Origin of the sequence: Oceanitalea stevensii, from assembly GCF_014837105.1 — a bacterium.
Classification (GTDB): Bacteria; Actinomycetota; Actinomycetes; order Actinomycetales; family Actinomycetaceae; genus Oceanitalea; species Oceanitalea stevensii.
The window spans coordinates 1-94,906 of sequence record NZ_JACSPO010000011.1 but is presented as its reverse complement, the minus strand read 5'-3'; the positions used below and the strand labels follow the sequence as shown (position 1 = coordinate 94,906).

General features: G+C 73.6%; 78 protein-coding genes and 1 pseudogene. 50 read left to right on the top strand and 29 right to left on the bottom strand.

The window, feature by feature from the left end; all coding sequences use genetic code 11:
- The first annotated feature begins 143 nt into the window (after window positions 1-143).
- The 3 genes from H9624_RS14420 to H9624_RS16685 all read left to right on the top strand — a co-directional run bounded on the left by H9624_RS14420 (window position 144) and on the right by H9624_RS16685 (window position 3,573).
- Window positions 144-1,157, top strand: coding sequence for a sugar phosphate isomerase/epimerase family protein (locus H9624_RS14420; protein ID WP_251840594.1), 1,014 nt, complete (start codon window positions 144-146; stop codon window positions 1,155-1,157).
- Between the two features lie 16 nt (window positions 1,158-1,173).
- A complete protein-coding gene (locus H9624_RS14415; protein ID WP_251840593.1) occupies window positions 1,174-2,454 on the top strand; it encodes a hypothetical protein in 1,281 nt (426 codons plus the stop codon).
- Window positions 2,455-2,523: 69 nt separating this feature from the next.
- Complete coding sequence (locus H9624_RS16685; RefSeq protein WP_286011256.1) at window positions 2,524-3,573, top strand: WxL protein peptidoglycan domain-containing protein; 1,050 nt, start codon at window positions 2,524-2,526, stop codon at window positions 3,571-3,573.
- Between the two features lie 233 nt (window positions 3,574-3,806).
- On the opposite strand, the gene H9624_RS14405 is transcribed toward H9624_RS16685, so the two are convergent.
- Window positions 3,807-4,124: a PAAR domain-containing protein gene (locus H9624_RS14405; RefSeq protein ID WP_504740264.1), complete on the bottom strand. Its 318-nt coding sequence runs from the start codon at window positions 4,122-4,124 to the stop codon at window positions 3,807-3,809.
- A gap of 3 nt (window positions 4,125-4,127) precedes the next feature.
- Window positions 4,128-5,444 (bottom strand): COG1470 family protein, encoded by a 1,317-nt coding sequence (locus tag H9624_RS14400; protein ID WP_251840592.1) that lies wholly within the window; start codon window positions 5,442-5,444, stop codon window positions 4,128-4,130.
- A 166-nt stretch (window positions 5,445-5,610) separates the two neighbouring features.
- Between H9624_RS14400 and H9624_RS14395 the strand changes: the two genes are divergently transcribed.
- The 18 genes from H9624_RS14395 to H9624_RS14310 all read left to right on the top strand — a co-directional run bounded on the left by H9624_RS14395 (window position 5,611) and on the right by H9624_RS14310 (window position 32,150).
- Window positions 5,611-6,234 carry a LuxR C-terminal-related transcriptional regulator gene (locus H9624_RS14395; RefSeq protein WP_504740265.1) on the top strand — a complete coding sequence of 208 codons (624 nt, stop codon included), beginning with the start codon at window positions 5,611-5,613 and terminating at the stop codon, window positions 6,232-6,234.
- Between the two features lie 78 nt (window positions 6,235-6,312).
- Window positions 6,313-7,896: an HNH endonuclease signature motif containing protein gene (locus H9624_RS14390; protein ID WP_251840590.1), complete on the top strand. Its 1,584-nt coding sequence runs from the start codon at window positions 6,313-6,315 to the stop codon at window positions 7,894-7,896.
- Window positions 7,897-8,034: 138 nt separating this feature from the next.
- Complete coding sequence (locus H9624_RS14385; protein ID WP_251840589.1) at window positions 8,035-14,361, top strand: hypothetical protein; 6,327 nt, start codon at window positions 8,035-8,037, stop codon at window positions 14,359-14,361.
- Between the two features lie 3 nt (window positions 14,362-14,364).
- Entirely contained in the window at window positions 14,365-15,045 is a 681-nt protein-coding gene (locus tag H9624_RS14380) for a Pvc16 family protein (protein ID WP_251840588.1), read from the top strand.
- Window positions 15,042-17,069 (top strand): ATP-binding protein, encoded by a 2,028-nt coding sequence (locus H9624_RS14375; protein WP_251840587.1) that lies wholly within the window; start codon window positions 15,042-15,044, stop codon window positions 17,067-17,069. The genes H9624_RS14380 and H9624_RS14375 overlap by 4 nt, the downstream gene beginning before the upstream one ends.
- Window positions 17,070-17,177: 108 nt before the next feature.
- Window positions 17,178-17,930, top strand: coding sequence for an eCIS core domain-containing protein (locus H9624_RS14370; protein ID WP_251840586.1), 753 nt, complete (start codon window positions 17,178-17,180; stop codon window positions 17,928-17,930).
- A 130-nt stretch (window positions 17,931-18,060) separates the two neighbouring features.
- Entirely contained in the window at window positions 18,061-19,608 is a 1,548-nt protein-coding gene (locus H9624_RS14365; protein ID WP_251840585.1) for a phage tail sheath family protein, read from the top strand.
- A 33-nt stretch (window positions 19,609-19,641) separates the two neighbouring features.
- Window positions 19,642-20,091 (top strand): phage tail protein, encoded by a 450-nt coding sequence (locus H9624_RS14360; protein ID WP_251840584.1) that lies wholly within the window; start codon window positions 19,642-19,644, stop codon window positions 20,089-20,091.
- Complete coding sequence (locus H9624_RS14355) at window positions 20,091-20,537, top strand: hypothetical protein (protein ID WP_251840583.1); 447 nt, start codon at window positions 20,091-20,093, stop codon at window positions 20,535-20,537. The genes H9624_RS14360 and H9624_RS14355 overlap by 1 nt, the downstream gene beginning before the upstream one ends.
- Window positions 20,534-20,692, top strand: a complete 159-nt coding sequence (locus H9624_RS14350; RefSeq protein WP_181424619.1) for a DUF6760 family protein — start codon at window positions 20,534-20,536, stop codon at window positions 20,690-20,692. The genes H9624_RS14355 and H9624_RS14350 overlap by 4 nt, the downstream gene beginning before the upstream one ends.
- Window positions 20,693-23,218: 2,526 nt before the next feature.
- The gene (locus tag H9624_RS14345) at window positions 23,219-24,583 is read left to right on the top strand and encodes a hypothetical protein (RefSeq protein WP_251840582.1); all 1,365 of its coding nucleotides are present in this window, start codon (window positions 23,219-23,221) and stop codon (window positions 24,581-24,583) included.
- Window positions 24,580-25,020 carry a phage tail protein gene (locus H9624_RS14340; protein ID WP_251840581.1) on the top strand — a complete coding sequence of 147 codons (441 nt, stop codon included), beginning with the start codon at window positions 24,580-24,582 and terminating at the stop codon, window positions 25,018-25,020. Before H9624_RS14345 ends, H9624_RS14340 begins: the two co-directional genes overlap by 4 nt.
- Before the next feature lie 9 nt (window positions 25,021-25,029).
- On the top strand, window positions 25,030-25,797 hold the full coding sequence (locus tag H9624_RS14335) for a CIS tube protein (protein WP_251840580.1): 768 nt from the start codon (window positions 25,030-25,032) through the stop codon (window positions 25,795-25,797).
- On the top strand, window positions 25,784-27,613 hold the full coding sequence (locus H9624_RS14330) for a VgrG-related protein (RefSeq protein ID WP_251840579.1): 1,830 nt from the start codon (window positions 25,784-25,786) through the stop codon (window positions 27,611-27,613). The genes H9624_RS14335 and H9624_RS14330 overlap by 14 nt, the downstream gene beginning before the upstream one ends.
- A 9-nt stretch (window positions 27,614-27,622) precedes the next feature.
- Window positions 27,623-28,027, top strand: coding sequence for a GPW/gp25 family protein (locus H9624_RS14325; RefSeq protein ID WP_251840578.1), 405 nt, complete (start codon window positions 27,623-27,625; stop codon window positions 28,025-28,027).
- A gap of 2 nt (window positions 28,028-28,029) precedes the next feature.
- A complete protein-coding gene (locus H9624_RS14320) occupies window positions 28,030-29,973 on the top strand; it encodes a putative baseplate assembly protein (RefSeq protein ID WP_251840577.1) in 1,944 nt (647 codons plus the stop codon).
- A 1-nt stretch (window position 29,974) separates the two neighbouring features.
- Entirely contained in the window at window positions 29,975-30,532 is a 558-nt protein-coding gene (locus tag H9624_RS14315; RefSeq protein WP_251840576.1) for a phage tail protein, read from the top strand.
- Window positions 30,516-32,150 (top strand): TFIIB-type zinc ribbon-containing protein, encoded by a 1,635-nt coding sequence (locus H9624_RS14310; protein ID WP_251840575.1) that lies wholly within the window; start codon window positions 30,516-30,518, stop codon window positions 32,148-32,150. The genes H9624_RS14315 and H9624_RS14310 overlap by 17 nt, the downstream gene beginning before the upstream one ends.
- Here H9624_RS14310 and H9624_RS14305 read toward each other — a convergent pair.
- Both H9624_RS14305 and deoD read right to left on the bottom strand, forming a co-directional pair.
- Window positions 32,147-35,233: a winged helix-turn-helix domain-containing protein gene (locus tag H9624_RS14305; protein WP_251840574.1), complete on the bottom strand. Its 3,087-nt coding sequence runs from the start codon at window positions 35,231-35,233 to the stop codon at window positions 32,147-32,149. The two genes, H9624_RS14310 and H9624_RS14305, sit on opposite strands and share 4 nt — an antisense overlap.
- Window positions 35,234-35,380: 147 nt before the next feature.
- Window positions 35,381-36,097 (bottom strand): purine-nucleoside phosphorylase, encoded by a 717-nt coding sequence (gene deoD, locus H9624_RS14300; RefSeq protein ID WP_251840573.1) that lies wholly within the window; start codon window positions 36,095-36,097, stop codon window positions 35,381-35,383.
- Between the two features lie 114 nt (window positions 36,098-36,211).
- Here deoD and H9624_RS14295 point away from each other — a divergent pair, with 114 nt between their 5' ends.
- The 6 genes from H9624_RS14295 (at window position 36,212) to H9624_RS14270 (ending at window position 43,516) form a co-directional block, all read left to right on the top strand.
- The gene (locus tag H9624_RS14295; RefSeq protein ID WP_251840572.1) at window positions 36,212-36,805 is read left to right on the top strand and encodes a DUF4282 domain-containing protein; all 594 of its coding nucleotides are present in this window, start codon (window positions 36,212-36,214) and stop codon (window positions 36,803-36,805) included.
- Window positions 36,806-36,880: 75 nt separating this feature from the next.
- On the top strand, window positions 36,881-37,915 hold the full coding sequence (locus H9624_RS14290) for a 3-oxoacyl-ACP synthase III (RefSeq protein ID WP_251840571.1): 1,035 nt from the start codon (window positions 36,881-36,883) through the stop codon (window positions 37,913-37,915).
- Window positions 37,912-40,659: an alpha/beta fold hydrolase gene (locus tag H9624_RS14285; RefSeq protein WP_251840570.1), complete on the top strand. Its 2,748-nt coding sequence runs from the start codon at window positions 37,912-37,914 to the stop codon at window positions 40,657-40,659. The genes H9624_RS14290 and H9624_RS14285 overlap by 4 nt, the downstream gene beginning before the upstream one ends.
- Before the next feature lie 68 nt (window positions 40,660-40,727).
- Window positions 40,728-41,699, top strand: a complete 972-nt coding sequence (locus H9624_RS14280; protein WP_251840598.1) for an NAD-dependent epimerase/dehydratase family protein — start codon at window positions 40,728-40,730, stop codon at window positions 41,697-41,699.
- 195 nt (window positions 41,700-41,894) lie between these two features.
- Window positions 41,895-42,716 carry an aldo/keto reductase gene (locus H9624_RS14275; protein WP_251840569.1) on the top strand — a complete coding sequence of 274 codons (822 nt, stop codon included), beginning with the start codon at window positions 41,895-41,897 and terminating at the stop codon, window positions 42,714-42,716.
- A gap of 29 nt (window positions 42,717-42,745) precedes the next feature.
- The gene (locus tag H9624_RS14270) at window positions 42,746-43,516 is read left to right on the top strand and encodes an HAD-IIB family hydrolase (RefSeq protein WP_251840568.1); all 771 of its coding nucleotides are present in this window, start codon (window positions 42,746-42,748) and stop codon (window positions 43,514-43,516) included.
- Window positions 43,517-43,553: 37 nt separating this feature from the next.
- Here the strand turns inward: H9624_RS14270 and H9624_RS14265 are convergent, their stop codons facing one another.
- On the bottom strand, window positions 43,554-45,377 hold the full coding sequence (locus tag H9624_RS14265) for an ABC transporter ATP-binding protein (protein WP_251840567.1): 1,824 nt from the start codon (window positions 45,375-45,377) through the stop codon (window positions 43,554-43,556).
- Between the two features lie 163 nt (window positions 45,378-45,540).
- On the opposite strand from H9624_RS14265, the gene H9624_RS14260 reads away from it, so the two are divergent.
- The gene (locus H9624_RS14260) at window positions 45,541-45,948 is read left to right on the top strand and encodes a MarR family winged helix-turn-helix transcriptional regulator (protein ID WP_251840566.1); all 408 of its coding nucleotides are present in this window, start codon (window positions 45,541-45,543) and stop codon (window positions 45,946-45,948) included.
- Between the two features lies 1 nt (window position 45,949).
- Here the strand turns inward: H9624_RS14260 and H9624_RS14255 are convergent, their stop codons facing one another.
- Both H9624_RS14255 and H9624_RS14250 read right to left on the bottom strand, forming a co-directional pair.
- On the bottom strand, window positions 45,950-46,321 hold the full coding sequence (locus H9624_RS14255) for a GntR family transcriptional regulator (protein WP_251840565.1): 372 nt from the start codon (window positions 46,319-46,321) through the stop codon (window positions 45,950-45,952).
- A 126-nt stretch (window positions 46,322-46,447) separates the two neighbouring features.
- Window positions 46,448-46,825, bottom strand: coding sequence for an ArsR/SmtB family transcription factor (locus H9624_RS14250; protein WP_251840564.1), 378 nt, complete (start codon window positions 46,823-46,825; stop codon window positions 46,448-46,450).
- Window positions 46,826-46,882: 57 nt separating this feature from the next.
- Between H9624_RS14250 and H9624_RS14240 the strand changes: the two genes are divergently transcribed.
- Together H9624_RS14240 and H9624_RS14235 are read left to right on the top strand one after the other, a co-directional pair.
- The gene (locus H9624_RS14240; protein ID WP_286011255.1) at window positions 46,883-47,962 is read left to right on the top strand and encodes a cation diffusion facilitator family transporter; all 1,080 of its coding nucleotides are present in this window, start codon (window positions 46,883-46,885) and stop codon (window positions 47,960-47,962) included.
- 107 nt (window positions 47,963-48,069) lie between these two features.
- Entirely contained in the window at window positions 48,070-49,170 is a 1,101-nt protein-coding gene (locus H9624_RS14235; RefSeq protein WP_251840563.1) for a DNA glycosylase AlkZ-like family protein, read from the top strand.
- Here H9624_RS14235 and H9624_RS14230 read toward each other — a convergent pair.
- Window positions 49,167-49,499 carry a thioredoxin family protein gene (locus H9624_RS14230; RefSeq protein ID WP_251840562.1) on the bottom strand — a complete coding sequence of 111 codons (333 nt, stop codon included), beginning with the start codon at window positions 49,497-49,499 and terminating at the stop codon, window positions 49,167-49,169. The genes H9624_RS14235 and H9624_RS14230 overlap by 4 nt on opposite strands.
- Before the next feature lie 91 nt (window positions 49,500-49,590).
- Between H9624_RS14230 and H9624_RS14225 the strand changes: the two genes are divergently transcribed.
- A complete protein-coding gene (locus H9624_RS14225) occupies window positions 49,591-51,309 on the top strand; it encodes a hypothetical protein (RefSeq protein WP_251840561.1) in 1,719 nt (572 codons plus the stop codon).
- Window position 51,310: 1 nt separating this feature from the next.
- Here the strand turns inward: H9624_RS14225 and H9624_RS14220 are convergent, their stop codons facing one another.
- The 5 genes from H9624_RS14220 to H9624_RS14200 all read right to left on the bottom strand — a co-directional run bounded on the left by H9624_RS14220 (window position 51,311) and on the right by H9624_RS14200 (window position 55,564).
- Window positions 51,311-52,078, bottom strand: coding sequence for a hypothetical protein (locus tag H9624_RS14220; RefSeq protein ID WP_251840560.1), 768 nt, complete (start codon window positions 52,076-52,078; stop codon window positions 51,311-51,313).
- A gap of 42 nt (window positions 52,079-52,120) precedes the next feature.
- Window positions 52,121-52,468 (bottom strand): PadR family transcriptional regulator, encoded by a 348-nt coding sequence (locus H9624_RS14215; RefSeq protein ID WP_251840559.1) that lies wholly within the window; start codon window positions 52,466-52,468, stop codon window positions 52,121-52,123.
- A gap of 92 nt (window positions 52,469-52,560) precedes the next feature.
- Entirely contained in the window at window positions 52,561-53,592 is a 1,032-nt protein-coding gene (locus tag H9624_RS14210; protein ID WP_251840558.1) for a glutathione S-transferase family protein, read from the bottom strand.
- Between the two features lie 189 nt (window positions 53,593-53,781).
- Entirely contained in the window at window positions 53,782-54,279 is a 498-nt protein-coding gene (locus H9624_RS14205; RefSeq protein ID WP_251840557.1) for a YqeB family protein, read from the bottom strand.
- A 55-nt stretch (window positions 54,280-54,334) separates the two neighbouring features.
- The gene (locus H9624_RS14200) at window positions 54,335-55,564 is read right to left on the bottom strand and encodes an amidohydrolase (protein ID WP_251840556.1); all 1,230 of its coding nucleotides are present in this window, start codon (window positions 55,562-55,564) and stop codon (window positions 54,335-54,337) included.
- 78 nt (window positions 55,565-55,642) lie between these two features.
- Here H9624_RS14200 and H9624_RS14195 point away from each other — a divergent pair, with 78 nt between their 5' ends.
- Window positions 55,643-56,029: a hypothetical protein gene (locus H9624_RS14195; protein WP_251840555.1), complete on the top strand. Its 387-nt coding sequence runs from the start codon at window positions 55,643-55,645 to the stop codon at window positions 56,027-56,029.
- Window positions 56,030-56,039: 10 nt separating this feature from the next.
- Here H9624_RS14195 and nhaA read toward each other — a convergent pair whose 3' ends face one another.
- The 7 genes from nhaA to larE form a co-directional block, all read right to left on the bottom strand.
- Window positions 56,040-57,260, bottom strand: a complete 1,221-nt coding sequence (gene nhaA, locus H9624_RS14190; RefSeq protein ID WP_251840554.1) for a Na+/H+ antiporter NhaA — start codon at window positions 57,258-57,260, stop codon at window positions 56,040-56,042.
- Between the two features lie 130 nt (window positions 57,261-57,390).
- Entirely contained in the window at window positions 57,391-58,701 is a 1,311-nt protein-coding gene (locus tag H9624_RS14185; RefSeq protein ID WP_307784969.1) for a TRAP transporter large permease, read from the bottom strand.
- Window positions 58,698-59,330: a TRAP transporter small permease gene (locus H9624_RS14180; protein WP_251840553.1), complete on the bottom strand. Its 633-nt coding sequence runs from the start codon at window positions 59,328-59,330 to the stop codon at window positions 58,698-58,700. The genes H9624_RS14185 and H9624_RS14180 overlap by 4 nt, the downstream gene beginning before the upstream one ends.
- A 36-nt stretch (window positions 59,331-59,366) precedes the next feature.
- Window positions 59,367-60,386, bottom strand: a complete 1,020-nt coding sequence (locus H9624_RS14175; RefSeq protein ID WP_251840552.1) for a TRAP transporter substrate-binding protein — start codon at window positions 60,384-60,386, stop codon at window positions 59,367-59,369.
- Window positions 60,387-60,625: 239 nt separating this feature from the next.
- Window positions 60,626-61,645 carry a TRAP transporter substrate-binding protein gene (locus H9624_RS14170; protein ID WP_251840551.1) on the bottom strand — a complete coding sequence of 340 codons (1,020 nt, stop codon included), beginning with the start codon at window positions 61,643-61,645 and terminating at the stop codon, window positions 60,626-60,628.
- A 72-nt stretch (window positions 61,646-61,717) separates the two neighbouring features.
- A complete protein-coding gene (gene larB, locus H9624_RS14165) occupies window positions 61,718-62,395 on the bottom strand; it encodes a nickel pincer cofactor biosynthesis protein LarB (protein ID WP_251840550.1) in 678 nt (225 codons plus the stop codon).
- Entirely contained in the window at window positions 62,388-63,242 is an 855-nt protein-coding gene (gene larE, locus H9624_RS14160; protein ID WP_251840549.1) for an ATP-dependent sacrificial sulfur transferase LarE, read from the bottom strand. Before larE ends, larB begins: the two co-directional genes overlap by 8 nt.
- Before the next feature lie 103 nt (window positions 63,243-63,345).
- On the opposite strand from larE, the gene H9624_RS14155 reads away from it, so the two are divergent.
- From H9624_RS14155 to H9624_RS14145, 3 genes are all read left to right on the top strand, one after another.
- Window positions 63,346-64,377, top strand: coding sequence for a LacI family DNA-binding transcriptional regulator (locus H9624_RS14155; protein ID WP_251840548.1), 1,032 nt, complete (start codon window positions 63,346-63,348; stop codon window positions 64,375-64,377).
- 100 nt (window positions 64,378-64,477) lie between these two features.
- Entirely contained in the window at window positions 64,478-65,929 is a 1,452-nt protein-coding gene (gene gnd / locus H9624_RS14150) for an NADP-dependent phosphogluconate dehydrogenase (RefSeq protein ID WP_307784968.1), read from the top strand.
- A 255-nt stretch (window positions 65,930-66,184) separates the two neighbouring features.
- Entirely contained in the window at window positions 66,185-68,809 is a 2,625-nt protein-coding gene (locus H9624_RS14145; RefSeq protein WP_251840547.1) for a glycoside hydrolase family 3 protein, read from the top strand.
- A gap of 159 nt (window positions 68,810-68,968) precedes the next feature.
- Here H9624_RS14145 and H9624_RS14140 read toward each other — a convergent pair whose 3' ends face one another.
- Genes H9624_RS14140 through tatA form a run of 3 tightly spaced genes read right to left on the bottom strand, consistent with a single transcriptional unit; the run spans window position 68,969 to window position 70,357 of the window.
- Window positions 68,969-69,292 carry a twin-arginine translocase TatA/TatE family subunit gene (locus H9624_RS14140; RefSeq protein ID WP_251840546.1) on the bottom strand — a complete coding sequence of 108 codons (324 nt, stop codon included), beginning with the start codon at window positions 69,290-69,292 and terminating at the stop codon, window positions 68,969-68,971.
- 7 nt (window positions 69,293-69,299) lie between these two features.
- Window positions 69,300-70,088: a twin-arginine translocase subunit TatC gene (gene tatC / locus H9624_RS14135; protein WP_251840545.1), complete on the bottom strand. Its 789-nt coding sequence runs from the start codon at window positions 70,086-70,088 to the stop codon at window positions 69,300-69,302.
- Between the two features lie 26 nt (window positions 70,089-70,114).
- On the bottom strand, window positions 70,115-70,357 hold the full coding sequence (gene tatA / locus H9624_RS14130) for a twin-arginine translocase TatA/TatE family subunit (RefSeq protein WP_251840544.1): 243 nt from the start codon (window positions 70,355-70,357) through the stop codon (window positions 70,115-70,117).
- 212 nt (window positions 70,358-70,569) lie between these two features.
- Between tatA and H9624_RS14125 the strand changes: the two genes are divergently transcribed.
- The gene (locus H9624_RS14125; RefSeq protein ID WP_251840543.1) at window positions 70,570-72,273 is read left to right on the top strand and encodes a glycosyl hydrolase family 28-related protein; all 1,704 of its coding nucleotides are present in this window, start codon (window positions 70,570-70,572) and stop codon (window positions 72,271-72,273) included.
- Window positions 72,274-72,484: 211 nt separating this feature from the next.
- Here the strand turns inward: H9624_RS14125 and H9624_RS14120 are convergent, their stop codons facing one another.
- The gene (locus H9624_RS14120; RefSeq protein ID WP_251840542.1) at window positions 72,485-73,801 is read right to left on the bottom strand and encodes a nickel-dependent putative hexonate epimerase; all 1,317 of its coding nucleotides are present in this window, start codon (window positions 73,799-73,801) and stop codon (window positions 72,485-72,487) included.
- Window positions 73,802-73,941: 140 nt separating this feature from the next.
- Between H9624_RS14120 and uxaC the strand changes: the two genes are divergently transcribed.
- The 3 genes from uxaC to H9624_RS14105 are packed head-to-tail and all read left to right on the top strand — an operon-like array spanning window position 73,942 to window position 78,274.
- Window positions 73,942-75,375 (top strand): glucuronate isomerase, encoded by a 1,434-nt coding sequence (uxaC, locus tag H9624_RS14115; protein ID WP_251840541.1) that lies wholly within the window; start codon window positions 73,942-73,944, stop codon window positions 75,373-75,375.
- On the top strand, window positions 75,372-76,751 hold the full coding sequence (locus tag H9624_RS16990) for a mannitol dehydrogenase family protein (RefSeq protein WP_251840540.1): 1,380 nt from the start codon (window positions 75,372-75,374) through the stop codon (window positions 76,749-76,751). The genes uxaC and H9624_RS16990 overlap by 4 nt, the downstream gene beginning before the upstream one ends.
- 2 nt (window positions 76,752-76,753) lie before the next feature.
- Entirely contained in the window at window positions 76,754-78,274 is a 1,521-nt protein-coding gene (locus tag H9624_RS14105; RefSeq protein WP_251840539.1) for a gluconokinase, read from the top strand.
- A gap of 104 nt (window positions 78,275-78,378) precedes the next feature.
- Here the strand turns inward: H9624_RS14105 and H9624_RS14100 are convergent, their stop codons facing one another.
- Entirely contained in the window at window positions 78,379-79,857 is a 1,479-nt protein-coding gene (locus H9624_RS14100; protein WP_251840538.1) for a glutamate-cysteine ligase family protein, read from the bottom strand.
- An 87-nt stretch (window positions 79,858-79,944) separates the two neighbouring features.
- Between H9624_RS14100 and H9624_RS14095 the strand changes: the two genes are divergently transcribed.
- The 3 genes from H9624_RS14095 to H9624_RS14085 are packed head-to-tail and all read left to right on the top strand — an operon-like array spanning window position 79,945 to window position 83,203.
- Complete coding sequence (locus tag H9624_RS14095) at window positions 79,945-81,819, top strand: metallophosphoesterase family protein (RefSeq protein WP_251840537.1); 1,875 nt, start codon at window positions 79,945-79,947, stop codon at window positions 81,817-81,819.
- Window positions 81,816-82,523: a vitamin K epoxide reductase family protein gene (locus H9624_RS14090; RefSeq protein ID WP_251840536.1), complete on the top strand. Its 708-nt coding sequence runs from the start codon at window positions 81,816-81,818 to the stop codon at window positions 82,521-82,523. Before H9624_RS14095 ends, H9624_RS14090 begins: the two co-directional genes overlap by 4 nt.
- A complete protein-coding gene (locus tag H9624_RS14085; protein ID WP_251840535.1) occupies window positions 82,520-83,203 on the top strand; it encodes a metal-dependent transcriptional regulator in 684 nt (227 codons plus the stop codon). Before H9624_RS14090 ends, H9624_RS14085 begins: the two co-directional genes overlap by 4 nt.
- A 4-nt stretch (window positions 83,204-83,207) precedes the next feature.
- On the opposite strand, the gene H9624_RS14080 is transcribed toward H9624_RS14085, so the two are convergent.
- Complete coding sequence (locus H9624_RS14080; protein ID WP_251840534.1) at window positions 83,208-83,672, bottom strand: MarR family winged helix-turn-helix transcriptional regulator; 465 nt, start codon at window positions 83,670-83,672, stop codon at window positions 83,208-83,210.
- 47 nt (window positions 83,673-83,719) lie between these two features.
- Here H9624_RS14080 and H9624_RS14075 point away from each other — a divergent pair, with 47 nt between their 5' ends.
- Window positions 83,720-84,166, top strand: coding sequence for an HIT family protein (locus H9624_RS14075; protein ID WP_251840533.1), 447 nt, complete (start codon window positions 83,720-83,722; stop codon window positions 84,164-84,166).
- Window positions 84,167-84,172: 6 nt separating this feature from the next.
- Here the strand turns inward: H9624_RS14075 and H9624_RS14070 are convergent, their stop codons facing one another.
- The 3 genes from H9624_RS14070 to H9624_RS14060 are packed head-to-tail and all read right to left on the bottom strand — an operon-like array spanning window position 84,173 to window position 89,228.
- Window positions 84,173-87,397 carry a DEAD/DEAH box helicase gene (locus H9624_RS14070; protein ID WP_251840532.1) on the bottom strand — a complete coding sequence of 1,075 codons (3,225 nt, stop codon included), beginning with the start codon at window positions 87,395-87,397 and terminating at the stop codon, window positions 84,173-84,175.
- Window positions 87,398-87,426: 29 nt separating this feature from the next.
- Window positions 87,427-88,182, bottom strand: coding sequence for an ABC transporter permease (locus H9624_RS14065; protein ID WP_251840531.1), 756 nt, complete (start codon window positions 88,180-88,182; stop codon window positions 87,427-87,429).
- The gene (locus H9624_RS14060; protein ID WP_251840530.1) at window positions 88,179-89,228 is read right to left on the bottom strand and encodes an ABC transporter ATP-binding protein; all 1,050 of its coding nucleotides are present in this window, start codon (window positions 89,226-89,228) and stop codon (window positions 88,179-88,181) included. The genes H9624_RS14065 and H9624_RS14060 overlap by 4 nt, the downstream gene beginning before the upstream one ends.
- Window positions 89,229-89,290: 62 nt before the next feature.
- Between H9624_RS14060 and H9624_RS14055 the strand changes: the two genes are divergently transcribed.
- The 7 genes and pseudogenes from H9624_RS14055 to H9624_RS14025 all read left to right on the top strand — a co-directional run.
- Window positions 89,291-90,259, top strand: coding sequence for a helix-turn-helix transcriptional regulator (locus H9624_RS14055; RefSeq protein WP_251840529.1), 969 nt, complete (start codon window positions 89,291-89,293; stop codon window positions 90,257-90,259).
- Window positions 90,260-90,434: 175 nt separating this feature from the next.
- Window positions 90,435-90,608, top strand: a complete 174-nt coding sequence (locus H9624_RS14050; RefSeq protein WP_251840528.1) for a hypothetical protein — start codon at window positions 90,435-90,437, stop codon at window positions 90,606-90,608.
- Between the two features lie 331 nt (window positions 90,609-90,939).
- A complete protein-coding gene (locus H9624_RS14045; RefSeq protein ID WP_251840527.1) occupies window positions 90,940-91,464 on the top strand; it encodes a hypothetical protein in 525 nt (174 codons plus the stop codon).
- Window positions 91,465-91,691: 227 nt separating this feature from the next.
- The gene (locus tag H9624_RS14040) at window positions 91,692-92,117 is read left to right on the top strand and encodes a hypothetical protein (RefSeq protein WP_251840526.1); all 426 of its coding nucleotides are present in this window, start codon (window positions 91,692-91,694) and stop codon (window positions 92,115-92,117) included.
- 328 nt (window positions 92,118-92,445) lie between these two features.
- On the top strand, window positions 92,446-93,060 hold the full coding sequence (locus H9624_RS14035; RefSeq protein WP_251840525.1) for a copper resistance CopC family protein: 615 nt from the start codon (window positions 92,446-92,448) through the stop codon (window positions 93,058-93,060).
- Window positions 93,061-93,276: 216 nt separating this feature from the next.
- Window positions 93,277-94,299, top strand: a complete 1,023-nt coding sequence (locus tag H9624_RS14030) for a ferric reductase-like transmembrane domain-containing protein (RefSeq protein ID WP_251840524.1) — start codon at window positions 93,277-93,279, stop codon at window positions 94,297-94,299.
- 346 nt (window positions 94,300-94,645) lie between these two features.
- Window positions 94,646-94,906: pseudogene (locus H9624_RS14025) on the top strand (hypothetical protein); the annotation flags it as partial.

Sequence of the window (94,906 nt, the reverse complement as noted above, 5' to 3'; positions counted from 1 at the left end):
CAGCGGCGTGTGGCAGGTGCGTCGAGCGGTGCGGACGTGCGTACCAGACGAGGGCAGGCACAGACGCACGAAGGCCCCGCCGCCCCGGGGGGGGGGGCGGGCCGCCCGCGGGCGGGCCCCGCACACCCACTCGAAGGAGAGTCATGAGTCACGACCACGCCCACCCCACCATCCCCAACCGGCCGATGAGCCGCCGCAGCATGCTCAAGGCGCTGGCGGCCTCGTCCGTGGCCGTCGGTCTCGGTGCCGCGGTCGGCACCACCGCCGGTGCCGCCGTCGGCTCCATCCCCGGAGCCGCACCCTCCGGCGGCCGCAACCGCCTCGTCCCGCTGAACAAGCTCGGCATCATCCTGTACAGCGTCCGCGACAAGCTGAGCGGCGCCAACAGCATCGGCTTCCGGACGCTCTTCGAGGAGCTTTCCGCGATCGGCTACTCGGAGATCGAGTTCGCCGGCTACACGCAGGGCGGCGCCGGCGCGATCACCCCCGCGGAGATCCGTCAGCTCCTCGACGACAACGGCCTGCGGGCCGTGGGTGCCCACGTCAACCTCAACCCCTCGAACATCGACGCGCAGCTCGACATCGCCGAGACCCTCGGCATGCCGCACCTCGGCCAGGGTGGCGCCGTCACGAACAACAACACCGTCGCCGGGTGGGGCCAGGCCGCCGACAACTGGAACCTCATGGGCGAGAAGGCCAAGGCCCGCGGCATCAAGCTGTACGCGCACAACCACGCGGGCGAGTTCGGCTTCCTCAGCGACGCGCCCGACACCCGCCGCTACGACTTCTTCATGGACAACACCAACCCCGACTGGGTCTACCTCCAGATGGACGTCTTCTGGGCCCACGTCGGTGCCCACCAGTACCCCGGGTTCCGCCCCATCGACTACATCAACGCCAACCCGCGCCGCTTCCCGCTCCTCCACCTCAAGGACGGAAAGGTCAACCCCGAGGTCGGCAACGGGTACAACTACGTCGAGTTCGGGGTCGGTGACATCAACTTCCAGGAGTTCCTGTCCGCCACCCGCGACCGCGGCCAGCGCTTCGGCCTCTGGGAGCAGGACGACGCCTCCACCAACCCGGCGCCCGGGTACGAGCGCGACTCGCTGGGCAACGCCGCCCGCAGCTACGAAGCCATCGCCGCCCTCCGCGGCTGAGAAGGAGAGACCTGACATGATCCTCAAGCACTGGAAGACGCCGACCGCCGCGATCGCGGCCGCGGCTCTCGTCGCGATCGCCGCCCCGTCGGCGAGCGCGGCCACGACCGACTGCACCGACGACCTCGGCGACGCCACCATCACCGGTGACCTCGTCGTCCCCGACGGCGCCACCTGCGTCCTCGGCGGGGCCACCGTCAACGGCAGCATCACCGTCGGCGCCGACGGCTGGCTCGACGCCACCTCGGTCACCGTCGACGGCGACGTCATCGGTATCGACACCTACGGCATCTCCCTCGACGGCACGTCCGTCAGCGGCGACGTCGTGTCCTACTCCGAGGGGCTGCGCGGCGGCTTCCTCTACCTCAACGACCTCGCGGTCGGCGGGAACGTCGAGGCCGGTGGCATCGACGTCGAGATCAACGACAGCTCGGTCGCGGGCTCCGTGTCGACGCTCGCCGCCAACTACGTCGACGTCCTGCGCACGGGCATCGAGGGCGACCTGTCCATCGACGGCAGCGGCTGGGGAGTGTCCCTCGCCGGCACGGTCGTCACCGGCAGCGTCGTCGTCAGCGGCAGCTCCCGAGACGTCCTCATCGGCGCCACCGCCGACGGCGGCGCGGACCAGTGGGGCAACACGGTGGGCGGCGACCTCACGCTCTCCGGCAACACCGCCAACCTCCAGGTCGCGGGCACGACCGTGCTCGGCACCGTCGTCCTCGACGGCAACGACCCGGCCGCGAACTTCGGTCCCGGCAACACCGCGGGTGCCGTCGACGGCGACTACACCGGTTCCGCTCCGGCGGCCGGTCCCGCCGACGGCGACCAGTCCGTCGTCGTCGTCGTGCCCGAGCCCGACGCCGGTGAGTTCATCTGGACGATCGACTCGACGAGCAACCTCGTCGACCTCGGTGTCGCGGTGGAGAACGGTGACCACTTCGCGGCCGACGGCACGCTCAACCCGGTCCGCGTGACCGACACCCGCATCGACGCCCCGCAGTGGTCGATCTCGGGTCAGGTCTCGGACTTCCGCGCCGGTGATGAGACCGTGTCGGGCAAGTACCTCGGCTGGACGCCGCAGGTGCTGGAGAACGACGGCGGCGCCGTCGCCGGCCCGCACGTCGCCTCCGGCTTCGACGAGGGAGAGGGCCTGTCCGTCTCCCGCACGCTCGGCAGCGCGGACGCCGGTCACGAGCGCGGGTCGGCCCTCCTGGGCGCCGACCTCGAGCTCAAGCTCCCGGTGTCCGTCGAGTCCGGCACGTACAACGCGACGCTGACGCTGACCGCGCTCAGCTGACCCAGACCGGTGCCGCCCGTCCCGACCGCCCGCGGGACGGGCGGCACCACCCACCGAAGGACATCTGCCATGGACACTCCTGCCCGCCGCGCCGCAGCCGCCCTGCTGACGGCGCTCACCCTCGTCGGCGCCACCCTCGTCGGGTGGGCCCTGCCGGCCACCGCCGCCACGGAGCCCGACGAGGTGACGTGGAGCGTCCAGACGGCCGACAACGCCAACGGCCAGAGCCGGCCCAACTACCAGTACGAGCTCGCCCCGGGGCAGACCGTGGACGACGCGATCGTCGTGTCGAACTACTCCGACCGGCAGCTCACCTTCGCCGTCTACGCCGCCGACGGCTTCCTCAACGAGGCCGCCCAGCTCGACCTCCTGCCCGCCGGTGAGGAGTCCGAGCACGTCGGCCAGTGGGTGTCCATGGCCGCCGACGAGGTGACGGTCGGTGCCGGCGAGGCCGTCGCGATCGACTTCCGCCTCACCGTCCCGCCGAACGCCACCCCCGGGGACTACGCCGGTGGCATCGTCACCTCGCTCGGTCCCGCCGACAACGGGGACGGGGTCCAGGTGGACCGCCGCCTCGGCTCGCGCCTCCTCCTGCGCGTGGGCGGCGAGCTGCGCCCGGCGCTCGGGATCAGTGACGTCGAGGTCGACCACCGCGGGTCGTGGCTGCCGTGGCAGCCCGGTGACGCCACCGTCACCTTCACCCTGGAGAACACCGGCAACGTCCGCCTCAGCGGCACGCAGACGGTGAGCTTCGCAGGACTCCTCGGGCTGGGCGGGCGCAGCTCGGTGAGCGTCGACGTCGAGGAGATGCTGCCCGGCAGCAGCTTCGAGCGCACGGTCGAGCTCCAGGACGTGTGGCCGATGCTCCGCACGACCGGGACGGTCGCCGTCGACGGTGCCCCCGTGGGGGAGGAGAGCGAGCAGCCGCTGGTGCGCGAGGACTTTGCGCTGTGGACCGTGCCGTGGTCGGTGCTCGCGGGCCTCGCCGTCGTCGTCGGCGCCGTCGTGCTCAGCCGGTTGCGTGCGCGCCGCCGCCGCCAGGCCGAGGACCGCCGCGTGGCAGCCGCCGTCGCCGCCGCCGTCGCCGCCCACGAGCCGGAACCCGCCCCCCTGCCCTGACCGCCGCGCCAGGGGCGCCCACCGCCGGACGCAGCCCCGACGCCCGCGCCCACCGCCGGACGCAGTCCCGCGCCCTCGCCCACCGCCGACAGCTGACTTGTTACCGGGTCCGCTCTCGTCGCCGGGGGCCCGCCCCGGCGGCGTCCCCCCACCGCGGGATCCCCCGGGCGGGACGCCCGCTACCGCCGACAGCTGACGTGGTGTCGCCGGCACGCGACCGGCATCGAGTCGGCTCAGCCGCCGATGATGACGGTGGGGCAGCCGGGGCCCGGCGCGATCGGCGTGCCGTGGAGGGACAGGTCGCCCAGGCGCGCCGCGGGGAAGTTGCCGATGAGGACGGTCATGCTTCCCATCGCGATCCCGTTCGGGGCGGGGGAGACGCAGACGATGCCGCCGGGTATCGAGTTCGCGACGGCCGCGGGCATGCTGCCGATGAGCACTGTCGGCACCGTCGCCGCCGGGGTGACCGGTCCGCCCACGTGCGGCTTGGGGCCGTCGAACAGCGGGCACAGTGCTGTGTCGCCCGCCCGCAGCGCCGGCCCCATCGGCACCGCTCAGTCCTCCACGGGCTGGAGGAGGGTGCCGCCGTAGAGCACCGAGGTGTCACAGGTGGTGGGCGGCGGGTCCTGCGCGGGCGGCACTCCGACCTCGTCGCAGCGCACCGTCATCGTCAGCTCGGCGCCCTCACCGGCAACGATCGGCTCCTGGAAGTGGTAGTCGACGCTGCGGAAGTTCTCCAGCGCGAGGTCGAGGAGCGTGCGCTCGTCCAGGGTCAGCTCGATCCGCCCGAAGTCACCCTGCGGGTTGCTCACCACGAAGTCGGTGAGCCGGACAGTGCCCTCGGCGGGGACGACGAAGGGCGCAGGCGAGAGCGTCGTCCCCGGTGCGGTGTCGACCTGGAACCGGTCGGCGACCGGCACGACGAGGTCCTCCAGGGTGGGTGAGCCCACGAGCTCGTTCGCCTCGACGGCGGCGGTGCCGGCCTCGCCCGCCGAGCTCTGCGCGGCCTGCGCGGCGTTGGACGCCTGCGCGGCCTCCTCACCGGCCTGCTGCGCCGCGACGGCGGCCTCCCGGGCGGCCTCGTTCGCCTGGGCGACCTCCTCCTCGACGGCCCGCTGCGCCGTCGACTCGATCGTGGGACGCAGGACGAGGAACCACAGCGCGGCAAGGAGGAGCAGCAGGGCGAGGAGGGCGAGCAGGGCCTTGAGGAACCACGGCGGCAGGACCGCCTCCTGCAGGTGCGTGCCCTCGAGCGTGACCGGTGTCGTCTCGTCGGTGTGGACGGTGAGGGTGAAGGGGTGCGTGACGGAGGCCCCGCGCCAGATGCGCCTGCGCGGGGTCACCCGGAGGTCGGCGAAGGCCGCCTCACCCGGGGGCACCGTGAGCGCCGGGGGCCGGGCCTCCACCTTGAGCGCGTCCTGGTCCGGGGCTTCCAGGCGGACGGTGACCGGGACGTTGCCCCGGTTGTCGACCGCCACGTGGTGGGTGGCCCCGCGCCGGCCCCTGGAGGTGCGGGGGACGAGCTCGGCGGTGGTCTCGAGGAAGGGCAGGACCTCGACCATGCCCTCGGGCACGACCGTCTGCTCGGGGTGCTCGGTGGGCACCACCCGCACGCCGAAGCTCAGCTGGCCGGCGGGGACGGACGCCGAGCGCGGCGGTGCGAAGGAGATGGTCGCCGTCGTCTCCGCGCCGGGGAACAGCCCGGTGATCTCGGCGGGTTCGACGGAGGTCCACGCCCCCGGCACGCCGAGCACCTCGATCCGGTAGCCCTCGACGATCTCGCCGTCGTTGCGGATCTGGAGGGGCACCTGCTCCACCGTGCCCGCCGTCAGCTGGACGGAGGGGCGCTCCAGGCGCGCAGTCGTGGTCATGGTCAGACGGTAGGACCGCCGGATACGCACGCTGGAGGGCGAAACGGCGGCTCGTGGGGCAGCGGTTCTGCCCGTTGAGTCCGCGTTGAGTGCACGAAGAGTCCTCCGCGGGAGAGTGTTCCGGACGCGGCGGTGCGGCCGTGCTGGGGTGGAGGAGGACATGATGATGGAACGTGTGCCGGTCTGGGTCAGTGCCCGCGACCCGATCTCGGAGGCCGGCGTGGTGAGCCAGCTGCGGCCGCGCCCGGAGGTGCGGATCGTGGGGCGCGACGAGGACGACGAGGCGCTCGTCGCCGTCGTCATCAGCGACAACCTCGACGGCGACACGCTGCGGATGCTGCGCGCGGTGCAGCGCAAGGGTTTCACCCGGACCGTGCTCGTCGTCGGGCAGCTCGAGGACAGCGACCTCGTCACGGCGATCGAGGCGGGCGTGGTCGGGCTGGTGCGCCGCGGCGAGGCGACGTCGGACCGGCTCGTGGCGGTCATCCGAGCCGCCGCGACCGGGGACGGCACCGTCCCGCCCGACCTCCTCGGCCGGCTCATGGACCAGGTCGGCAAGCTGCAGCGGCAGGTGCTCGAGCCCCGAGGGCTCACGTTCACCGGTCTGGCGGCCCGCGAGATCGAGGTGCTGCGCCTCATCGCGGACGGCTACGACACGGGCGAGGTCGCCCGACGGCTCTCCTACTCCGAGCGCACCGTGAAGAACGTGCTGCACGACGTGACGAGCCGGCTGCAGCTGCGCAACCGCTCCCACGCCGTCGCCTACGCGTTGCGGGAGGGCCTCATCTGAGCGCTGCGACGTCGAATGTCAGTGCCCCCTGAGACGATGTGACCAGCAGCACATCGAGGGTGTGAGGGGGTGGGGACCGTGACCGAGGAGATGGTCGACGGCGCGGGTCCCGCCTCCGGGCGCGGGTCGGCTACCGGCCTGGTGGCGTCCGGTGCGATGGGCGAGCTGGACACGATCCTCGCGTGCCTGACGCGGCTGGCGTCGATGAGCTGGCACGAGATGGACGGTCATCGCCTGCACGAGGCGTTCGAGCGGGGCGAGCAGATCGAGCGGCGGTTGGCCGGGGTCCGCTCGGCGCAGCTGGCGACGATCGAGGCGAACGGGCTGTGGGCGCTGGACGGGCAACGGACCTTCGCCGCGTGGCTGCGGACGCAGACCGATGCGACGCCGGCATCGGCGTCGCGGCAGGTGCGCCAGGCTCGTGCGCTGCGTGACCTGCTGCCCAAGGCGCGCGTGGCGCTGACGGAGGGGCGGATCAGCGAGGAGCACGTCGGGGTGCTGGTGCGTGGGGCGCTGACGACGAACCGGCTGCGCGCGCAGCTGTCCGACAGTGAGCTCGGTGAGGGGTTCCTGGTCGAGCAGGCCGAGCGGATGGATGCGGGGTCCTTCGCCAAGCTCGTGGGCACGTGGGCGATCGCCTCGGACCCCGAGGCCGCCGACCGGGCGTGGCGGGAGGACGGCGCCAAGGAGCAGCTGACCCTGTCGCGGACCATGGACGGCTACCACCTCAACGGCTGGCTCGACGAGCTCTCCGGCCAGAGCGTCGACACCGCGCTACGGGCCCATATGGGCCGCAAGGCCAAGGGCGATGAGCGCACCCCCGCCCAGCGGCGGGCCGCGGCGCTGACCTCACTGGCCCGGCAGTCACTGGATGCCGGTGAGCAGGGCAAGGGCGCCCGCATCCGCCCCCACGTGACCGTGACCGCGGACATCGAGACCCTGCGCGCCCTGGCCGCCGCCACCGGCTCACCCCGCCCGCCGGTCACCGCCAGTGGGCGGGAGCACGAGCCGGGCGGTGAGCTGGGGTTCTGGGAAGAGGCCCTGTTCACCGCACCGGGTGGGCCGCGCGACCCCGGCCAGCCCGGCGGTGACACCTTCCAGCCGTCCGCGCCCGGCGAGCCCCACGATCCCGGCCAGTCCGGCGGCGACCCCTTCCAGCTGTCACCGGAGGCGCAGGCCTGGATGGACGCGTGGCGGCCCGGTGACAGCCACGTCATCTCCACCGCCATCGACCCCCGCGCGGTGACCGGCATCGAGCCGGCGACCCTGGAGGACGGCACTCCGATCCCGCCGGCGATGCTCGCCCGCCTGGTGTGCGAGTCCTCGCTGTCGCGGGTGGTGTTCGGACCGGACTCCACGGTGCTGGACGTGGGGCGGGAGCAGCGGATCTTCCCCGCCCACATGGTCCGCGCGATCGTCGCCCGGGACAAGACGTGCCAGTACCCCGACTGCGACCAGCCACCCGGGGTCGGGGAGATCCACCACTCCATCCAGTGGTACCGCGACGGCGGAGCCACCTGCGTGGAGCACGGCATCCTGCTGTGCTGGCACCACCACGACTGGGTCCACGCCTACGGCATCACCATCGTCCGCGCCGCAGGGCGCTGGTACTTCTACTCCCGCCACGGCCAGCTCCTCACCGCCAAGCACGAACAGACCTAGAAACCCCAGGGGACAGCCCTGCCCACCGCCAGGTCGGGGCGGTGCCCCTTCGTGCGGGTGGGACTGCCCGAAGTGCTGTCCGCGGCCCGCTGACCGGGCTGGCGACCGCTGACACCGTGGACGCGTGGAGGCTCTGAGGTGAGACGCGCAGTGGTGGCCTCGGCCGCCGGGCTCGGGGTGGTGGGAAGCCTGCTCGCGCCCGCCGCGCTGCCCCTCGCCTCCCCGGCATCGGGCGTGGTGACCCAGTTCCTCCCGCCGACCGCGGAGCAGCCGCGGCTCGTGTTCGCCGGTGAGACGAGCGCCGCCTCCGCCGACTCCGCCGCTGACCTGTGGGACGTCCCCGCGGCGGGCGGTGCGCCGCGCCGCCTGGTCGACACCTCCACCGCCGGTGACGGCCCGCTCGGCGACACCCATCCCTCCTACTCACCTGACGGCACCCGCGTCGTCCTCACCGCGGCGGCCGGTGACGAGCCCGAGGCGGGCAGCCTTCTCCACGTCGCCGACCTCACCACCGGCGAACCCACGGCCGACCCCTTCGCCGAGGCCGAGCCGCTCGACACGGGCTGGGAGCCGGGGCTCGTGGACAGCGAGCCGGACTGGTCACCGGAGGGCGACCGGATCGTCTTCACGCGGACGGACCCGGAGGGCGGAGGCCCACGGTTGCGCGTCCTGGACCTGGAGACGGCCACCGTGACCGACCCGCTCGAGGCGGTGGGCGCCGACGTCATCGCCGTGTCACCGGCGTGGTCGCCCGACGGCACCGGGATCCTCCTCGTCGTACCCGGAGAGGGGGACGTCGGTGAGATCTGGCTCCTCGACGAGGAGGGAGCGGAGCTGCGCCCCCTGGCCGAGGAGACGGAGGACGGGCTGGAGCCGCTCGTCGGGCAGGGGCCGGCGTGGTCGCCCGACGGCACGCAGCTCACCTACGTCGACGCCGCCAGCGGGGCCCTGGTCACCGCCGTCCTCGAGGAGCCCGCCGGCACTCCGGGCACCCCCGTCGTGGTCGAACCGGTCCCGCTCTACGAGCCCCCGGACGGAGCGGGGGCGCTCACGAACCTCCGCGACCCCTCCTGGTCCCCGGACGGCACCGAGGTGACCGTGGCAGCCTTCGAGGAGCCGACCGGCAAGGACCCGGCCGGACTCGGCTTGTTCGCGATCCCGGTGGCGGGCGGGGACTACCGCACCGTGGTCGGGCCAGGCGCCTGGGCAGACCTCACCGGTCCCGACCACCAGCCCTGGAGCAACCTCGCGGTGACCCTCGAGTCCTCCCGGACGACCGGGATCGGCCTGGGTGAGCTCGTCGAGCTGACCACCACCGTCACCAACCCCGGGCCGTCGACTGCCTGGGGCGTCAGCGTGGAGTACGAGCTCCCCGGTGGCCCGGAGGGGATGGAGACCGCGGTCGGGTGGCCACCGGAGTGCAGCGGCGACGGCGGGTACCTCACCTGCACCCTCGACGAACCGCTGGCCGCGGGGGAGACCGTCGAGCTCACCGTCACCGTCGCCGTCCCCGAGCCCGGCAGCTACCGCACCGACGTCCGCGTCGACGCCCTCACGCCCGACCCCGCCACCACCGACAACGTCGCCGCGGTCGCGCTCGACGCGCCCTTCCCGCCCGCCGTCGGCACCGAGCCGCGCCTCGCCTTCTCCTACCGGCACAGCACCGCGGAGGACCGCCGGGCCGACGTCGCTGACGTCCTCGCCGCCGACGCGTCGGACTTCCGCATCCTGGTCGACGAGGTGGTCGACGACGGCGAGACGGTGGCGCGGCCCGTCGAGGAGCAGCCCTCCTACTCCCCGGACGGGCGTCGGCTCGTCCTCAGCAGCGAGCGTCACGAGCTGGACGACGGCGAGCTGCCGGACCAGCCGACCCTCTTCGTCGCTGACGTCGGGCCGGCGGGCGCGCAGAACATCGAGGTGCTGGGACCGACCGACGAGCCCGGCGTCTCGGCCACCCGGCCGTCGTGGTCCCCAGACCGCACCCGGATCGCCTACCTGCGCGGCGAGGGCGAGGGGGCGCCCACGCTCGCCGTCCTCCATCTCGAGTCGGGCACCGTCCAGGACTGGGAGGTGCCCGCGACCGACGTCTCGTGGTCCCCGGACAGCACGCGCCTGGTCGTCACCAGTCCCGTCCTCGACGAGTTCCGGCCCCAGCGGCTCACCGTCGTCCACGCCGACGACGGCGCGGCCTACGACGTCATGGTGGAGCAGCCCGGCTGCACGGGAGGGCCGGAGAGCTGTTTCGCACCCGTCGCCAGCGGCGACTCGGCCTGGGCGCCCGAGAGTGCCCGCATCGCCTACACGGCGTCCGCAGGGGAAGGTGTCGACGGCCTGTACACCGTCACGCTCGGTGACCTCACAGCGATGGGGGAGGAGCAGGTCTACCTCGTCCCACCGCCCCAGCTGGTCTCGACGAACCCCGGGGACTACCCGGAGCTGCGAGAACCGACGTGGGCGCTGGACGGGAGCTCGGTGACCGTCGTCGGCCAGGGGGAGAGCGGCGAAGGCCAGCTTCTGTCGGCGCCTGCGGACGGAGGGACCCTGACCCTCCTGCGTGAGCTCCCCGGTGTCGCGCCGGACGCGGGCGACCCGGTCTACCAGCCGTGGGCGGACGTCGGTGTCGAGCTGGCCGTGACCTCGCCGGTCGACGCCGGACAGCCCGCCACCGTGACGGCGACCGTGACCAACCTCGGACCCTCGCCCGCGTGGGAGGTGGAGGTCGGCGTCGATCTGCCCGCGGTCGCCGCCGGTCAGGCCACGCTGGAGGGGTGGCCCGCGCAGTGCACGCCGGACGCCGCGGGGCTCACCTGCGTCGTCCCCGGCACGTTGCCGGCGGGGGAGACCGTCACGCTGCCGGTGGAGCTGCGGGCCGTGGCCCCGGGCGGTCACCCGGTCCGCGCCGCTGGGACGACCGCGTCGGTCGACCCCGAGCCGGGCAACGACGTCGCCGTCGCCACCCTCGAGGTCGAGCCGGCGCCACCGCCCGTGCTCGAGCCGCACCTCGCCTTCACCCGCTGGGCGGACCGGGCCGGCGGCGACGACAGCGCCGACCTCGCCGACGTCCCCACGCAGGGCGCCGAGCACGCGCGGCTCCTCGTCCACCGGGCGGTCACGACCGACGGCGGGCAGCTGGTCCACCTCGAGGAGCGCCACCCGGCCTACTCCCCGGACGGCACCCGGATCGCCCTCAGCACCGAGCAGGTCGTCGACGGCACCCTCTCCGGCGACCTGCGCCTCGCCGTGGGCGACATCGCGCCCGAGCCCGTGCCCGCCGGGGACCCTCTCGTCACCGGCGTGCGGCTGCTCGGCTACGTCACCGAGCCGGGACAGAGCGACCTCGCGCCCGTGTGGTCGCCGGACGGGACGCAGATCGCCTTCACCCGCCAGGACAGCCTGTACGGCATCAACCCGCGCGTGCTCGTGCTCGACGTCGACACGGGCGCCACCCGGGAGCTCGCGCTCCCCGAGGATGTCGGCTCCGGCGCCGCCGACCCGAGCTGGGCACCGGACGGGCAGCGGCTCGTGGTCGCGGTCGACGGGTACCGCACCGAGAACGAGGAGCTGTGGGTCGTCCACCTCGACGACGGCAGCTGGTACCCCGCCGGCACGCCGGCCGCGGGCTGCTCGGGCGCGCCGGTCGAGTGCGTCGAGCCGGTGGCGGCCGTGGCGCCGGCGTGGTCTCCCGACGGTGCCCAGGTCGCTGCCGGGGACGCCACCGTCTTCGGTGACGCCCCGGAGTACTCGGCGGTCGTCGTCCACGACTTCGCGCCCGAGCCCGTCGACGGCTTCTACGCCGTCAGCGCCAGCCGCGTGCTCGCCGGCCGCCCGGCTGACGCCGAGGGCGAGCAGCCACCGGGGACGCTCGAGGCGGCCTGGCACCCGGCCTGGTCACCGGACGGCACCGAGGTCGCCTTCGTCGGCCGGGTCGCCGGCGAGCAGTGGCCGGCCCTCTACGCCGTCCCGGCGGGCGGCGGCACGCCCGAGGTCCGCGTGGACGAGTGGGGCGAGGATGCTCCCGGCGGCTACGGGGACCCGGCCTACCAGCCGTGGAGCGACGTCGGGGTGACCCTGCGCCCGGCGGCCGGTCCCGTCGTCGCGGGCACGCCCGCCGAGCTGACCGCCGTCGTCACCAGTGGGGGCCCCTCCCCGGCGTGGGGCCTGACCGTGACGTTCACCCTGCCGCCCGGGCAGCGCGTCGTCGACGCGCCTGCCGGCTGCTCGGTCTCGGGTGCCTCCGCGACGTGCACGCAGGCGGGGCCGCTCGCGCCGGGGGCGGACCTCGAGCTGACGTTCACGGTGGTCTTCGACGAACCGGGCGAGCACGAGGTGACCGGCACCGTCACGGCCGGCACCCTGGACCCGGTGCCGGGCAACGACACGGCGAGCACCGTCGTCGTCGTCGAGGCACGCGTCCCGGGCACGGGCGTCGAGCCGCGCCTCGCCTTCGGCTACGTCCCCGACCTCGGCAGCGAGCTGCCCTCCGACCTCGCCGACGTCTTCTGGGCCGACGGCGAGGAGTTCCGCGTCCTCGCCGACGAGCGGCCCACCGACCCGCTCGGGCAGGAGCACCGCGCCCACGAGACCCACCCGAGCTACTCCCCGGACGGGCGGCGCCTGGCCTTTGCCGCAGACCGTGAGCTCGTCGCCGACGGCACCGTCGGGTCGTCGTACTCCCTCGAGGGACGCCAGCGCCTCATGGTCGGCACGACACAGGCGGGCGAGACCGGCCTCGTCGCCGTCACGCCGCTCGACTACGACCGCGACCCGGCGGCGAGCGACGAGGAGCCGGCGTGGTCACCCGACGGGACGCGTCTCGCCTTCGTCCGGTCCTTCAGCGAGGGCAGCAGCCTCGCGCTCGTCGACCTCGCCAGCGGCGACGTGCGCCTGCTCGACGCCGGGCTGCCGGGCGGCGTGACCGCTCCCACGTGGTCGCCGGACGGGGAACGGCTCGCGGTCGAGGCCGGCGGCCAGCTGTGGGTGGTGGACGTCGACGGCGAGGAGGCCAGCCCCGTCGTCGTCGTGCCGGAGACGTGCCCCGGTCCCACCGGGTCCTGTGACCAGTCGCTGACCGGGTGGATGCCGGCGTGGTCCCCGGACGGCACGCGGCTGGCCTTCGTCGCCTTCGAGGACGACTTCTCCTGGGAGGCGCTGTACACCGTCGAGGTCGCGGGCGAGCCGGAGGGCGGCGCCTACCGCGTCGCGGAGCCGCTGCGGGTCGCGGGCCCCGGCGACCAGTCGTGGACCCCGGCCGACCCGGACTGGTCGCTGGACGGCAGCTCGATCGCCGTCGTCGGCCGCGGGGCCGGCGACGACGGCGCCGACGCCCTCCTCTCCGTGCCGGCCACGGGCGGCGAGCCGGTGGTGCTGCGCGACGGTGTCGTCCCGGGGCTGCGCCACGGCTTCGCCGACCTCGACCACCAGCCCTGGGCCGACCTCGGCGTCGTCGTCACCGCCTCCGACACCGAGGTCGACGTCGGGGAGCAGGTGGACATGACGGTGACCGCGACCAACCACGGCCCCTCGCCGGCCTGGGGCGTGCTCCTCGACGTCGCGCTGCCGGGCGGCGGTGAGCACCTCGTCAGCGTTCCCGCGGGCTGTGCGGCCACCGCCACCGGCCTGCAGTGCACGGCGCCGCAGACGCTCCCGGTGGACGCCACGTACACCGTCACCGTGCCCCTGGCGATCGGCGCCGCCGGCAGCCACGTCACGCGGGCGACCGTCACGTCACGGATGATCGACCCGCTGGCCGAGAACGACACCGCCGAGGCCGCCGTCGAGGTCGTCGCCCCGCCACGGGTCACGGTCGTGGCCGACGTCGCGGTGCGCGTGGACCTCGGGCAGCCGACCGCGTGGGTGGGCGGGGACCCGGTCGCCGCGCGGCTCGTCGTCACCAACGACGCGTCGGGCCCGGCCACCGGGGTACGCCTCACGTTCGCCCACCCGGACGCCGTCACGGCAGACGGCCCGGACGCCTGCCTCGCCGCGGCGCCGTGCGCGCTCGGCACGCTCGCGCCCGGCGCGAGCCGCACCGTCGTCGTCGCCCTGGAACCGGTGACGGCGGGGACCGGCCCGGTGACGGCCACGGTGACGACGACGGCGCTCGACCTGAACCCGGCCAACGACTCCGACGCCGCCGAGCTCACCGTCCTGCAGCCCGCGCTGCGGCTGCTGCCGTCCGTGGGGGAGCCGGGGGAGGCGACCCTCGCCTACGGCACCGACTTCCCGCCCGGCGCCCGGCTCACGCTGTCGTGGGCGCCGGGCCTCACCGCGTGGGTGCGGCCGGTGACCGTCGCCGAGGACGGCACGGTCCGCTCGCCGCTGCTCGTCCTGCCCGGTGACCTGCTCGGCGAGCGGGTCGCGACCGCCACCTGGGAGTCCGGTCCCGGCTTCGGGGACGTGGCCGCCCCGGCGATGCTCGTCGTGCCCGAGACCTCCGCCCCGCCCGACTTCCTCACCCGGGGGTGAGCCGTGATCCGTGAGATCGACGAGGCGCTGCGTGAGCTCGTGCGGACCCGCGCCCTGGACGGCTCCGACGTCGACGTCGTCCTCGACGCGCCGACGACGGAGTGGGCCGCGCGCCGCAACGCCCCCACCGTCAACCTCTACCTCTACGACCTGCGCGAGGACACCCGCTGGAGGGAGCGCGGCTGGGCGCCCCGCACGGGTGCCGACGGGACGGTGACCGGCCGGGTGCCCGCGCCGCGGCTGTTCAAGCTCTCCTACCTCGTCACCGCGTGGACCGCGCGCCCCGAGGACGAGCACCGGCTCCTCGACGCGCTGCTCGGCGCGCTCCTCGCCGTCGAGATCCTTCCCCCGGAGATGCTCGGCAACGACCTCGAGGGCCTGCGCGTGCCGCTGACCGTCGGCCTGCCGCCGCCGGAGGACCGCGGCTTCGCCGACGTCTGGTCCTCCCTCGGTGGCCAGCTCAAGCCCTCGATCGACGTCGTCCTCACCGCCCCCTTCAGCTCCGGGGCCGCCCTCCCGGTCGGCCCGCCGGTCGCCGACCCGACCGTCGTCAGCATCTCCGACATGCGCGGCCCGGCGCAGGAGCGCGCCGGCGGGCGGCGGGCTCGCCCCGAGGAGCGCAAGCCCCCGGCGCCTGCCGGCCCCGCCCCTCGCACGCGCAAGCCGAGGAAGAAGCCCACGTGATCGCCCACCTCCTGGCCCGGCTCGGTGTCGTCGAGCAGCGGGTGCGTGACCTCGTCGCCGAGCGCCGCGCCACCGACCCGCAGCCCGACGACCCCTTCCGGGGGCTCTACTTCAGCGAGGAGATGGTCACCCGGCTGCTCGAGTCCGGGCCGGCGGCCCCCCGCCCGCCCACCGACGGGCGAGGCCTCGCGGCCGCCGAGGTGCTGGCGGACGCCGCCGAGGCGCGCGGAGAGCGGGTGCGGCTGCGCGAGCTCACCCGCCACTTCGGCCTCACGCCGCTGGACGAGGAGCTGCTCCTCGTCGCCCTCGCGGGGGATCTCGACGTCCGCTTCGAGGCGCTCTACGGATACCTCAACGACGACGTCACCCGCCGGCGGCCCATCGTGGAGGTGGCCCTCGCGCTGTGCGGGGTGCCGCTCGCCGCGGCGGAGGTCCGGGCCCGCCTCCTCCACGGCCCGTTGACGACGGCGCGCCTCCTCACCGTCGAGGACGGAGAACGGGCCTTCACCGGGCGCGCGCTGCGGGTGCCCGACCGCGTCGTCGGGCACCTCCTGGGTGACGACACGCCGGACCCCTCCGTCGCGCCGCTCCTGCGCGCACTGCCGGACGTCGCGTGGGGCGACCCCGTGCCGCTCGCCCGCGCCCTGGAGGAGGGCACGCGGCTGGCCTACCTCCGTGAGCCGGCCACCGGGTCCGGGCGCGCCCTGGCCGTGCGCGCGCTGCGCGCGAGCGGGCACGGCGTCGTCCACGTCGACCTCGCGGCGCTCGCGGCCGAGCCCGAGCCGGTCGAGCTCGCCCGCCTCGTGCTGCGCGAGGCCCGGCTGCGCGGTGCCGGGGTCGTCGCCGGACCGGTCGAGACGCCCCCGGCGGGGGTGCTCGACGTCCTCACCGCGGGGGAGGCGCCCGTGCTGCTCGTCGGGGACCGCAGCTGGGACCCCGCGTGGTCCGCGGAGGTCCCGCTCCTCGTCGACGTCCCTGAGAGCACCGTCGGTGAGCGCAGCGCGCTGTGGCTGGCCGAGCTCGCCGCCGACGGTGTGGGCCCGGAGCAGGTGGCCGCCACCTCCCAGCTGCGGCTGCGGCCCGAGCAGGTCGTGCGCGCCGCCCATGCCGCGCGGGTGCAGGCGCGTCTGGCGGGGGAGAGCAGCATCGGCGTGGAGCACCTGCTCGCCGGCGCGCGCGCCGAGAACGGCACGGCCCTGGAGCGGCTGGCCCGCCGGGTGCGGCCCGCCGTGGGCTGGGCCGACCTCGTGCTGCCCGAGCCCCCGCTCACCGGTCTGCGGGAGATCGCCCTGCGTGCCCGTCATCGCGAGCAGGTGCTCGGCGACTGGCGGATGCGTCCCGGCGGCGCTCGCGGGCGCGGCGTCGTCGCCCTCTTCGCGGGCGACTCGGGCACGGGTAAGACGATGTCGGCGGAGGTCGTCGCCCAGGACCTGGGTCTGGACCTGTACGTCGTCGACCTCGCGACCGTCGTCGACAAGTACGTGGGGGAGACGGAGAAGAACCTCGAGCGGATCTTCACCGCCGCGCAGGGCGTCAACGCCGTCCTCCTCTTCGACGAGGCCGACGCGGTCTTCGGCAAGCGCTCGGAGGTCAAGGACGCCCACGACCGCTACGCCAACATCGAGAGCGCCTACCTCCTCCAGCGCCTGGAGAGCTTCGACGGCCTCGCCGTCCTCGCCACCAACCTGCGCGCGAACATCGACGACGCCTTCACCCGCCGGCTCGACGTCGTCGTCGACTTCCCGGTGCCGGACGTCGCCCAGCGGCAGCGGCTGTGGGACCGGTGCCTGGGCGCCGCGCTGCCGCGGGCGGCTGACCTGGACCTCGGCTTCTGCGCCGCCGCCTTCGAGCTGGCCGGGGGCGCGATCCGGTCCGCCGCCGTCACCGCGGCGTACTTCGCGGCCGACGACGGCGGCACGGTGACGATGACCCACGTCGTCACCGCGGTGCAGCGCGAGTACCGCAAGCTCGGGCGGCTCACCGTGCCCAGCGAGTTCGGCGGCTACTGGTCGCTCGTGCGGTGAGCGGGCGCCCGTTCGGGCACCGGCGCCTTCCCCTTGGGACGGACCGCGGACCCTTCACCGGCACGGCGCCCGCTGGGACCGTGGACGCAGCCGAACCGAGGGGTGACGATGCGCGAGCACGACCAGCGGGACCCGTCCCGGGAACGATCGACGCTGACGTCCCGGCCGACCGCACCGGAGCCCCACCTGCTGCGCGCCGCGGCCGCCCACCGCCCGGACGTCCTCGGGGCGGAGGGTCTGCTCGGACTGCAGCGGCTGGTGGGGAACGAGGCCACCGGCGAGGCTCTCCAGCCGGAGCGTTCCCCCGTCCTCGACGTCGTCGGCTCCGGCGGCGGGCAGGCCCTGGAGCCGGAGGTGCGGACGGACATGGAGGCCCGCCTGGGCGCCGACTTCACCGACGTCCGCGTCCACAGCGGCGGCGCCGCGAGCGACTCGGCCCGCGCCGTCGGCGCCCACGCCTACACGGTAGGTTCCGACGTCGTCTTCCAGCGTTACGACCCGTCGTCGACGGCGGGACGCACCATGCTCGCCCACGAGCTCACCCACGTCGTGCAGCAGCGGAACGGACCGGTCGACGGGAGCGACACCGGCACGGGCGTGCGGGTCTCGGACCCCGGCGACCGCTTCGAGCGCGAGGCGGCGTCCACGGCCGAGGCCGTCATGTCCGGACCCGCACCAGCGCCGGTCCAGCGGCAGGAGGACGAGGAGGAGCTCCAGGGCACCTTCGTCCAGCGCCAGGAGGACGAGGAGGAGCTGCAGGGCGCGTTCGTCCAGCGCGAGGAGGACGAGGAGGAGCTGCAGGGCGCGTTCGTCCAGCGCGACGACGTCGAGGAGGAGGTGCCGGGCGCCGACCCGGGCTGACCCGGCCCTCCGGGCGTGCCCCTTCGTGCAGCCCGGCCTACCCGCGACGGCGGCCCGGCGGACTACGGGCGACCGGCGCACCACCCGCACTGTTTCACCCACACGCTCGCCGGTACCCGGAGGAACGATCATGCCGACCTATCTGTCACCAGGTGTGTACGTCGAGGAGGTCGAGGCTGGGTCTCGACCGATCGAGGGCGTAGGCACCGCCGTCGCGGCCTTTGTCGGGCTCGCGACGAAGGGGCCCGTCAACGAGCCCACCCTCGTGTCCAACTGGACCCAGTTCGCCGAGACCTTCGGCGACTTCGTCCCCACCTCCTACCTCGCCCACAGCGTCTACGGCTACTTCCTCAACGGCGGCGGCAACTGCTACGTCGTGCGGGTCGGGGCCGACAGCGGCAACGGGCAGTCCGGCGGAGGCCGCAAGCAGGTCGGCGGACGCCCCGAGGCCCTGCTCGGCGGCTACCGGGTGGTGGCCAAGCAGGTCGGCACGAAGCGGGTCACCGTCTCGGTCGCCGCACCGGAGGACGAGAAGGCGCCCGACGACCGCTTCCGTCTCGTCGTCAACGTCGACGGCAAGCCGGCGGAGACCTTCGACGGCCTCACGACGAAGAAGGGCGGGGACAACCTCGCGACCAAGGTGAGCGCCGAGTCCAAGCTCGTGACGATCGAGGAGGTCGCCCAGGGCAGCGCGCTCATGAAGCCGGACAAGGGGGAGACGGAGCTCGTCGCCCCCGCCCCGGAGCCTGCGCCGGTCACGACCGAACGGCTGGGGGCCGACGACTACGTCGGGGACGCCGCCGAGCGCACCGGCTTCGCCGGCCTCGAGGCGATCGACGAGGTGACGATGCTCGCCGTCCCCGACCTCATGGCCGCCTACGAGCAGGGCGCGATCGACCTCGAGACCGTCCAGGCGGTCCAGCTCGCGATGATCGCGCACTGCGAGCTCATGGGGGACCGCCTGGCGATCCTCGACCCGCCGCCCAACCTCTCCCCGCAGCAGATCAAGGACTGGCGGGTGGACGGCGCCGGCTACGACTCGAAGTACGCCGCCCTGTACTGGCCGTACATCAAGGTCTTCGACCCCTCGACGGGCAGCAACCGGTTCGTCCCGCCGTCGGGGCACATCGCGGGCGTGTGGGCGCGCAACGACGACTCGCGCGGAGTGCACAAGGCTCCGGCCAACGAGGTCATCCGCGGCGCGATCGCGCTGCAGACCAGCCTCACCAAGGCCGAGCACGACCTCCTCAACCCGGTGGGCATCAACTGCGTGCGCAGCTTCCCCGGCCGCGGCATCCGGATCTGGGGCGCGCGCACCCTGTCGAGCGACCCCGCGTGGCGCTACCTCAACGTGCGGCGGCTGTTCAACTACCTCGAGGAGTCCATCCTCATGGGCACCCAGTGGGTGGTCTTCGAGCCCAACGACGACGCGCTGTGGTCGCGCATCGAACGGACGATCGCGGCGTTCCTCGTCAACGAGTGGCGCAAGGGGGCCCTGTTCGGCCTCACGCCGGACGAGGCGTTCTACGTCAAGTGCGACCGCGAGACGAACCCGGCAGAGGCGATCGACGCCGGCCAGGTCACCTGTCAGATCGGGGTGGCCCCGGTGAAGCCGGCCGAGTTCGTCATCTTCCAGCTCGCCCAGTTCTCGGGCGGCACCAGCCTCGTCTCCGAGTGACCCAGAACCGACTGAGAAGGAAGTGAACACGCCATGCCTCTCCCAGATGCCATGGACCTCGCCCCGGCGTACTCGTTCAGCGTGACGATCGACGGTGTGCAGGTGCCCTACGTCATGGAGGTCAGCGGCCTGAAGGCGGAGGTCGACAAGATCGCCTACCAGCACCAGGACCAGAGCGGGAAGTTCATCACCCGCCAGATGATGGGCCGGCAGAAGCCGGGGGAGTTCAAGGTCAAGCGGGGCCTGACCGACTCCAAGACCATCACCGACTGGCTCAAGAAGATCATGCAGGGTGACCTCGCCGGCGCCCGCAAGACGGCGGCGGTGAAGATCATGTCCTCCGACGGCACACCGGTGACGACGCTGAACTACCGCAACTGCTGGATCAAGGACGTCGAGGTCGGGGGGACGCTGAAGGCGGGGTCCACCGAGCCGATGACCGAGACGTTCACGGTCTGCTGGGACGAGATGGAGTTCGCCTGATGCGACGAGGATCCCCCGGCCTCGTCCTGCCCGAGGCGGCCGTCGAGGAGACGGCCGCCCCGGGTGGGCGCGAGACGCTGCGGACCGAGTTCGACTTCGAGCTGCCCCGTGGCTACCTCGACAACGACGGCGTGCTCCACAGGTCCGGCACCATGCGCCTGGCCACGGCACGCGACGAGCTGCTGCCCCTGTACGACGCGCGGGTGCAGGAGAACGCCGCCTTCACCACCGTCGTCCTGCTCGGGCGGGTCATCACCCGGCTCGGCACGCTCACCACGGTGGACGCGACGGTCGTGGAGAACATGTTCGCCTCGGACGTCGCCTTCCTCCAGGACCTCTACCGCCGGGTCAACGCCGAGGGGCACACCCGCGCCGCGGTGACCTGCCCCGAGTGCTCGCACCGCTTCACCCTCGACCTCTCCGGTGGCCGCCTGGGGGAATCGTGACGTACGCGCCCGACAGCATCTACGAGGAGGTCGCGTACGTCGCCTACCACTTCCACTGGCCGCTCGACGACATCCTCGACCTCGAGCACGCCCAGCGACTGCGGTACGTCCGGGAGATCGCGCAGATCAACACGCGCCTGTCCGAGGAGCGGTGAGGGATGCGGTGGCCCTGGGAGCGGCGGACGACGGAGCCCGCCGGCGGTGAGCAGGTCGCCACGCGGCGGACCGCCCCCGCGCGGCCGGCCCCGAGCCCGAGCGGCTGGGCATTCCACGCGCCCCTGCAACGGACCATCGCGCCCATGACGCCCGTCCACGAGGGCACCGCGGCGGGCTGGACGGCGACAGGCCGCGACATCGGCCTCACCGGCCGGATGTCGCACCTGGTCAGCGCGTCGTCCTGGTCCGGGGTGGTCGACGGCGACGGCGGTGGGCTGGCGACCGTCGCGCGCGCCTCGTCCACGGGGCTGCCGGCTGCCGGGACGTCGACGGTGGCGACCGGCGGGACCGCCGGCGGCCCGCTCACCCGGGCGACGGCGGCGCCGGGCCTCCCGGTGGTGCACTTCGCGCCGTCCCCCGGCCCGCTGGCGCCCCCGCCGCCAGCCGGGAGCACGCCGGTCCAGCGGGTGGCGGACGGCGCGGGCCTCGACGCGGCGGGACAGCCGCCGGTCGCGTGGACCAACCCCGACCCGCAGCCCGACGACGGCACGGTCGTGGAGATCCCACTCAGTCCCGGCCGACCCCTCGACCCCCCGCCGGTGCAGCGCAGCACCGGGGGGAGTCCCGCGCCCGTGGCCGGTGACGGTGCGCGGGGTGCGGGACCGACGGTGCAGCGGAGCGTTCCCCGGCGCCTGGGTCTCGGCGCCCCCCTCAGCACCGTCCCCGCCCCGGCCGCCCGGCAGCCGGCGCCCGGGGTCGAGCCGGAGAGCCCCGCCCCGCCGGACTTCCGCAGCGGCTCCCCGGACGGTGCCGCGGCGCCGACCGCGGAGGCTGGTGCGGCGTCGTCCGGCGACGGCGCTGCCTCGCCCGGTGCTGGGGCAGCCGTCGACGCCCCACACCCGTTGCGGGCACAGCGTGCCGTGGAGCCGCCCACCGCCGCCTCGACGGCGAGCGGCGACGGGGCGGCCGGCCCGGCGGAGGCGACCGGCGCGGTCCCGGAGTCCCCGCCCCCTCCCGCTGCTCAGCCGGGATCCGACGGGGGCCCGCCTGCACACGACGTCGGGACGATCGGTGCTCCGGGGAGTACTGCCGGAGGACCACCGGCGGGCGGGGACGGCGGACGCACCCCGGAGTTGCCGTCCACCAGCGCTGCAGCGCCGACCCACGGGGGAGCGCTGCCGTCACCGATGGTGAGCCGCTCCGCGGAGCTCCCGGTGAACCGGGCAGGAGGCCCCCGGACCGACGGTCATGCCGGGCCGCCCCCGTCCGCCCGGCCCGGCCCCGCGGATGCCGCGCCCCGCACCGCCAGCCGGGACACCGCGCCCGACACGCCGCCCTCGCCGCCGAGCCGGACGGCCCCACCCTCACCCACCGTCAGCCGTGCCGCGGGGGCGTCGCCGGCCCCGGGCCCGGAAGCCGCACCACACGTCTCCTCCAGCAGTGCCACCGGGACGCCGTCCGATCCGGGCCAGCCCGGCGCGCGGCCGGTCCCCGTCAGCCGTGCCGCCGGGGTGCCGCCGGCTCCGGGCCCGGCCGCCGCACTGCCGGCCGCCGTCGGCCGTGCCGCCGGGGTGCCGCCGGCTCCGGGCCGGGCCGCCGCGCTGCCGCTCTCCGTCAGCCGTGCCGCCGCGGCTCAGCAGCCGCCGTCGGCACCGGCCGACGCATCGGTATCCGTCAGCCGGGACACCGCTCCTCCGACTCCACCGTCGGCGCCGAGCTCGGCCGACGCGTCCGCTCCCGTCAGCGGGGACAGTGCTCCTGAGACTTCGCCACCGGCGTCGGGCTCGGAGGCCGCAGCGACCGCGCCGCTGCTCTCCGCCACCACTCCGCCCACAACGCCACCGTCCACGCCCCCCGGCAGCAGCGTCGCCCCGCCCTCCGCCACAGTCGGCACCGCGGCCATGCCGGTCGCCGGCAGGAGCGTGGCCGGGCCGGACGCAGCACCACCGTCGGCCTCGGGTGCGGCGGCAGCCGATCCGCTCACCGTGAGCCGGGCATCGGCCGGCGGCGCGGGCGTGAGCCGGACCGACTCCCTCCAGCGTCCCGCGCAGGACCTGCCGACGCCCGCGCGCGAGTCAGACGCGGGGATCCCGCCCGCCCTCGGTGGCCCGCCCCCGCTGAACGGAACGGCGGGAACGCTCGGTGAGGCGCCGGCGACGACGGGTCGCGCAGCGCCTCCGGTTCCGACGGCGGTCGCCCAGCGTGCTGACGCGTCGCTCCCGGTCGCCTCGGTCCCGGGTGGTCACGGCGTCGACGCCCGTCCGAGCATCCCGCTCCCGCGCGGCGAGGACGCCGCGGTGGCGGCCGACGACTCCGCCGCGCTAGACGCGTGGCCGGTCCAGCGGGCCGGTACCGAGCCCAGCCCGGAGGCTGCCGCTGATCGTCCCTCTCCCGGCACGCTCGACGGGTCCGTCGGTGCCGCCTCCGGAACGGACAACGGGGGATCCGGGCCGACCCTGGCGGAACCTGCTGCGGCGCTGGACCTCACCCTCGATGCGTCGGTCGGTGGAGCGGGGAGCACGGCCGTGTCCGCCGGAGCCGCGAGCCCTGAGCTGCCGCTCGCCGCGGCGCCTGGCGCGGAGGGCATCGGCCGGGCGGCGGCGGTCGTCGCCCGCGTGACGAGCGGTGCCGCCGCGCCTCTGCCGTGGCGCACCGTGGCGCCCCGAGCGGTCGACCCGGCGCCGGGGGAGGCCCCGCTCGCGGCGCAGCGCTCCACCGTCACCGGCACGCTCGCTGAGCGGCTGCGTCCCGTGCCGTCAGGAGTGGCTACGACGGCCGCCCGGCAGCCCGGCGTCGGCAGTCCTTCGGCCGTGCGGTCCCGCCCAGGTGCCGTGGCCTCGGTCGCCCGGTCGGCGACGTCCGCCGTGAGCCCGTCCGGAGGTGCGCAGCCGGTCGCTGTCGCCTCCGGTGCGCCGGCCGTGGCCCGGTCCGTCGACGTCCTGTCGGCGGGCGGAGCCGCCACCAGCGCAGCCCGGGCTCCAGCCGCCACCGGTGACCGGTCCGCCGACGTGCCCGTCGGTCCCGCGGCGGCGCAGGACGCCGCCGGGCACGGTGACGTACGGACGGGCCCCGTCGGGATGCCGTCCGTCGTCCGGGCCGGTGACCTGCTCGCCGCGTCCGTCGAGCTCCCCACCGTGGCGCGGTCGGCTGGCATCCCGCCCATGGCCGGGTCTGCCGAGCTTCCTCCCGTGGTCCGGTCGGCCGGCACCTCGCCCATGGCCAGGTCCGTCGACCTCCCCGCCGCGGCACGGCCTGTCGGCACGTCGGCCGTGGCCGGGTCCCTCGACCTGCCCGCGGTGTTCCGGTCGGTCGGCACCTCGCCCATGGCCGGGTCCGCCGGGCTTCCTCCCGCGGCCCGGTCGGTCGGCACGTCGCCCATGGCCCGGTCCGTCGAGCCTGCCGTGGCCCGGTCGGTCGGCATCTCGTCCGCGTCCGCCTGGGCCGGCGGTCTGGGGCCGGCCGGCCCGTCCGGCGCCCTGCCGCTCCTCGCCGGCCCCTCGGTCCAGCTCGACCCGGGCGGCTGGGACTCCCCGACCGTGCAGCGGGAGTTCGTGTCCGGCCAGGTGAGCGGCCGCGGCCTGCGCCGTCGCCCCCTGGGTGAGCACCGGCGTCGCGCCCCGGCGCCGGCCGACGTCCCCGTGGAGGCGCCGCCCGCCACGGTCGAGCCGGAACCGGTCGAGGACGCGCCGACGGGGACGGCCGACGTCGTCGTCACAGACGCGGCCCCCGCCGAGGCGCCGGCCGAGTCGAACCCGGCCCCGGTGCCCGACCCGGCGCAGCTCGCCGGGCTCGTCGACGCGCTCTTCCCGCCGCTGCTGCGACGCATGCGGCACGAGATCCTCCTCGACCGCGAACGTCGGGGACTGCGAACAGATCGGAGATGGCCATGACCGTCCTGGCGGAGACCGACACCGCGGTCTCGGTGCGGTACGTCGTCACCATCGACCACGCGAACCTCGGTGCGTTCAGCAGCTGCGAGGGGCTCGGCTGCGAGTTCGTCATCGAGACCCGCGAGGAGGGCGGCAACAACCGCTTCGTGTGGCAGCTGCCCACCCGGATCAAGTACTCGAACATCAAGCTGAGCCGGCCGCTGGGCGCCGACACGAGCAAGATCGCCTCGTGGATCGCGGGGGTGGCGAGGGGCTACCAGGAGGTCACCGGGACGATCAAGGCGATGACGGCGTCGGGCACGGTCGTCGCCGAGTGGAAGCTCAAGCGCGTCGTCCCCGTCCGGTGGACCGGCCCCTCGCTCACGGCCGACCAGGGCAAGGTCCTCACCGAGACGCTCGAGCTCGCCCACCACGGCTTCCTGGACTCCGGAAAGTAGGGCAGCGGCATGGTCAACCCCGGGCTGGAAGCCGCGACCGCGTCGGCCGGCGGCGCCAGCAAGTTCGAGAAGGCCTACCTCCAGCTGTACGAGCCCTCGCGGGACGGCTCGCTGGCCAAGCCCGGAGCACCGCTCCAACGGGTCCAGTTCCAGTTCAACCCCAAGGAGCTGACCATCGCCAAGGCGGCGACCTGGGCCCGTGCCACCGGCACCGGGAACCGGAGCAGCGGACCGCCCCAGTACCAGGGGCCCCAGCCCTCCAAGCTCAACCTCGAGATGTTCCTCGACGCGTCGGACACCCAGGACGACTCGGTGGTGAAGGCCGTGGACCTGCTCCTCGGGTGCTGCGTGCCGACCACCAGCTCCCACGACCAGAAGCGTGACTCCCCGCCGTGGGCGGTCTTCCGCTGGGGCGGGATCACCGGCTTCCTCTCCTACATCTCCAGCGTGTCGGCGAAGTACACCCTCTTCACCAGCGGCGGGGTGCCGATCCGCGCGGTCGTCTCCGTCGTGCTCGAGGAGCTGTCGGGCGACCCCTCCGGGCAGAACCCCACGTCCGGCGGCCTGGTCCCGCGCCGCGTCCACGTCATGGCCGAGGGGGACACGCTGCCCGCGCTCGCCTACGGCGAGTACGGCCGGCCGGACTTGTGGCGGGCGGTCGCGGCCGCGAACGGGATCGACGACCCCTTCCGGGTCCGTCTGGGCACCGCCGTCATGCTCCCCGCGATCGAGGAGCTCGCGCCGGTGGGCGGGGAGGTGTCCCGTGCCCTTCGGTGAGGAGCACAGCAGCCAGGTCGTCGTGTCCGTCAACGGGACGGCGCTGACGCCCGCCGCCACGGCGATGCTCGCCTCCGCCTACGTCGACGACTCCGCCCACGTCCCGAGCATGGCCGTCCTGCGCTTCAGCGACGCGAACCACGACATCCTCGGCACCATCGGGGCGAAGATCGGCGCCGCGGTGTCCGTCGCCGTGCAGCAGAGCGGTCAGGGGGCTCCCGTCCCGCTCTTCGACGGGGACGTCACCGCCCTGGAGAAGGAGATCGACCAGACCGGCGCCTTCACCACCGTGCGTGCCCTGGACGTGCGCCACCGGCTCCAGTCCGGCGCCAAGGTGGAGGCATTCACGGAGATGTCGGTCAAGGACGTCGTCGCCAAGGTGCTCGGGGACGCCGGGCTGCAGGCCCAGGTCGGTCCGTTCACCACCAAGCACAAGCACCTGTCCCGGGACGGCGAGTCGGACTGGGAGCTCCTCTGCCGGCTCGCCCAGACGGTGGGCGCCGCGGTCTGGGTCCGGGGCCGGACGGTCCACGTCGACACGCCGACGACGGCGAGCACAGCGCCGTCGGGGACCGACCCTCGGGCGACGCCCGAGGTGCTCTCCGCGGGCCGCAACCTCCTCTCCTTCCGCGCGACCGTCACCGCGTCCACCCAGGTGCCGGAGGTCGAGGCCCGCGGCTGGGACTACACCGCCAAGCGCGACGTGGTCGCCCCGGGACGGGTCGCGACGCAGGCGGCCGTGCTCCAGTCCACCCCGGTCGCGCTCGCCAAGGAGGTCAAGGGGACCAAGCACCTCCTCCCGGTGTCCGGGCTCGCCACCCTGGACGCCGCCCGCACGGCCGCGACGGTGAGCGCCACCGCCCGTGCCGGCGGCTTCGCCGAGATCGAGGGGCTCGTGCGCGGCAACCCGCGGCTGCGGGCGGCGACGGCGGTCAACGTCGTCGACGTCGGGCCCGAGTTCAGTGGCAAGTACGTCCTCACCACCGTCCGGCACGACTTCGGGGAGCAGGAGGGCTACGTGACCTCCTTCAGCGCCGCCGACGTCTCCGACCGGTCGGTCTACGGCGTCATCGCCGGCGGCCAGCCCTCCGCGACCGCCGGGTGGAGGGCCACCACGGCACTCGTCACCAACGTCAAGGACCCGGAGAGCCACGGGCGCGTCAAGGTGAAGTTCCCTTTCGCGGACGGCTACGAGAGCTGGTGGGCACGGCCCGTCCAGCTCGGCGCCGGCACGAACCGGGGCGTGTCGTGGCTGCCCGAGGTGAACGACGAGGTCCTCGTCGCCTTCGGCGGCTCCTTCGACGAGCCCTACGTCCTCGGGGGCTTGTACAACGGCAAGGACGCACCCGGCGCGGGCTGGGCCGCGCACGTCCACAACGACGGCTCGGTCAAGCGGCGCGCGCTCACCTCCCGGACCGGGATGGTCGTGGAGTTCCTCGAGGACGGCCAGCAGGAGGCCCTCACGGTCTCCACCAGCAACGGTGCCCAGCGCCTCACCCTCACCCAGAGCGGCCAGAAGGGCGTCGTCCTCATCTCCCAGGGGCCGCTGGAGGTGACCGCCGAGCAGGACGTCACCGTCACGGGGAAGAAGAACGTCTCCGTCACCACGAGCACCGGGGACCTGTCCCTCAAGGCGATGAACGTGACGATCGAGGCGAGCGCAAAGCTCGCGCTCAAGGCCGCGCAGCTGAGCGCCGACGCGCAGGCCAGCGCCGCCCTCACCGGGGCGACGGTCAAGGTCGACGCCAAGGGGACCGCCGAGCTCACCAGCGCCGGCATCACCACCGTCCGCGGCTCCCTCGTCAAGATCAACTAGGGGGCCGTCGTGGGACAGGAGTTCATCGGCACCGGGTGGGCCTTCCCGCTGCGCACGGACGCCACCGGCCGCATCGCCCTCGTCGCGGGCGAGCGCGAGATCGAGGAGAGCATCCGACTCATCCTCGCGACCTCGCCGGGGGAGCGGCCGATGCGCCCCGAGTTCGGCTGCTCCGTCCACGACTACGTCTTCGCGCCCGCCGACGCCGCCACCGCGGGCGACATCGCCTACAGCGTCCGCGTCGCGCTGGAACGGTGGGAGCCGCGGATCGAGCTCGCCGCCGTCGTCGTCCGCTTCGAGGCGATCGACGACGGCGTGCTCTACATCGACATCGCCTACACGCTGCGGGGCACCAACGACCCCCGCAACCTCGTGTTCCCGTTCTACGTCATCCCCCAGCACGAGGAGGGTTAGCCGTGCTCCCCGCCCCGAACCTCGACGACCGCCGCTTCCAGCAGCTCGTCGACGACGCCAAGCGCCACATCCAGGCCACCTGCCCTGAGTGGAGCGACCACAACGTCTCCGACCCCGGCGTCACCCTCGTGGAGACCTTCGCCCTCATGGTCGACCAGCTGTCCTACCGGCTCAACCGGGTGCCGGACAAGCTCTACGTCTCCTTCCTCGACCTGCTCGGGATGACGCTCCACCCGCCGACGGCCGCGTCCGTGGAGCTCACCTACTGGCTCTCCGCCGCCCAGGGCGAGATCGTCGTCGTGCCGGCCCAGTCGGAGGCCGTCACGCCGCGCACGGAGACCGAGGAGCCGGTCGTCTTCCGCACCACCCGCGACCTCGTCGTGCCCCCGCGGTCGCTGTCCCTCGTCCTCACCCAGGGCTTCGGCGGGGACGTCGTCGACCGCGGTGACGCCCTGCGGGCCGCGGAGCGCTTCGCCGTCTTCACCGACACCCCGGCGCACGACGACGTCGTCCTCCTCGGCCTGGACGACGCGGCGCCGTCGTGCATCGTCGTCCTGCGCTTCGACAGCGAGGTCCGCGGCGTGGGCGTGGACCCCCGCTTCCCGCCGATTACCTGGGAGGCGTGGACCGGGACCGGCTGGCGGGCCTGTGACGTGGACTCCGACGGGACCGGCGGCCTCAACCGCTCCGGTGACGTCGTCCTCCACGTGCCCGACCACCGGGCCTCGATCATCGACGGCAAGCGCGCCGGCTGGCTGCGCTGCCGTGTCGTCGAGCCGCCCGAGGGCTACCCGCGCTACAGCGCCTCGCCGACGATCGGCGCGGTGTCCGCCTTCACGATGGGCGGCACCGTGCCCGCCAGCCACGCGGAGCTCGTCCGCGACGAGATCCTCGGCCTGTCCGAGGGTGTGCCCGCCCAGGTCTTCCACCTCGACCGCAGCCCGGTGGTCGCCGGTGGTGACGTCGTCGTCCAGGTGGCCGCCGGCAGCGGCTGGGACGAGTGGACGGAGGTGGAGTCCTTCGCCTCCGCGGGGCCCGAGGACCGGGTCTTCCTGCTCGACCGGGCCACCGGCGAGGTGCACTTCGGGCCGGCGGTCCGGCAGGCCGACGGCACCCTGCGCTCCTACGGCGCTGTGCCGCCCAAGGGCGCCCCGCTGCGGGTCCCGGTCTACCGAACGGGCGGTGGGCCCCGGGGCAACGTCTCCGCGCGGACGATCACCGACATGCGCACCCCGATCCCCCTCGTGGACCGCGTGGAGAACCGGCGCCCGGCGCTCGGGGGCGTGGCCGGGGAGTCGGTCGCCGAGGCGAGGGAGCGCGGCCCGCTGCTCCTGCGCACCCGCGACCGGGCGATCACCGCCGAGGACTACGAGCAGCTCGCGCTGCGGGCCGAGCCCTCGGTGGCGCGCGTGCGCTGCGTGCCGGCGACGACGCCGGAGGAGTCCGGCGGTGTCCGGCTGCTCGTCGTGCCCTCCGCCGTGCCCGACGACACCGGCCGGCTGCGCTTCGAGGACCTCGTCCCCAGCGAGGAGGCGCTCGGCCGGATCACCGAGCACCTCGACCGCCGCCGTCCCGTGGGGGCACGGCTGCTCGTCGAGCCACCCTTCTACCAGGGCGTGACCATCGTGGCGCGGCTCGCGGCCCGCCCGCGCGCAGACGGCGAGCGGCTGGAGCGGGAGGCCGTCACCGCGCTCAACACCTACTTCGACCCGGTGTCCGGCGGGCCCGACGCCGAGGGGTGGCCCTTCGGCCGTCCCGTCCACGCCGGGGAGGTCTACGCCGTCCTCCAGGCGTTGCGCGGCACCGAGATCGTCGAGGACGTCAAGCTCTTCGGCGCGGACCCGATCACCGGCAAGCGCGGCGAACCGGTCCAGCGCATCGACATCGACCCGCAGGGACTGGTGTTCTCCTACCAGCACCAGGTGCGCGTCGTCGGGGGGCGATGACGTGCGCGGCACCGTCCCCCACCTGCCCAGCGTCGCGCCCGTGGCGCACCGGCTGCCGGCCGTCTACCAGGAGGACGAGTTCATCCAGCGCTTCGTCCAGGCCTTCGACGCGGCGTTCGCACCGCTCTTCCTCACCCTCGACACCCTCGCCTGCTACGTCGACCCCGAGCTCGCCCCACCCGACTTCCTCGACTGGCTCGCGGAGTGGGTGGGGATCGAGGTGGACGACACGTGGTCGGTGGAGCGGCGCCGCGAGATCGTCGCCGGTGCCGCCGCCATCCACCGCGTCCGCGGGACCCCGGCGGGCATCGTCGACGCCGTGCGGCTCGTCGTCGGCGGGCGGGTCGAGGTGGAGGAGAACGGCGCGAGCAGCTGGTCGGTGCAGCCGGGCGCCGTCCTCCCGGGCTCCCCGGAGCCGATGCTGCGGGTGGTCGTGCACGTGCGCGACCCGGGGGCCGTGGACCGCACCCGCCTCGAGCGGGTGGTCACCACCGTCAAGCCGGCTCACGTGGCCCACACCATCGACGTCGTGGAGGACTCCGATGCAGACATGTCCTGAGTGCGGAGGCCGCAACGAGGACGGCGAGCTGTTCTGCGGCAGCTGCGGCACGTACCTCGAGTGGGAGGAGACGCAGGCCGCGGTCGCCACCGGCGCGGGGACCGGCGCCGCCGGCACCGGCGCGGTCGCGGGAGGCGACGGCGGCAGCGGGGGGCCGGCCGCGCGAGCCGACGACGGCGCGCACGAGCCGGCCGCAGGAGACACCTATGGGGGCGGTGACGCCGAGCCCGCGCGGCTCGCGGCGACCGGCGCGGGCCCCGCGGCGACCGACGAGCCGGCGCCGGCGGACGGGCGCCCGCCCACCCCGGCACCGGTCGAGGAGCCGGCCCCCGCCTCCGCACCGGATGGCGCCCCGGCGCCGGCCGCGGTTCCCGCAGCCGGCGCGGGCGCGCTCGGTGGGCTTGGCGGACGGGCGGCGCGGGCCGCGCGCCGGGCCGCCGACCAGGCCACGGGCGGGGCGCTGTCGAACGCGAGCAGCACCGCGTCCCGCGCCCGGTCCCAGGCACACGGTGTCACGCAGGCACCCGGGCGGGCGGCCGCCGACCAGGCGGGCCGGGCGGCCGGGGGCGGTCCGCTCGCCCAGGCGGCGGCTGCCGCGGCCCGCGAGGGCACCGAGGCCGCTCGAGGGGCTGGCACCGCCCGGGCGGCCACCGGCGCCGCGGGGGCGGGCGCCGCTGCCGCCGCGGCACCACCGTCGGCGGAGCCGCGCGAGCAGGTGGCGTCGGCACCGGCGGTCGACGGCGCAGAGGCGCCCGCCGCCGCGCAGCCCAGCCCCACCAAGCCGGGCCGGCCGGCCCCGCTCCAGCCCGCGGCGCGCAAGCCCGGCGCGCCCGTGCAGCGCCGCCCGGTGCCCCGCGCCGAGGAGGAGGAGCCACCCCCGCGCCCGGGCGAGCTCGTCTGCGGCGCATGCGGGGCGGGCAACGCGCCGCATCGGCACTTCTGCCGCCGGTGCGGCGCGGACCTCACCGACGCCCCGGTCCAGCCGCAGCGCTCGTGGTGGCAGCGTCTGCTGCGGCCCGAGCCCCGCGGGGGCCCGGCGGCGGGGACGCGGCCCCGTGCGCGCCGTCGTCGGCGGTTCCCGACGGGGCTCGTCGTCACCATCGTCATCCTCGGGCTGCTCGGCGCAGGTGCCTGGTACGCCCGCGACTCCCTCGCCGGCGCCTACGCCGCCGTCGTCGACAGGCTGGCGGGCGACAAGCCCATCAACCCTGCCGAGGTGACGGCCTCGAGCGCACGCGAGGACCGTCCCGCGGCTCAGGTGCGCGACGGGATCCTCGACCGCTCGTGGGCCCCGGAGGGCAACGGCGTCGGGGAGTGGGTCGATCTCGTCCTGTCCGAACCGGCGCGCGTCGTCACCGTGCTCGTCATCGCCGGCAACGGCGGGGAGGAGGAGCAGCGGCTGCTGGAGGCGCGCCCTCGCGGCGTGCGGCTGACCATGACGACGTCGGAGGGCGAGGAGGTCCAGGACGTCGAGCTCACCGACACCGGGGAGCCGCAGCCGGTGTCGGTGGGGATCAGCGACGTCGAACAGGTCCGCCTCACGATCCTCTCCGTGTACGGGGAGGAGCTGGGGGCGCCGGTCGCGCTCGCGGAGGTGGAGCTCCGGGGGCGGGGCTAGGGGTCCTCGGCCACGCCGAGCTCGCGGAGCACCTGCGAGTAGGAGCGGGCGGCGCGCTCGGCGGCGGCCGGCTCGCCGGCGGCCCGGAGCGCGGCGACGAGGGTGCGCCAGGCGTCGTCGCGGTACTCGTCGATGTCGACGCTGCGCTGTGCCGCGCGCACCGCCTCGGCGTGGTCGCCCGCGGTGAGGGCCAGCTCGGCGAGCAGGGCGGCGGCCTCCGCCACCCGGGTGCGGTAGCGCTCGCGGGTGGGCACGAGCCAGTCCGCGGGGCCCTCCTCGGGCAGGACGTCCCCCGCGTACACGGCGAGCACCGCGTTGAGCGCGGCGCGCTGGCCCGTGACGTCGCCGCGGCGGGCGGCCCTCGCGGCCGCGGACAGCGCCTCGTCGACCTCGACGACGTCACTCGTGGAGCCCGGGCCCAGGGCGAGCATGTAGGACTCGCCGTCCCGGACGACGATCCGGCTGTGCCGGCCGGGCACGCCCGGCTCGAGCGCCGCGCGCAGGCTCGAGACGCTCACCTGGAGGTTGTGCATCGCCGCCGCCGGGTCGAGCTCGCCCCACAGGGCGTCGGCGATGAGCTCGCGGTGGACCGGGCGCCCGGCGTGGACGGCGAGGAAGCGCAGCACCGTCCGGGCGCGGGGACGGATCCCGCTGAGGTCGGGCACCCGGCCGTCGACGAGCAGCTGGAGCTCCCCGAAGCAGCGGACGGTGAGGACGGGGGCGGGACGTGAGCCCGGCTCGGGAGGGCTGGCCGCCGAGGGACCGCTCGTCGAGGGGTCTGCCGGGGGAGTGGCGGCCGAGGGTGGCGTGGGGGGCGCGGGGGTGTCGGGGCTCGGCGCGGTGGGCCGGGGACCGGCGGGCTCGTGCGACCACGGGGACATGTCCGGCAGCCAGGCCCACGGACGGCAGTCCAGGCCGGTGGTGCTGGCGGTGGTCCGTGCGAGCGTGAGGAGCTCCTCGCGGTCCTCCGCCCGTGCCGCGGCCAGGGCGGCGTAGGCGATGGCTGAGGCGCCCGGGACGCCGGCGGACCGGGAGTGCGCCTCCGCCTGGCGGGCCAGCTCGGCAGCGTCTGGCAGCTGCTGCGCCGCGGCGAGCAGCGCGCCGATCGCGCTCACCCACGCCTCGAGGACACCGGCGTCGAGCTCGCGCAGGCGGCGGCGCAGCTGGTCCAGGGTGCGGGAGTCGACCGTCCCTGACGGGAGCCGGATGAAGCACCACACGAGGGCGACGATCGCGGCCGCCCACCGGTCGCCGCGGGCATCGAGGTCCCCGATGACGGCGGCCATCGGACGGCGGTCGCCCCCGTGCCCGGCGACGGCGATCGCCGAGGTGAGACGGGCCAGCCAGGTGAGTCCGTGGTGCTCCGCATCGAGGTAGATCTGGTCGAAGGGCGAGGACTGCGGTGAGCTGAGGGGGCCGGCGCGCACCTCCGTGCGTCTGCCCACGCCACCGGAGACGATCGTCCCGAGTGTCGCGAGGACCAGGCGCGCGGCGAGGGCCAGGCCCGGGGCCGTGCCCTCCGGCTGCTCCGCGAGGGTGCGCAGCTCCCTGCTGCCCGCCCGGCGGTCCCCGCCGAGGAGGTGGGCGAAGCCCGCGACCGCCCGGACGGCCGGGTCCTCGGCCGCGGCGGCTCGGCGGGCGACGTCGAGCGGGTGGCGGTGGGTGGCGGCGAGGAGGAGGTCGGGCCAGCGCGGCCGCGGCGGGACCGGGCCGCCACGCCAGGCGGTGATGTCGGCCCGGAGCTCGTCGCACAGCTTCTGGGCGATCGCGTCGGTGAACTGGGTGCGGGCGCGCTCGGCGGCCGCGGCGGCGTCGTCCAGACGCCCGTCCCCGAGGAGGCGGCGGGCGTCGGCCAGGCAGCACCACGGGTCGGAGGCGGTGAGCCAGGCCGGCAGCAGGCCCGCCCACGTCTGGTCGCGTGACCGGGCCTGGTGCGGGGAGGCGAACACCCGCTCGCCGGACTCGTGGAGCAGTGCGCGCACGCCCGGCCAGTCCTCGGCGCGGGCCCGCGCGCGCAGCGCCTCGACGAGGTCGCCCTCCTCCTCGAGGATCGCCGCCGCGCGGACGTACCACTCGGCGGTGCCCGCCGGACCGAGCTCCTCGCGCAGCGCCGTCTCGAGGTGGCGGCGCAGCACCTCGTGGTAGCTGAAGGTCTCCCCGCCGTCCGTCGTCGTCGTCAGGGCCTGGCGGGTGACGAGGTCCCGCAGGGTCCGCTGCGCGTCGGTCGTGCCGAGGAGGGCGTTGCACCGGTCGGCGGTGAGCGCGTCGAAGACGCACGTCCGCACGAGGAACGCGGTGGTCTCCGGCGGCAGGCCGGCGAGCACCTGGGCGGTGAGGTAGTCCTGCGCGTAGCGGGCGCGACCGGCGAGCGCGTGGACGGCCCGGTGCCGGTCCGCGGGCTGGCTGCCGATGGTGGACAGGTGGAAGAGCTGGAGGGCGGCGGCCCAGCCCTGGGTGTACCGGGTGAGCGCGGCGGTGTCGTGCGGGGGCAGCGGGGCGCGGTGGACCTGCCGGAAGAGCGTCTCCACCTCCCACGTGCGGAAGCGCAGGTCCTCCCCGGTGAGGACGACGAGGGCGGCGAGCTCGCTGCGGGCGAGGTTGAAGCCGGGCATGCGCCGCGAGCCGATGAGCACCCGCAGCTGCGGCGGCGCGAGGAGCAGCACCTGCTCCAGCTCCGCCTCCGCGGGCTGGCCGGCGAGGACGTGGAGGTCGTCGAGGACGAGGAGGACCGGGCCGGTCAGCCGTTCCAGGGTCAGCGCGAGCTGCTCGGGGCTCTCCGGTGCGTCGTCGCGGGGGAGGTGCGGGGCCAGGGCGCGGTGCAGGAGGGGCACGAGCCGGCGGGTGGCCCCGGCGTCGAGCCGGCACCAGGCCACGGGCAGGCCGCTGGCGGCGGCCCACTGCGCCATCAGCGTCGTCTTGCCCGTGCCGGGCGGGGCGACGACGAGCCCCATCCGGTCGCGGGCGACGGTGTCCAGGGCCCGGAGCAGCTGGGGGCGGCGCAGGCCGGAGACCTGCGGGGCGGCGGTGCTGGCGCGGGGGACCGCGCGCACGGCACCGTCCGGCTCGCCGGCTGTCGCGCACATAGGACCCCCCGTCCCTGTCACCGCCCGTCGTGCCAGCCAGTCTAGGAGCCCTGCCCGTCCCCGACGTCGCATTTCCGGCGTCGGGGACGGACGGCGTCGTCGGCGCCGGTCACCCGACCAGGCGCGACGGCGGGGGAGGCGTCCGGGCTACTCGCTCAGGGCGGCGGCGACGGCGAGGGAGAGGGCGCCCTGGAAGGTCGTCTCGCGCTCCTCGGCGCTCATGTCCTGGGAGCCGTCGAGGAGGTGGTCGGAGACGGTGAGGACGGTGAGCGCCTGGCGGCCGAGCTCGGCGGCCACGCCGTAGAGGGCCGCGGCCTCCATCTCGACGCCGAGCACCCCGTAGGCCCCCAGCGCCTCGGTCTGGCCGGGGACCTTGAGGTAGAAGTGGTCGCGGGAGACGATCGTGCCCACGTGGTAGCGGTCGATGCCCTGCTCACGGGCGGCGCGCACGGCTGCCTCGGCCAGCTCGAAGGACGCGACGGCGGAGAAGTTGATCCCCGGGATGCGGTGCTGGTTCATCGCCGAGTCGGTGTGGGCGCCCAGGCCCACGAGCACGTCGCCGACCTTGACCTTCGGGGAGATGCCCCCGGCGGTGCCGACGCGGATGATGCGCTGGACCCCGTACTCGCGGAAGAGCTCGGTGGCGTAGATGGTCGCCGAGGGCTGGCCCATCCCCGAGCCCATGACGCTCAGCGGCTTGCCGTCCACGGTGCCGGTGTAGCCGAGCATGCCGCGCACGTCGTTGACGAGGCGCGCGTCGGGCATGAGCTGCTCGGCGATGCGCTGCGCCCGCCGGGGGTCGCCCGGCATGAGGACGGCGGGGGCGAAGTCGCCGGGGGCGGCGGCGATGTGGGGCGTGGGCACAGGGACCTCCAGGGGTACGGACGGGGTGGACCCATGCTGCCACGCCCCCTCGCCCGGAACCGGGGACCGGGCACTAGGCTCGCGGTGTCTCCACCGCCGACGTCAGGGGCCACGATGTCCGACCAGCACAGCGAGCACGCGCCGCAGGACGGCCCGGTTCCCCCGCCGCCCGCGCCCTGGGGCGCCCAGCCGCCCGGCGGTCAGCCGCCCGGCGCCCAGCCGGCCGGCGGCCAGCCGGCCCAGCCGGCTCCCGGCCAGCCGCAGCCCGGTGGCTATCCCGGCTACCCGCAGCAGCAGGGCTACCCGCAGCCGTCCGGCCACCCGCAGCAGCAGGGGCACGCGCCGGGCTACCCGGCGCAGCAGGCCGGGCCGGGGCAGGGCTTCGGCCAGGGCTACCCCCAGCCGCAGCAGCGCCCCTCCGCCATCGGCGGGCTCGCCGACCTCGGCTTCACCCGCCGGATCACTCCCGGCCTCGCACGGATCGTCTACGTCGCCGTCCTCGTCCTCGCGCTGCTCGGGCTCATCGTCGCGATCATCGGCGCGATCGGTGCCTTCGGGATGGCGAGGAACCCCTTCATGGGAGGGAGTCAGTGGACCCTCTACGGCCTGTTCTTCCTCGCCACCGGACCGCTCGGCGCCTTCGTGCTCGTCGCCTTCGCCCGCTTCTGGCTCGAGTACTTCCTCGACCGCGCGCAGGAGCGCCGCTGAGGGGTGAGCCGTCCCACTGGCGGGGCGCCTCCCCCCGGTGTGCGCCCCTCGACGTGCTCCGGATAAAGTCGTCTGGTGACTCCCGCTGGTAACGCGACCTTCCGCTACTCCAACGCGGCACTCCTTGCTGTCACGCACATCGAGGCCCCCGTGCGGGTGCCGTCGTCGCGTTTCGAGGAGGAGCTGGCGCCGACGCGTCGGCGGCTGCGTCTTCCCGACAACCTCCTCGAGCGGGTCTCGGGGGTCGTGGAACGGCGGTGGTGGGAGCCGGGCACGCGCTTCGACGACGCGGCCATCGAGGCCGGCGCCAAGGCGCTCGCCGAGGCCGGCGTCGACCCGGCCCGCGTGGGGCTCCTCGTCAACACCTCCGTGACGCGCACCCACCTCGAGCCCTCCGTGGCCGTGCGCATCCACCACGGGCTGTCGCTGCCGTCCTCGGCGGTGAACTTCGACATCGCCAACGCCTGCCTCGGCTTCGTCAACGGCATCATGCTCGCCGCGACGATGATCGACGCCGGGCAGATCGACTACGCCGTCATCGTCAACAGCGAGGACTCCCGCGGCACCCAGGAGACGACCCTGCGTCGCCTCGCCCGGCCCGAGGTCACCCGCGAGGACTACCGTCGCGAGTTCGCCTCCCTCACCCTGGGCAGTGGTGCGGCGGCCGCCGTCATCGGCCGCGCGGACCTCCACCCCGGTGGCCACCGCGTCGTCGGCGGCGTCTCGCGCGCCGGCACCGAGCACCACGAGCTGTGCGTGGGCAGCCTCGACGGCATGTTCACCGACACCAAGGGCCTGCTCGACGGCGGTCTGCCGCTCGTCACCGCCGCCTTCGCCGAGGCGAACAACGGCGCGGGCTTCCAGTGGGGCGACATGGACCGCTACGTCACCCACCAGATCTCCACGCCGTACACGAAGGCCGTCATCGACGCGATCGACCTCCCCGAGGACCGCGTGCCGATCACCTTCGGCTACTGGGGCAACGTGGGCCCGGCGTCGCTGCCGATGACCCTCGCCGCCCAGGCGGACTCCCTCGCTCCGGGGGACCGGGTGCTGTGCCTGGGGGTGGGGTCGGGCCTCAACACGGCGATGCTCGAGCTGCAGTGGTGAGCGCGGGCACCGACCTGCCCGAGCTTCCCGGCCTCGACCCTCGCTGGAGCCGCCGCGTCACTGTCCCCGGCACGGGGGAGGACCCGCCGGTCACCTGGCACCTGCTCGACAACGCGCCCGACCTCACCGGTGAGGCCCGCGGCACGCTCCTCGCCGTCCACGGCAACCCCACGTGGTCCTACCTGTGGCGCTCCCTGCTGCCCGCGGCCGCCGCGGCCGGCTGGCGTGTCGTCGCCGTCGACCAGCTCGGCATGGGCTGGTCCCAGCGCGACGGGCGCTTCCGGCGCCTCGCCGACCGCGTCGCCGAGCTCGGCGAGCTCACCGACCACCTCGGCCTCACCGGCCCCGTCGTCACGGTGGGGCACGACTGGGGCGGCGTCGTCTCCCTGGGCTGGGCGGTCGCGCACCCCGAGGTTCTCGCGGGCGTCGTCCTCACCAACACCGCCGTCCACCACGACGACGACGGCGAGATCCCCGCCCTGCTGCGGCTGGCGGGCAACCCGAGCGTGCACGGCTGGGCGACGAGCGGCACCCGCACCTTCCTGCGCGCCACCCTCGCCCTGGCCCACCCGCCGCTGAGCCGGGAGGTGCGCGCCGCCTACCTCGCGCCCTACGACGAGGACCGCCGCGCAGTCGCCGACTTCGTCGCCGACATCCCCGCCGACCCGAGCCACCCGAGCCGCCCCGCGCTCGACGCCATCGCCGACGGCGTGGCCCGCCTCGAGGTGCCGGCCCTCGTCCTGTGGGGCCCGCGCGACCCGGTCTTCCAGCGTCGCTACCTCGAGGACCTCCTGCGCCGCCTGCCGCACGCCGACGTGCACCGCTTCGAGGGCGCCGGCCACCTCCTCGCCGAGGACGTCGACGTCGCCGGCACAATCACCCGCTGGCTCGGGTCGACCTTCCCCGCCGACAGCTGGATCTCGCCCGACGGCGCGGCTCCCGCCCCCACCCCCCTCCCCGCCGGCGCTTCCCTCCCCGCCGACAGCGCACTTGTTACTCGCCCCCTCGCCACCGGCGCCCCCCTCCCCGCCGACAGCCGGACTTCTCCGGCCGGCGGCGCTCCGGTCCGCCCGCTCGCGGCGGTCCTCGACGAGCGTCGCGACGACGACGCGCCCGCCGTCGTCGCCCTCCACCCCGGCGGCACCGACACCGTGACGTGGCGCGACCTCGCCACCCGCGTGCGCCACCTCGCCCTCGGCCTGCACGACGCCGGCGTGCGGCCGGGGCAGCGCGTCAGCCTGCTCGTCACCCCCGGCGTCGACCTCACGACCGCGCTCTTCGCCTGCCTGCGCCTCGGCGCCGTCGCCGTCATCGCCGACCAGGGCCTGGGCCTGCGCGGGATGAGCCGCGCGATCCGCGGCGCCTCGCCGGACGTCGTCATCGGCATCGACCGCGGCCTCGTCGGCGCGCGGCTCCTGTCGTGGCCCGGCCGCCGCGTCGCCGTGAGCGAGCTGCCGCCGGCGCAGGCCCGCGCGCTCGGCGTCACCGACACCCTCCCCGGGCTCACCGCCCGCGGCGCCGAGCTCGAGCGCGCCGGCACCGTGCTGCCTCCCGTGCCGGGACCCGACGACGACGCCGCCATCCTCTTCACCTCCGGCTCCACCGGCCCGGCCAAGGGCGTCGTCTACACCCACCGCGGTCTGGCCGGGATGCGTGACACCCTCGCCGAGACCTACGACCTGGGCCGCGAGTCCTCCTTCGTCGCCGGCTTCGCGCCCTTCGCACTGCTCGGGACCGCGCTCGGCTCGCTCGCCGTCGTCCCCGACATGGACGTCACTGCGCCGGCCACCCTCACCGCCGCCGCGCTCGCCGAGGCGGTCCGCGCGAGCAGTGCGACCGCCGTCTTCACCTCGCCCTCCGCCCTGCGCAACGTCCTCGCGACCGCCGGGGAGCTGTCCGCCGAGCAGCGCGAGGCGCTCTCCGGCGTCGGGCTCTTCCTGTCCGCGGGCGCGCCGATCCCGCCGGAGCTGCTCGCGCGCGTCGCCGAGGTCATGCCCCGTGCCAGCGCCCGCACGCCCTACGGGATGACCGAGGTCCTCCCGGTCACCGACATCGACCTCGAGGAGATCCGCCGCGCCGTCGCCGGCGTCGGCACCGTCCCCGGCGCGGGCAGCGGCACCTGCGTGGGCCGCCCGGTCCCCGGCACGCAGGTCACCATCCTCCCGCTCGACGCCGACGGCGCGGCCACCGGTGAGCCCACCGACGCACCCGGCGTCACGGGGGAGATCCTCGTCGCCGCGCCGCACCTCAAGCGCACCTACGACCGACTGTGGGCGACGCAGGAGGCCAGCGCCGACCACCCGGGCCGTCACCGGACCGGCGACGTCGGCCACCTCGACGCCGAGGGGCGGCTGTGGGTCGAGGGGCGCCTGTCGCACGTCGTCACGGCGCCCGGGGGCGTCATCACGCCCGTGGCCGTCGAGCACGCCGCCGAGCGGGTGCCCGGCGTCCTGCGCGCGGCCGCCGTGGGTGTGGGCCCCTCGGGGACCCAGCAGCTCGTCGTCGTCCTTGAGACAGACCCGGCTGTGGACCGCCGTTCACGCGCCGGTGCCTCGCTCGCGACTCCCGGCCTCATGAGCGCGGTGCGCCGCGCCGTCGCCGAGGCGTGCGGCGTCCCGGTGGCGGCCGTCCTGCGCGTGCGGGAGCTACCCACCGACGTGCGGCACAACGCGAAGATCGAGCGCGGCCGCATCGGCCGGTGGGCCGAGAAGGCCCTGGCCGGCGGGCGGATGGGCGAGCCGTGACCCGGCAGCGCCGTCGCCGCCGCGTCGACGCCCCCGCCACCACGGCCGAGACCGCGCCCCCGCAGGCGCTGCGCGTCCTCGTCACCGGGGCCAGCGGCATGCTCGGCCGACGGACGGCGGAGCGACTGGTGGCCGCGGGCCACGACGTGCGGACCTTCCAGCGGCGCCCCGCCGGCGTCGAAGGGGCGAGCGACTCGCTCGGGTCCCTCACCGACCCCGCAGCGGTGACGCGCGCCGTCGAGGGGCGGGACGCCGTCGTCCACCTCGCCGCGAAGGTCTCGGTGAGCGGTCCGCGGCACGAGTACGAGCAGGTGAACGTCGAGGGCACGCGCACGCTGCTCGCGGCCGCACGAGCGGCGGGGGTGCGGCGCTTCGTCCAGGTGTCCTCGCCGTCGGTCGCGCACACGGGAGGGTCCCTCGTCGGCGAGGAGGCCGGACCCGCGCAGCCCGAGCACGCGCGCGGCAACTACGCCCGGACCAAGGCGGCGGCTGAGCTGCTGGCGCTGGAGGCCGACGGACCTGACCTCGCCGTGGTCGCCGTCCGCCCGCACCTCGTGTGGGGGCCGGGGGACACGCAGCTCGTCGCGCGGATCGTCGAGCGTGCGCGGGCCGGACGGCTGCCGTTGCTCGACCACGGCGCGGCGCTCGTCGACTCCGTCTACGTCGACAACGCGGCTGACGCGCTCGTCGCGGCGCTCGAGCGCGCGCCGCAGGCCCACGGGCAGGCGCTCGTCGTGACGAACGGGGAGCCGCGCGCGATCGGTGACCTCATCTCCGGGATCTCGCTCGCCGCCGGCGCGCCGGCCCCGGCGTGGCGCGTGCCGGCACGGCTGGCGAAGGTGGCCGGGGGACTGGTCGAGGCCGTGTGGGCGGTGCGCCCGGGCCGCGACGAGCCGCCGATGACCCGCTTCCTCGCCGAGCAGCTCTCCACCGCGCACTGGTTCGACCAACGACGCACCCGCGAGGTGCTCGGCTGGGAGCCGGCCGTCAGCATCGACGAGGGCCTCGCCCGGCTCGCCGAGCACTACCGCACGCACTGACGGCGGCGGCGGCGCACTGCGCACCGCCCTCCCTCGCGCCGAGAGCTGGATCTCGCCCCGCCTCCTCGCACCGTGCGCCCGCCGGTCCACCGTGCGCCCGGTCTACCGCCGGCACAGCGGACTCAAGGGCCGCACGGTCGGTCCGGCCGGGGGCGCCGGGTGCGGGTGCGGTGCCCCGCGCGCCACAATGGCCACATGATCCCGACTCTCGCGCTCAACGACGGCAACCGGATCCCCGCGATCGGCCTCGGCACCTGGCCGATGGACGAGGAGGCCCCCGAGGCCGTGCGGACGGCACTCGAGATGGGCTACCGGCTCATCGACACCGCCGCGAAGTACGAGAACGAGGAGGCCGTCGGCCGCGGCATCGCCGAGTCCGGCGTCCCGCGTGAGCAGATCATCGTCACGACCAAGCTCCGCGGCAGCGACCAGGGCTACGAGGAGGCGCTGCGCGCCTTCGAGACGTCCCGCAAGAAGCTCGGCCTCGAGTACGTCGACCTCTACCTCATCCACTGGCCGCTGCCGCGCCTGGACAAGTACGTCGACTCCTGGCGCGCGCTCGTCAAGCTGCGCGAGGACGGCGTCGTCCGCTCGATCGGCGTCTCGAACTTCACCGCCGCGCACCTGGACCGGATCATCGCCGAGACCGACGTGGCGCCGGCGGTCAACCAGATCGAGCTGCACCCCTACTTCACGCAGGCCGACATGCGCGCCGCCGACGCCGAGCGCACCGTGCTCACCCAGTCCTGGAGTCCGCTGGCCCGCAGCGCCTCGCTCCTCACCGAGCCGGCGCTCGAGCAGATCGCCGGCCGCCACGGCGTGGAGGCCGCGCAGGTGGTGCTGCGCTGGCACGTCCAGCTCGGCGTCCTGCCCATCCCGAAGTCCGCCAGCCCGGACCGGCAGAGCCTCAACCTCGACGTCTTCGGCTTCGAGCTGAGCGAGTCGGAGATGGCGCAGATCAGCGGCCTCGAGCGCGGCCGGCAGAGCCACGACCCGGACACCCACGAGGAGTTCTGAGCCTCCGGGCGCGCTTGTATCCTGAGCCGATGCCTGCCGCCCGACTGGTCGCCTTCGACCTCGACGACACCCTCACGCCCTCGAAGTCCCCGATCCACCCGGAGATGGCCGAGGCGCTCACCGCGCTCCTCGCCGTCGTCCCGGTGTGCATCATCTCGGGCGGGCAGCTCGAGCAGTTCACCACCCAGGTGACCGAGCGGCTCGAGCTCGACGACGCCGCCCGCTCGCGTCTGCACCTCATGCCGACCTGCGGCACGCGCTACTACCGCTACGACGACGACGGCGACCTCCGTGAGGTCTACGCCCACGACCTCTCCGCCGAGGAGCGCGCCGAGGCGCTGGCCGTCGTCGAGCGTGAGGCGCGGCGGCTGGGGCTGTGGGAGGAGCAGACCTGGGGACCGGCCCTCGAGGACCGCGGCTCACAGATCACGTTCTCGGCCCTCGGCCAGCAGGCGCCGCTGGACGCGAAGCGCGCCTGGGACCCGACGGGGGAGAAGAAGGAGCAGCTGCGCGCCGCCGTCGCCCCGCTGCTGCCCGAGCTCGAGGTCCGCTCCGGCGGCTCGACGTCGATCGACATCACCCGCCAGGGCGTCGACAAGGCCTACGGCATGACCCGCCTGGCCGAGCAGACCGGCATCGACCTCGCCGACATGCTCTTCATCGGCGACCGCCTCGACGAGGGCGGCAACGACTACCCGGTCAAGGCGATGGGCGTCCGGTGCATCGCCGTGGACGGCTGGGAGGAGACCGCCACGACGGTCCGCGCCCTGGTGGAGGAGCTCGCCCCCACCCGAGCCTGACCGCGCCCAGCCCCGCCGCCGCCGTGCGCCTGCGACGCTAGGGGACCAGGGCGGGCTGACGCTCGGCCGCCGCGACCAGGGCCGCGTAGTGGCCGTCCTTCGCGAGCAGCTCCTCGTGGTTGCCCACCTCCACCATGCGCCCGTGGTCGACGACGGCGATGAGGTCGGCGTTCCGGACCGTCGAGAGACGGTGGGCGATGGTGATCGTCGTGCGCCCGCGGCTCAGCACGTCGAGCGCCTCCTGGACGGCGTGCTCCGTGCGGGTGTCGAGGGCGCTGGTGGCCTCGTCGAGGACGAGCACACGGGGGTCGCGCAGCAGCGTGCGGGCGATGGCCAGGCGCTGCTTCTCGCCGCCGGAGAAGCGGTGGCCACGCGCACCCACGACGGTGTCGTAGCCGAGCGGCAGGGCGAGGATGACGTCGTGGACCTGGGCGGCGCGGGCCGCGGCCTCGATCTCCTCGTCGGTCGCCTCGGGGCGGGCGTAGCGCAGGTTCTCGCGCACGGTCGTGTGGAGGAGGTAGGTCTCCTGGGACACGACGCCCACCTGGGAGGCGAGGTCGGTGAGGGTGAGGTCGCGCAGGTCGACGCCGTCGAGCAGGACGCGGCCGGACGTCGGGTCCTGCAGCCGCGCCACGAGACCGGCGATCGTCGACTTGCCCGCACCGGACTCGCCCACGAGGGCCAGCCGCGTTCCGGCGGGGACGTGGAGGTCGAGGCCGGAGACGGCGTCGGTGTCCGCGTCGGGGTAACGGAAGGAGACGTCCTCGAAGGTGACGGCGCCCGGACCGCCGCCGGAGGGCAGCGCCACCGGCTGGACCGGGTCGTCGATCTCCACGGGGAGGTCGAGGTACTCGAAGATCCGGCTGAACAGCGCGAGTGACGCGGTGACCTGCACGCCGGTGTTGAGCACGCCCATGAGCGGGCGGAACAGCCCGGACTGCAGGGCGATGAAGGCGACGAGCGTGCCGATCGTGATGTCGCCGGAGCCGGGCAGGCCCGCGACGAGGTAGATGAGCGCGGGGATGGCGGAGAAGATGACGCTCATCGTCGCCATCCGCCAGCGGCCGGCGAGCTCGGAGCGCAGCTCGAGGTCGGCGAGCTCGCTCGAGGAGTCGGCGAAGCGGCGGCTCAGCTCCGGGCCGGCGCCGAGCGTCTTCGCGAGGAGCGCACCACTGACGGACAGCGACTCCTCCACCTGCCCGTGCAGGCCGGCCAGCGCCGCCTGGCGCTTGGCCGTGACCTCGCGGCGCAGCTGTGCCACGCGGCGGGTGAGCCAGATGGCGGGCGGCAGGACGACGAGGGAGAGCAGCGCGAGCTGCCAGCTGAGGGCGACCATCGCGACGATCGTCGCGATCGCCGTCGTGACGTTCGCGGTGATCGCCGTGGCGGTGCCGGTGACGACGGACTGCATCGCGCCGATGTCGTGGGTGAGGCGCGACTGCACCTCACCGCCGCGGGTGCGGGTGAAGAAGGACATCGGCTGGCGCTGGAGGTGGACGAAGACGTCGGTGCGCAGCCGGTGCATGACCTTCTGGCCGACGTCGGTGGAGATCCACGTCTGCAGGACGCCGAGCGTCGCCGTCACGACGGTGACGACGAGCATCGCGCCGACGAGCATGAGGAGCAGGCGCACGTCCTGCTCGGGAAGGGCGACGTCGATGACGTGCCGGGTGAGGAACGGGGTCGCCAGGCCCATGACGGAGCTGGCGGCGATGAGCGCGACGACGACGAGCAGCCGGCGGCTGTGCGGCCCGAAGAGGGCGGCGATGCGCCGCAGGCTCACGGGGTGGGACTCGAGCTGGGCGGTGTCGGCCGGGTCGCGGCGGACGGGGCCGTGGGGGCGGAAGGAGGGGCTCGACATGAGCGCCACCTCGCTTTCTCAATGACGACGGCGGAGTGTGGGTGCCGTCGGACCGGTTCAGGGGCGGGGCGCGGGACTGGTCGGCGATGTCCTGCCGTGACCGTCGCGCCGCACGCAATAGCGAGGTTACCTCACTATGTGGGTGCGCGCTACTGTTGCGGCCATGGCCGACCCCGAGCTCAGCGAAGCACTCATGCACGCGAGCCGCGCGCTGCGCCGCCGGATGTGGTCCTCGCTGGAGGACTGGGACCTGTCCCCGCACCAGGCGCGGGCGCTGCGGACGGTGTGCGGGCACGACGGCGCCCGCCTCAGCGAGGTCGCCGCCCACCTGCGCATCGCCCCGCGCTCGGCGACCGAGGTTGTCGACTCCCTCGAGGCCCGCGGCCTCGTCGCGCGGCAGCCCGACCCCGCCGACCGCCGGGCCGTGCTCGTCGTCGCCACGGACGAGGGCCGCGAGGTCCACGAGGCCGCGGACCGGCTCCGCGGCGCCGAGGCCGCGGCCTTCTTCGGCCGGCTGGACCCCCGGGAGCGCGAGGAGCTCGCCCGCCTGCTGCGCCGGCTGGTCGACTAGCTCAGACGCCGAGCGCCCGGCGCACGACGGCGAGGGCCTCGCGCGGGTCCAGCCCCAGGGAGCGCACCGCCTCCACGTACGACGCCGCGGCGCGCTCGGCCGCCGCGTGGTCGTCGTCGGCGCCCCCGCGTGCCGCCGGGTCGGTGACGAAGGTGCCCGCCCGGCCCCGGCCCACGAGCAGGCCGTCCGCCTCGAGCTCGCGGTAGGCCCGCGCGACGGTGTTCGGCGCGATGCCGAGCTCGTCCGCCAGCGCGCGCACCGTCGGCAGCCGGTCGCCCGGGCGTAGCGTCCCGTCACCGATCTGCGCGGTGAGCTGGGCGCGCAGCTGCGCGAAGGGCGGCTCCGGGGAGCCGGCGTCCAGTCGCAGTGTCATGCGGCACCCGCGAGGGGCGGGGTTGCGTCGAGGGGCACGGTCACACGCTAGGGCGCGGGCGACGGTCGTGCCAGTATCCGCGGTTCGCTGACGGCCCGCGGTGTGCACCCGCTCGCCCGCCGGGGCCTATCGGGAGTCTGCCACGCGACCTGCCGCCCGGTAGCTGTGGGCGTCGGTTCCGGCGGCCACGCCGGTGACGTGCTCCGCGTGCGAGAGAGACTCGGCCAGCAGGCGGTGGACGTGGGCGTCCGTGGCCGAGTAGTAGACGAAGGTGCCGTCGCGTCGCGTCCTCACGAGGCTGGCGAGCCGGAGCTTGGCGAGGTGCTGGCTCACCGCGGCGGGTGTTGCCCCGACGTTCTCGGCGAGGGTGTTGACGTTGGACTCGGCCTGGAAGAGCGCCCAGAGGATCTTGACGCGCGTCGGGTCGGACAGCATCCGGAAGCGGTCGGCTGCGATCTGCGCGTGCTCGTCGTCGGGAACGGGGCGTATCGGCTCGTCGTGCACACGTCCAGCCTAGCGGCGTGTCGTTATCTGCATGGATGAGCAGGTAGTTTTGGAAGCATGAACGCGTCACTGCAGCCAGGGCTCGACGGCCCGCGTGTCGGCCACGAGGACGGCCATGGCCCTGAGCACGACCACGGCCACGACCACGAGACCGGCCACGACCACGGCCACGCGCACGGCACGAGCCACGAGCACGGGCACGGCGGCCCGTGGGCTCGGCTGCGCCATGCCCTGGTGCCGCACAGCCACGACCACAGCGAGACCATCCGGACCGCAGAGGAGAGCAGCGCGATCGGGATCCGCGCCGCGTGGGTGAGCCTGGCGGGCATGGGCACCACTGCCGTGCTCCAGCTGATCATCGTCTGGCTCAGTGGCTCGGTCGCACTGCTCGCCGACACCCTTCACAACCTCGGCCACCTTGCGACGACCATCCCGCTCATCATCGCCTTCCGGCTCGGCCGGCGTCCCGCGACCCGGCGCTACAGCCACGGCTTCCGCCGGGCCGAGGACCTCGTAGGACTCCTCATCGGGCTCGTCGTCGCGCTGTCGGCGGCTCTCATCGTGTGGGAGTCGGTCCGTGCCCTCAGCACCGAGCGCGACATGACCCACCTGGGGTGGGTGCTCGCCGCCGCCCTCGTGGGCGCGGCCGGCAACGATGTCGTCGCTGTCTACCGCATCCGTGCCGGCCGGCGGATCGGCTCCGCGGCGCTGGTCGCCGAGGGGCAGCACGCCAGGACCGACGCGCTGACCTCCCTTGCCGTCGTCATCGGTGTCGTCGGGGCGTGGGCGGGCGTTCCGTGGCTCGACCCGGTCGTCGGCCTCGTCATCGCGGCCGTCATCGTCGCGGTGCTCGTCGGCTCCATGCGCACGGTCGTGCGCCGGCTCATGGACGGCGTCGAGCCCGAGACTCTTGACCTGCTCGAGGCCGAGTCCGGTCGGGTGGCGGGAGTCGTCGCGGTGGACGCGGTGCGGGCCCGGTGGACGGGCCACCGGCTCGAGGCGGACGTCGGGATCAGTGTGGAGAACGGCCTCACCCTCGAGTGCGGCATCGATGTCTGTCGCGCGGTCGAGGAGCGGCTGCGGACGCGAGTGCCCCACCTCGAGCGCGCGGTGGTCCGCGTCGTGTCCACGGGCTGACCAGCGGAGCGGCGCCGCCCACGGCGGCCGACGTAGGCAGCCGCGGCGCCTGACAGGCGACGGGGATCCCGTCCCCCTGCGCGGTACCGACGCCCTACCCTGCTGCCATGTCGCTGACCTGGGCGCAGGCGCTGGCCTGGCGCCTGCGCCGACAGCTTCTCGCTCCCACCGGGACCGGGACGGTGGACGACGTCGTCGGCCGGCTCGGCGCCGTCGTCGCCAAGGACCTGGGTGCTGCGGAGCTGGCCGTACGGCTGCGCCTGCAGCAGTCGCGGGCCGGTGACCTCGCCGCCGCCCTCGCCGACGGGCGGGTGGTGAAGACCTACGCCTTCCGCGGCGCCACCCACCTCATGACGCCGGACCAGGCCTCCGTCCACCTCGCGCTGCGCAGCGCGAGCCGCATGTGGGAGCTGCCGAGCTGGCAGGAGTACTACGGGCTCGCGCCGGAGGACTGGCCGGCCCTGCGCGACGTCGTGCGCGAGGCGCTCGCCGGCGGCCCGCTCACCCGCACCGAGCTCGCCGACGCCGTCGCCGCCACCCCGGCCTTCGCCCCGCTCCACGCCTCGATCGCCCGGGGCAACGACACCCTCCTCAAGCCGCTCGCCTGGCAGGGCGTCCTGTGCTTCGGCCCCGACCGCGGCGGCCGGGTCACCTTCGCCAGCCTCGAGGCCAACCCCCGCTGGCCGGGCCTGCCCGACCTCGACGACGCCGGGCCCCGCGCGGTGCGCACCTACCTCCGCAGCTACGGCCCGGCCACGCCCGAGCGCGTCCACTACTGGCTCGGGGAGGGCCTGGGTGCCGGCCGCCGGCGGGTCCGGGACTGGCTCGCCGGGCTCGACGGCGTGACGACCGTGGACGTCGGGGGCGAGAGTGCCGCCGGCCTCGGCGAGGACCTCGACGACGTGCACGCGGCGGTGCCGACGGACGCCGTCCGTCTCCTCCCGGGACACGACCAGTGGGTGCTGGGCCCCGGGACGGCCGACGCGCACGTCGTCCCGCCGGCCCGGCGTGCCGCCGTCACCGGCGGCGCCAACCTCGTCCTGGCCGGGGGCGTCGTCTCCGGGACGTGGACCGCGTGCGGCGACGAGGCCGCGGTGGACTGGTTCGCCGAGGCCGGCCCGGCGCCCACCGGGCTCCTCGACGACCAGGTCGCCCGCCTCGGCGAGCTCCTCCAGCGGCCGCTGCGGGCGACCGTCCGGCGTGCCTAGGCGCCGGCGGGCGCGAGCCGGTCGAGGAGCTCCCGCACGGCGGCCAGCCGCGGGACGCCCTCGTAGCGCGTGACGACGGTGCCGTCGGAGTCGAGGACGACGACGGTGGGGGTCTGGGTGATCTCGAGGCGCGCGGCGAGCTCGGTGTCGTGGGCGACGTCGACGTCCACGTGCCGCACCCCCGGCGTCGTCTCCGCCACGCGCGCGAGCAGGCCGCGCGCGGCCCGGCACGGCGCGCAGAAGCCCGAGGAGATCTGCAGGAGGGTCGCCCGCTCACCGAGCGGCCCGGACAGTCCGAGCGCGTCGGCGGTGAGAGGGGAGGAGGTCACCCGCCGATTCTACGGAGCCTCCAGCCGCCCCGCGCCGCGGCGGGGCGCCCCACGTAGGGTGGTCGGGCACCCGACCCCTGGAGGCCTCCCCGTGAGCCGACGTCCGACCCGCGCCGTGGCCCTCGCCGTGAGCGTGTGCCTCGTCCTCGCCGCCTGCTCGAGCGAGGACGGCCCCGACGACGCCGAGTCCCCGACCGCCGAGCCGACCCCCGAGCGCGGGTCGGTCCAGCAGCCGGCAGCCACCGCCGTCCTCCCCGGCGCCGACGGCGAGCTCGCCCTCGCCGCGAGCCGCACCTTCTTCGCCCACGCACCCGTCGTCGTCCTCGCCGACGACGCCGACCCGGCCTCCCGGCTGCGGGCGAGCAGCGCGAGCCTCGCCCTCGGCGCCCCCGTCCTCCTCGACGACGACGCCGCTGCCCTCACCGAGGAGCTCGACCGCCTCGAGGCCGGCTGGGTGCTCACGGTCGGTGACGTCGCGCTGCCCGAGGAGCTGGGCGACGTCGTCGCCGTCCCCGCCCCGGCCGACGACGCCGCGCTCGCCGAGCACCTCGACCTCCCCGCGGGGGAGCCTGTCGACGTGGGCGACGGCGAGGAGGTGGCCGCCGTCGTCGGGCTCGAGCGCGGGACGCTCACCCCGCTCGCCCTCGCAGCAGGCGCGGCGGACGACGCCGACGAGCAGACGGCGGACGACGCGACCGCCGAGCAGACGAGCGCCGCCGAGGCGACGTCCGAGGCGGCCGCCGACGGCGAGGAGCTTCCCGCGACCGAGCTTCCCGAGCCCGTGACCGGCACCCTCGCGCTCACGACGGGCGCACCGGAGGAGCTGGTGGCCACGGCCACCGCACGCGCTGCCGGTGCGGACGTCGCCGTCGTGCCCGGCGGGGACCCACGGGCCACGAGCGAGTCGGTGACCGCGCTGAGCGAGGCGGCGCCGGACCACGTCGTCGGGCTGGGGGACGCCTTCGGTGACGACGAGACCCTCGCCTGGCGCGCCGCGACCGCGGCGACCGGCGTCGAGCTGCCCGGCGGCGGGCAGCTCGTCTTCCCCGGCAAGCGCTACGTCGCGCTGTACGGCAGCCCGGTGACGCCCGCCCTCGGCGTGCTCGGCGAGCAGGGCACCGAGGCGACGATCGCCCGCGCGCAGGAGCACGCGCAGCCCTACGAGGAGCTCGTGGACGACACCGTCGTCCCGGCCCTGGAGATCATCGCGACGGTCGCCTCCTCCAGTGCGGGCGACGACGGCAACTACTCCAACGAGTGGCCCGCGGAGGACCTGCGCCCGCTCGTCGAGGCGGCGGGGGAGGCCGGCCAGTACGTCGTCCTCGACCTCCAGCCCGGCCGCGCCTCCTTCCTCGAGCAGGCCCAGCACTACGCCGAGCTCCTCGAGCTGCCCCACGTCGGTCTGGCGCTGGACCCGGAGTGGAACCTCGGGCCCGACGAGCAGCACATGGTCCGCATCGGCTCCGTGACCGCCGAGGAGGTCAACGAGGTGGTCGACTGGCTCGCCGACTTCACCCGCGAGCGCGACCTGCCGCAGAAGATGCTCGTCCTCCACCAGTTCCAGGTGCGGATGATCCAGACCGTGCCCGAGGTGGACCTCTCACGCAGCGAGCTCGCCGTCCTCGTCCACGCCGACGGCCAGGGCGGCCAGGGCGCCAAGCAGGACACGTGGCGCACGCTCCACGAGCACGGCCCGGACATCGAGTGGTGGGGCTGGAAGAACTTCTACGACGAGGACTCCCCGATGCTCACCCCGGAGCAGACCATCTCCCAGGTCGACCCCGTGCCCCACTTCATCACCTACCAGTAGGTCAGGGCAGGACCCACGGGAGGACCGCGAGGACCACGTAGGCGAGGGGGACGAGGACGGCGGGCAGGAGGGCCGCGAGGTGGCCCCGGCCCGGCCCGGCGGACGCACCCGGTGTCGGCGCGAGCGGGGAGGTGACCTGGTCGTCGTCGGCGGTGAGCTCGCGGTGCTCGAGGACGGCCAGGACCACGACGACGACGAAGAGGGCGACCGCGACGGCTGCCGGAGGCAGCGTGACGAGCGCGGGCAGGTCCAGGCGCCCGGCCGCTGCCGACCCGACGCCCGCCGCCGTCGTGAGCAGCGCGAGCGGCACCCCGACCGCCCACGGCCGCGCGACGAGCGGGCGCAGGAGGACGGGGAGCGCGAGCAGCAGTGCGGCGAGCAGTGCCACGGCCACGAGCTGGACGACGTTGTAGGACAGCTCCTCGCCCCGCGCCCAGGAGAAGGCCGCGGACGTGCCGACGAGCAGGGCGACGATCTGCAGCGCCGCGACGAGCGCGACCCGCCACACGCCGGCCGTGAGCTCCGGCGAGCGGTCCTGCCCCAGCTGGTGGGCGTACTCCCTGGGGTCGCCGAAGGCCTCGTCCGGGCTCTCCCCGGTGTCGGTGCAGTGGGCCTCGACCTCGGCCAGCCGGTCACCGATCACCGGTCCGGGCACGTCGCGGAGCCGGAGCTCAAGGACGAAGTCGTCGCACCAGCGCTGGTGGTCCTTGACGAAGGGGCGGTGCCAGACCTCGTGCTGGGCGGTCGTGCCGCTCGCGGTGGTGTCCATGGCGTCTCCTCGGAGTTGTGGGTGCCGTGAGGCAGGGTGGTGTCAGCGGGACGGGACGGGCGTGCCGGTCAGGTGCGCCGCCACGGTCGCCGCGAAGGCGTGCCACTGGGCGGTGCCCTGGTCGAGTGCCGCCCGGCCCTCGTCGGTGAGAGCGAAGTACTTGCGGCCCGGACCGCCCTCGCCGGCTCGCCACTCGACGGTGACGAGCGCGTTCTTCTCGAGGCGGCCCAGCAAGGGGTAGAGGGTGCCGCCCTTGATGTCACCGAAGCCTGCCTCGGCGAGCTGGGCGGCGATGGCGTACCCGTAGGTGGGCCCGTGGGACAGCGTGCGGAGCACGCAGAGCTCGAGCGCCCCGCGGAGCCACTCGCTGCGTGCCGGTGTCGTGCTCATGGGTAGATCGTGGCACTAACTAGTCAGGTTGTCTAGGTAGACGCTCTGAGTAGTTGGGCGGGCGTGAGCGACCGAGCACCGTCCCCTTGATCTCAGCGCAGGGGTGTGTGCTCCGGGTCCACGCGCTCGCCCTCGCGCACCGGTCCGGGAGGCGTGCCGTCGCCGAAGGGCCGCCCGCCGAGCGCCTCGCGGCCGTGCGGGGTGGTCCAGCCGCTGAGGTCGGGGCCGAGGGGCACGATCTGCGTGGGGTTGAGGTCGGTGTGGACGACGTAGTAGTGCTGCTTGATCTGCTCGAAGTCGATCGTGTCGCCGAACCCCGGTGTCTGGAAGAGGTCGCGGGCGTAGCCCCACAGCGCCGGCATCTCGCTCAGCTTGTTCCGGTTGCACTTGAAGTGCCCGTGGTAGACGGGGTCGAAGCGCACGAGCGTGGTGAACAGGCGCACGTCGGCCTCGGTGATCGTGTCCCCCACGAGGTAGCGCTGGTGCGTGAGGCGCTCCTCCAGCCAGTCCAGCGCGGTCCACAGCCGGTCGTAGGCCTTCTCGTAGGCCTCCTGGGAGCCGGCGAAGCCGCAGCGGTACACGCCGTTGTTGACCTCGGTGAAGACGCGGCGGTTGACGGTGTCGATCTCCTCGCGCAGGTGCTCGGGGTAGAGGTCCGGTGCGCCCTCGCGGTGGTGCTCGCGCCACTCCGAGGAGAGGTCGAGGGTGATCTGGGCGTAGTCGTTGGTCACCACCTGCCCGGTGGGGACGTCGACGATCGCCGGCACGGTGATCCCGCGGGGGTAGTCGGGGAAGCGCGCGAAGTAGGCCTCCTGGATCCGCTCGATGCCGAGCACCGGGTCACGGCCGCCGGGGTCGAGGTCGAAGGTCCACGAGCGGGCGTCGTGGGTGGGGCCGGGCAGGCCGAGGGAGATCGCGTCCTCCAGGCCGAGCAGGCGGCGCACGATGATCGTCCGGTTCGCCCACGGGCAGGCGCGCGCCGCGACGAGCCGGTACCGCCCGGCCTCCACCGGGTAGCCGTCCGCGCCGTCGCGGGTGATGCGGGTGGTGATGTAGTTCGTGTCCCGGGTGAACTCCTGCCCGGGGGCCACGTAGCTGCCGGCGGTCGAGTGCGCGTCGTCCATGCCCTCGACCGTAACCCCCACCTCGTTGCGTCGCCCTTTCCGATCACGCGGCGCCCTTTCCGTCGCCGTGGGGTGAGTGGGAGGTGCGACGCAATCGAAGCCCACAGGCGGGGCGAAGCCCGGACGCGGCGAGGCTCGCGGGCGCGGCGAGGCCCGCGGGCCCGGGGCGCAGCCGAGCGGCGGTCAGGCTCAGCCCGGCGGGCCCTCCCACGGGTAGCCGAGCGCGACGAAGGCGTCCCGCACCTCGTCCCGGTCGCCCTCGACGTCGTCGTCGAAGAGCTCGCGGCCGGACGCCGTCTGGATGACCACGTTGGACCTGCGCCGGAACACGGCGTCGACCTTGTCCCGGGCGATGACCCGCTGCACCTCGCCGCGGCGCTCCACCCGGATCTCGCGCGACGTGAGGTGGAGGACCGGGCTCTCGTGGATCACCCAGATCGCGAAGGCGAGGCCCAGGGCGAGGCCCACCGCCGGCCGCAGCCACACCAGCCAGGCCTGGTCGAAGGACCCGAGCAGCTGGAGGGGGCCCTGGAAGGGGAACCACGGCAGGTCGGCGGCGAGCCCCGCGAGGTAGGGCAGGACGATACCGGCCAGGGCGCCGCCGGCACCGAAGACCCCGAGGACCCAGCGCCGCCCGGCGGCGTCGAAACCCCCGAGCCTGCGCGACTGGTCCTCCCCGCCCGTCATGACCGGCAGCGTAGTCCGGCCGGCGCCGCAGGTCAGCGACGCCGGGCGGCCGGCCTCAGAAGCGCTCGCTGCGCTCGTGGACGCCGTGCTCGCCCGAGTACACCTCGGCGCCGGTGATGAGGACGCGCTGGACGCGGGAGAAGACGTCGAGCGGGTCGCCCGACCAGACGACGACGTCGCCGTCCAGCCCCGGGCGCAGCGCACCCACACGGTCGTCGAGCCCGAGGATCTCGGCCGGGTTGATCGTCAGCGCCCGCAGCGCGACCTCCCGGTCCAGCCCCTCCTTGACGGCGAGCGAGGCCTGGTGGACGAGGAAGTTGATGGGGACCACCGGATGGTCGGTGGTGATGGCGACCTTGACCCCGGCCTGGGCGAGGCGGGCGAGGTTGGCGATGTCGCGGTCGCGCAGCTCGACCTTCGAGCGGCTGGTGAACAGCGGCCCGAAGATCACCGGCACGTCCTTCTCGGCGAGGACGTCGGCGATGCGGGCGCCGTCGGTGCCGTGGTTGACGACGAGCCGGTAGCCGAACTCCTCGGCGAGCCGGATCGCGGTGGCGATGTCGTCGTGGCGGTGGGTGTGCTGGTCCCAGATGAGCTCGCCGTCGAGCACCGCGGCCAGCGTCTCGAGGGTGAGGTCGCGCTCCACCGGCTTGCCCTCGGCCAGGGCGTGGTCGCGCTTGGCGGCGTAGTTCTGCGCCTTGACGAAGGCGTCGCGGATGACCTTGGCCACGCCCAGCCGCGTGGAGGGCAGCGCCTTCTTGTCCCCGTAGACCCGCTTGGGGTTCTCCCCGAGCGCGGACTTCACCGAGACCCGCTCGCGGAGGAGCTGCTCGTCCACGGTGCGCCCGCCCCAGGTCTTGATCGCGACGGTCTGGCCGCCGATCGGGTTGCCCGAGCCGGGCTTGACGACGGCGGAGGTGACCCCGCCGATGAGGGCGTCGCGGAAGCCCTCCTCCTCGATGTTGATGGCGTCCAGGGCGCGCAGCCCGGCGCCGACGGGGTCGGTCATCTCGTTGACGTCCGACCCGGCCCAGCCCTCGCCCTCCTCGCTCACGCCCATGTGGGCGTGCGACTCGACGAAGCCGGGCAGCACCCACGAGCCGGTCGCGTCGACGACGCGCACGCCGTCGGGGACCTCGACGTCGGCCCCGACGGCCGCGATGACGCCGTCGAGCACGAGGACGGTGCCGTTCTCGATGGGCTCACCGTCCACGGGGACGACGTAGCCACCGGTGACGGCGACGGAGGCGGTGCGGGTGCGGCGGGGCTGGGAAGAGGTCGCCATGCTCCAGTGGTATCACCCGCTGGGGGTGGCAGGCTTGGCAGCGAGGCGGCGTGGTGCCGTCTCGGGAGGAGATGCGACATGGCCGCACGTGAGCCGGGAAGCACGACGCCACAGGGCACCACACCCGGTGGCCCGCAGGGGAGCTCGTCGACGGGCCGGGAGGCGCGCAAGCCGCAGCGGGGGGACCGTAACCGGCTGGGGTGGATCGCCATCACCGTCGCGGGGCTGCTCACGGCCTGGCAGATCGTCTACGCGATCACCGTGGAGAGCGTGGGGAACAGGGACACCTACGAGTCCATCGGGCTCATGCTCGTCCTCGTGCTCGCGGTGGGCTCCCTCGTGCTCGGCATCGTCGCACTCGCCCAGCGCGTCGTGCCACGCTGGCCGGCCGTCGCCGCGCTCGCCGTCGGGGTCTACGCCTTCATCGTGGCGATCGCCGGCTGGATCGGGCGGCTCATGTACTGAGCCGGCCGGCTCAGGCCTCCTCGGTGACCTCGCCGCGGCTGCGCGCCCGGATGCGCAGGGCGATCCCGCCGAGGATCGCCGAGAGCAGGGAGCCGAGGAGGACACCCACGCGGGCGTGGCTGCTCTCGACGGAGCCGGGCTCGAAGGCCAGCTGGGCGATGAGCAGGGAGACGGTGAAGCCCACGCCCGCGAGCAGGCTCATCCCCACCATGTCCTTGAGGTTGAGGCCCTTGCCCAGGGCGAGCGGGGTGAGCGTGACGAGGAGCGCGGTGCCGCCCCAGATGCCGATGAGCTTGCCGAGCGGCAGGCCGAGGGAGATCCCGACGGAGACCGGGTCGGTGACGATGCCGAGCAGGCCACCGGAGTCGACGACGTTGACGCCGGCGGCGAAGAAGGCGAAGACCGGCAGGACGAAGCCGGAGGAGATCCAGCTGACCCTGTGCTCGAACCGGTGGGACAGGTCCTCGTCCTCGCCGGGACGGGCGACGGCGGGGACCACCATGCCGAGGAGCACGCCGGCGATCGTCGCGTGGACCCCGGAGGCGTGCATGAGCGCCCAGGCGACGACGCCGACGGGGACGAGCACCCACCAGGCGGTGATGCGACGACGGACGAGCACCGCGAAGACGGCGACGGCGAGGAACGCGGCGGCGAGCAGGAGGTAGTTCAAGCCGTCGGCGAAGACGACGGCGATGATGACGATGCCGATGAGGTCGTCGACGACGGCGAGGGTGAGGAGGAAGAGGCGCAGCGCGGGAGGGAACCCCCGGCCGAAGATGCCCAGGAGGGCGACGGCGAAGGCGATGTCCGTCGCGACGGGTACCGGCCAGCCGTCCCAGACCCCCGAGCCGGTGACCGCCTGGACCAGGAGGTAGACCGCGACGGGCCCCAGCACCCCGAAGAAGGCGGCGATGACGGGCACGGCCGCCGTGCGCGCGTCGCGCAGCGAGCCGGTGACGAACTCCTGCTTGAGCTCGAGGCCGACGGCGAAGAAGAAGATGGCGAGCAGGCCGTCCGAGGCCCATGCGGCCAGGGTGAGGTCGAGGTGCAGCGCAGCCGGGCCGACCGTGATCTCCGACAGCGAGGCGTAGGCCTCGCGCCACGGGGAGTTCGCCCACACCAGGGCCACCAGCGCGCCGACGAGCAGCACCATCCCGGCGAAGGTCTCGTTGCCCAGCCTCTCGCGGTAGCTGCTGAGCGGACCGCGGCGGGTGGTGGACGGGCTGGACATGGGCAGGAGCCTCTCTGGGGCTGGACGCGGCGCTGGCGGGAAGTCTACGGGCGGTACCCGGATGGTGCTGTGGCCGGGGGGGGGGGGGCCCCCCCCCCCCCCCCCGGGGCGTCCGGTGGAACGGACGGTGCTACATGAGCCCCATGGTCGTGGGCAGCCACAGCGAGAGCTGCGGGATGAACACGACGAGGAACAGGGTGAGGATGATCGCCACGAGGAAGGGCCACAGCTTGGTGATGACCGGCTCGATGCGGAGCCGGGCGATGCGCGCCCCGACGAACAGGACGTTGCCGACCGGTGGCGTGATGACGCCGACCGACAGGTTCATCACGACCATCGCGCCGAAGTGGACCGGGTCGATCCCGAACTCCGTGACGATCGGCAGGAAGATCGGCACGAAGATGAGGATGGCCGGCGTCGGGTCCATGAAGGTTCCGACGATGAGCAGAATGACCATCATGATGAGAAGGACGACGGTGCCGGAGTCGGTGAAGCCGAGGACGGCGTCGGAGATGAGGTCCGGGATCCGCGCGAAGCTCATGACGAAGGACAGCGCCGTGGACACCGCGACGAGGAGCATGACGATGGCCGTCGTGCGGCCGGCGTCGACGAGGATGCTCGGCAGCTCGCGGACCTTGATGCTCCGGTAGACGGCCGACAGCACGAGGCAGTAGACGACGGCGATGGACGCCGACTCGGTGGCGGTGAAGTAGCCGCCGAGGATGCCGCCGACGACGATGATGATCATGAGCAGCGAGGGCACGGCGCGCCAGATGACGAGCAGGCCCTGCTTGGCGGTGATCCGGTCGGCCGACTTGAGCTTGCCGGGCTGCTTGCGGGCGTAGAGGTAGACGACGACCATGCAGGCCAAGGCCCACATGATGCCGGGGATGGCACCGGCCATGAACAGCGCCGCGATCGAGGTGCTCGAGACGAGCGAGTACACGATGAAGGTGTTCGACGGCGGGATGAGCATGCCCGAGGGTGCGGAGGCGACGTTGACCGCGGCGGCGAAGCGGCGGTCGTAGCCCTCCTTGACCATGCGCTCGTTCATGACGTTGCCGACGGCGGCGGCCGCGGCCACCGCGGCGCCGGAGACGGCACCGAACATCGCGTTGGCGACGATGTTCGTCTGGGCCAGGGAGGCCGGCATACGGCCGGTGAGCACCTTGGCGGCGTCGACCAGTCGGCCGGCGATCCCGCCGTTGTTCATGATGACGCCGGCGAGCACGAAGAGCGGGATCGCGAGCAGCGGGAAGGAGTTGATGCCCGTGAACATGCGCTGGGCGGTGACGAGCACGGCCTGCTCCATGCCCAGCAGCGGGATGGCAGCGAGGAATGAGGCCGTGCCGATGACGATGGCGATCGGCAGGGAGAAGACGATGCCGATGATGATGCCGAAGAGCAGGATGAGACCTGCGATCGTTGCCGGGTCCATCATGCCTCCGTCTTCGGGCCGGCCTGGTGGTCACCGGGGGTGTCGGGGGTGTTGTCGGGCTTGAGCAGGATGCTGTCCACCTCGAGGTTCGCTGCGCGCACGGCCTCCGGCTCGGTGCCGGCGGCGGCGCCGTCCTCCTCGTCGCTGTGGTCGCCGTAGGGCGCCTGCGTGCCGCGGGCGACCGCCTGGATGTAGTACAGCGAGTAGAAGGCGATGAGCACGCCGGAGATCGGCAGTGCGAGGTACATCTGGCCCAGGGTGAAGGGCAGGGCCGAGAGGTTCTGCAGCCACGCGTTGTCCGAGGCGCGCCAGCCGCCCCACACGAGGACGATGACGGCGAAGGCCAGGACGATCACCTGGACGAGGATCGCCAGCACCTTCTCACCCCCCACGGGGAGCTTGCGGGCGACGTACTCGACCGCGATGTGGCCGCGCTCGCCGAAGACGAACGCAGCGGCGAACAGGCCGAGCCACACGAAGGTGAGGCGGGCCCCTTCCTCGGTCCACGTGCTCGGGTCACCCAGGACCTGGCGGCTGAAGACCTGCCAGACCACGATGACGACGAGCAGCGCGAAGAGGATGACGGTGATCCAGTACAGGACCCTGTCCAGGACCTTCTTGGCGCTATCCACGATTCACCTCCAGTTGTGTGTGGCTCGGCCGGTTCATCAGCGGGCTGCGGCGCGCGCCGCGTCGAAGAGCGCCTGCTGGGACTCCGTGGTGATGAACTCCGCGGCCAGGGCCTCGAGCGGCTCGGCGAAGGCGGCGTCGTCGACCTCGGAGAACGTGGCGCCACCGGCCGTGGCGCCGTCGATGGCCTCCTGGGTGGCCTCCGCCCAGAGCTGGGTGTGCTCCTCGTGGGCAGCGGTCCAGCCGGCGTCGAAGGCCGCGCGGTCCTCCTCGGACATGCTCTCGAGGAGGTCGGTGTTGATGATCATGTAGTCCAGGCCCACGAGGTGGTTGGTGTAGCTCCAGTAGGGAGCGACCTCGTAGTGGCGCTGGGTGAAGTAGGAGACCTCGTTGTTCTCGGCCGCGTCGACGACGCCGGACTGCAGGCCCGTGTAGAGCTCGCCGTACGCCATCGGGGTGCCGGCGCCGCCGAGGGCCTCGGCCATCGCGATGTGCAGCTCGGACTCCTGGACGCGGATCTTCTGGCCGGCGAGGTCGGCCGGCGTCTCGATCGGGGCGCTGCTGTAGACGGAGCGCGCACCCTGGGTGAAGCCGCCGAGCACGGTGATGTTGTTGGACTCCTCGAGGGAGGCGTAGAGGTCGCCGGTGATCTCGGGGTCGTGGATGACGCTCATCTGGTGCTCGACGTCGTCGAAGACGCGGGGCAGGTTGAAGACGACGAAGTCCTCGTTGAGGTTCTCGAGCTGGGTGCCGGAGACGATGGCCATGTCGACCGAGCCGTCGGAGACGAGCTGGAGGGCCTCCGCCTGGGCGCCGAGCGTCTCGTTCGGGAACACGTCGATGTCCCAGCCGCCCGTGTTCTCCTCGAGGTAGGTCCCGAGGTTGTCGAGCGCGATGTAGGAGGGGTGCTCCTCGGTCTGGTTGAGGGCCAGACGCATCGTCTTGCCCTCGCCGCCACCGGCGGACTCGCCGCCCTCGTCGCCGCCGCCGCAGGCGGCAAGGAGCAGGGTCGCAGCGGTCGCTCCGGCGATGACCACGGTGTTCTTCCGGTGCCTCATGGTGTGTTCCGTCCTTCGGTCGTGAGTGACTTCGTCGTCCGGTGGTGCGGCGCTGCGCCGTGCAGTGTGGAGGAGGGGTCCAGCCTCGGGCTGGGCGGCGCTGCCGTGCCTCGTCATGAGGCGTGCCGTCCGACGGGGGTCCCGTTCGGGTTGCCTCATTCACTCAGGTCCGGGGTCCAGGGCCGCAACGGTTGCCACCAGTTGCCGTCCGTGACCTCGCCGTGACGGATCCACCCCTCTCAGCCTGCGGACTCCGTCGAGGCGGCCCGTGCCGCGTCGTAGATCGCCCACTGGTCGTCGGTCGTGAGGAAGCGGTCGGCCAGCGGCTCGAGAGCGTCGAAGAAGACCTGGTCGTCGACCTCGTGGAAGGTGGCACCGCCGGCCTCCGCGGTGGCGACCGCGTCCTCCGTGGCCTGCAGCCACAGGTCGACGTGCTCGGCGCGGGCGAGCTCCCAGCCCTCGTCGAGGACCGCCCTGTCCTCCGCGGTCATCGAGGCGAGCATGTCGGTGTTGATGATGAGGTAGTCCAGGCCCACGAGGTGGTTGGTGTAGCTCCAGTGCGGGGCCACCTCGAAGTGCCGCTGCGAGGCGTAGGAGACCTCGTTGTTCTCCGCGGCGTCCACGACGCCGGACTGCAGGCCCGTGTACAGCTCGCCGTAGGCCATCGGTGTGGCGGAGGCGCCCAGCGCCTGCGCCATCGCGACGTTGAGCTCGGACTCCTGCACGCGCAGCTTCTGGCCGGCGAGGTCCTCGGGCGTCTCGACGGGCCCGAAGGTCGTGTAGACGCTGCGCGCGCCCTGGGTGAAGCCGCCGAGGACGGTGAAGTTGTTCGTTTCCTCCAGGGAGGCGTACAGGTCCCCGACGATGGCGGGGTCGTGGACCACGCGCATCTGGTGGTCGATGTCGTCGAAGGTCGTCGGCAGGTTGAGGGCGATGAAGTCGCGGTTGAGGTTCTCCAGCTGCGGGCCGGAGACGATCGCCATCTCGACCGAGCCGTCCGAGACGAGCTGCATCGCCTCGGCCTGGGCGCCGAGCGTCTCGTTGGGGTAGACGTCGATGCTCCAGCGGCCGTCGGTCTGCTCCTCCATGTACTCGCCCCAGGCGTCGAGCGCGATGTAGGAGGGGTGGGACTCCGTCTGGTTGAGGGCGAGGTGGAGCACGTCGCCCTCGTTGGTGCCCGGCTCGAGCGAGGCGCTGCACGCGGCCAGCGCGCCCAGCGTCAGCCCTGCAGCAGCGGCGGTGGTGAGTCGTCGGGACATGGGTGCCTCCCCCGGGCACACGTGCCCGTCTCTTGGTTGATTCTCGCCTGTCGGCGTGGTTCGTGGGCCTCTTCAGGAGGAGGCGATCTGGGCGGCCAGGTGGCCACCGCCGTAGCCGTTGTCGATGTTGACGACGGCGACCCCGGGGGCGCAGGCGTTGAGCATCGACAGCAGCGGTGCGACGCCCCCGAAGGCGGCGCCGTAGCCGACGGACGTCGGCACGGCCACGACCGGTGCGCTCACCAGTCCGGCGACGACGCTCGGCAGAGCGCCGTCCATCCCCGCGGCGACCACGACGACGCGTGCCGAGCGGAGGAGGTCGAGGTGCCCGAGCACCCGGTGCAGGCCGGCGACGCCGACGTCGACGACGAGCTCGGTCCGCCGGCCGAGGTAGCGGGCGGTGAGCTCGGCCTCGCGGGCCACGGGCAGGTCGGAGGTGCCGGCACTGACGACGACGACGAGGCCGCCGCTGGGCTCGGGCGCCGCGGCGGGCCAGGCCACCACCCGTGCGATCGGGTCGTGGTGCGCGTCGGGCAGCGCGGCGAGGACGGCGGCCGCCTGCTCGGGCGTCGCGCGGGTGAAGAGGGTGGGCGTGCCGGCCGCCGCGACCTCGGCGGCGATGAGCGCGACCTGCTCGACGCTCTTCGGCTCGCAGAGCACGGCCTCGGGGTAGCCGCGCCGGGCGGCGCGGTCGTGGTCGAGGTGGGCGATGCGCGCGAGCTCGGGGCCCGGCTCCCAGGCGTCAGCCACGGACGGACACCAGCGGCAGGGTGAACGCGCCGGACTGGATGCCGCGCAGGTCGAGGGCGGCGAAGCGGAAGCCGGCGTCGCGCACGGCCCGGTCCACCTCCTCGCGGCGCTGGACGGCGGTGAGGAGCTCCTCGGGGAGCAGCTCGATCCGGGCGACGTCACCGTGGTGGCGCACGCGGCAGTCGGTGAAGCCGAGCCGGCGCAGCGCGCCCTCGGCGCGGTCCACCTGCCGCAGCTTCTCGGGGGTGACCTCCGAGAAGTGCGGGATCCGCGAGGCGAGGCACGGGGCGGCGGGCTTGTCGGCGACCGGCACCGCGAGGGCCCGCGCGACCTCCCGCACCATCGCCTTGGTCATCCCCGCCTCGGCCATGGGGCGCAGCACGCTGTGGTTCGTCGCGGCCTGGGCGCCGGGCCGGTCGGGCCGCTCGGCGTCGTCGGCGTTCTCGCCGTAGGCGACGGCGGCGAGACCGAGCTCGGCGACGAGCTCGTCGTCGATGCGCGCGAAGAGCTCGTCCTTGCAGTGGAAGCAGCGGTCGGGTCCGTTGGCGCGGTAGGCCTCCGACTCGCCCTCGTGGGTCTCGATCTCGACGACGCGCGCGCCGATGACCGCGGCGGTCTCGTGGGCCCTGGACCGCTCGTCGGTGGCGAGGCTGGGGGAGACGCCGAGCACGGCGACGACGTTCGCGGGCCCGAGCGTGCGCACCGCCAGGGCGAGGAGCGTCGCGGAGTCCACGCCGCCGGAGTAGGCCACGCCCAGGGGCGCGTGGCCGGCGAGCATCTGCTCGACCGCCGTCGCGGCCTGTGCCGCCGGTCCGCTCAGGCCGGGTACCGCCGTCGTCGTCGTCATGGATCTGCTCCTTCGTGCACGTGAGCTTCCAGTGTGTGCGAGCCGGGAGGCGGCGTGGCAACTCGTTGCCACCGGTTGCCCTGTGACCTTACCGTTGGCCGGTATGGACAGCGAGGGAGGGACCGACCCCGGCAGGGCGCCGACGATCTACGACGTCGCGAAGGCCGCGGGGGTTGCGCCGTCCACGGTGTCGCGGGCCCTGGCGCGTCCCGGGCGCGTGAGCGCGGCGACGGCGGAGAAGGTCCGCGCCGCGGCCGCCACGCTGGGATACCGGCGCTCCTCGGTGGCTCCCGTGCTCAGCGCGGTCAACACGCGGATGCTCGCCATGGTCGTCGCGGACATCGGCAACCCGCTCTTCGTCGACGTCATCCGGGGCGCGTCCGCCGCCGCGGAGGCGGCCGGCTACACGATGCTGCTCTTCGACGCCCAGGAGTCCTACCTGCGTGAGCGGGAGGCCGCCGAGAAGTTCCTCGGCGCCGTCGACGGGCTCGTCCTCACCAGCCCGCGGCTCTCGGACTCCGGCATCCGGGCCATCGCCAAGCAGCGGCCGGTCATCGTCCTCAACCGCGTCGTCAGCGGCCTGCCCAGCGTCCTCACCGACGGCGCGCGCGGTGTGCGCCGGGCGGCCGAGCACCTCGGGCAGCTGGGGCACCGGGAGATCACCTACGTCGCCGGGCCCGAGGCCTCGTGGGCCGACGGCGTGCGGTGGCGCGGCCTGGAGGAGGCGGGCCTGGAGCTGGAGCTGCGGGTGCGCCGGATCGGCCCCAACTCCCCGACGGTCGAGGGAGGGGCCAAGGCGGCCCGGCGGTGGGCGCAGAACCCGAGCACCGCCGTCGTCGCCTTCAACGACGTCATGGCCGTCGGCTTCGTCCGCGGGCTGCGCGCCCTGGGGGTGTCGGTGCCCGGCGACGTGAGCGTCGTCGGCTTCGACAACAGCCGCACCGGCGCGCTCACCGTCCCCGCCCTCACCTCGGTCGCGTCGCCGCTGTCGCTCCAGGGCGCCACGGCGGTGCGCAACCTCATCGCGATCATCGGCGGGGCACGCTCGAGCGAGCAGCCCGTCGTGCTGCCGGTCAAGCTCGTCGCGCGGGACTCCACCGCCCGCGCCGGCAGGGGCCGGCTCATGCGCTCCTGAGGGCCGTGGCAACTGATGGACACCACTGCGGCCGCGCGCGGGCCTGCCGCCATACTGGGGGCCGTAGCGTCACAAAGCCGCCGATGAAAGGACCCAGCACGTGACTGACAACAAGGCGACTGCCTCCGCGCAGATCGGAGTCATCGGACTCGCCGTCATGGGCAGCAACCTTGCCCGCAACCTGGCACGTCACGGCTACACCGTGGCGCTGTACAACCGCACCTTCGCCAAGACCGAGGAGCTCGTCTCGGCCTACGGCGACGAGGGCACCTTCGTCGCGTCGGAGGAGCTGGCGGACTTCGTCGCCAGCCTCGAGCGCCCCCGCAAGATGATCATCATGGTCAAGGCCGGCGGCCCGACCGACGCCGTCATCGAGTCCCTCATCCCGCTCCTCGAGGAGGGGGACATCATCGTGGACGGCGGCAACGCCCACTACGAGGACACCCGCCGCCGCGAGTCCTACCTCCGCGACCAGGGCCTGCACTTCGTCGGCGCCGGCATCTCCGGCGGCGAGGAGGGCGCGCTCAACGGCCCGAGCATCATGCCCGGCGGCCCCGCGGAGTCCTACGTGACCCTCGGCCCGATCCTCGAGGACATCTCCGCGAAGGTCGACGGCGAGCCCTGCTGCGTCCACATCGGCCCCGACGGCGCCGGCCACTTCGTCAAGATGGTGCACAACGGCATCGAGTACGCCGACATGCAGTTCATCGCCGAGGCCTACGACGTCCTGCGCTCCGCCGGCCTCGAGGCCGGGGAGCTCGCCGAGGTCTTCACCGAGTGGAACACCGGTGACCTCGACTCCTACCTCATCGAGATCACCGCCGAGGTGCTCCGTCACGTCGACGCCGAGACCGGCCGCCCCTTCGTCGACGTCGTCGCCGACGCCGCCGCCCAGAAGGGCACCGGGCAGTGGACCGTGCAGATCGCGCTCCAGCTCGGGGTGCCGGTCAACACGATCGCCGAGTCCGTCTTCGCCCGGTCCACCTCCGGCCACACCGCCCTGCGCGAGGCCTCCCGCGCCGCCCTCCAGGGCCCCGCCCGCGCCGCCGTCGACACCGGCGCCCGCGCCGAGCTCGTGGAGAACGTCCGCCAGGCGCTGTGGGCCTCGAAGGTCGTCGCCTACGCCCAGGGCCTGGACCAGATCCGGACCGCCTCCGAGGAGTTCGGCTGGGACATCGACATCGCCGAGGTCGCCAAGATCTGGCGCGGAGGCTGCATCATCCGCGCCCGCCTCCTCGAGCGCATCCGTTCCGAGTACGCCGCGGGGAACCTCACCACGCTGCTCGAGGCGCCGTCGGTGGCCGCCGGGCTCGAGTCGAGCCAGGCCGGGTGGCGCGCAGCCGTCAGCCACGCCATCGCCGACGGTGTGCCGGTCCCCGGCTTCTCCGCCGCGCTCGCGTACTACGACACCGTGCGGGCCGAGCGCCTGCCGGCGTCCCTCGTCCAGGGGCTGCGCGACTTCTTCGGTGCGCACACCTACAACCGGGTCGACCGTCCCGGGACGTTCCACACCGAGTGGTCCGGGGACCGCAGCGAGACCGCGCAGGCCTGACCCCGCGCCCTCCCAGGCCTCCTCACGGCCCCGTCGAGCCCCGGCTCGGCGGGGCCGTCGGCGTCCCGGCGCCCGGGTTGGTCCGGACGGGCGGCAACATCCGGCAACTGCTCGGCGCGTGGCGTGAGCCACAGCGACGATCGGGCGATGGCCGAGGGGCGCGGGGACGCGCCGCCGTCGGCCCGGTCGCGCAGCGTGCGCGACGTCCTGTCGATGACGACATCGTCAACGACGACGTGAACATGAGGAGGAAGAATGTCTCGAAGCCCACGTGTGGGGCTGCGGACCGCTGTGGCCGCCGCCGCGGCGGCGCCGCTGGCACTGACGCTCACGGTCGGCGCCGGTGCGGCGACCGTCCCGGCGCCCGAGCTCGAGCAGCCCGTGCTCGAGAGCCGCGTCACGGACATCATCGAGGTCGACGGGTACGAGTTCCGCGACCTCAGCAAGGACGGTGAGCTCGACGCCTACGAGGACTGGCGTCTGCCCGTCGACGAGCGCGTCGCCGACCTGGTCGCCCAGATGGACCTGGACGAGAAGGCCGGGCTCATGCTCATCGACACGCTCAACGCGGCGTGCGAGGACGGGGTCCGCGGAACCGTGCCGGCGTCCGCGGACAACTTCATCAACACGCAGCACATGCACCGCTTCGTCTTCCGCAACACGGTGACGGGTGAGGACGACGCCCAGTGCGGCGGCTCCGGTGGCGGCTTCCAGGCCTCCACCTCGGTGACCCCTGCCGAGGCGGCGGGCTTCACCAACGAGGTCCAGGAGATGAGCGAGGCGACCCGCCTCGGCATCCCGGCGCTGTTCAAGTCCAACGCGCGCAACCACATCGACCCGGACGCGCGCGCCGGCATCAACGAGTCCGCCGGGGCCTTCAGCGCCTTCCCCAAGGAGGCCGGGATCGCGGCCGCCGCGCTGGGGGAGGAGGCCCTCGCGACGGGCGAGGACCCCACGACGGGTGACATGTCCGTCGTCGAGGACTTCGCCGGCGTCATGGGCGAGGAGTGGGCCTCCATCGGCCTGCGCGGCATGTACGGCTACATGGCCGACCTGTCGACCGAGCCACGCTGGTACCGCACCCACGAGACCTTCACCGAGGACGCCGAGCACGCGGCCGCGATCATGGAGACCCTCGTGCAGACGCTCCAGGGCCCGCTCGTCGACAACAACGACAACGGCCTGGCGCTGAGCCCCGAGACCCGCGTCGCCCTCACCCTCAAGCACTTCCCGGGTGGCGGCCCGCAGGAGCTGGGTCTGGACCCGCACTACTCCTTCGGCAAGGCGCAGGTCTACCCCGGCGGCTTCTTCGAGGAGCACATGCTGCCCTTCGAGGCCGCGATCGACGCCGGTGTCTCCTCGATCATGCCGTACTACGGCGTGCCCGTGGACGTCCCGGAGGTCGGCGGCACGGGCGACTACCCGGTCACCGGCTTCGCCTTCTCCGACTCCATCGTCAACGGCCTGCTCCGCGAGCAGCTCGGCTTCGGCGGCTACGTCAACTCCGACACCGGCATCATCAACGACCGTGCGTGGGGCCTGGAGGACGCCAGCGTCCCCCAGCGCGTCGCCGCGGCCGTCAACGGCGGCACGGACACGCTGTCCGGCTTCAACAACGTCGGGACGATCACCGACCTCGTCGCGGACGGCCTGCTGAGCGAGGACCGCATCGACCTCGCCGCCGAGCGCCTGCTCGAGCCGATGTTCCTCATGGGCCTGTTCGAGAACCCCTACGTCGACCCGGCCGTCGCCACCGCGACGATCGGCTCGGAGGCCAACCGCGAGGTGGGCCTGGACCTCCAGCGCAAGTCCCTCGTCCTCCTCGAGAACGAGGAGACCGAGGAGGGCCCGGTGCTGCCCCTCGAGGACGGCTCCGACGTCTACATCCTCGGTGACTTCAACGAGGAGACGGTGGCCGCCCGCGGCTACGGCGTCACCAACGGCAACGTCGAGGAGGGCGAGACCCGCCCGAGCGCCGAGGACAGCGACTACGTCCTCATCTCGATGACGGCGCGCACCGACGCCGGGGACTACGTAAGCAACAGCCCCGACTTCGGGCTGAACCCCGACCACGGGGTCAACCCGAGCGTCATCGACGGGATCCCCAACCTCGACGGCGAGAGCCCGTGGGGCGCGGCGGACGCGTGCGTCCACAACGCCGCCGGCGCGGACGACCCCTCCTGCACCGACAACGGCCTGCGCTTCGGCGGGTCCTACCCGTGGGAGTCGAGCATCCTCGACTTCTCCGGCATGGAGGAGGCCGAGTCGTGGGAGGTCGTGCCCTCGCTCGACACCATCCAGCAGGTCATGGACGAGGTCGACGACCCGAGCAAGGTCATCCTCCACGTCTACTTCCGCCAGCCCTACGTGCTGGACGAGGAGAGCGGCCTGCGCGACGCCGGCGCCATCCTGGCCGGCTTCGGCATGAGCGACACCGCCCTGCTCGACGTCCTGTCCGGGGACTACGCGCCCCAGGGCCGGATGCCTTTCGCCCTCGCCGGCACCCGCGAGGCGATCGTCGAGCAGCAGAGCGACACCCCCGGCTACGACGAGACCGAGGACGGGGCGCTCTACCCGTTCGGCTACGGCCTCACCTACGCCGAGGACGTGGAGGAGCCGACGACGCCCGAGCCCGAGCCGACGACGCCGGCCCCCGAGCCGACGACGCCGGACGACGACGGCACCACCCCGCCGGTGACCGACGATGGCGACGACACCGACGACACCCCGTCGCCGACCGCCGGTGCGGACGACACGGCCGACGGTGACCTCGCCCGGACCGGTGCACCGGTCACGGTCCTCGCGCTCGTCGCGGTGACCGTCCTGCTGCTCGGCACGGCCCTGGTCCTCCAGCGCCGCTTCGGTGGCGCCCGGGGCTGACCCCCGCCCACGCGCCGAGCCTGACCCGCTCGAGCACACGCCGAGAGCCGGATTCCTCGCTGGAGGAATCCGGCTCTCGGTGCATGAAGGGGGCTTGCGGACGGAGGAATCCGGTGCTCGGCGCGTGAGGGGGAGCGGGGCGAGCGGCCCGCCCCCGGCTTAGGTCGCCTCGGCGTCGAACGCCGCCCGCTCGGCCGGCCGCGCCTCGGCCGCGGCGCGCGGCCGCTCGGGCGGCGTGTCCGCCAGCGCCTCGCGGACGATGCGCCGGGGGTCGTACTGGCGCGGGTCGAGCGCCGCGAGGTCGAGGTCGTCGAACTCCGGACCGAGCTCCTCGCGCAGCCGCTCACCGCCCTGGGAGGCCAGGCGCCGCAGCGTGACGACGAGCGCCGCCAGCTTCCGGGCGTACTCCGGGAGCCGTTCGGGGCCGACGAGCACGACGGCGAGGACGACGAGGACGAGCAGCTCGGCACCGTTGACAGGCATGAGGACCTCAGGAGGGACGACGTCGGGCGCGGCGACGGTCGTTCCACATCGCGATGCCGATGGCGCCGAAGAACAGGGCGCAGATGGGCACCGCCATGGCGATCATCGACCACGCGTCGGGCAGCGGGTTGGCGACGGCGGCGAAGAGGAAGGCGCACAGCACGAGCCACCGCCAACCCTTGAGCAGCGAGCGGCCCGAGACGACGCCGGCCGAGTTGAGCGCGACCATGACCACCGGCACGAGGAACGCGACGCCGAAGACGAGCATGACCCGGGTGAAGAAGCTGAGGTAGGTGCGGGCGTCGATGAGGTTGACGGCGTCGTCGGGGGTGAAGGCGGTGAGCACGGTGACGGCGTTGGGCAGCACGAGCCAGCCCAGCGCGCCGCCGGCGACGAACAGGACCGCGCCGGCCACCCCGAAGCCGACCGTCGAGCGGCGCTCCTTGCGGGTGAGCCCGGGGGAGACGAAGGCGAAGAGCTGCCACACCCACCAGGGGCTGGAGACGAAGAGCCCGATGAACAGCGAGAGCCGGATGCGCATGTCGAAGGCGCCACCGACCGTGCCGAAGTTGATCGCCGCGCCCTGCCCGCGGTCGGCGATCGCCTCCATCGGGGCGTTGATCGCCGCGAAGAACCACGGGTAGAGGAACCAGCCCGCGACCGCGCCGACGACGATGCCGAGCGCCGCGAGGAGGAACCGGCGGCGCAGCTCGCGCAGGTGGTCGGCGAGCGGCATGCGCCCCTCCGCCGGGCGCCGCCGCTTCTGGGCGCGCGGACTGACGGGTGTCGCCACCATGGGTGCTCCCTCGGCCTCTCGGGTCGCTAGGTCCGCAGGTGCTCGTCCCGCGCGGCGGCGGGCTGGGCCGGCGGCACGTAGGCCACCGACGGGTCGACGGGGACCGGGCGCGGAGCGGGCTCGTCCTCGCTGAGCTCCTTGACCTCCTTCTTGAAGATCTTGAGCGACTTGCCCACGCTCGAGGCGACGTCGGGCAGACGCCGGGCCCCGAAGAGGAGGAGGACGACGACGACGAGGACGACGATCGCCCACAGGCTGGGTGTTCTCATGGCTGCTCCACGGCTTCGTTGCTGAGGGAGGGCCGCTGACGCACTTTTGCAGGCAGCGTTGCCGAACGCGTCAAGACCCTTACGGAACGTGGACAGAGTCACAGACGTCGCGTCGGCTGTCAAGGCTCGGCAAGGGTTGGCAACCGCTTTCCTCTCGCGGGGTGGCGTGATGCCCTGAGGTTTCCACGGACGACGACGTCGGAAGGTGCACCATGACACAGCAGAGCGATATCTCCCGCCGGGCCGTGCTCGGCCTGGCCGCCGGCGTGGCCGTGACGGCCGCCGTCGGCTCCTCCGCGGCGGCGGCCCCCGACCGGCCGCTGCCGCCCGGCCGCGGCGTGGGGCGCGAGGGCCGGGACCTGTCCACCTCACTGCTGCAGCAGTGGACCCGCCGGCCCGCCTCCCACCCGCTCGTCGGCGACTTCACCGGCGCCGGGTACCGGCAGGGCGCGCCGACGCCGCGGCCCCCGGTGACGGTGAACGTCACCCGGTTCGGCGCCGTCGGTGACGGCACGACCGACGACGTCGGCGCCTTCAACGACGCGGTCCGGACCGTCGGCGAGCAGGGCGGCGGCGTCGTCCTCGTCCCCGCCGGGACCTACCACCTCAGCGGGCCGGTGTGGATGCACTGGTCGAACGTCGTGCTCCGCGGCGCGAGCCGCAACAGCACGGTGCTGCACTTCTCGCGCCCTCTCAAGGACGGCTACCGGAGCAACTGGCAGGACTGGCAGCAGCAGGACCGCTGGTCCTGGGCGGGTGGGCAGATCTGGGTCGTCCCCAAGCCCGTCCTCACCAAGCTCGAGGAGGAGGAGTGGCTGGGTACCGAGGGCTGGATCCCCGGCCCGCAGCTCGCCTCCGTCGCGCCCGCGCCCCGCGGCACGCGTGACCTCACGGTCTCGACGACCGCCCGGCTGCGGGCGGGGGAGATGGTGCTCCTCGAGACCGTCAACCCCGGCGCGCCCCTGCTCGCGCACCTCGCCGGGGAGACCGAGGGCGCGCGAAGCTACGACTGGCCGACCGGCGCCCCGCAGCTCGTCCGCGGCACCGAGGGCTTCTACCCGCAGTACGGCACGCTCCAGTGGCCGGTGCGCGTCGAGTCGGTCCTGGACGCGACGACCGTCCGGCTCGCGCAGCCGGTCAAGCACGACCTCAGCGACCGCTGGCCGACGACCGTCCGCGCTCTGGGGCCGAGGGTGACGGAGGTCGGCGTCGAGCACCTCACCGTCCGCAACGCGCTGCTTCCGCAGACGCGCCACAACCAGAACCCCGGCTCGAACGGCGTGCACTTCCAGGCCGCCCACGACTGCTGGGCCACCGACGTGCAGATCGAGAACTGCGACGTCGGCTTCGGGATGACCGGTGCCAAGTCGGTGACCATCTCCGGGGCCACGGTGACCGGCCGCAACACCCACCACCCCTTCGTCATGCGCATGCAGTCCCACGACAACCTCGTCCAGGGCTTCACCATCGGGCCCTTCACCACCGCGCTCGCCGAGGGAGCGCGGATGCACGGGCTCAACGTCGAGGGGCTCTCCTCCGGCAACGTCTACCGCGACGGCTTCATGTACGAGGGCACCTTCGACTCCCACCGCGGGCTGCCCTTCGAGAACGCGCGGACGAACATCCGGCTCATCAACACCGGCACGGTCGGCGGCAACCAGAACTCCGGGCCCTACTTCGGCGCGCGGTTCGCGCACTGGGGCGTGGACGTCCTCAACGACCGGCCCTACGCGGTGACCGTGGGGGACGTCGCGCCGCGCAGCGTGACGATCGGCGTCAGCGGCGTGGCCGCGGACGCCCCGAGCCAGCTGCGGCCCGACTTCCCCGGCGGGCCGGAGGCGCTGGAGAACGTCACCGACGTCACCGCCCGCGCCGTCCGCGACCTCTACGAGGCCCAGCGCCGCTACCGGAGCTGACCCCCACCCGCGCCGAGAGCCGGATCCCTCCCGCGAGGAGGGTTCGCCCCCTTCCGGCGAGAGCCGGATTCCTCGGCGGGGGAGGGATGCTGCCGTGTTGAGGCGGAGGAATCCGGCTGTCGGCGGGGAGGGGGACCCCCTTCCGGCGAGAGCCGGATTCCTCTGCGGGGAGGGGGGCCCCTTCCGGCGAGAGCCGGACTCCTCCGGGCGGTCAGGCGGTGTGGAGCTCGGTGTCGCGGTTCTCGAGCTTCTCGCGCGTGGACCACAGGCCCGCGGACGGCGTGGAGATGTAGAAGACCCGCTCGCCGTCGGGCATGGTGTTCCAGCCGTCCTTCATGACGGCCGGGTCGTAGCGGCGCAGGGCCTCCTCGACGTCCATGTACTGGTAGCCCACGGACTCGATCTCCTCCTTGCCCAGGTGACCGGGCGCGTAGGTGATCGTGAAGCGGCCCTCGCTGGAGCCGTGGACGAGGTGCGCGGTGCCGTGCGGGATGTCCTGCATGTCGGCCTGCGTCCTGTACAGGTCGATGACCTCGGCCTGGGACAGGTAGCCGTACTTGCGGATGAGCTCGTCGACCTCCGGCTGCTCCCCGAAGCGCTCGACACCCGGGGCGATGACGAGCAGCTCACCGCCGTCGGCGAGTGCCATGCGGGTGCGGTAAACGGCCTTGTTGGCCACCCACGTCGCGCGGAACTCGTCGGCCTGCATGACGGCGACGATCTTGTCGGCCGGCTCGTCGAAGAGGGTGAAGTTCTGCTCGCGGGAGGCGCGGGCGGCGTCGTAGTACGTCTCGAGGTCGTCACCCACGTACACGCCGGTGTGGGCCAGCGTGCCGTCGTCGTCGTAGTCCATGACGACCTGGAGGTAGACGTCGGGGAGGTGGCCGAGGAAGTGCTCCTCGGCGTAGTTGAAGCAGGCCCGCACGGGCGTGAGGAGGTTGCCGAGGTTGTTCTCGATGCCGTACACGGCCGAGGCCATGTGTGAGGCGCCGAGCAGGCGCTTGCCACCGAGCCCGATGAAGTAGTTCTTGTTGTGGTTGGCGAAGCCGAGCACCTCGTGGGGCACGACGTGGCCGACGTTGACGATGAGGTCCCACTGCTCGGTGACGAGCATCGTGTTGAGGTCGACCGGCATCTCCCAGTCGACGGCGCCGCCGGTCTGCTCACGGACGAACTCCGCGGGCACCGTGCCGACGTTCGTCACGCCGTCCTTCCAGTCGTGGGCGTGGATGCGCTCCTCGGGGATGGAGCCGAACATCCACTCGTTGTCCTCGCGGGTGTGCGGGACGTGCTGCCCGAGCGTGGGGATGACGTGCACCTCGGTGCCGGCGGCGTCGAGCCGGTGGTAGAGGTACTCGGTCATCCAGCCGGTGCCCGAGTGCGCCCGGGTGAGGTCCGGGGGCAGGAGGAGCACGCGCCGGTACTCGGCGATGCCGAGCCGCTCCTTCGCCTCGTCGAGCAGCCGGTCGCACATCGCCTCGATCTGGGGCCGCGAGATGAACCGGGCCTCCTCCTTGAACCACGTCATGGCTCGACGGTAGCCCTGCCGTGGCGCGCAGTCAGGTGGGGAGCCGCAGAAACCGGGGTGTGGCGGCAACCGCTGGCAACCGGGTGGCAAGGGCTGGCAACTTCATTGCCGACGGTGGGGGGTGTCGGGACGATGGCGCCATGAGCGCTGACACGCAGGCGTCCCTCGACGTCCATCCCGACCGCCTCCTCCCGACGCAGCCGGAGGTGCGGGACGTGGCTCGCCGGCTGTACGCCGCGACCAAGGACCTCCCGATCATCTCCCCGCACAGCCACGTGCCCCCGCAGTGGCTCGTGGAGAACAAGCCCTTCGCGGACCCGGTGTCGCTGCTCCTGTCGCCCGACCACTACGTGCTGCGCATGCTCCACGCCAACGGCGCCGAGCTCAGCGACCTCGGGCGCGGCCCGAACGGCCCGGTCCAGCTGGACGAGGCCGGCGCCCGCAAGGCGTGGCGGATCCTGTGCGAGAACTACCACCTGTTCCGCGGCACGCCCGTGAAGTACTGGTTCGACACGACCTTCGTCGAGGTCTTCGGCATCACCGAGGTGCCCAGCGCGCAGACCGCGGACGCGATCTACGACCAGATCGCCGAGGCGCTCACCCGGCCCGAGTTCCTCCCGCGCGCGCTCTTCGAGCGCTTCGGCATCTCGGTGCTCGCCACCACCGACGACCCCCTGGACGACCTCGCCCCGCACCGGGCGCTCGCCGAGGACCCCACCTTCACCGGCCGGGTCATCCCCACCTTCCGCCCCGACCGCTTCCTCGAGCTCGCCCGCCCCGGCTGGGCCGACCTCGCCCGTCAGCTCGGCGAGGTCTCCGGCGTCGACACCGGTGACTACGCCGGCTACGTCGCGGCCCTCGAGAACCGCCGCCGCTACTTCAAGGAGCACGGCGCCGTCTCCTCCGACCACTCGCACGCCGACGCCGGCACCGAGCCGCTGGAGCTCGCGGAGGCCGAGCGCATCTACGCCGCCGCGCTGCGCGGGGAGGCCACCGCCGAGGAGGGACGCGCCTTTCACCGCCACATGATGAGCGAGACCGCGCGCATGGCGACCGAGGACGGTCTGGTCATGACGCTGCACCCGGCGGTGTACCGCAACCACGACTCGGACAACTTCGAGCGCTACGGCGCCGACGCCGGCTCGGACATCCCGACCAAGGTCGAGTTCACCAAGGCGCTGCAGCCGCTGCTCGCCCGCTACGGCAACCACCCGAACCTCACCCTCGTCGTCTTCACCATCGACGAGACCGTCTACTCCCGCGAGCTGGCCCCCATGGCGGGCTTCTACCGCTCGATGCACGTGGGCGTGCCGTGGTGGTTCATCGACGCCCCCGAGGCGATCCGTCGCTTCCGCGGCGCCGTGACGGAGACCGCGGGCTTCTACCGGACCTCGGGCTTCATCGACGACACCCGCGCCTTCCTGTCCATCCCCACGCGCCACGACATGTCTCGGCGACTGGACGCCGCCTACCTGGCAGAGTTGGTCACGCAGCACCGCCTCACCGAGGATGAGGCCCTGGCCACTGCCCTCGACCTCGTCACGACCATCCCGAAGAAGGTGTTCAAGCTGTGAGCGAGCGACTCAGCCGCCGCCCCGACCAGGAGGCGCCGCCCGTCCGCATCGCCCACCTCGGCCTGGGCAACTTCTTCCGCGCCCACCAGGCCTGGTACACGATGCACGCCGCCGACGGCGCCGAGTGGGGCATCGCGGCCTTCACCGGCCGCCGCCCGGAGGCCGCCCGTGCCCTCGCCCCGCAGGACGGGCTCTACACGCTCGTCGTGCGCGGCGCGGAGGGCGACGAGCTCGAGGTCGTCACCTCGGTGAGCGCCGTCCACGCCGCCGCCGACCACGCGGCCTGGCTGGAGTACCTGCGCGACCCCGCCGTCGCCGTCGTCACGACCACCGTCACCGAGGCCGGGTACCTGCGCGGCCCTGACGGCGGGCTGGACCGGGAGAACGCCGACGTCCTCGCCGACGTCGAGACCCTGCGCCGGGACCCCGTCGCGCCCGTCACCACGGTGCCGGGCAAGCTCGTCGCCGGGCTCATCGCCCGCCAGGCGGCCGACGGCGGCGCCATCACGGTCCTGCCGTGCGACAACCTGCCCGGCAACGGGGAGGTCGTGGGCCGCGTCGTGCGCGACCTCGGCGGGCTCATCGACCCGGACCTGCTGCCGTGGATCGAGGAGAACGTCGACTTCGCCAGCTCGATGGTCGACCGCATCACCCCGGCCGTCGGCCCCGAGACCGCCGAGCTCGTCGAGCGCGAGCTCGGCGTCGTCGACGCCGCGCCCGTCGCGACCGAGCCCTTCACCGAGTGGGTCATCGCCGGGCGCTTCCCGGCCGGCCGCCCGCGGTGGGAGGCCGCCGGCGTCACGCTGGTCGAGGACGTCGAGCCCTACGAGCGTCGCAAGCTCCTCCTCCTCAACGGCGCGCACTCCCTCATGGCCTACGCCGGGCCGATCCTCGGCCACGAGACCGTGGACGAGGCCTTCGCGGACGAGCAGCTCCGCGCGTGGGTCGAGCGCCTGTGGGACGACGCCGAGGCGAGCCTCGACGTCCCCGCGGAGGACGTCGCGGCCTACCGCGAGGCGCTGCGTGAGCGCTTCGCCAACCCTCGCATGCGGGACATCCTCGGCCGCATTGCCGCCGACGGCTCGCAGAAGCTGCCCGTGCGCCACGTCCCGGTGCTGCGCACCGAGCGCGGGGCGGGACGGCTGCCCCAGGGCGCGGTCGTCGCCGTCGCCGCCTGGGTCGCCCACCTGCGCGGGGCGGGGGTGCCGGTCAAGGACGTCGCGGCCGAGCGGTGGCAGCAGCTGGCGGCCGGGGACGACGAGCAGGCCGTGCGCACCGTGCTCGGCGAGCTCGCCCCCGACCTCGCCGACGACGCCGGGCTGCGCTCCGCCGTCGTCGACCAGCTCCGGTCCTTCGAGTCGGGCACGGGGCGCTGAGCATGGGCGTCGTCCTCGGTATCGACGTCGGCACGACGACCACCAAGGTCATCGCCGTCGACGTGGCCTCAGGTTGGCGGATGGCGGCCTTCCGTGAGTACCGGCTCGCCGAGCCGCAGCCCCGCTGGCAGGTGCAGAGCCCGCGGATGGTGCTCGACGCCGTCGACGGTGCCCTCGCGGAGGTCGTCGCGGCCTGCGCCGGCCGCGCGATCGACGTCATCGGCGTCGGCTCCGCGATGCACGGGCTCGTCGGCCTCGACGAGGACCTGCACCCGGTCACCGACATCATCACGTGGGCGGACACGCGTGCCCACGCGGAGGCCGCCGAGCTGCGCGCCGCCGGGCGTGGACGCGAGCTGCTCCACCTGTCCGGCACGCCGGTCCACCCGATGAGCCCGCTCGTCAAGCTCATGTGGTTCGCCCGCCACGACACCGCCACGGCGAGCCGTGCGCACCACTGGATCGGGCTCAAGGACCTCGTCCTGCTCCACCTCACCGGGCGGCTCGTCACCGAGCTGTCCACCGCCTCGGCCTCCGGGCTGCTCGACCTGTCCACCCGCACGTGGGCCGACTCCTCCCTGGCGCTGGCCGGGGTGCGGCGCGAGCAGCTGCCCGAGGTGCTCCCGACGACGGCGCTCCTCGAGCTCTCCCACGAGGCGGGCGGGCGCGTGGGCCTGCCCGGCGGCATCCCCGTCAACACGGGCGCGACCGACGGCCCGCTCGGCAACCTCGGCACCGGGGCGATCGAGCCCGGGATCGCGGGGCTGTCGATGGGCACGAGCGGAGCGGTCCGGACGGTCGTCGACGCGCCCAAGCTCGACGCCGACGGGCGCCTGTTCTGCTACGCACTCACCGACGACGCCTGGGTGGTCGGCGCGGCGATCAGCAACGGGGGAGTCGTGGCCCGCTGGGCGGGCGACGTCTACGCCCCCGACGTGCCCGCCGGGCCGCTGCGCGACGTCCAGGTCATGGCGATGGCCGGCGCCGTGCCCGCCGGCAGCGACGGCCTCATCATGCTGCCCTACCTCCTCGGTGAGCGGGCCCCGCTGTGGGACCCCGAGCTCACCGGGTCCTTCCTCGGGGTGCGGCACGCCCACGGCCGCGGACACTTCATCCGCGCGGCGATCGAGGGGGTGGCGCTGCAGATGTCCAGCCTCGTCGACGTCCTCGACACGGTTACGCCCGTCACCGAGGTGCGCTGCACCGGCGGGGTCTTCCGCGCGGACCTGTGGCGCCAGGTCATGGCCGCGACGATCGGCCGCCCGCTCGTCCCGACCGACGACGCCGAGGGCTCGGCGCTCGGCTCGGCGATCCTCGCGCTGTACGCCACCCGGCAGGTCGACTCGCTGGCCGCCGGCCTCGAGCTGCTCAGCCCCGCGGGTGAGGTCGCCGACCCGATCGGCGTCTCCGAGGCCGACCGCCTCACGTACTCCGGCCTGCGAGCCCGCGCCGCCCACCTCCTGGGCGCCTACGACGAGCTCCAGTCCTACCTGGAAACCCTAGAGACCCAGCCCCGCCTGTAACCCCCCGCCCCGCCCCCCACCCCCCGCATATGCGGGAAATCTGCAGCCGTTCCGCACGGAGAGCCGTAGATTTCCTGCATATGCGGGGGGTGGGGTCAGGTGGGTCAGGTGGGGACTTCCCAGGTGTGGACCGGGCCCGCGCCGTGCATGTGGCGGACGTAGTCGGCGAGCATGAGGTGGAGGGCGTCGCGGCGGTCCTTGCCGCGCTCCTCGTAGGCCTCGACGGCGGCCACCTGCCACGTGGCGCCGTTGCGGCGCAGCCGGGCACGGGCCTCGATGATGTCGAGGTACTTCCCCGCGGCCGAGGCCTCCACGCCCAGCCGCTCCAGGCCGCGCGCCGCCATCGGCAGCAGCGTGTCGAGGACGAGCTCGGTGCCCGACACCTCGCCGAGGCCGGGCCAGTACAGCCGCGCGTCGATCCCGTACCGCGCGGCGGCGTGGAAGTTGTCGCGGGCCGCGTCGAAGGACATCCGTGACCACAGCGGCCGCTCGTCGGTGACGAGCTCGACGACCATCCCGTAGAAGAAGGCCGCGTTGGCGAGGGTGTCGACGACGCTCGGCCCGGCGGGCAGCACCCGGTTCTCCACCCGCAGGTGCGGGCGACCGTCCTGGACGTCGTAGATCGGGCGGTTCCACCGGTAGACGGTCCCGTTGTGCAGCCGCAGCTCGGCCAGCGACGGCGTGCCGCCGGCCGCGAGCACTGCGGCCGGGTCCTCGTCGCTGCTCACCGGCAGGAGCGCCGGGAAGTAGCGGACGTTCTCCTCGAAGAGGTCGAAGATCGAGGTGATCCACCGGTCCCCGAAGAACACCCGCGGCCGCACGCCCTGGTTGCGCAGCTCGACCGACCGGGTGTCGGTCGCCTGGAGGAAGGTCTCCACGCGCGTCTCGGCCTGGAGGTGGTGGCCGAAGAGGAAGGGGGAGTTGGCGCCCATGACGAGCTGGGGGCCGGCGAGCAGCTGCGAGGCGTTCCAGTAGTCGGCGTACCGCCGGGGCGTCACCTGGAGGTGGAGCTGGGTGGAGGTGCACGCGGCCTCGGCGATGATCGAGTCCATCGTCAGCGACAGCGGCTCGGGACCGCTGATGCGCAGCGTGATGTCCTCGCGCCGCGAGTTCATGACGGCCTCGTCCAGCGCGACGTAGCGGTCGCTCGCGGTGAACCAGCTGCGCCCGGCGGGCGGCGCCGGCAGCGTCGGCAGGATGCCCACCATGACGAGCTCCGCGCCGACGTCCCCGGCGCGGTCACGCGCGCGGTTGAGGTTGCGGCGCAGCGCCGCCTCGAGCTGCTCGAGGGACTGGCCGTCGATGCGCCGCGGCTCGACGTTCAGCTCGATGGTGAACGTGCCCAGCTCGGTCTGGTAGAGCGGGTCGGCGATGCGCTCGAGCACCTCGGCGTTGCGGTGGAACGGGCGCATGTCCGGGCCGGCGAGACCGAGCTCGATCTCCAGGCCGGTGCGCCACTCGTCCTCGACGAAGACGCCCGCGTCGAGCATCGCCTCGAGCGTGTCCAGGCACCGGCGGATCTTCGCGCGGTACCTCGCATGGTCCGCGCGCGTGAACGTCGTCCCGGAGATGTCCTCACCCACGCCCTGCTCCTTCTCTCGACTCGCTGGTGAGCGAACCACATGACACGCCGCTCGGCACGCGCGCCGGGCTGGGCGACAATGGGGGTGATGGTGGACGACGACGAGCAGACCGACGCGCCGCGACGGCGCTGGCCGTGGTGGCACCGGCAGACGACGACGACGCGACGCCTCATCCGCACCGCCCTCCTGCTCGTCGTCACGGTGCTGCTCTCCGGCGTCGTCGGTGTGCTCACCGCGTCGACCGACTCCTCCCTGGGCCCGCACGTCGCCCACTACGAGGTGACGGCGCAGCACGAGATCGTCGTCGACCTCGGTCCGCTCGGCACGGTCCTCCTCGACTCCCCGATGCCGTGGCCGCTGGGCGTGGAGGTCGTCGTCCAGGAGATCCCGGCCGAGCTCACGGCCGTGCAGCCCAGCCCGGCCACCGGCCTGGCCGGCGACCTCGCCGCGTACGCGCAGGTCGTGGCGCACCCCGACGCCGTCGTCGCCGACGCCGTCAGCGCGCTGGTCCGCGACGCCCTCGGCCGCGCGGCGATCGTCGCCGGGACCGTCCTCCTCGTCGTCGCCGGCGCGCGGCTCGCCTCCCGCGGGCTGCTGCGCCGCGAGGTCGCCCACGCGGCGCGGCGCCCCGGGGTGGTGCCGCTCGTCGCCGTCGTCGTCGTCACGCTGGTGGCGGTGCCCACGGCCCTGACCGTGCGCGACCGTCCCGCGCCCGGCCGGACCATCAGCGCGCTCGCCGGCACGCCGATGGAGGACCTGCGGATGACCGGCCGGATGGCCCAGCTCATCGACACCTACGGGGGCTACCTCGTCGAGGCCTACGAGGAGAACGAGGCCTTCTACGCCTCGGTCAACGACAACCTCGAGGCCGCCTATGCCCAGGACCGCGCCCCGTCCCGCCCGCCCGGCATCCCCATCGTCAGCCCCGCGCCCACCGACACCGCCACCGACGACGCCGCCGCCCCGCCGGCCGACGACGTCCCGCCGGCCGACGACGCCACGACCCCCGCCGACGACGCCACGCCAGCCGACGACGCCACGCCGGCCGACGACGCCGCCGAGCCCGGTTCCACCGCCTCGCCCGACGGCGGTGCCGCGCCCGCGTCGGAGGAGGCCACCGAGGCGCCCGCGCGGGTGGAGCCGGTGACCTTCCTCCTCGTCAGCGACCTCCACTGCAACGTCGGGATGGCGTCCGTCGTCGCCGGCGCCGCGCGCCTGAGCGGGGCGAGCGCCGTCCTCGACGCGGGCGACACCGTGATGAGCGGGACGGCCGTGGAGTCCTACTGCGTCAACGCCTTCGCCGGGGAGGTCCCCGACGACCTCCCGATGGTCGTGTCCACCGGCAACCACGACTCCGTCACCACTGCGCAGCAGATGCGCGACGCCGGGTACGTCGTCCTGGGCGGGGACGTCGTCGAGGTCGACGGCGTGCGGATCCTCGGCGACACCGACCCCACGCTCACCGCCGTCGGCGAGGGCACCCGGCCCGAGCGCGAGGAGACCGTGCCGGAGATGGGGGAGCGGCTCGCCGAGGCGGCGTGCTCCGCCGACCGGGCCGACATCATGCTCATCCACAACCCCCGCGCCGCGCTCCCGGCACTCGAGCAGGGGTGCGTGCCGCTCGCGCTGTCGGGGCACTGGCACCGTCGCGAGGGGCCGGAGGTCCACGGCGCCGGCACCCGGTACGTCAGCGCGAGCACCGCCGGCGCGTCGGGCGGTGCGACGGTCGGCCCGCTCAACGGGCCCGCGGAGATGACGGTGCTGCGCGTCGACGCCGCGAGCGGCCGCCCGCTCGACTACCGGGTGGTGACGGTCGGCACGGACACGACCGTCGAGCTGGGGCGCTGGTACCGGTTCCCGGACCCTGCTGACTCGGCGCCGACGAGCGGCGATACTGGGACCGACGGGCCCAGCGGGGACCCGACCGACGCGGAGTCGTCCGCGGGAACGGAGCGCAGATGAGCCAGCAGCAGCGGGCCGAGGACGTCACCGCGGACGAGGACGCCCTCACGGACGAGGAGCTGCTCGCCGAGGAGGAGGCCCTCGCGGCCCTCGACCCCGCCCGGCCCACCGAGCACCAGCTCGCCGGCGGTAGCACCCGCGGCCTGGGCTGGCTCCTCACCATCGGTGGCGCGCTCGGCACCTGGGCCTCGGTCATGCTCATCCTGTCCACGCAGAAGCTGTTGCGGGACCCGAACGCCGCGCTCGGCTGCGACATCAACCCGCTCATCGGCTGCGGCAAGTTCGTCCTGTCGTGGCAGGCCTCGGTGCTCGGTCCGCCCAACGCCGTCCTCGGCACGATCGGCTTCGCCGTCGTCACCGCGACCGGCGTCGCGCTCCTCGGCGGGGGGCGGCTCCCGCGCGTGTACTGGGTGCTGCTCATGGCCGGCTCCGTGGTCGCGGCCGTGTGGATCTCGTGGTTCCAGTACCAGGCCTTCACCAACCTCCGCGGGCTGTGCCCCTACTGCCTCGTCGTGTGGGCGGTGACGATCCCGATCGTCGTCAACGTCCTCGCCCGCGGCTTCCAGGGCCGCCACCTGCCGGCCCCCGAGGGTCTGCGGCGCTTCCTCGTCCAGGACCGCGCCCTGGTCATCACGGTCTGGTACGCCGTCGTTCTCCTCCTCATCGGTGTCGTCTTCTGGGACCAGTGGATGCTGATCCTGTGACCCAGCTGCCCACCTCGAACGTCACCCAGGACTACCTCAAGGCGATCTACGCCGCGGTGGAGTGGGGTGGGCCGGCGACGAGCGTCAGCGCCCTCGCGGCGCGGATGGGGGTCTCGGCGTCGACCGCCTCGGAGACCGTCCGGCGCCTCGCGGACGAGGGCCTGGTCCACCACGAGCGCTACGGGGGCATCTCCCTCACCGGCCGCGGCCGGCAGGCGGCGCTGGCGATGGTGCGCCGCCACCGGCTCATCGAGACCCTCCTCGTCGAGCACCTGGGCTACGAGTGGGACGAGGTCCACGACGAGGCCGAGGTCCTCGAGCACGCCGTCTCCGACCTGCTCGTCGAGCGCATCGACCGGCTCCTCGGCCACCCCGTCCGCGACCCGCACGGGGACCCCATCCCCACGGTCGGCGGGGAGGTCACCGTGCCGCCCACCCGCCCGCTGGCCCAGACCCCCGCGGGGGAGGGCGGCAGGGTCGTGCGGATCTCCGACGCCGAGCCGCAGGTGCTGCGCCACCTCGCCGACGTCGGGGTGCGGCTGGACGCGCACGTCGCCGTCGTCGAGGCCCGGCCCTACGTCGGCACGACCCTCTTCACCGTCACCCCGCCCGGGGAGTCGGCGGGGGAGCCCGTCGAGCTCGGGGACCCCGCCGTCGCGGCGGTGTGGGTGACTGCCTGACCCCTCAGAGGTGGCGCTGGGCGGTGCGCAGCTTGTGCGCCAGGTGCTGCAGGGTGCGCAGCTCGTCCTCGTCCAGCGCGCCGCCGACGTAGCGGCGGATCGAGCGCACGTGGTGGCGCCCGATCTCCCGCTGCAGCCGCAGTCCCTCGTCGGTGAGGGCGACGACCACGCCGCGCGCGTCGCCCGGGGCGGCGCGCCGCTCGAGGAGCCCTCGGGCACTGAGGCGGTCGACCATGCGGCTGAGGCTGGGCTGGGACAGGAGGATGAGTGCGGTGAGGTCGCGCATGCGCATCGCCCGGTCCTCGCCGAGACTCAGCTGGAACAGGACGTCGTACTCGCGCGAGGTGAGCGGCGCGAAGTCGTCGCCGGCCTCGAAGCGGCGCATGAGGGTGACCTGCGCGCGGAAGAGCTCCTCCCACGCCTCGGCGGCCGTCCGGGTGGAGACTGCACGCTCGTCCTGTCCTGGCACCTCGTCCCTCTCGTCCCACCGATCGTAGTGGTCGATACCCTGGCGCCATGAGCACCGTCTTCAGCAGGATCATCGCCGGGGAGATCCCGGGACGCTTCGTCTGGGCCGACGACGTGTGCGTCGCCTTCTCCACCGTCGCCCCCGTCACGGACGGACATGTCCTTGTCGTGCCGCGGATCGAGGTCGACCAGCTGACCGACGCGCCGGACGATCTCGTCGCCCACCTGGCCGTCGTCGCGGCCACGATCGGGCGCGCGCAGCGCGCGGCGTGGGACGCGCCACGCGCCGCCGTCATGGTCGCCGGCTTCGAGGTCCCGCACCTGCACGTCCACGTCCTGCCCGCCTGGGACGAGGGCGCGCTGCGCCTGGACCGGGCCCGCGGGGACGTCCCGCCGGAGGAGCTCGACGCCGCGGCGGAGCGACTGCGGGAGGCGCTGCGCGAGGCCGGCCACGGCGCCCACGTGCCCCGAGTGCTGGACTCCGCCCGGCTCTGAGCCGGCTCAGCCCAGCAGCTCGCGGATGTCGTCCGCGGAGAGCGGGGCCGAGGCGGCCGTGGTGCCGCCGGCGAGCACGCGCCCGGCGAGCTCGCGCTTGCGGTCGGCCAGCGCCATGACCTTCTCCTCGATCGTCCCCTCGGCGACCATCCGGTAGACCATGACGGTGCGGTCCTGCCCGATGCGGTGCGTGCGGTCGATCGCCTGCTCCTCCACCGCGGGGTTCCACCAGGGGTCGAGCATGAAGCAGTAGTCGGCCTCGGTGAGGTTGAGCCCCACCCCGCCGGCCTTGAGGCTGATGAGGAAGACCGGCGCCTGCCCCTCCTTGAACTCCCGGATGCGGGCCGGGCGGCCTCTTGTGCTGCCGTCGAGGTAGCAGTAGTCGATGCCCTGCTGCTCGAGCCGCTCCCGCACCAGCCCGAGGTAACCGGTGAACTGGCTGAACACCAGTGCCCGGTGGCCCTCGGAGACGAGCTCGGCGAGCTGCTCGAGGAAGGCCTCGGCCTTGCTCGACCCCACGCCCTCGTACTCCGGGTCGACGAGCGCGGGCGCCAGCGCGAGCTGCCGCAGGAGGGTGAGGGAGCGGAAGATCGTGAAGCGGTTCTTGTCCATGTCGTCGACGAGACCGAGGATCTTGCGCCGCTCCCGCGCGAGGTGGGTGTCGTAGATCTTCCGGTGGCGCGCCGTGAGCGGGACGGTGAGCACCTGCTCCTGCTTGGGCGGCAGCTCCTGGGCCACCTCCTCCTTGGTGCGGCGCCGGATGAAGGGCCGGGTGCGGCGACGCAGCCGGTCCAGCGCCGCGGAGTCGTGCTCCCGCTCGATCGGGTTGCGGTAGGCGACGGTAAAGTCGCGGGGGTCGGGGAACAGACCGGGCGCCGTGATGGACAGCAGCGCCCACAGGTCCATGAGGCTGTTCTCCAGCGGGGTGCCGGAGATCGCGAGCTTGACCGGGGCGGCGATCTTCCGCGCGCACACGTGCGTCTTGGCCTGGTGGTTCTTCACCATCTGCGCCTCGTCGAGGACGAGCACCGACCAGTCGAGCGCGTCGTAGGACGCGAAGTCCAGGCGCAGCAGCGCGTAGGACGTGACGACGACGTCGGCCCCCGCGACGTGCTCGGCGAGCGGCACCCGCGCCTTGGCGGCGGTCTGCTCGACGGTCTGCACCGTGAGGTCGGGGGTGAAGCGGGCCGCCTCGCTCGCCCAGCCGCCGACGACGGACGTGGGCGCGACGACGAGCACCGGCGCGGTGAGCCGGCCGGTCTCCTTGGCACGCAGGACGGCGGCGAGGGTCTGGAGGGTCTTGCCCAGACCCATGTCGTCGGCGAGGATCCCGCCCAGCCCCGCCTCCCACAGCGTGGAGATCCACTCGTAGCCCTCGCGCTGGTAGGAGCGCAGCTCGGCACGCAGGCCGGCGGGCACGTCGACCTGCCCGGGCGGGGGACCGGTGACGAGCGCGTCGACCGTGCGCCGCCACCGCTCGCTCTGCTCGGCGACCACGCCGATGGCGACGAGCTCCTGCCACAGGTCGGCCTGGTAGGCGGTGACGCGCAGCGTGCCGGACTCCTCGTCGTGGAGGCCGCCGGCCTCGGCGATGAGCTGGCGCAGCTGGTCGAGCTCGGGACGGTCGAGGCTGACGTAGGTGCCGGAAGGCAGGAACAGGTGTGGCTCGCCCGTGGCGAGCGCGCGGAAGAGGTGACCGAAGGGCACCGGCTCGCCCTCGAGCTCGACGGCCACCTCGAGGTCGAACCAGTCGCCCTGCGGGGTGTCGGTGGCGGTGAGGGAGATGGTGGGGGCGGCGTCGACGTGCTTGTAGTCGGGCACCTCACCGCTCACCTCGACGACGACGGCGGGGTTGGCCCGGCGCAGGCGGTCCAGGCCGTCCTCGGTGAAGCGGGCGGCGTCCAGCCGGCGCAGCTCGGCGACGGGCGCGGGTCCGCGCCCGGAGGTGTGGCGGGGGAGCTCGGCGGGCAGGTCGAGACCGTCGAGCAGGCGCCGCTCGGCCGCGTGGTCGCGCACCCAGTCGGCTGCCGGTGCGGCGTCGTCGTCGCTGCCGACGGGCAGGTCCGCGACCGTCTCCCCGGACTGGTAGCGGAAGGACCAGGCGAGGCGGACGACGAACTCGGGCAGGTGCTCCACCGTGAGGACGAGGACGGGGGCGAGGACCTCGGGGAGGTCGACGGCGTCGTCGGAGGACCGCACGGGCAGCAGCCGGCGCAGGCGGGGGTAGAAGTCGCGGCGGAAGCGGTCGACGCCGTCGGGCGGGATGTGGAGCGGCTCGCCGGTGACGAGCTCGGAGGCGCCGAGCGGCAGCGGGCGGGCCAGCGGCGCGAGGACGAGGCCGCCGTCGCTCACGGCCACCCCGTGCACCGGGTGGCCGACGAAGGCGACGGCGTGGGCCCCGGCGGTGCGGCCGGCGACGCGCACCGACGGGGCCACGCGCACGCCGTCGTGGATGGGGTGGGCGGAGACGTCGAGGGTGACGTCGGCGGGTGCGCTGCTGAGCGTGACCTCGCCCTTGACGCTGCGGTGGGGCACGAGCGCGACGCCGGCGTCCACCACCTGCTGGAGGAGCGGCCACACGGCGGGGCCGAGCTCGTCGAGGAAGACGTGGGTGCCGTAGGCGTGGGGGTGGGAGGCGATGAGCGCGCGCAGCGCCTCCGCGTGGGCGGGGACGTAGCGGCTCCACGTCCACCGCACGGTCTGCCAGCTCACGCCGGTGCGCACCCACTGGCCCTTGGCGCCGGCGATCACCGGGGCCATGCGGACGCGGGCGGCGCTGCGCCCGGCCGCCGCCGCGGTCGCCCCGCGCGCGACGACCCCCGCGAGCGGGGGCCCCCGCGGGTGCCCCCTGCCCGCGCCCGCGTCGGTGACGGCGTCGTCCAGGGCGCGCTCCCAGGCGGGACGGATGCCGGTGATGCTCGCCTCCCGGGCCGCGACGACCACCGCCACGCCGTGCTTGCAGCCCATCTTCACCGGGCAGGTGCAGTGGACCGAGACCTGCGCGTCGGGGTACAGGACGACGAAGCACTGGTAGGAGGCGGCTCCGCTGCCGCGGACGGTGGCGAACAGGGCCCGCTCGTCCGGGTCGACGTGGAGCCGCTGGACCATGCCGCGCCGCGCGTAGTCGGTGCCGCGCTCCACCGTGCCGTGGTCGAACCACCGCGCGAGGGTGGCGTCGTCCGGGAGCGTGAGGTTCTGCAGCGCCCGCACGTCGCTCTCGGTCAGGTCCACCCGCCTACGGTAACCGCGGCCTCCGACACTCAGATGCTGCGCCGCATCATCCTGATCCCCACCGTGAGCCCGACCGTCGCGAGCACGACGGCGGCCAGTGCGCCCTGCCACACCGCGGGCTCGGTGAGCTGCCCGTTGAACAGCGCCCGCTCGGCCTCGACGAGGTAGGTGAGCGGGTTGAGCTGGGACAGCACCTGCATCCAGCGCGGCGCCGCCTCCAGCGGCAGGAGCATCCCGGACAGGATCATGAGCGGGAAGATCAGCGCCTGCTGGACCGCCCAGAACATCCAGTCCCGCTCCCGCGCTGCGATCCCCAGGGAGTAGCTGAGCGCCCCGAGACCGATCCCGAAGGCGGCGAGGACGACCAGGCCCAGCGCCATGCCGGGCAGGTGCGGGCGGAAGCCGAAGATCGAGGCCACGAGCGTGATGATCACCGCCTGGACGGCGAGCGGCACCATCTCCTTCAGCGCGCGCCCCACCATGAGGGCCGAGCGGGCCACGGGCGTGACGAGCATGCGCTCGTGAGAGCCGGACTGGAGCTCGTAGAGGAGGTTCGAGCCGGCCATCGCGGTGCCGAACAGGGTGCTCATGACGATGATGCCCGGGACGAACCACTGGAAGGACTCGGCCAGTGGCAGGCCGGTCATGCCGCTGAGCAGCGGGCCGAAGAACGCGAGGAAGACGAGGGGCTGGAGCAGGGAGAAGATGACGCTGAACGGGTCGCGCAGGACCGGCCACAGCTCGCGGACGAGGACGTTGCGGGTGTCGGTGACGACGGTGCTCACTGGGGGCCTCCGGGGGTGAGGGCGGGCTGGGCGGGGGTGTCGGTGCCGGTGGTGGCCTGCTCCTCGCGCAGGCTGCGGCCGGTGAGGCGGAGGAAGACGTCGTCGAGGGTGGGCTGGTGGAGCTCCGCGGCGACGACCCGGTGGCCGCCGGCCGCGAGGTCGGCGAGCAGCGCGGGGAGCACGCGGTCGCCGTGGTCGACGACGACGGCGTACCGCACCGCCGGCCCCTCCGGCACCGCGACGGGCGCGTGCTCGACGTCGTCACCGCGGGCGGCGACGCGCCGCAGGGTGGCGAGGGCGCCGTCGTCGGGGCCGGTGCCACGCAGGGTGAGGACGATGCGGTCCCCGGCGAGGTTCGCCTTGAGCCGGGCGGAGGTGTCGTCGGCGATGAGCCGGCCCTGGTCGACGATCATCACCCGCTCGGCGAAGCGGTCGGCCTCGTCGAGGTAGTGGGTGGTGAGGAGCAGGGTCATCCCGTAGCGCTCACGCAGGGTGAGGATGTGGTCCCACAGGTGGGAGCGGGACTGCGGGTCCAGGCCGGTGGACGGCTCGTCGAGGAAGAGGAGCCGCGGGGCGGGGACGAGGCCGAGCGCGATGTCCACGCGCCGGCGCTGGCCGCCGGACAGGGTCATCGTCGTGCGGGTGGCGAGGTCGGTGAGGCCGAGGATCTCCATGAGCTCGTCCGCGCGGCGGCGTCGCTCGACGCGGCCCAGGCCGTAGAACGCGCCCTGGGAGACGAGCTCGTCGCGCACCCGGTAGTACTGGGCGGCGCCGTTCTTCTGGCCGATGTAGCCGATGGACCGCCGCACGTCGGCCTGCTGGCGGGTGATGTCGAAGCCGCAGACGGTCGCCTGCCCGCTCGTGGGCGGCAGGAGCGTGGTGAGCATGCGCAGGGAGGTGGACTTGCCGGCCCCGTTGGGCCCGAGGAAGGCCGTGAGGGAGCCGGGCTCGATGTCCATCGTGAGGTCGCTGACCGCGACGACCTCCTCACCGCCCTTGCGGTGGAAGGTCTTCGTGAGCCCCTTGGTGCTGATGATCGGAGTCATGACGAGGACGTTACGAGCCGATGCGGCCAGATGCTGGCCGCATTGATCGGTACATTCTCGGCATGGCCGATCCCACCGCGCGTGCCCTGCGCCTGCTCTCCCTGCTCCAGACCCACCGGTCGTGGTCCGGGCGGGAGCTGCGCGAGCGGCTCAGTGTCAGCGCACGCACGCTGCGCCGCGACGTCGATCGGCTGCGCGAGCTCGGCTACGAGGTCAGCGCCCGCCCAGGCCTCGACGGCGGGTACCGGCTCGAGGCGGGCGGTCGCCTGCCCCCGCTGCTCCTCGACGACGACGAGGCCGTGGCGATCGCCGTCGGCCTGCGGGTCGCGGCCGTCCAGGGGCTGGGGGAGCACACCGCGCTGAGCGCGCTCGTCAAGCTCGAGCAGATGCTCGCTCCGCACCTGCGCCGGCGGGTGTCCGCCCTCCAGGAGTACGCCGTGCCGGCGGGCGGGCGGGGGCGGGCCGTGGACCCCGACGTCGTCGCCGAGCTGGCGCTCGCGTGCCGCGACCACGAGCGGGTCCGCTTCCGCTACGTCACCGCCCTCGACGTCGAGGCCTCCCGTCACGTCGAGCCGCACACGCTCGTGTCCAACGGGCCGCGCTGGTACCTCGTGTGCTGGGACCTGGACCGGGAGGACTGGCGCACCTTCCGTCTCGACCGCCTCTCCGGGCTGCTGCGCACGGGGGTGCGGACCGCCCCGCGCGAGCTGCCGGTGGACGACCCCTCCGAGCTGATCCTCGCGACCGACACGGACAGCCAGAGCTACCCGCTGGAGGCAGTGGTCCACCTCGACATGAGCCCCGAGGAGATGCGCAAGCACTTCGGGGTCTGGTCGACCGGGGCGACCCCCAACGAGGCGGGCGGAACCGACTGGCCCGTGGCGGGCGGCTCCCTCGCCGACCTCGTCTACGGGCCGGCGTGGATCCCGCCCGACGCCTCGTGGACGGTGAGCGGGACGGAGGAGGCGGTGGGTGCGCTCGCGGGCTTCGGCCGGCGGCTCACCGAGGCCACCGCGGACGCCGTTAAATGAGTGGCGTCCCCGAGAGAGCCCCTGGCACAGTTCTCGTCATGGCCATCCGACTGCTCGCGTAGCAGGCCTCGTCGCCGCTGGGATCCCGACGACGAGGTCGCGATCCCTGCCCGTGCACCGGGCCATGCCGTCGTCCCCTCAGGGGACTCCACCACGAGAAAGTCAGGAATCTGTCATGTCATCCGTCATGATCGGTGACATGTCCGCCAGCGCCATGGGAATGCCGCTCGCGGACTACGTCCACCTCCAGCGCCGTCCGGCCACCCGCGTCCTGCGGGGCCGCCGGGGACGCTGGGCGGGTATCGGGCCGCGCGCGGTCGTGCGCAACGCGTCACTGCCACGCGCATGACCGCCCGCGCCCAGGGCCCGGCACGCTACGGCGTGCCGGGCCCGTTCGTTTTCCCTGGATGACTCTGAGAATCTCTCGTACGGGACGACAGACGCGTCCCATATGACGCGCAGTCACCGGAAAACCTGCCCGGGCGGGTCTTGCGGACACTCGGGCGTGGGTGTCCGCGATGGCCTGCAGCGCCTCCGCAGCGGGCGGTCCATGGCACGCTTATATCGCGCGTCAAGAGCGTTTGAGCAGTCGTGAGCCGGACCGCCGGCGCTTCGGTTCGACGCGTAGGTCGGACTTAACAACGAGAAGCTGGCGTGAATCGCCTGGAAGGAGAAGAAGTATGGCCAGCAAGCGCCAACTTCCAGCGCTGGCCACTCTCGTGGTTCTGTACGTGGCTGTGGCAACCTTGATATTCTGGCTGGCAGGTCTAGATGTCGGTCGCGCTTTCCTCAATGCGCTGGTTGCAGGTTCGCTAATCTCGGTGGCAGTGCTCATCGGCATCCGCGTGGGTGCCAGCACCAACCGAGCTACGACCGCTCGGGAGGGCTACCTGGGTGTGTCCGTTCGTTCTCCGGATGGCCATCCTCGCCTGAGCAAGCGGTGGCGAAAGGCCGAGGTGCGGCCAGCAGGCCGTGCAATCCACATCACTCCGCTTGCTGGCCCGTCGGTTGCGCCGTTTACTGTGAGCACCGGGACCATTGCCGAGTTCGCGGACCCAAGAGGCTGGCGCGACCTACTTATGGGACCTATTGGGACCAACAGTTTCCTGCGAGTCATTGACGCGGAAGGTGTGATTGAAATCTCTGTCCATACAGAGCATCTATCCTGGTTGCTAGAAGGCCTCGACACGCCTGATTCACCCTGAAAGTCGTCCCGTGGTTTCCCATACGGAGCCCTGTTACGAGCACGTCTCCCCGTTGAACGCCGTTCCGGTCGGCTCGCGTGTCGTCGTAGCTTCGAGACCGGGCCGTAAGTGCCGCTGAGGGATCCGCAGCGGGATCGCTCTGCGCGGTGCCGCCGGGCTGCGTCCAAAGTGCGGAGCGACAAGCTCATTTGCTTTTTGAAGGGGTGGCGCCCTGCCATACTGAAAGGGTGGTCGTCGACATCAGAGCAGTGCTTCATCGAGTGGTCGATGAGGTCTTCGACGATTCCGTTTTCGTCCACGAGTATGACGACCACGACGCGCCCGATGCCTACCGCGTGCGGGTGACCAGTCGCGCAGTGCCGTATATCCAGGAACGCGACGGGTGCCTCGTGGCTAGTTACGAGTGGTTCCAGGCTCACATCCCCGACTTGGACGTGGGCAACATCCGCTTCAACTACGACGATGACGAGCGGGAGAAGGAAGCAGATCTTCGGGATCTCGCCCTCCTTGTGCGTGCCTACCTGCGGGGCGCGGGAGAAGTGACGTATCGACCGAGCCTCATCCGCCGACGCCCGATCCCTACGCTGACGGTCGAGGCCAGCGGCGTGCGTTGGCGTCTCGGTCGACGCGTCAGTTCGGAAGCGAGAATTTAGATCTCGTACCACCGGAAGCCGCCACCGCGGCGACCGGAGGGGCGCCTGAGCATGTGCGCTGCCGACGTCCCGCAACGGAACCCGAAGCGACGGCGCGACACCCGCCAGTGGGATGTGGAGGGACGTGTCTCGCAGCGGGATCCTCATGCGGGACGACGACTCTCTGCCCGAAAACGAGGTTCTCCGTGCGGCCGCCCTTGGTCTGGGCTGGCCTGGCCGATGAGGAGGTGGCGCGCGACCGCGCCGCTCAGAGCGACGGGCCGACAGAGGGGCGCCGGTGGTACGGGCGGTGGGACCACCCCGCCGCCGGTCTGTCTAGCATGGGCCCATGACCACGATCGTTGCCGCTCGCCGTCGCGCCCGCTTCGCCGCCCTCGTCCTGCTCGTCCTCCTCGGGACGCTTGGCCTCGGGCCCGCGGCCCAGGCCCACGACATGCTCGTCGCCTCCGACCCCGCCGACGGGGCGGTGCTCGACGCGCCGCCGGAGTCGATCACGCTGACCTTCAACAACCCGCCACTGGAGGTCGGCTCGGTGATCACCGTCGTCGATGCCGACGGCACGACCCTCGTCGAGGGCGAGGGCACCCTCGACGGGGCCGACGTCGTCCTCGCGCTCGACGCCGAGCTGCCGGCGGGGCAGCTTGAGGTGCGCTGGCGCGTGGCCTCCAGCGACGGCCACCCGATCGACGGCGTCATCCCCTTTGAGGTCACCGCGCCCGCCGAGCCGACCGAGCCTGCCACCACCGAGCCGACCGAGCCTGCCGCGGCCGAGCCGGCCACCACCGAGCGCGCGAGCGAGGCTGCGACGACCGAGCCGGCCGAGACCGCCGAGGAGTCCGGGCTGTCCACGGTCGCCAAGGTCGCCATCGCCGTAGCGGCGGTCGGCGCCGTCGCCGCGCTCATCCTCCTCATCGTGAAGCGGCGGCGCACCGACCGCGTGTGAGCAGAGAGTCCAGCCGTTTCGCCACGGCGGGAGTGGGGTCGTGATGTCGGCGGGCGGAACTACGTTCCGCCGTGGATAGGTCCGCCGGGTACTGATTCGGCCGGATGTTGGACCTTGTGTCGGTTGGGTTAGGTCTTTCGCGTACTCGTGACCCATAGTGCTGAGTGTTCAACGTCGAGCACGTCTGCCTACCGGCAGAGATGGGAAGGGTCATCGATGACTGGGACGACCGCAACGCGCCGGAGGGCGCTGTTCGACTTCCACGCCCTCAAGCAGGACCTACGCGGAGCCACGCTCGATGCGAGCGTCGCGCTGGTCGTCACCGGGGCGATCTTCGCGCTGCTCTACTGGCGTGTGGATGCGGGAACCTCAGCCACGATCGTGGTGATGCCTGACATCGCCGACGCGCCGGGGTACTGGATGTACTGGCTGTGTCAGGCGTTCGGGTGGTCTGGGCTGCTGTGGGCGTGGATCACCGTGATGCTGGGGCTGGTGCGCTCGAGTCGGCACCCGAGCTGGCTGCCCGTGTCGGTGTCGCAGATCGAGAGGTGGCACCGGCAGACGAGCCTGACCACGATCGCCCTGATGTTCGCTCACGCGTTCTGGTTCTTCGCGGAGATGGTGCGCGAGAACCGCGCGGAAGCCGGGTGGGCGGGGCGCCTGTGGCGCGCGTTCGTCGACTCCTTCGTCCCGGGCGGCTACGGCAGCGGCACGGGCGTGATCGCGATCCTCATCGGGTTGCTGGCCCTCTACCTCGCGATCCCACTGGGCCTGGCGTTCTATGCGCGGCGCGCCATGGGGGCCCGACTGTGGCGGGCACTGCACGCCTCGATCATCGTCGTGTACGTCCTGAGCGTGTGGCACACGCTGCTGTACGGGACGAACGTCTGGTACGACGGCGCTTTCCGGACCACCGTATGGCTGTTGCAGCTGCCCGTCGCCGGGCTGCTCCTGGTGCGGCTGCTGCGCCCGGCATACCGGCCCGGCGCGACCGTTACCGACCGTCTTGGCCGCTTGGTGGGGCGCCTCGCCGCCACGGCGACGATCGTGGTGCTGCTGCTCGTTGCCGCCACCGGGCGCGATGGCGGGCGCACGCCGAACGTCGACGGGGCACCCCTGAACGTCACTCAGACCATGATCTGGGTAGGGTTCGCGGTCTTCGTCCTGGTGGTCGCAAGTTGCGTGGTCCGGGCCCATCGAACCGAGCGGCGCCGAGAGCAAGAGCGGGCCGCTGCCTAACCGCACGGCGCGCTCACGCAGCTCGTCGGGATACTTATCGGCGCACTGACATTTCTCATCCCGCGTGGATCGAGAGCCGCCAGGGAACCTCGCGGGCCACCATCGCCCTGCTGCGCCGCCCTGAGCAGGCACCGCCTCGAACCCGACCAACGGCTAAGCGCTCGTGAGTACAGTCGCCATGGGCACGCACCGAAGCGGTCGCCCGGCCTGGCGAGAATCGCTCGGCACTCCGCCCCCTCAGACGGGACCCCACACGATGACTGACGTTCACGAGGCGACTCGGGCCCGTCGCGGCGCTGACCCACGCTTACGCAAGGACCTTGTCGGCGCGCTGCCCGATGCCGCCGTGGCACTGGTGATCACGGCACTGCTTTACGTGTGGCTCTACCGCTTGGCCCAAGACGGCCAGTCCAACACCGTCCTGGTCATGCCGTTCATGGACAACCCCGATGCCCACCGGTGGTACTGGCTCAGCCAGGCCTTCGGGTGGACAGCTCTCCTATGGGCATGGGGAACGCTCCTCCTCGGCCTGAATCGCCCCGGGTTTCGTAGAGGCTCGGTTACGTGGAACCAGCCCCGGTCGGGACAGGTGTTTCAGGGTAGTGCT

Coding starts and splice junctions, on each gene's coding strand:
- H9624_RS14105 (WP_251840539.1), top strand. CDS start 76,754: ATGGGCGTCGTCCTCGGTATCGACGTCGGCACGACGACCACCAAGGTC.
- H9624_RS14240 (WP_286011255.1), top strand. CDS start 46,883: ATGAACGCGTCACTGCAGCCAGGGCTCGACGGCCCGCGTGTCGGCCAC.
- H9624_RS14055 (WP_251840529.1), top strand. CDS start 89,291: ATGGCCGATCCCACCGCGCGTGCCCTGCGCCTGCTCTCCCTGCTCCAG.
- H9624_RS14265 (WP_251840567.1), bottom strand. CDS start 45,377: ATGTCGAGCCCCTCCTTCCGCCCCCACGGCCCCGTCCGCCGCGACCCG.
- H9624_RS14310 (WP_251840575.1), top strand. CDS start 30,516: ATGCAGACATGTCCTGAGTGCGGAGGCCGCAACGAGGACGGCGAGCTG.
- H9624_RS14145 (WP_251840547.1), top strand. CDS start 66,185: ATGTCTCGAAGCCCACGTGTGGGGCTGCGGACCGCTGTGGCCGCCGCC.
- H9624_RS14120 (WP_251840542.1), bottom strand. CDS start 73,801: ATGACGTGGTTCAAGGAGGAGGCCCGGTTCATCTCGCGGCCCCAGATC.
- H9624_RS14030 (WP_251840524.1), top strand. CDS start 93,277: ATGACTGGGACGACCGCAACGCGCCGGAGGGCGCTGTTCGACTTCCAC.
- H9624_RS14295 (WP_251840572.1), top strand. CDS start 36,212: ATGTCCGACCAGCACAGCGAGCACGCGCCGCAGGACGGCCCGGTTCCC.
- H9624_RS16685 (WP_286011256.1), top strand. CDS start 2,524: ATGGACACTCCTGCCCGCCGCGCCGCAGCCGCCCTGCTGACGGCGCTC.
- H9624_RS14275 (WP_251840569.1), top strand. CDS start 41,895: ATGATCCCGACTCTCGCGCTCAACGACGGCAACCGGATCCCCGCGATC.
- H9624_RS14395 (WP_504740265.1), top strand. CDS start 5,611: ATGGAACGTGTGCCGGTCTGGGTCAGTGCCCGCGACCCGATCTCGGAG.
- H9624_RS14125 (WP_251840543.1), top strand. CDS start 70,570: ATGACACAGCAGAGCGATATCTCCCGCCGGGCCGTGCTCGGCCTGGCC.
- H9624_RS14060 (WP_251840530.1), bottom strand. CDS start 89,228: ATGACTCCGATCATCAGCACCAAGGGGCTCACGAAGACCTTCCACCGC.
- uxaC (WP_251840541.1), top strand. CDS start 73,942: ATGAGCGCTGACACGCAGGCGTCCCTCGACGTCCATCCCGACCGCCTC.
- H9624_RS14360 (WP_251840584.1), top strand. CDS start 19,642: ATGCCTCTCCCAGATGCCATGGACCTCGCCCCGGCGTACTCGTTCAGC.
- H9624_RS14270 (WP_251840568.1), top strand. CDS start 42,746: ATGCCTGCCGCCCGACTGGTCGCCTTCGACCTCGACGACACCCTCACG.
- H9624_RS14340 (WP_251840581.1), top strand. CDS start 24,580: ATGACCGTCCTGGCGGAGACCGACACCGCGGTCTCGGTGCGGTACGTC.
- H9624_RS14210 (WP_251840558.1), bottom strand. CDS start 53,592: ATGGACGACGCGCACTCGACCGCCGGCAGCTACGTGGCCCCCGGGCAG.
- H9624_RS14415 (WP_251840593.1), top strand. CDS start 1,174: ATGATCCTCAAGCACTGGAAGACGCCGACCGCCGCGATCGCGGCCGCG.
- H9624_RS14155 (WP_251840548.1), top strand. CDS start 63,346: ATGGACAGCGAGGGAGGGACCGACCCCGGCAGGGCGCCGACGATCTAC.
- larE (WP_251840549.1), bottom strand. CDS start 63,242: ATGACGACGACGACGGCGGTACCCGGCCTGAGCGGACCGGCGGCACAG.
- H9624_RS14140 (WP_251840546.1), bottom strand. CDS start 69,292: ATGCCTGTCAACGGTGCCGAGCTGCTCGTCCTCGTCGTCCTCGCCGTC.
- H9624_RS14215 (WP_251840559.1), bottom strand. CDS start 52,468: ATGAGCACGACACCGGCACGCAGCGAGTGGCTCCGCGGGGCGCTCGAG.
- H9624_RS14195 (WP_251840555.1), top strand. CDS start 55,643: ATGGCCGCACGTGAGCCGGGAAGCACGACGCCACAGGGCACCACACCC.
- H9624_RS14035 (WP_251840525.1), top strand. CDS start 92,446: ATGACCACGATCGTTGCCGCTCGCCGTCGCGCCCGCTTCGCCGCCCTC.
- H9624_RS14305 (WP_251840574.1), bottom strand. CDS start 35,233: ATGTGCGCGACAGCCGGCGAGCCGGACGGTGCCGTGCGCGCGGTCCCC.
- H9624_RS14355 (WP_251840583.1), top strand. CDS start 20,091: ATGCGACGAGGATCCCCCGGCCTCGTCCTGCCCGAGGCGGCCGTCGAG.
- H9624_RS14335 (WP_251840580.1), top strand. CDS start 25,030: ATGGTCAACCCCGGGCTGGAAGCCGCGACCGCGTCGGCCGGCGGCGCC.
- H9624_RS14400 (WP_251840592.1), bottom strand. CDS start 5,444: ATGACCACGACTGCGCGCCTGGAGCGCCCCTCCGTCCAGCTGACGGCG.
- H9624_RS14185 (WP_307784969.1), bottom strand. CDS start 58,701: ATGATGGACCCGGCAACGATCGCAGGTCTCATCCTGCTCTTCGGCATC.
- H9624_RS14050 (WP_251840528.1), top strand. CDS start 90,435: ATGTCATCCGTCATGATCGGTGACATGTCCGCCAGCGCCATGGGAATG.
- H9624_RS14420 (WP_251840594.1), top strand. CDS start 144: ATGAGTCACGACCACGCCCACCCCACCATCCCCAACCGGCCGATGAGC.
- H9624_RS14255 (WP_251840565.1), bottom strand. CDS start 46,321: ATGACACTGCGACTGGACGCCGGCTCCCCGGAGCCGCCCTTCGCGCAG.
- H9624_RS14175 (WP_251840552.1), bottom strand. CDS start 60,386: ATGAGGCACCGGAAGAACACCGTGGTCATCGCCGGAGCGACCGCTGCG.
- H9624_RS14220 (WP_251840560.1), bottom strand. CDS start 52,078: ATGGACACCACCGCGAGCGGCACGACCGCCCAGCACGAGGTCTGGCAC.
- H9624_RS14170 (WP_251840551.1), bottom strand. CDS start 61,645: ATGTCCCGACGACTCACCACCGCCGCTGCTGCAGGGCTGACGCTGGGC.
- H9624_RS14370 (WP_251840586.1), top strand. CDS start 17,178: ATGCGCGAGCACGACCAGCGGGACCCGTCCCGGGAACGATCGACGCTG.
- tatC (WP_251840545.1), bottom strand. CDS start 70,088: ATGGTGGCGACACCCGTCAGTCCGCGCGCCCAGAAGCGGCGGCGCCCG.
- H9624_RS14200 (WP_251840556.1), bottom strand. CDS start 55,564: ATGGCGACCTCTTCCCAGCCCCGCCGCACCCGCACCGCCTCCGTCGCC.
- tatA (WP_251840544.1), bottom strand. CDS start 70,357: ATGAGAACACCCAGCCTGTGGGCGATCGTCGTCCTCGTCGTCGTCGTC.
- H9624_RS14260 (WP_251840566.1), top strand. CDS start 45,541: ATGGCCGACCCCGAGCTCAGCGAAGCACTCATGCACGCGAGCCGCGCG.
- H9624_RS14075 (WP_251840533.1), top strand. CDS start 83,720: ATGAGCACCGTCTTCAGCAGGATCATCGCCGGGGAGATCCCGGGACGC.
- H9624_RS14235 (WP_251840563.1), top strand. CDS start 48,070: ATGTCGCTGACCTGGGCGCAGGCGCTGGCCTGGCGCCTGCGCCGACAG.
- H9624_RS14365 (WP_251840585.1), top strand. CDS start 18,061: ATGCCGACCTATCTGTCACCAGGTGTGTACGTCGAGGAGGTCGAGGCT.
- H9624_RS14045 (WP_251840527.1), top strand. CDS start 90,940: ATGGCCAGCAAGCGCCAACTTCCAGCGCTGGCCACTCTCGTGGTTCTG.
- H9624_RS14205 (WP_251840557.1), bottom strand. CDS start 54,279: ATGACGGGCGGGGAGGACCAGTCGCGCAGGCTCGGGGGTTTCGACGCC.
- H9624_RS14090 (WP_251840536.1), top strand. CDS start 81,816: ATGAGCCAGCAGCAGCGGGCCGAGGACGTCACCGCGGACGAGGACGCC.
- H9624_RS14095 (WP_251840537.1), top strand. CDS start 79,945: ATGGTGGACGACGACGAGCAGACCGACGCGCCGCGACGGCGCTGGCCG.
- nhaA (WP_251840554.1), bottom strand. CDS start 57,260: ATGTCCAGCCCGTCCACCACCCGCCGCGGTCCGCTCAGCAGCTACCGC.